This window comes from Luteimonas sp. Soil_C_5 (assembly GCF_057656615.1).
Genome location: NZ_JBDGKA010000001.1, coordinates 452013 through 563224 on the forward strand (window position 1 = coordinate 452013; position 111212 = coordinate 563224).

The following is a 111212-nucleotide window of genomic DNA, read 5'->3' on the forward strand; positions in this document are numbered from 1 at the left end:
CACTGGGTGCGGCACGCGGAGCGCGACGCGATCCTGGCGGCCGGGCAGTGGACGATCGGCGACACCGGCTACCGGGTCGCACTGGCGCCGCTGTCCGATTTCCGCGAATGGACGATGCTCACGCGCCTGCGCGACGACGCCCGCGGCGTCGAGGATAACTACGTGCTGTTCTCGCCCACCGGCGCAGCGCCGATGGAAGCGGCCTACGTGCTGACGCGCCTGCCGGCCGGCATGGGGGATGCGGACGGTCTGGCGGTCGCGATGCAGCTGCACGCCAAGGAACTGGCCGGCCGCAGTCCGGAATGGACCCGGGCCACCACGCCGCTTGGCGAGGCCATCGAATCGATCGTCGACCACCGCCAGGGCAGCGCCTGCTATCCCACCGGCAGCGTGTTCGTCGATGACGCGCGGCAGACGATCGGGATCTCACGCTGGGTGGCGCGCGACGGTCTGCTGATCGAATACGCCCTCATCGTGCCTTGGCCGGCGGGCGCCGATCGCGCTGCGGCGGTGACCGAGGCCCGGGCGGCGTTGACGCGTTTCCAGGCAGGCTTGCAGCCCGCGCGCGCCGACTGACGCAACGCTGATCAAGTCTGTCTTCGCTCGTCATTCCCGCGAAGGCGGGAATCCAGCGCCTTTGCTTTCAATGGCTTGAAAGCTTCTGAATTCCCGCCTTCGCGGGAATGACGACTTTTTCAGCGTTGACCTGAAGGCCCAACGAAAAAACGCCCGGGCGCGAGGCCCGGGCGTTTTCGTCTGCGAAGCGGTGGCTGCGGTCAGGCCTTGCCGGCCTTGGACTTCGCCAGCTTCAGCCAGGTATCGACGACGGTGTCGGGATTGAGCGACACCGACTCGATGCCCTCATCCATCAGCCACTGCGCCAGATCCGGATGATCGCTCGGGCCCTGGCCGCAGATGCCGACGTACTTGCCCTTGGCGCGCGCGGACTTGATGGCCATCGACAGCAGCTTCTTGACCGCTGGATCGCGTTCGTCGAACAGGTGGGCGACGATCGACGAGTCGCGGTCCAGGCCCAGGGTGAGCTGGGTCAGATCGTTGGAGCCGATCGAGAAACCGTCGAAGATGTCGAGGAACTCGTCGGCCATCAGCGCGTTCGACGGGACCTCGCACATCATGATGATCTTCAGGCCGGCTTCGCCCTGCTTGAGGCCGTTCTGCTCCAGCACTTCGACGACCTTGCGGCCTTCGTCCAGCGTGCGCACGAACGGAATCATGACCCACAGGTTGTCGAGGCCCATCTCGTTGCGGACCTTGAGCACGGCCTTGCACTCGAGCGCGAACGCGGCCGAGAACGACGGATCGACGTAACGGCTGGCGCCGCGGAAGCCGATCATCGGGTTCTCTTCTTCCGGCTCGTAACGCGTGCCGCCGATGAGGTTCGCGTACTCGTTGGACTTGAAGTCCGACAGGCGCACGATCACCGGGTTGGGCGCGACCGAGGCGGTCAGCGTGGCGATGCCTTCGGCCAGACGGTCGACGTAGAAGCTGACCGGATCGGCATAGCCGCGGGTCTTCTCGTCGATCTTCTTCCTGATGTCGGCGTCCTGCTTGTCGTACTCGAGCAGGGCATTGGGGTGCACGCCGATGTGCGCGGCGATGATCATCTCCAGACGCGCCAGACCGATACCGGCGTTGGGCAGCTGGCCGAAATCGAAGGCACGTTCCGGGTTGGCGACGTTCATCATGATCTTGAGCGGCGCTTCGGGCATCGACGACAGATCGGTGGTGATGCGCTCGAACTCGAGGATGCCGTCGTAGATGTAGCCGGTATCGCCTTCGGCGCAGCTGACGGTGACGTCCTTGCCGTCTTCGATCAGATCCAGCGCATTGCCGGTGCCGACCACGGCCGGCACACCCAGCTCGCGCGCGATGATCGCCGCGTGGCAGGTGCGGCCGCCGCGGTTGGTGACGATGGCCGACGCGCGCTTCATCACCGGCTCCCAGTCCGGATCGGTCATGTCGGCGACCAGCACGTCACCGGGCTGCACGCGGCTCATGTCGTCCAGCGACCGCACCACACGGGCGACGCCGGCGCCGATCTTCTGGCCGATGGCGCGACCTTCGGCGACCACATCGCCGCGGGCGCCCAGATGGAAGCGCTCCATCTGCGTGGCCTTGGCGCGCGACTTCACCGTTTCCGGGCGCGCCTGCACGATGAACAGCTTGCCGCTGACGCCGTCCTTCGCCCACTCGATGTCCATCGGACGCTCGTAGTGCTTCTCGATCGTCAGCGCCTGGCGCGCGAGCTCGTGCACGTCTTCGTCGGTGATCGAGAAGGTGTTGCGCAGATCGGCCGGCGTGTCCTCGGTGCGCACGCGCTCGCCGGGCGTATCGGAATACACCATGCGCAGCTGCTTGCTGCCGATGGAGCGGCGCAGGATCGCCGGCAGGCCCTTGGACAGCGTGGGCTTGTAGACGTAGAACTCGTCCGGATTCACCGCGCCCTGGACCACCATCTCGCCGAGGCCGAAGCTCGAGGTGATGAAGACCACATCGCGGAAGCCCGATTCGGTGTCCAGCGTGAACAGCACGCCGGACGCGCCGACGTCGGAGCGCACCATCAGCTGCACGCCGGACGACAGGAACACGTCCTCGTGCTTGAAGCCGTGGTGCACGCGGTAGGCGATCGCGCGGTCGTTGTAGAGCGACGCGAAGACTTCCTTGACCTTGATCACCACGTCGTCGGCGCCGGTGACGTTGAGGAACGTCTCCTGCTGGCCGGCGAACGAGGCATCGGGCAGATCCTCGGCGGTGGCCGACGAACGCACGGCCACGGCGACGTCGCCGCCGCCGTTCTCCGAGGCCAGCTGCTCGTAGGCGGCGCGGATGTCGGCATCCAGATCGGGCTGCAGCGGCGCGTCGATGACCCAGCTGCGGATATCCTTGCCGGCCGCGGTCAGCGCGCCGACGTCTTCGACGTCCAGCGGCGCCAGGCGATCGAAGATGCGCTGGTGCAGATCGTTGTGCGCGATGAAGGCCTTGAAGGCGTCGGCCGTGGTGGCGAACCCGCCGGGCACGGAAACGCCGAGCTTGGCGAGATTGCCGATCATTTCGCCGAGGGACGAGTTCTTGCCACCGACCTGTGCCAGGTCGGTCAATCGCAGGTCATGCAGCCACAGGATGTTGGCGCTCAAGAGGAAACTCCGTGTCGCGTGGATCGAGGGGATGACCGGGCAGGCCCGGTATGGAACGGTTATTTTAGCCCTCCCGGGCGCGAAGACGCTCGTCGCACGCTCGGAATCCGCATGTCTGCCACCCGTCCCGTGTTCTATGTGTCCGATGGCACCGGTATCACTGCCGAAACCATCGGCCACAGCCTGCTGACCCAGTTCAGCGGCACGCTGTTCAGCACCAACCGGATTCCGTTCGTCGACAGCATCGAACGCGCGCGCGAGGTGGCGGCCCTGATCCGCGCACGCGGCGAGGCGATGGACGTGCGGCCGATCGTGATCAGTTCCTGCGTCGATCCGAATCTGGCGCTGGCGCTGGGAGAGAGCGGGGCGCTGGTGCTCGACGTGTTCGCCCCCTTCATCGAGCCGCTGGAGCGCGAACTGCTCGAATCGCGCGAATCCCGCGTGGGCCGCGCGCACGGTATGGTCGATTTCGACACCTACCATCGCCGCATCAACGCGATGAACTTCGCGCTGACCCACGACGACGGCATGTCGGTCGACTATGCCGAGGCCGACGTGATCCTGGTCGCGGTGTCGCGCGCCGGCAAGACGCCGACCTGCGTGTACCTGGCGCTGCATCACGGCGTGCGCGCGGCGAACTATCCGCTGACCGAAGAAGATCTCGAGCACGATCGCCTGCCGCCCCGGCTGCGCGCGCACCGGGCCAAGCTGTTCGGCCTGACCATCGATCCGGTGCGCCTGGCGCAGATCCGCCAGGAACGGCGTCCCAACTCGCGTTACGCCAAGCTCGAGACCTGCAGAACCGAAGTCACCGCGGCCGAAGCCCTGTTCCGCGCCGAGCGCATTCCGGTGCTCAGCACCACCAACACCTCGATCGAGGAAATCTCGAGCAAGGTGATGTCCACGCTGGGCATCGAGCGGGTGATGTACTGAGCCGCGGCGCGGTGCGGCAGGCAGGCATTGCGATGCCGGCGGGTTCATCCCGCGCCGTGTAGCATCACCGCATGCAGAACGTCATCAGCCGCCGATCGCGCCTTCCCGCAATGGGACGGTTCGGGTGGCTGATGGCCCTGTATTCCGAGAACCACACGCGTCTGACGCGCCTGTTCGATCCGGGCCCGCTCGCGCCCGGGCGGTATCTGTCGGAAGTGGAGGGCGCGTTGTCCGTCCAGCTCGACATCCTCGCGCAGCACGCCTACACGACCGAGCTGCGCCTGAGCTACACGATGCTCGATCCCGCCACCGGCGAGCCGGATCCGTCCGCGTACCTGCGCCTGTATCGCGACGCCGCCCAGGTGGAGGCCACGCACTGCTACGTCGGTCGCCGCTGGCAGGACGTCATCGGCATGTTTCCGCCGCCGACGGAAGTGGTGGATCACCGCATGCGCATGAACACTTTTCTCGGCAAGTGGCTCCAATATCTCAACGAGCAGGGACATGGGCTTGCAACATTGCGGAGAATTCCGGATGATGCGCGCCTTGATCGCAGCGAGGCCGGCGCCAACGGCTGACAGGTTCTTCGGAACTCGACGATGCGAACAGGGAAAGCGGAATTGTTGTTGACGCGGTTGCAACGCAACACTACAATTTCGCGCTCCCAAACGTGGGGCCATAGCTCAGCTGGGAGAGCGCCTGCATGGCATGCAGGAGGTCGGCGGTTCGATCCCGCCTGGCTCCACCACAATTTGTCTGTCGATCAAAGGCCGATCGATAGAATGATGCAGGTTTCTGCGTCCCCATCGTCTAGAGGCCTAGGACACCACCCTTTCACGGTGGACACCGGGGTTCGAATCCCCGTGGGGACGCCACTTTTCAAGCAGACGGGCAGCTCGCAAGAGCTGCCCGTTTTGCTTTGTGGCTTTTGTAGCGCGTACGGGCGTCGGCTCGGCTCAAGCGCCGCTGCACAACCGATGCGGCCATGGCCAAGCACCACATCAGCGGGCTCGATGGTCATGGTCGACGTCGATGACGCAGATGGGGTGCCGGAACGTTTTCTGGCTCACAGCGCAGGCCCCGGTGAGGCCCACGGAAAGACGCTAACGGTTGGGCTCACCCGGCAGGCTTAGGTCGCCGGACGCCACCTTGAAGACATCCGCGACGCACAGCAGCGGGGCGTGCACGCTCGCATTGACGCGCAAACCAGCGGTGACGCCATCGAAGCGCGCGGCTTCCACCACGCCGATCTCGTCGAACGGCACCCTCACTTCGACCGTTTCAGCATCGAGCACTGGGCTCCATCCCGGGCTGTCCAGAAGAATCGGAAATCCGGGCCATGTCTTGGGCAGACGGGGCTTTGTGCCTTCCGGAATGTCGACGACTGCCAATGCATCCTTGCCGCAGGCTTCGTTGGGCTGCAGGACCACCCAGTGGCTGTGCCACAGGTTGCCATCGTTGGCCAGGTCGCCATCTCTGTTCTCGTCGTAGAGCGGCGTGTCATCGAAGTCGGGGTGTGAGGTCACTGCCATTGCGAGGATGCCGCTGCCGCGCTCGAAACCGACTTCGTAGGGATCGATGGTCGTCGGCCAGACATACGAAAAGACGTCGCTACCCGCGAGCTCGCCAGTCGGGGTCGGCATGGTCCTGCCGGCCCGGTCGGAGACCGCCATAGGGAAGATGGCGACGTTCTTTTCAGTGGTGATCCTGGTGCGGATGATGTCGAAATCCGCCTGTACTGCCGTATCAGCCGGAGACGTGATGCCACCGGCGGGGCCAGGCGGATGCGCGCTGCATAGACTGGTGGCCAGCAGGAGGAGCAGGGCACAGGCCTTGGGTGTAGAGGTTTCCATCGGCAGCGATCCTGGAAGGTGAGGGCATGCGGGTCATGGCCGCGAGGCAACGATGACCCTGTCTCTCTTTGTCATGCGTCCCCCTTTCAGGTGACTGCGCAAGCGTCATCAGGGGGACACCGGCGCCGACAACGTGTGGCTGTTGCCACGACTGCCCGCGCAATCAGAAGAAGGACCGCGGCGCCAGCCGTGTCCACAGCGAGCGCTTACCGCCCGGCAATGGCGACAGGTATGCAGCATTGCCGGGGACGCGGACCACCACGCAGACGCCGCCTTCCGGCTGCTCGCTCACCTGCAGGAGACCGCCGATCGCGGCGGCGCGCTCCTGCATGCCCTGGATCCCCCAATGTTTACGAATCGCGTCGTCCGATGGCCGCAGCCCGATCCCGTTGTCGCACACCTCGACGTAGACGTCGGCATCGGTGTAGCCGAGGTGGAGCACAATCTCGGTGGCGCAAGAATGCACGAACGCGTTGGTCAACGCCTCACGACCGATCGATCGAAAGCTTTCCATTCACACGCTACGGCTACTTGGAAGGGGGGGGGGGGGAACCGTTTCGCATGACCCGGCACAAGATGAGCAATTGGGTTTGGTGTTTCCGGCGCGCGTGAGGCTCGGCAACGCAAGCTTGGTAGTGGACGGAGCGAGGGTCGCCCTGACCCCGGGAATGAGGCTGAGCGGCGAGGTAAAAACCGGCAAGCGGCGTGTGATCGGCTACCTCCTCAGCCCCTCCGTCAGCACGGTAGTCAAGCACTCCGGGAGAGATGACATGGAGCAAAAGATCTCGCATAGGCTTGAAGTGGCTCCAAGCAAGCCGGCACCTGTCGAATCCACGGCGACAGAAGAGCTATTGCTGCGGCCAGGAATGCCTGCTCCATGGTTCCGCGCCGCAACCGTTGACAACCCGAACTTCAACTTTGACACGGTGGCAGGACGGCGCGTCATCCTTAGCTTCGTCGGCAACATGGAGGGGAATGCGTTACGCGCGTTGCTCATGAAAATTCGCGCGGTCTACCCCCTTCTTCGGGCAGGGCAATGCGTGTTTCTCGCAGTGAGCACCTCTGAGGCCGAATCACATGCAGAGGCATTCAAAGAAGTACTCCCTCACTGTCCGCTGTTCTTTGATCGTGACACCAAGGTCAGCCGTCTGTACGGCCTATGCGATGACAACAGACGCGGCCGGGCAGTCAGCTACCTACTCGATGAACGACTTCGGGTGATGGAGGTGGTGCCATTGGTGGATACCCCTGAGCAGCACATCGAACGCCTGCTCAGTCATCTTCAGGAGCTACCTGATCTTCCGGCGGAAAAGGTCTCAGAAATTCCGGCCCCAGTCCTCGTAGTGCCGAATGTCTTTGAGCCCGGCCTTTGCCAAGCATTGATCGACTACTACAAGCGCAAAGGCGGCCAGGAGTCGGGATTCATGCGTGATGTGAACGGAAAAACCAAGCTCGTTCACGACCCCATGCATAAGCGAAGAAGAGACCGAGCGATCGATGATAAAGGCCTGCGTGAGGCTTGCAGGTCACGCATTCGAGATTGCTTGCTCCCTGAGGTCGCTAAAGCCTTCCAGTTCAAGGCAACTCGAATCGAGCGATACCTGGTGGCTTGCTACGAGGCTTCAGAATCAGGACATTTTCGAGCGCACCGGGACAACACAACTCTGGGCACCGCGCATCGCAAGTTTGCTGTCTCTATGAATCTTAACACCGGCGAGTACAAAGGCGGCTTACTTCGCTTTCCAGAGTTCGGACGTCATCTGTATCAAGCTCCTGCAGGAGGGGCGTTGGTGTTTTCTTGCTCCCTCTTGCACGAGGCAACTCGGGTGGCCGAAGGATGCAGATATGCTTTTTTGCCATTTCTGTACGACGAAGAATCAGCAAAGACCAGAGATAAAAACAAAATTTTCTTGATTGACCCTCGTTGAAATTAAGTAATGCTATTGATAAGCAGGAGCCAAACTTGTTAGTCCTGATAATTCTTGTATTAATCGTAGCTTTCTTTATAGATTTGCAGAGGGATAGGTGGCCGCAGGCGCGCAGGTTTTCTTCATTTCTTGTTGGTGCATTGGTTGTTTATGTCGCTATCTACATCCTTGTCGGAACATATTCAGATGCGGTAAGCGGTAGAAGTGTTGACATTACTAGGTCGGGCGCAAGATCAGTTGTTACCGTGGGCTCAAGGCCCTTTTGGTTCTGGGTATCAATTGCAGGAAAGGCGGTTGGTGGGGCGTGTATTTTATTTCTTGGTTCAAATGTCTTGTATAAGTCGATAATTAATAGATAGGAATTTTAACATTCATGGAGATCGGCTATGTCCCTTGCATTTGGTTCTACCCAAGTGGGATTGGTGCTTGCAGAACTGCAGGCCGCAATTGTTGCAAATGTTGCTCGAAGCATGAATCAGGTTCGAGATCAGGCTGCTGATCCAAGCGAATTAACAGCAATTGATCTCGCTCACGCTGTCGCCGAGGCGAACTCGCAGTCGGCAGAACTGGCGAATATGTTTGCAGACTGATTTGCAGCAGAGGGTAATACTCAATGGGAGGGGTTGATTCGCCAGTGGGCGAATGAGCTGGCTGACAGTGAGTGTCGGCGCGCGCCATCGTATCGGAGCACGACGCGTCGACGATCAAAGCGCGACAACCTCAACCCATTGATTGCGCTACGAGAGATCGTCCGAACACGACATGACTACGGGTCGAGTCACAGTTAGGGTCAGACGACAGAGTTTGAGTAGCGTCGACAACACAGCTATCAGGCCGGCGACGCATACCAAGCAGTCGTCGCGAGCCAAGCGGTACGGCTGAGACCGGTGACCACGTTGTATCTGGTCACGATTCCGCCCCTAAGAAGGCGCGCTCCGCACTCGGTCGCCCACGAAAGCCTGCGAAATCAATGAGTGGCACGAACCTACGTGTTGGGTCATGAACCGAAAAGCCTGACTCCGCAGCCGCCGCAGCCATGCCGTGATGATTGACATAATGTACATTAGTTTACGGGCATCAGACCCGCTTAACTAACTGATCTGCATAGGGTTTCGCCGATTGAAGGATAATCGGTGAACGACTCGATCCACACGTATCGCTGGCCGCCTGCTCGATGTGCAGTGGCCCGATCGCAGCATGCGCCTGGCAGGGCCCGCGCACCAGAAACGCCGGTCTCGGCGGGCGGTGCGCCTTGAACTACTTCGAGCTCTATCCCGGCGACTACCTGCGCGACACGTCGCGCCTGACGATGCTCGAGCACGGCGCCTATCTGCGCCTGCTGATGGCGTACTACGGGGAAGAGGAGCCGCTGCCGGCGGCCCACGGCGAGCTGTTCGTGATCGTCAGCGCGGTCAGCGCGGCGGACAAGGCGGCGGTGATCAAGGTCGCCGATCGCTACTTCCCGGTCGACGATGAGGACGGCCTGCGCCACAACGGCCGGGCAGATGCCGAGATCGCCAAGGCGCAGAAGCGCATCCAGACGGCGCGCGTGAACGGCGCGAAGAACAAACCCAAAATGAACCCGACGGGTGACCCGACGGGTACTCCCAGCGGGTCTAGCCGTCGGCATACCCACTCTGGTGAAGCTCTCCACACGCCACACGCCACACGAAAAGCTCCTACCCCAGATACATCACCTGCGAGCGTCAAGAACTCTGAGCTGGCCGACGCCCTGGCGCTCGCGCTGCAGGCAATTGGCTACAGCGAATGCAGCAGCGGAAGCCCGGACGTCAGGCTGGCGGCGGAACACGGCATCACGGTTGCCGAACTTCAGGCGGCGGCAGCGGGGAAGATCGGGAAGCCGATCAGCTACCTGGTCTCGCGTGCCCTGGGCAAGCGGCAAGACGCGGCCGAGATCATCAGCGGCCAGCCCTCGACAGCGGCGTCGGTCAAGCCGATCGATCCGGCCGAGGCCGAGCGCAAGCAGCAGATCGAGAAGATCGAGAACCGGATCTACGACGTCCGGCACCTGTGCGACACGCTCGGGATGATCGACGCCGAGGAGCGCGATCGGCGCATCGGCGAGCTGCGTGATCAGCAGCGCGAACTGCGCCAGGGCGCGGCCGCGGAGGCTGTCTCGTGATTCGCCGCATCAACGAATGCCGCGCAAACACGGTTGTTGCACTTGTGCACTGGCCGTCGATGCAGCCGCCCGCGAACCCGCACCACGACCGCGATGAAGCCGGTCGAACCGCTGGCGCCTCTGCGCAGTCTCACCGCCTAGTGAGACAGAACGAAGCGGGCGGATGGGGCGGGGATGCATCGCAAGTCATTGATTCATATGGGGCGCGCGTGGGGCGGTCCGACCGGGGCGACACCCCCCCCTTCGATCGCCGGCCGGGGTCGAGGGGCGGCCGCAACTGCTGGCCCCTCGAAAAATGGGAAGGGGTCCTAGGGGCGCTTCGGAACGTCGGGGGTGCGGCTTGAATGCCGCGGACCTGGCGCCGCTGTCGGCGGCGGTGATCGAGGCGCTGAAGCCGCTGCCGCACGGGATGTCGCTGTCGAACGGGCTGTCGCTGCCGGAGTACCGCCGGCACCTGATGGCGAACGACCGGCGGTTCCGCGAGGTGATGACGCGGGTCGAGGCGATGGGCCTGCCGGCGGCGTCGCTGGCCGAGCTGTGGCTGTGGCTGGCGCACCTGGTGCTGGACACCGGGTCGCGGCCTTCGACCACCGGCCAGTCCTACGCCCGCACCGTGTCGCGGTTCCTGAAGTGGGCGGCCGACGACGGCGTGAACTTCCGCGAGGCGAAGCTGGCGGACTTCGAGCGGTGGACGCGGTGGCTGGCCATCGCCTGCCGCAACGGCGCGACGTGGCGGAAGCAGCAGATCATGGCGCTGCGGAATTTCTACGACTGGCGCCGAAGCCGCGGCCTAGCCGAGGACAACCCGACCGCCGATCTGCGCCACCCGCGCAGCAAGCCCAAGCCGGCGAAGAAGTACACCACCGAGCACCTGCGGGCGCTGTTCCGCGCCATCGATCAGGGCGTGCCGCGCAGCCAGCGGCGTGACCGCGCGGTCGTCCTGCTGCTGCTCACCACCGGCCTGCGCCGCGAGGAACTGGCATCGCTGCGGCTGGCGGACATCGAGTTCAGCGGCCGCCGCGGCGTGGTGCGCGTCAACGGCAAGGGCGCCAAGGAACGCGACGTGCCGTTCGAAGGCCCGGTCGTGCAGACGCTGGGCGACTGGCTGGAGCAGCGCCAGGGCCTGCCGTTCGACTTCGACCCGGACGCGCTGTTTGTCGCGTTCGCCGGGCCGAACCGCGGCGCGCAGCTCACGGTGGACGGGCACGAGGCGCTGCTGGGCAAGTACGCCAGGGCCGCGAAGCTGCGTGAGTGGGGCATCCACCGGTTCCGCGTGACCTTCGCCACGCAGCTCTACGACGACGGCGCCGACATCGAGACCATCCGCGCGCTCATGGGTCACGAGTCCATCGAGACCACGCGCCGCTACCTCGCCGTCTCCGAGCGCGCCCGCAAGACGCGGCTCAACGCCGACCGCCAGCACAGCGTGCTGGGCACCAAACCGACCGGCACGCCGCTCTGGGCGCGTCTGGCAGCAGGGGAGATCACCCGTGATTGATGGCATCGACTTCAGCGACCGCGGCCAGGCGCCCACCGCGTTCGAGGTGGACCAGCTGCGCAAGGCCAACCCGATGGCGCCGTACATCCACGTCGCCCACCGCCTGATGCGCGACCTCGGCGATGTGGCCGGCGCGCAGGCCTTCGCCATCCTGCTCGACGAGCTGGGGGGCGAGAAGGCGAAGCTGCCGGTGCGGCACCGGTTCTTCCGCCGCCTGTGGCGCTGCGAGCGCGACGAGCTGATCCTCACCCTGCACACGCGCCCGGACTGGACGCCGACCGACATCGGCAAGCTGCTGGGCGTCTCCCGCGCGACGGTGAGCGCCGTCGTCAGAACAGGGGGCGCGGCTGTCGCCGCGAGTCGGTAGAACCGTGCCCGTGACCGACACGCCCGCCAACCCGCCCGCGCCCAAGCGCCAGCTCTCCGACCGCGAGCTGGCGCAACGCCGCGAGGCCGCCCAGCAGTCCACCGGCCCGCGCACCGAGGCCGGCAAGGCGCGCAGCAGTAAAAATGCCTGGAAGCACGGGCTCAACAGCGCGGTGCATCGCGCGCATTTCGAGAACGGCATGGGCGCGCTGATCGGCGCCACCGCCAAGCCCTGCCTGAGCAGCTGCCCGAAGTTCCCGTGCAGCCTGGTCGACGAAGGGCTGACGAAGCCCGGCGGGAACTGCCTCGACAAGCAGGTCTACGTGCAGGCTTTCGCCGCAGTGATCGATGCCGTCGAGAACAAGTCGATGACCGGCGTCGGCGCGATGATGGCGTCCGAGATCGCGAGCACGCTGCAGATGCTCCACGACCTGAAAACGCAGGTCACCAGCCTCGGCCCGATGATCGGCATCCCCATGCTCAACGCCGACGGCGAGGTGGTCACGCGCGCCGACGGCAGCGAGGTCATGGGCAAGTGGGTGCCCAATCCCGGCTGGCCCATCGTGCTCAAGACGCTCGAGGTGCTGGGCATCAGCCTGCCCGAAGCGCTGGCAACGCCGCAGGCGCAGAGCCGCGCGAAGGTCGGCGAGGAACAGGCCGACGCCATGCAGCAGGCGCTGGGCGGGATCTTCAAGCGCGCCGGCATTGCGGCGCGGCCTGGGCGCGTCATCGAACACGGTGAAGGCTCATGAGGGAGGTCACGGAGCGCGACCTTCGGCACCCGAAGTTTTCGGAAGGAGAGCCATCCGATTACGAGTTCCGGTCAGACGGTGCCATCGTCCGAAAGGACCGATGGGAGATGGCAGTTCACGCCATCAAATCGGCTGTCGGGGACCATCGCCGAGAGTTCGAAGTTGCGGATGTGGTGGCCGCGGTGAAGGCGCTTGTAGGTCAGATCGAAGGGCAGCCCGATCCGGACGAAGAGCCATGACCCGTCCCGTCCTCAAGGTCGATCTCGTCGGCGCGCAGATGCGCGACCGCGGCGTGTACGACGTCGACCAGTTCGACGCGTGGATGGCGGAGCGCGGGTGGGGCTGGCGGGCGCTGGAGCGGGGCGACTACGGCATCACCATCGACGAAGCGCTGCTGGTCTTCACCTTCGAGTGCCCGCTGCGCTGGGCCGAGACCTACCTGTTCGAGCCGGACAGCGGCGAGCCCTACAAGTTCTGGGACTACCAGCGGCCGAGCATGCTGGCGTGGGATCAGGACGTGGTGCACCAGGACGGCGCCGAGTGCGGCAAGACGCGCGAGATCATCGCGATGGTGGCGTGGGCCGGCTGCACGTCGATGGGCGGGCGCGTGGCGAATCCGTGGTCGCTGGTGGCCGCGCCACAGCAGACGCACCTCGACGAAATCATCATGGCGATCGAGGAGCAGTTCGGCGCCTCGGACGGGCACAGCACCAAGACGCTGATCCAGCACTTCTGGATGAAGCCGAAGAAGACGCCGCACACCATGCACCGCTTCCTCGCGCCCAATCCGATCAACCCGGGCCGGCCGAGCATCGCGCGCACCTACTACCGCCCGGGCGGCCACGACGGCGAGGCCTTCCGCGGCGTGCACGTCAACGGATTCGGCCTGTTCGACGAAGGCGCGAAGGTCAAGACGGAGGTGATCTTCAGCGAATTCTGGCGTGCGCTGAAACCCGGCTGCCGCTCGCGCGTGTACTCGGTGCCGGACGGCGACCGCAGCACGCCATATTTCCGTCTCACCCAGGCCGCACAGCTCAACCTGCCGCCGGAGAAAGACGGCTTCCGCCTGTTCCGCTGGCAGCAGACGATGAAACCCGCGCCGTTCTGGAACGACAAGCGCGAGGCCGACATGATCCGCCGCTTCGGCGGTCGCAACACACCGGGATTCCAGCGCAACGTGCTGGGCGAACACGGCCAGTCCGAGAACCCCGTGTGGCCGTGGGCGGTGATGCTGGCCAACGTGGTCGACATGCCCGGCTATCGCGTGGTCAAGCTGCACGCGGATGTGGAGGCCGACAGCCTCGACATCGAAGTGCTGGGCGTGAAGCTGGTGCTCAACGAAGGCCGCAAGGTCGGCGAGTACATTTGGCTGCAGGACAGCGGTATGGCGTTGTCGAAGATCACGGGTCTCGACGACGCAGGACGCCGGCAGGCCTTTCTCGACATCCTGCGGCCGCACATTCGAGGGGCGGGGCAGGGTGTGTTCTGGGCGGGCGGGGACCTGGGCGAGCGAAACGACCCGACCGAACTGATCCTCAGCGAGGAGGTCGGCACGGTGATGCACGACCTCGTGCGTATCCACGCCAAGGGCTTCGCCTACCACCTGCAGGAAGATCTGATCGCCGCGCTCGACGGTCTGTTCAACCATCTGCCGTTCTGGGGCGCCGATCTGGGCAGCGCCGGCACGACAGTGGTCAAGAACCTGATCAACCTCGACCGTTTTGCCGACTGTGGGTTCGAGGACCGGATGGTCGGCTTCCACTTCCAGCAGAACGTCGACTGCATTGGCGAAGACGGCGCCGCGCTCGAAAAGGTCGACGAGAAGACCGGCGAAAAGATCGTTCTGCACGCCCCAGCGAAACACTGGGCCACCCAGTGCATCAGCGCCCGCATGCAGTCAGGCGGTTACGCGATGCAGTACGACAACGACGTGCTCAACGCCATGGCGACGCAGACCGCACGCCCGGGCGCAAAGTGGCCGATCTACAGCAAGCAGGACGACCACATCCCCGACGCGCGCCGGCAGCAGATGCTGCGGCGCCTGCGATCGCTCACCGGCGACGACGGCGCGCACGATGTGTTTGCGGTGGGGTCTGTGAGGAGGGACGCCAATTGACCTTACTCAGGATCTTTCACAAAGGGTTTCGCTTCAAGTCCAGTCATCTCGCAAACCTCGTGGATTGCGCGGTTGAGAAGCGGGATCAGTTGTTTCGCAACAACTGCGACTCTCGCAAGATGATCAGGCTCAAAAACGCTCGATCTTTTAACGTCAGCGACAAAGGTTCGCAGGTAAGTCGCGTTAGTCAAAGCAAGGTTGATTTCTTGACCCGTTCGGCCAAGCAGGTGCATCGATGTGCGGAACTGATTGAACTCTGGGCTCGGAACAAACTCGTCCGAGCCCAAACTCTGCACTTGCGCCTCCCAGTCATCGCGCGCCAGGGTGGCTTCAAGGTGCATCGCGCTTGCTCTGAGATCGTCAAGGCCACCCAGCAACGCCTGGGCCATAGACAGCTTCAGGTTATCTCGATCGGCTTTCACCGATTTGAGTTCTTGCCGCCTCTGCCACCACGGCACAGCAATAGCAATTGCGATTGCGAAAGTGGCGGCAAAGGCCTGCGCCCAGGAAGCCCATTCGGTAGGTGTCAGACACGGCCTCGTAAAACCAAAAGTCCAGCAAATTTCCGGATGCATCCCTTTTCCCCTGATCGCTCCCTCGTGGAGCCGGGCAATTATCCATGAACCTCAATCCCGCCAGCTGGTTCCGCGGCAAGTCCGCCGCCGCCACCCACAACCAGGGCGGCGCGATCGCGGCCGTCACGCGCGAGGCCACGTCGATGGGTGCGTGGCACAAGGAGCTCGCAGCGTGGGAGCCGCGCGCGGTCAATCCGCATCTTTACGAGGCGCTGAAAGAAGCCATCCCCATGCTCGACGGCGGCGTCAGCCGCCTGGTCACGCTGGACGGCATCATCGGCGTGGAGGGCGGCAACGACCGCATCACTGGGATCATCGACGAGTGGATGCAGAACGTCCCAGTCAACGATCTGGAAACCGGCTTCCAGGCGATGTACGCATCGCAGGGCGAGGAACTCTACGAGCAGGGCATCGGCGTCGCCGAGTTCGTGTTCGACGCCAAGGGCCGCGAGGTGGTGGGCCTGCGCGTGGCGGACAGCAAGGGCATCGGCTTCGTGCGCGGCGACTCGCAGCTGCACACGTTCTACCGCCCGCCCAGCCGCCGTGGTGACCGCCGCGCCGATGGCCTGGGCAACGTGGAGCAGATCCTGCGCGGCAACGCCTGCGCGCGCGACATGATGGCCGCGCTGGTCGGCATCGGCTGCGTGGAGCTGGACGCGTCGCAGTGCATGTTCGCCGTGCACCGGCCCGAGGCCGACAACCCGTATGGCACCAGCGTGCTGCGCAGCCTGCCGTTCGTCGCGCAGATCCTGCTGCGCATGCAGAACTCCACCGCGCGGCTGTGGGAGCGCTTCGGAGACCCGTCGTTCCACGTGGGCTACAAGACCGCCAACCGCAACGTCGACTTCGCCGAGGCCAACAAGCGCGCCGGCAACATCGCGCTGGAACTGGGCCGCTCCATGGCGGCCAAGGCGCACGGCAACAGCGTCGACCTTGCCACTGGCGTGGGCAAGGACGACGAGATCAGCATCGCCGTCATCGGCGCCGTCGGCGAGGCTATGGCGATCGAGATGCCGGCTCGGCACATGATCGAGCAGATCGTCGCCGCGTTCGGCATCCCCGCATGGATGCTCGGCATCAGCTGGGCGCAGGCCGCCGGCATCGCTGAGCCGCAGGCCGAACTGGTGATTCAGGACGCCAAGACCCGCTTCGCGCGTCGCCTGCCGGGCCTGCGCCGGCCGGTCGAAGCCATGCTGCGCGGTCGCGGCATCACGTGGAAGCCGGGCGACTGGCAGATCGTGCAGCACCTGCCGAACCTCCACGACGAAGTGAAGCGCGCGCAGGCCGAGTTCCTGCGCGAGCAGGCGCGGATGATGCGTGGCGAGGGCGGTGGCGACGTCACGCCGCGCGGCCTCGACAACAACCTGCGCGCCAGCCGGCCGGCGCGCTCGAAGGCCAGCAAGGCCAGCAGCGCCGACGACGGCGAACCCCGAGCGGAATCTGACCCGCAGCTGCCTGCGCTCGAGACGCGCACCACCGGCGCCATGCTGTCGGACTGGGCGGCGCTGCGCACAGATGTCCTGCGAATGCTCGGCCTCGACGACCCGGCCACCGGCAAGGCGCGCAAGGCGGGCGAAGGGGACGACGACGAGTTCGGCTTCGTCTTCGATCGCAGCCGTCTCCCCGCGCTGCTGTCGCGCGGCAACCAGGCCACCACGTCGCTGGCGGGCAATCTGCTGGGCGGACAGACCGGCGCCTGGGATCGCGGCATCGTCAACGCCGGGCTGGAACTGATCGCCGGCTTCGACGCGCCCGAGGTGCAGGCCGCCATCGCAGAGCGTCGCGCGGAGATGCGCCAGCACTACGCCGAGCAGGGGCTCGACCTGGTGCGCGGCGGCATGTCACGCCGCTACGAGCAGAACATCGTCGGCCTGCTGTCGTCCGGTGCCTACGACGGCCAGAACCCGGTGCATGTGGCCGCCGACCTGCAGCGCCGCTTCGGCGGCGGCGAGGACAACTGGGTGCGTCTGGCGCGCAGCGAGATCACCTGGGCGCAGGCCGAAGGCAAGCTGGACGGCTACCGCGAAGCGGGCGTCACCGAGTACGACTACGAGACCAGCGAAGACGGACGCGTCTCGCGCATCTGCCTCGATATCGCCGCTGCCGGGCCGTACGACATCGACGATTCGGCGTCGCCGATCCCGCTGCGCGACTCGCATCCGAACTGCAGGTGTTCGGTGCGCGCACGCGTGTAGTGCGCCGCGTCAGAACAGGGGGCGACGCTAGCGTCGCATCCTGAAAAAGTCCGCTCCATACGATCCCGCCCGCGCGCTTGCCGGGCCGTCGAACGGAGCAGGACATGACCGAACACCACGACATCGCCGAGATCCGCAATCTCCCCGAGGCGGAGCTCATCGAGCTGCTGCCCGCCGTCGAACCGGAGAAGCTGGCCGCACTGCGTGAGGCGGAAGCTGCTGACGAGAAGTCGCGGCCCGCGGTGATCGAGGCGATCGACAAGGCGATCGCTGCCGCGTCGAAGTCCGGCCAGCGCACCGACACCGAAACCGCCGCGGCCAACGCCGGCAAGCCGCTGACGAAGGCGCAGCGCCAGGCCGCAGAGCGCGCCGCAGCGGAGCAGCGGAAGCGCGACGCATCGCCGCCGGCTGAACCTGCAGCCGAGGCGCCTGCGAGCGCAGATGCGCCGCCCGCGTGGCAGGCCGACAACTACGACGGCCCGATCACGATTCCGCAGGCCGAGTGGCGCCGCGCGAACCTCAAGCCGGCCCGGGCGGTGCGCGAGAAGTGACGGGCACGACGCGCCATAAATCGCTGTCGCTGCGCATCAAGTCGGCCGGTGCGCCGAGCGATGCGCAGTTGGCGGCGATCGCGTCGTACACGCTGGCCGAGATTCCGGCCGAAAAGCTGTACGTGCGCACGTTCGCGCTGGCGCACAACGGCATCGACCGCGACAAGGAATGCTTCGACGAAGCGCTGCTGGCGAACTTCGCCGACACGCTGCCGGGCAAGGGGCTTTTCATCAAGCATCCGTCGGGCTGGGACGGCGACAGCGGTCCGGGCAAGGGTCGCTGGTTCGGCGCGCAGCTGGACCGGATGAGCTTGGACGAAGCCCGCACGCTGCTGCGCGCGCCGAACCTGCAGTTTCCGCCTGGCGTTGAAACCGCCGTGCTGCTGATGGCCGACGCCTACCTGATCCGCACGGCCGGCAATGCCGGCCTGCTGGACGAAATCGACGCCGGCATCGTCGGCGATGTGTCGATCGGCTGCACGGTCAAGGACGCCGAGCGCGTCGTGGACGCCAACGGCGTCGAACTGAATGTCTGGCGCCTGCTGGGCCCAGGCGAGGCGCTGGAAGCCTCGCTGGTCTGGCTGGGCGCGCAACCCGGCGCACGCGCCATCAAGAACGCACCCCGCAACGAGGACAACCCCGTGGATCTCGAACAGCTGAAGGCCGCGAAGGCCGCATCCGACCAGAAGGCCACCGCGCTGCAGGCGGAACTGGACCAGGCGAAGCCCTCGCACGACATCGTGCTGGGACTGCGCAAGGCGCTGGGCGACCAGGCGTCGCTGATCGACAAGCCCGACGACCTGGCCGCATCGGTCAAGGCTGCCGCGGTGTATCGCGACGAGCTGGTCGAGACCATCGTCAAGCAGGAACGCCAGCTGGGCCTGTGCGACGACGACGACGAATCGGTGACCGCTGCCAAGGCGATCTACGCCGGCGACCCGCTCACGCGCCTGCAGGACCGCGCCAAGCGCCTCGAAGCGCAGGCGACGAAGGGCGGCCGCATGCAGTCGTCCGACGCGCACCGCGGCCAGGCGCCGGCGCCCACCGGCGAGTTCGCAGAGAACCCCGCGTTCGGCTGATCGCCGAACGCCTTTCCTCATTCCGGAGACACCGCAATGCGCCTCAACATCGCCAGCCCCAGCGAACTGGTCAAGTCGATCGGCTTCGCGCACACCGCGGCCACCGTCGCGCGCACGCCGCTCGCGATCGGCGGCAAGCTGATGATCCCCGTCAACACGGCGGCGGCGAACGTGCACAACGCGTTCGTCTACGAGACGGAAGTCAACGACGCCACCGCCACCACGGAAGCGTGGGCCGTCAACGACCCGATCTATTACACCGCGGCCAACGGCGGCGCGCTGACCAAGACGGCAGCGGGCGGCACGTTCTTCGGCTACGCGTTGCAGCCCAAGCCGGCCGGTTTGCTGGTGAGTCCGCTCGTGTCGTTCAGCACCCACTTCACGCCGCCGGCCTGACCGGCGCGCGCACGCACCCTTTTTCCCGGAGATCGATATGTCCGCTGTCGCCAAGTTCCACGCGCTCGCGAGTCTTCCCACGCAGAGCGACCAGCAGCGCAAGGCACTCGCCGATGCGGTCAACCTCGAGCTGTCACTGGTTGGCATGTTCCTCGACATGGTCGGCGGCAAGGCCGCCAACGATGGCCGAGTCAAGCAGATCTCTGCCGCGCGTCCGGCCATGCCGAGCCTCGATGCAGTGAAGTCCGCGCTGCGGGTGAAGTACCCGACGGCCACCGACACCCCGCAGAGCAGCAACGTGGCGGCACGTATCGATCAGTGGTTCCACACCGGCCTCTCCGAGATCGATCTGGCGTGGACCAACCTGTTCCGCCTGGTGGATATGCGCGGTGGCAACCAGGACGCTTTCGAGATCTACACCGGCGAGTTCGGTGTGCAGTTCAAGCAGCGCGCCCCGGGCCAGAAGATCGAGATCGCGCGCGTGCCGTCCGAGACCGAGCTGCAGGTGAAGTACGTCGAGTACGGCGCCGGCGTGGGTATCCAGGACAACTGGCTGCGCTACAACAAGTGGTGGAGCGTCGAAGAGGTCACGCTGGGATTCAACACCCAGGCGTGGGATCAGAAGGCAAGGAACCACTACGCGCTGTTCACCAGCCTGGGTAGCGGCATCAACTTCCCGCACATCGCCGACGACACCTTCGGTACCGAAACCCTCAACGCCGCCGCGGCGTGGATCTACCGCGCGCAGCAGGGCAAGGGCACCGGCGTCAGTGCATCCACGCCGTTGTGGATCGTCACCAGCCCGGAGAAGCTCGGTTACGTCACGCGCATGCTGGAGGTCACCCGCGGCAGCCTGATTGTCGGCTTCCACGGTGGCGAGCCTTTGATCGCGCAGATCGCCGGCGTCATCTCGACCAGCCATGTCGCTCCGGACGATGCCGGCTACTACCTGGTTCTGCCGGGCCGCAAGAACGCGCGCGGCGTGTGGCAGGACTTGCAGACCGAGCAGAACCGAGACATCTACAAGAAGGCCGACGACATCGTGGGCACGGAGCAGTACAACGCGATCGTGGCTGACACGTCGCAGGTCCGCCGCGTTCTGTTCGGCTGACGGGACAGGCGGCCCCGCAAGGGGCCGCCGCAGCCATGGCGGCCAAGGCAACCATTCAGGACATCACCGACGCTGGTTTCCGCGAGGAGCAGTTCGGCACGCCTGGAGACCGGGACAACGACAGCTGGGTGGAGCCGGGCGGTTACCTCGACCGCCTGCTGGTCCGCGCGTCGGCGTGGGCGCTTGGCCGCTTCGGCGACGGCTACGCGGACGTGCCCACGCACTCCACGATCTTCGAACAGCTGCGCTCGGCGGAACTGTGCTGGGTGTCGTCGCAGCTGTGGAAGCGCCGCGCAGGATTCATCGACAGCAACGCGGTCACCAGTCGCGAAGACATGACCTACCTCAACCGTCGCGAGTACGAGGCCCAGGCCGAGCGCGCGATGGAGTGTGCGGAATCGCACATGTGCCTCGCGCTGGGCGATCGCACGCAGGGCAGTGCGGTGGTGATGACCCACGTGGTCAGCGGCCCGTTCCTCGGCATGCGGGGTGCGCAATGCGGATGACGATCAATGACGGTGGCCTGCGCCGCTGGGGCGCCGATGCCCGCACGCAGATCCCGGCCGCGCGCAAGGCGCTGCTGCGCATCCTCGCCACACGGCTGGAAGGCCACGCGATGGATCTGTCGAAGGGCGGCAGCGAACCCGGCGACTACCCGATTCCCGTGCGCAGCGGCAAGTTCCGCGGCGCGTTCGGCACCCGCGTCAGCGATCGCAGCGCTGCGGTGTTCAACGATTCGAACTACGCCCGCAAGATTCACGAGGGCATTCAGCCCTACGGCAATCCGCATGCCGCGCCCATCGCGCCGCGTCCGTACTTCAGCGATGCCTTCGAACGGCTGGACCTGGACGAAGCGCACGCGGTGTGGGAGCAGCAGTTCATCAATACCAACGGCTTCACCACGAGGCCCGGCCGATGAGCATCGCCGTCATCGCCGCGCTGGAAGCTGCGCTGCAGACCGATCCCGAATTCGTCGCCGACATCCGCGCGCTCGCACTGGGCCGCAAGGCGGACACGGTGCCCAAGGTGCTGGAAGGCAACCGGCCTTTCAGCCAGCTGGGGCAGGAGCACTACCCGTGCTGGCTGGTCGAGCCCGGCGATTCGCAGGGCGCCAGCGCAGCCAACGATGGCGGTGATCCCAGCGGCCTGGTGCTCAACAGCACGCAGCAGGACTGGCTGGACGAGATCGAACTGAGCGTCGTCTGGCACCAGCAGGATTTCGAACGCGCGCTCGCGCAACGCAAGGGCATCGTGCCCGCCGTCGTGCGCCTGCTGCTGCGCAACCCCGGCCTGGGCGAAGCGTCGCTGATCTACGTCGTCGGTGTCGCCAATGACCGCGGCTACCGCCACCCGACCCACGTGCAGACGCTGACGCTGCGCGCCCACACCACCATCCATCGGGACCCCGACTGATGACCAGCACACCCGCCAAGCCGCCGCGCGCCGCGCGCGCCGTTGCGCCCACCGATCAACGCCCTGACGCCGGGAACGTGATCGCCGCAGCGCCTGTCGATCCCACCGTGCGCGTCGTCCTGCCCATCGGCGCCCGTCCGGGCCTGCTGCGCCTGGGCGACTACGTGCCCGGCGTGGTCTACGCCGTCACCCCCGCATCCGCCGAACGCCTGACCGCGCGCGGCTTCCAGATCGCCGCCGACGTCACCGACACCGCCGACTCCGCCGTAGCGGACGGTGCCGGCGGCGGCACCGCTTCCCAGGAGAGCTGAGCATGGGCAAGAACGCCACCGGTGCGCTGACGCGCTTCACCGGTTTCACCCAGTCGGCGTTCGGCGCCGTGCCCGATCCCGCTGCCGGCGAGGTGCTGTACCTCACCGCGCTGAGCTTCGGCGGCGATCCCACGCTGGAGCCGGACCCCACGCTGGGCAGCGGCTACCGCGGCGAGCAGAAGGGCGACGAAGGCCGCTTCGATCCCACCGGTACCGCCACCGCGGTCATCGGCACCAGCATCGGCTTCTGGCTCAAGCACCTGATCGGCACCCCGGTGACCACCGGCGCCGCCGGCGCCTACACGCACACCTTCGCGGTGGGCGAGGGCGCGCAGGCCATTCCGCCCGCGCTGCTGATCGAGCGCGATTTCGGCAGTCGCATTGCCGGGCCTGGCCGCATCGCGCGTGACCAGGACATCCGCATCGGTTCGGCCGCGTTCGCGTTCACCACCGGCGGCCCGCACCAGACGGCGAACTTCAACCTGGTCGGTGCCACCAAGGTGGAGCTGCCGGACGAGCCGCTGGACGACACGCCCGAGGACTACGGCCACAAGGCCTTCACCCTGGCTGGTCTGGAGCTGGTGCTGGACAACGGCGACACGCAGGTCTGCGTCGAGACGCTGAACCTCAACTGGGACAACGACCTCGACACCGACCTGTTCTGCCTCAACAACGGCGGCCAGCGGCACGACCTGCCGGAAGGCCAGGTGCGCATCAGCGGTGACGGCGTGGCGCAGTTCGACACGGCCGCCCTGCTGGTCAAGGCGAAGGCTGACCAGTCGCTGGCGCTGCGCATCCGCTTCCGGCGTGGCACTGGCGCCGGCACCCTCGGCAACGAGGAGCTGACGCTCAACATCCCGCTCAGCGCCCTGGTCGCGCCCGTGCCCGGCGTCACCGGCCCGCGTGGCCTGAAGCAGAACTTCAACTTCCGCGCCTACCGCCCCGAGAACGGCGAAGTGGGCGTGACCGCGGTGCTCAAGTCGCCGCGCGCCATCATCTGACGGAGACGCCATGTTTCGATTCGCACACCTGGGCCGCGTGTGGTGGCCCGTGCAGCTGCCCTACGGCAGCGAGGACGGCGGCGAGCCGGTCACCGTCCACATGCTGTTCCAGCTGATGACCGACGTGGAGCTGGACGCGCGCGAGCAGGCGGCGCTGCAGCACTCGGTCGCCGGGCTTTTCCGGGACCAGGCGGTCACTGTGGATGACGCAGGCACCGTGACGCCGGTGCAGGTCGACGAGGCCGCACAGGTCCGCGCGCAAGCAGACGCAGTGGTCGCGCTGCTCGCGGCCACGCAGACGGCGAAGCTGGAATCCCGCGCCGACCTGCTGACCCGCATCACCGACTGGCGCGACGTGGTGGATGACCACGACCAGCCCGAGCCCTTCGCCCCCGGGAAACTGGAAGCCCTGCTGCAGCACCGGCCGTTCTTCGTCGCGGTGCGCGAGGCGCTGCTGACGGCGAGTCGGGACGGTGTCTCAAAAAACTCGTTGCCTGGGCCCGGTGGATTGCCGGCGCGGGTCCAGGCCTGACGAACGGGGAGCGGCTGTGGGACTTCGAGAACCTGCACGGCGATACGTTCACGTCGGAAGCCTGTCGGTCGTGTCCCTCGGTCTGCGACGACTGCCCGCAGCCGCGATTGTTGCCGCGCTCGCAGCGGCCAGCTGCGGCGTTCGCGGCCTGCATGACGCAGTGGTCGTATGCGCCGAGTGGGATACCTACGGGCCTTCGGTATGCCGACTGTGCGATCGCCCTCAAGCAGATTGGCCGAACCCATGGCATTGCCGCGTCCGACATGCCCGCCGTGTTCGCCGGGGTGCAGGTGATCGAGCGGGCCTTCGTAGCGGCGCACATCGAGTTGCAGGCGCAGGCGCGCCGGGATGAGTAGCCGCACCACCAGCTTCCGGGTGCAGTTCGAGGTCGACGGCGACGGCAAGATGCAGGCCGTCTTCGGCGATGTCGCGCAGCGCAGCGAGCAGGCGCGCAAGGCAGCGGAGGGCGTGGGCCGCGAGCTGCTGCAGGTTGCTGACCGCGTGGACAAGGCAGGCAGCCGAACGCGCCAGTACGCGCGCGATATCGCCGTGCTGGATGCCGCACAGAAGGCGGGGCTGATCAGCCAGAAGGAACACTCCAACCTGCTGAAGCAGGTCAAGGACGACCTCACCGCCACCGACTGGAAGCGCTACCAGGCCGGCGCCGCCGCCGCGGGTGCCGTCATCGGCACGGCGCTGGTGGGCGTGTTGGCCGTGACCATCCGCAACACCATCCAGGCGCAGCAGGAACTGGCGCAGCTGGACGCCATCCTGCAGTCCACCGGTGGCGCCGCGGGCTACAACCGCGAGCAGCTGCTGGGCATGGCCGAGGGCCTGGCCGCGGTCTCCACCTTCAGCGGTGGCGAGATCGTCGAAGCGCAGACGCGCCTGCTGTCGTACAGCGGCATCTTGGGCGAGAACATCCCGCGCGCCATGCAGTCGGTCATCGACCAGTCAGCGCGCCTCGGCATCAGCGTCACGCAGTCCGCAGAGACGATCGGCCGCGCACTCGAGTCGCCGGCCAAGGCCGCAGCGGCGCTGGCGCAGCAGGGCTTCGGCGCGGCGTTCACCACCGAGGTGCGCGCCACGATCGACGCACTGGTGGCTGCGGGTCGCGAGGCCGAAGCGCAGCGCATGATCCTCGACATCCTCGAGGAGTCGTACGGCGGCGCTGCACAGGCGGCGCGCGACACGTTCGGCGGTGCGATGACGGCGCTGAAGAACACGCTGACCGATCTGGTCACCGGCGGCGATGGCAGCCTGGAAGGCGCGCGGAACTCGGTCGAGGATCTGATCACCACGCTCAACTCGCCGGAAGCGCGCGCCGGCTTCCAGGCGATGGTCAGCGGTCTGCTGTGGAGCGTGGACGCCGCGGCGCAGTTGGCTTCCAAGCTCGACCTGGTGGTCAACCGCTACGAGGCCGTCGCGCTGGCGCGCGGCGCCATGACGGTGGGGCAGGCGACAGAGGGCGGCCTGGCGGCGCGCACGCGCATGCTGTCCGACCTGCTGCCCGATCTTGACAAGGCCGCGTCGGGCCGGTGGTCCAATCGCCCGCTGTCCGGCACCGCGCTGTCGAACGTGCGCGCCGTGCGTGGCGACCTGGGCGACAAGCTGACGGCGGGCGACCAGGCACGATTGATCCGCGAAGAACTGGCCGCAATCGGTGTCGAGCAGTCGATGCGCACCGCCGGCACCGCAGCACGCCCACGGGCCACCGCGTCCGCCGCGCGCACCGGAGCGGCGGGTGCGGCTGGCGGCGATCTGGTCAATCCGGATCTGCAGAAGCAGATCGACCAGGTGAAGGATCAGGCCGCCGCGCTGGGCCTGTCGCGCACTGCGCTGGCCGAGCTCAACCGCGAGAAGGCGCTGGCCGCGGCCACCAACGACACCGAGCGCGCCGCGATCAACGGCGCCTACGACGCGCTGGTCAAGCGCATCGGCGCCGACGAGTCCGCCACCAAGGGCGCGCAGGCTGCCAAGCGCGCCCGCGATGAGCAGCGCCGGTCGGAGGAGCAGCTGACGCAGCTGTTCGAACGCACCACCGCGACCTATCGCGAACAGATCGCGTTGCAGCACGACGCCACCGACGCGGCGCGCATCCGCTACTCGATCGAGAACGGCGCGCTGGCAGCGATGTCGGAGCCGCGCCAGCGCGAGATCCTGCAGCTGGCCGAAGCGCGCGACGCGCAGCAGCGCCTGGACGCCGCGCGCCGGGAAGGCCTCGCGCTCACCGAGTCGCTGTACAGCCCGCTCGAGCGCATGCGCGCCGCGCAGGACGAGTACACCGCCGCGCTGGCGCGTGGTTCGATCGACCAAGAGACCTGGAACCAGTTGATCGCGCGATCGCGCGAGGAACTGGACGCGGCGGAGGAAACTGCCCGCCGCAACTTCCCCAGCATGGGAATGCTGGTACGCGACTTCTCGGAAGGCGCGCAGATGCGCATGGGCGACGACCTGTTCGACGTCTTCAGCGGCAACGCCGATCGCATCCAGGACCGCTGGAAGTCACTGTTGCTGCAGATGGCGGCCGACCTGGTTGCCAGCAAGCTGATGGAGGGCTTCGGCAGCGCGGCGGGCGGCGGCGGGGGCGGCACCGGCTTCTGGGGTTCGCTGATCTCGTCATTTATGGGTGGTCGCGCCACCGGCGGCGGCGTGCGCCGCGACGGCCTCTACGAAGTGACCGAACAGGGCCGGCCCGAGTTGCTGCGGCAGGGCACCAAGACCTATCTGATGCCCGGTGCTGATGGCGTCGTGGTGCCTGCGCATGCAGCCGCGGCGGGCGGCGGTGCGATGGGCGGCTCGGCGCCCGCACAGATCCAGATCAACAACTACGGCAGCGATCGCGTCGAAGCGCGCGAGCAGACCAGCACGGGTGCCAACGGGGAACTGATGCGCAAGTACGTCATCGACATCGGCCGCGAGGCGCTGAACGGTGGTTCGTGGTCCAGCGATCTCAAGAATCGGTTCGACCTGCGGGAGCGCGTCTGATGCCCACGCTGCCGGCCGATGTGCAGATCCTCTTCCAGGGCTTCGGTGAGGCCTTCGATCCGTCGGTGGAGCGCACCGAGATGGAGCGAGGCAAGCCGAAGCATCGCGTGCTGAATTCCCAGGTGCTGATGCAGGTCAACGCGACGCTGCTGTTCACCAGCAAGGCATCGACCGCCGACTTCGAGGACTGGTACTTCGACACGATCAAGCGCATCGGCGAGTTCGATTTCGTGCATCCGCGTACCGGCGCGACGCATCGCGGCCGTTTCCGTGGCGGGGACATCGGCACGCTGACTCCACGCAACCCGCGCTACAGCCGCGCGACGCGTGACGTGGTGCTGGAGTACCTGCGGTGAGCACCTTCACCGAGCGTCGCCAGCGGGTGACCGATACGGCTGGCGAACTGCTTCTGCTGGAGATCAGCGCGCCGTCGATCCCCGAAACCCTGCGTCTCGTCAACGACACGCAGAACTGGACGAGCAACGGTGTCGAGTACATCGCATGCCCGTTCGGATTCAAGCTGCCCGCCGACACTCCCGGCCAGACGCCGCGCGCACAGCTGGTGATCGACAACGTGGGCCTGGGTATGACGCAGGACCTCGAGGCGCTGCAGCCGAACGAGTCGGTGATGTGCATCCTGCGCCTGACCGACCGGTCGAATCCCAACGTCTACGAGCGGACCTACCGCCTGCCGATGACCACCGTCTCGGCCGGCACCGGCCAGGTCACCGCGCAGCTGGGCGTCGACTTCCTGATGCGCCAGCAGGCCGTGCGCCTGCGCTACAACCCGCATACCGCGCCGGGGCTGTTCTGATGCGTCTCGCCGAGGTGGAGCGCTACACCGAGATCCCGTACTGCGAGGACACGCTGGACTGCGCCGACTTCGTGGTGCTGGTGCAGCGCGAGCTGTTCGGGCGCGATGTGCAGCTGCCGAACGGCCGTCCGCGGGGCACGCGCGGGCAGGTGGCGCTGGGGGAACTGTCCAAGCCCTACGGCGTGCGCACCGACGCCCCGCGCGATGGCGATCTGGTTCTCATGTCTGAGCACGGCCGCGCTGCACACGTCGGCATCTACTTCTGGTTGGCGCACGAGGCCTATGTGCTGCATTCCAACGAACGCACCGGCTGCAGCGTGCTGCACCGCGCGCGTGACCTGCCGGAATTTGGCGCCCCGATCGAAGGGTTCTACACATGGGTCTGATGGCATGCCCCGCCGGCCACGGCCAGCTGATCACCACGCCGCACCCGGTCACGCTGGAAGGGCAGACCAACATCGCGGCGGAACTGATCCCCGGCGAGACGCTGGGCGCGTTCCTGAGACGCTCGGTACCGGACTGGACCGGCGATGCGTGGGAGGTCCGCATCAATGGCGTGCTGGTCCCGGTCGAGGTGATGGACCGCGTGCGCCCGAAGGACCGCACGGTCATCGAGGTGCGCGGCGTGGTGCGCAAGCAGGCGCTCTACATCGTCGCGATGATCGCGCTGACCTACTTCACGATGGGCGCGGGCGCCGCATGGGCCGGCGCGCTGGGCGCAACCGGCATGGCGGCCACTGCCGTGTACGCTGCGGCGTTCGTCGCCGGCTCCGTGCTGATCAACAAGGTGCTGGGTCCGAAGCCGGCCAGTGCCACCGGCCAAGCGCAGCAGCAGACGGTCTACAACATCGGTGCCGGCCGCAATCAGGCGCGGCCATATCAGCCGCTCCCGCTGGTGTTCGGTCGCGTCAAGTTCGCGCCGGACATCATCAGCGCGCCCTACACCTGGTACGAGGGCGACGACCAGTACGTCGGCATGGTGCTGACGCCTGGACTCAACGTGCACCGCGTCGAGGAACTCTATCTGGGCGACGCACTTCTGTCGGCATTCCAGGGCGTGCGGGCCTACTACAGCGGCTTCTCCGGAATGCCCGAGCAGCCCATCCCGCTGTTCGGCGATGCCGATACCGTTCAGGGCGGCGAGCTCAACAAGAACCAGACCTGGGTGCAGCGCGCCACGCCGGCCCGCACGGTCCGTATCCAGATCAACCTCGAGTACTACCTCGGCGACCAGGACAGCAAGCAGCGCCCCTATCCAAATCGGGAAACGGTTGACGTGCAGTATCGACGCGTCGGCACGTCGACCTGGGCGACCCTGCTTTCGCGCACCTTCGTCAACAGCAGTTACGACCAGAAGCGCGCGACGCTGTCCCGCGATGTCGCGGAAGGGCAGTACGACGTACGTGTCCGCATCTGGGGCACAGCGATGGACGGCGGCGGGTCCAACGGTCGTGCGCAATTCCAGTGGTCGACGATGGTGGCCGTGCAGGCGGATACGGCCACCTACGCCGGCATTCCGCGCATTGCCGTCATCATGAAGGCGTCGGGCCAGTTGCAAAGCGCGCCGGACGAGATCCGCTGCGTGGCCGTTTCGAAACCGGTGCCCGTGTGGCGCAATGGCGCTTGGGTCACAGAGGAGACCAGCAACCCGGGCGCGAACATCCTGGCCTATGCACGCGGCATCACTGACCAGAACGGCGATCGGATCGGCGGCATCGGTCTGACGGATGACATGGCCGACATCGCGAGCCTGCAGGCGTTCATGCCGCATTGCGCTGCCAACGGCTTCGAGTACAACTTCGTCATCAAGGACGCGCGAAACCACGACGAGATGCTCAGCGCGCTCGCGGCGGCCGGCTTCGGCCAGGTGACATGGGCCAGCGGTCGGCTGTCGGTGGTCTGGGCCTCGGACGAGCAGCCGCTGTCCGGCGTGGTCAATATGGCCACGATCAAGAAGGGCGAGTTCCAGGTCGATTACACCCTGGCGAACGCCGCCGACGGCATCGAGTACAGCTACTACGACGCCGAGGACTGGTCGACGAAGACCATCCGCGTGCCGGCGCCGGGCGTGACCACGATGCTCAACCCGGCCACGCTGACGGGCGAGGGCGTCACCAGCGAGGCGCACGCGGCGATGCTGGCCCGCTGGCATCTGGCGCAGAGCCTGTACCAGTACAAGGACATCAGCTTCGCGACCGACATTGAGCACCTGAGCTACCAGCGCCTCTCGCTGCTGTCGCTCTCGCACGACCTCACGCAGTGGGGCTTCAGTGGTCGGCTGGTCGGTGCGTCCATCGTGGGCGGCGTGGTGTCGCTGGCGCTGGATGAGCCCGTGCCCGCGCCACCGCCGGGCGGCGCCTACATCGGCCTGCGCATTCCGGGTGAGCGCACCTACCGCGTGTTCCCGGTCCAGCCGTTCGCGGGCAGCAGCAGCACGCTGACGCTCGCCGGCGCCTGGCCGGCGGATGCGCCGCTGCCCGGCAACAGCGACGGCAACCCGGCGCACGACACCATCTGGTGCTACGACTTCAAGGCCACGCCGGGCTACCGCGTGCGCGTGGTCGCGATCGAGCCGGAGAGCGACCTCAAGGGCGCGCGCGTCGCCGTGGTGCCGGAGAGTCCGGAGTACTGGCACTACGTGCGCACGGGCCAGTACATCCCGGCGCCGAACGATAGCCTGCTGCAGACGCGGCCGATCGCCTCCAACCTGGTCATCTCCGAACGCCAGGTGCCGCAGGGGGACACGGTGTTCACCGAACTGGTCGCCACCTACGACATCACTGGCCCGGTCGGCGATGTCGTGGTGCAGATGTCGAACGAGAACGGCGAGCTGGAGGAAGTCGCCCGCACCACCACGCGCACCGCGGTCTGGCGTATCCCGCGCGCCGGCACCTACCAGATCGTTGTGCGTCCGTTCTCGCCGGACGGTCAGCCCGGCATCGCCGTCGCCACGATCTACAGCACCATCGGCGCCGACGCGCCGCCTGTGCTGGTCGATCTGTTCGACGTCCAGGAGCGCAGCGGCGGCGTGCGCCTCTATACCTGGGGCTGGCTGACGGGCACCACGCAGTCGGCGGATTTCGCGGGCGTCGAGATTCGCTACATGCCTGGCGCCGAGCCTAATCCGAACTGGGCAGCTATGACGCCGGTCGGTGAAGACGGCTATCACACGGCGCCGTTCGAAGCGGTCATCCCCGAGTCCGGCCAATGGACGTTCGCTGCGCGATCGCGCAACACCAGCGGCACGCTGTCGATCAGCATGCGGGTGGTCACCAAGGCGCTGGGCAAGAACCTCGGCGAGCAGATCGGGGACATCAACGATGAGACCGACATCCTGCGCGGTGAGCTAGCGCAGGAGATCATCGACCGGTTTAACGCCAACGCGGCGCTTGCGGCTGCTGCGGCTCAGGACGCAACGGACAAGGCCAACGCTGCTCGGGATGCGGCGTTCGACGCGGTGAACGCGTTGGCCGCCGAGGTTGCCGAGATTGCCGGCGCGCCGGAGTGGACAGCTGACTTCGAGTTCAAGGCTGGCTTCCTGGCCAAGGAGGACGGGCAGCTCTACCGGGCGCTCGTCGACAGCACGGGCCTGCGGCCCAGCGAGAACCCGGCGGCGTGGGAGCTGCTGGGCCAGTACTCGAGCGTCGCCGATGTCGCGGCGGCCGCGCTGCAGCTGGCGCAGACGAATGCATCGGACATCGCGGCGGAAGCGCAGCGGCTGGACGTGCTCTACGCCCGCATGCCGGTCGGTGCTGGAGAACTCGCCACGGCGGATGCGCTCGATCTCACGATCGCGCGGATCGAGAACAACGAAGGCGACATCTCCGCGCTCGCGCAGCGCACGGGCGTGGTCGAGGCGACGCTGCCGGATCTGGCGACGCAATCGAGCATCACGAACCTGCAGCAGGCTCTGGCCTCGGCCGAGCAGCAGTTCGCGGCAGACATCACCACGGTGGAGGGAACCGCCGGTGATGCCCAGGGAGCGGCACTCCAAGCATTGCAGGTTGCGAACGGCCAGGCTTCAGCAATCACGCAGGTTCGCCAGCAGCAGGGCGGCAGCGGCAACCTCTTGCCGAACGCTGATTTCGGTCGCGGTCTGGAAGGTGTGGGCTTGTTCTTCAACCCTTCGGGTGCGAACAGCTATCCGATCGTTCTTCAAGCCTCTGCAGGCTACCCGCAGACCGTTCTCGGTGTTCAGACGACCAGCGCGCCTACTAACCCCGGCAGCACGATTTGGTATCGCATTGCCACGGTTCTAGGCATCGAAGCCGGCAAGCGGTACGCCGCGAGTGTGCGATATGGTGGTTCACGTTCCGCATTCGTCGGCCTCCGCTTCGTCAACGCGTCTGGCGGGATGCTCTCCGAGCATTACGGCAACACTACTGCAGGGGCGACAGGTTCCACGCTATCGCCCGCCAACTACGGCACGAGCGCCACCGGTCCGCTCGTGGCACCGCTCGGGTCAGCACGGATTGACGTCATCGTTGTCATGACGGCGAATTTGAATGGCGACTTCGGCATCTTCGTTCGGCCGCAGCTTGAAGAGTTCCGCGAAGATCAAGCCGTCATGTCGCCTTGGTCGGTTGGTGCCGCAGGGCTTTCGCAGGTCACTCAGGTGTTGCAAGCCGGACTGAACACGAAAGCCGGGATGTACTTCGACGTCAACGGGCTCATTTCCGGCTGGGAGTCGAACAACAACGGTGTGACATCCGATTTCAATATCAATGTCAACACGTTCCGACTCACCAGCCCCACCGGGGGGGCGCGAGCGGAGTTCAGCAACGGACACCATCGTGTGTACTACGCCAACGGTGTCCTCGCTGTCCGCATGGGTGTGTGGCCGTAATGGGCGCCGGTATTGAGGTATTCCGTGAAGATGGAACATTACTGTTCGATGCGACGTCGCGCCTCTACCGCGTGTTAAGCGTTGCAAATGCAGGCAGCGGCGGAAGCTTCACCCACCCAGAGCTGCTGCGTTCGACCGCTGCGCTTGCGGTTGCTCCGTCCGACCCAGGCAAGGTCAGGCCCACATTCACTGTATCGGGTGACACCCTGACGTGGGGGTTTTCCGGAAGCAGCGGTGAGGGCGGACCTGACACGGATGCCCTCCTCTACGTGATGGCGTACTGACGTGGGCGTCGGGCTCGAAGTGATCAATGCACACGGCACGATCCAGATCAGCGCGGATTCCGTTTCGCTAGGCTGCATTGGACGTTACAACCCCAGCAGCTACATTTCGAACGGCTTCTATTTCGACATCGGCTTGCAGCACGAGATCCCGATGGTCGCCGTCAGCTCAGGCCCATGGTGCTCGCAGTCTTACATGCAAAACACAGGTGCATCCCGGCGCCTTTATTTCAACACGTCTGTCGGTTCGCCCATCGCGATGCCTGAGCGCGCGGTCTACATGTTCGACCGGATTTCGCCTACTGGCGGGAAGGCCGGTCTGCAGGTCTTCGACAGAAACGGGCGCCTGTGTTTCGACGCAACGCAGCTTCCCGGCCGTATCGTCGAAGTCCTAACCGGAGGGCAGGGGATTCTCACACTCACGCCCGGCCGCAAGTACGCCGTAGCCACGGCCAGTGCGCGGAACCGGGGAGTGTTCGGCGTTGAGGATGGCCTGTTGTTCTCGACGTACTACCAATCCCAGTTTCGTGTTGATGGGCACGTTATCCACTACGACTCGGATCGCCAGATTGCGGCCAACTCGGTCCCATACCCCGGTTCCACGCCGGCCAACTACTCCAACGGCTCACCTATCTACCTGGTCCTCGATGTGACCGGCTACTTTCCATGAGAGGCAACGCATGTTTGAGACTCCAAGGCGAGAGGATCTCGGTCCCGGCTACCATCGTGAGCTGAAATGTCGCCGCATGGTCAGTCTGTTCATACCGAACGAAGACGGCAGTGATTCGACGACTGGCTCTATCGAATGGCATACCGAGTGGTGGTACTACCTCAACGGATCACGCGTTGGCGGCACTGTCGTGGGGCCCATCATGACGCGGTCGTTCGCAGCGCTTCTTCAAGAGCAGGTCGGGACCATGCAGGCCGTGCAGGCCGGCGAAGTGCCGGTCTACGGCATCGACATGCTGCTGCAGAACAAAGGACTGTTCGAGCGGGTCGCCGATGAGGACCTTGCGCCGCGGGCTGCCCCCGGCTCGCCGATGGCGCCTATGGGCGTTTCGTGAAGTGTTCACTGCTTCAGCGCTGACCACATTGGCGCGCCTGAAGATTCGGGGCTCGTTGATTAGAAGAGGCGCTCTTCCATTCTGTGGGGCAGCGCAAGTTTCACCGGCACTCTCACGGCTATGTTCGTGCTGCGGCAAGCCGCCGCCAAGAACGCAAGGGAGAATGCAGTTATGAAGCACGCTATCGCAGCAGTAATCGCAGTTGCAGCCCTGTCTCTGGCTCCAAAGATCGCCAGCGCCCAGTCCATCAGCATCGCGTGTGAAGCAAGTAACTTCTGCTTCTCCGACGCATCGGGCGTCTCGTACGACACGATCTCTTGGTCGGCGAACACCTTTCAGACCAACGCAATTTTCCCCGCTAACTGCACCAACCAGGAATTTTGCCGTTTCTACTGTCCCACTCGCGAGGGCTGGATCAGCATGACGGTGAACTACAGCATCGGCGGGCAGGTCGTTGGGTCTGCGTCCTCACAGGTGCGCTGCACAGCGCAGGACATCTAGCAGTTGTGGTAGCGGCATGGCCCGCTCGTTGTGCAGAGCGGGTCGTGCCACTTTCGCCGGGTGTGCTGTGAGGAAAACCTGACATTCACCACAGGTATGGCCCTACTGACACTTGTCGTGATGGCCCTACGATTGTCGTACAGCACGTGCGCGCGCCGCAGCCCTACACCTCCTAGGGATGTCGCTTCGGACGCCGGTTTACGCCCAGCGCACGTGCTGCCTTCTTCAAGCCTGCGGAGAATGCGGCGAGGCTATTCCTCCATCGGATCGTCTAGTTGCCGAGGCGGCACGCGGATCTTCGGGTCGTAACCGAAATGCGCAATCAGGTCGGCGACGATCGACACTTCGTCGCGGAAGTCTGGAGGCAAATCTGGCGACGCGAGCAGCGTGTTGAAGGGCAACGCCGCCGTCGCATATTCGCGCTGGAAATCGCGGTAGGTCTTCCCGGCCCGGTTGTAGGCGGTGATCCAGCCTGTGAGGTCCATGGCCAGGCGATGCAGCTCGGCGCGCCGACGATATGCCGTCACGAGGTCGCGGGCAGTGTTCTCGCTCGTTGTTGCGCTGCTGCGGGGGATGCGCGATGAAGGTGCAGGAAGACGTACGAAGCCGTGCGCGTCCGCCATGGTGAACAGGCGGTCGAATGCAGCCTCCACCAGTGCGTCATCGCCGGGCCGCACCATCGCCTCGATGGCGTTTTCGCGCTCTACCCAGTACGACCAGAATTCTTCGTGGGACGGATCGGTAGTGAGGAACAGCGCGAGCTCGCGTTCCCAGCATTCGAAGCGGTGAGTCAGATTCATCGCACAACGTTTACAGGCAATTGAGGTCTGCTGCAGTAGAAATAAAAGCGATGACGTTGGAACCGATGAGGGGCGGGTGGGAATTCTAGAGCGGATCGAGGCCGAGATTATGGAGATGCACGCCGCCGGAACAAAGCCGCGTCGAATACTGGTGCCCGTAGCGAAGTCGGACGAGTTGCGCGAAGGCCTGATGCGATCACGCCGTGGGCGAATGGACGATCAAGCGCCGATCCATATCCTCGGCATCCCGTATTTCATAGAAGGCGACACGTTCACCATCGAATGCGATTGACGCCCGCACGCGTCTACAGCGGCGGAGGGATCTGGATCAGTTCGTCGAGAGCGCGCGCCGGCGATTGGCAATTCGGATCGAACCCTCGGAGCAGTGCGATATCGTGGATCATCGTCGCGTTCTGCAGCACGCGTTTCGGCAATCCGTCACGTTTCAAAAAGGCGTCGAACTGAGCGGAAGCGATTGCCTGCGCGTCCCAGAATTGCCGGTATGTTTTTCCATGCGGGTCGAAATTCCAAGTCCAGTCCGCTAGGGTTTCCCCCAGCCTGCGTCCCTCCGCTAGCAACTCGGGTTCTGACATATCGCCGGTCGGCGGCGAATCGGAATAGAGACGCTCAAGATAGGCCCGTTGGTCGGCCGGCGAGTGATCCTGCGTCAGATCCTGCTCGTGGCGATACAGGCCGGCTGAATCGGCATCTGATGCCACCATGTTGAATCGGTCTCGCACGAGCGCCGCATGTTCGCCGCCGGCGTCCGCGTAGGCCAGCATGCCCCCCACAATGTGCTCAAGCTCTGCATTGAACTCGCGGAAGCTACGGGTGCGATCGAAGGTGCGCACCATCAGCTCGAATCGGTGCGTGACCTCGTAGATTTCGTCGGGAGTCATGCCGCCTCCCGATGCTCGTAGAACGGGTGCCGCTTGTCGTCGAAGATCGCGTACAGCGCGGCGAGGTTGCCTGGGTCCGGGTTGAGCCAGGCGTCGAGATGCTCGGGCCGGATGTTGATGATCGTGCGGTCGTGGCCGGCCGCGGCCACCTCGGGCTCCGGCTCGTCGGTGATCGCGGCGAACGACAGCAAGTCCGGCTCCACGCCCTTCGGGTCCACCCAGTGCGACCACAGGCACGCAATCAGCATCGGCTCACCGGTGCGCGGCACGAACTCGAGCACGCGGTTGCGGCCGTCGACACCTTCGACGTTCTCGTAGAACCGGTCGGCGATCATGATTCCGTGGGTGTAGCCGAACTGGCGCCGCCAGAAACCCTCCAGGCTGTCGCGCCGGGCGTTGTACGTGCCGGGCCGCTCGATGTCGAACTTCGGCGGCAGCCCCGCCGGCCTGCACTGGTAGCGCATGGGCTTCACCACGCGCTGGCCGTTCTCCACGACCATCACCGGGCAGTAGATGCCGGGGTAGATGCGCGAGTCCTCGGGCAACATCGCAGTGCGCTTCAGCATGTCCATGCGCTTCCGGGCCTGCGCAACCTTGTTCCCGCCGATACGCACGTCGTCGCGGGCCTTCTTCGTTTCCTTGGTGAGCAGCTTCCGCTCGGCGTCAGCCACGCGCTTGCGCTGGGCGAACATCTCCTGCTCCAGCTGCGCGATCGCCTCCGTGTCCGCGGCCCGCAGCGTCGCCTGCAGGTCGGGCGTGCCGATCTCCATCAGCTCCCGGATCATCGCGCGCGGCGCCTTGGCGATCGGGTTCAGGCCGCGATCCCACCAGAACGTCTTTACGTAGGCGTTGAGGTCCATCACCACATTGGGGAATGCCCGTTTGAAGTCCTTGAACTCGGCATGGACCTGGGCGGAATAGCACATTGGGGACACTCCGGCGGGGGCGACACTGCGGACGCTAAGCCTCGGTGGTGGCTGTCGCAGTGAATGAGACCGTGCGCCGTACGATCCGCCGCATGCGCTGGACCAAGATCGAGAACCACCCGGAACGCCACCCCACCGTGCTGACATTGGAGGGCGTGGCCGTCGCGCGCCTGATCGACCGCATCGACGGCACCTGGTTCGTGCTGCTGGACTACCACCTGGCGCCGGAACGACACCGCCGGCGCGACTGCACCAGCTTCGAGGCGGGCAGGACCGGGGCGGAAATCTGGGCCCGTCGCCATATCGCGCGTCTGTTGCATGAGGCCGCCGAGCGCCGCGCCCGCTGGCAGGTCCTGCGAACGCCATCGCCCGAAGAGCGCGCCACTCGGCCGCCGCACGTCGAGCAACCGTACCCGCCGCATCCGGGCCGGCCACGGTCCAGGCGCCGCGACAACCGCTGAGGGCGGCCGTCAGCACAGGGGGCGACGCCAGCAGGGTGGGGCGCTGCAATGCCCGCATCTTCCGTTGGATGCGGCGATGTCGATCTCCCAGGTGCAGCAGATGCTCGTCGACGCCGGGTTCGACCCGGGCAAGGTCGACGGCGTATGGGGCCACGCCACGCGTACAGCGCTGGCCGCCGCGCTAAATCTGGCGCGCGGCGTGCGGCCGGTCCCGCCGGTCTCCGATGCGCTGCGCAATGCCATAGCCGTAGACCGCATCCTCGGTGACGGCCTGCAGCTGCTGGCCCCGACCATCCGTGACACCGAGGAAGCGCGCGTCCTGCTGATCGCCTACAGCGGGCAGGAAGCCGACTTCACGCACCGCTGGCAGGTGTTCGACCGCGCCCGCCCCGACGCCATGGGCGCCGCGCGTGGCCTGTGGCAGTTCGAACGCGGCGGCGGCGTGCGCGGAGTCCTCACCCACGCCAGCACGCGCACGCTGGCCGCCCAGGTCTGTCGCATGCGCGGCCTGCCGGCGACGATCGATGCCGTCTACAGCGCGCTGCACCGCGACGACATCTTGGCCGCCGCATTCGCGCGCCTGAATCTGTGGTGGCACCCCAAGCCGCTGCCCGCCATCGGCAACGTCGAGGCGGCGTGGAAGCTCTACGTCGACGTCTGGCGCCCCGGCGCCTACTGGAACGGCAACACCGCCCAGCGCGAAGGCCTGCGGCGCAAGTTCGATCGCTACTACGCCATCGCCCTCGAAGCCCGGAAGGCCGCATGACCCCCGCGCCCATCGGCGAGTCCGAAACGGCGGTCGCACTGGCGGTCACCGCCAACGCCGTGGCCGCCGATCCCACGGCCATGCTGCTGTGGCAGCACCTGGACGTGGGCGCGCCGGTCAACGTCATCTTCTGGGTGATCGTGGGCGCCGGCGCCGGCGTGTGGAACAAGCGCATCAAGCACAAGGGCAACCTGGCCGGCGCGTTCTTCGCCTCGTTCGCGCTGACCATCGGCGTGATCGTCGGCATCCCCTACGTCAGCGGGTGGCAGTGGGATAACGCCGGCCTGCAGGCCGCCATGGGCCTGCTGCTGGCCTTCACCTCGCAGAACTGGGGGCCGCGCTTCCTGCGCGCCGTCGACAAGGGCAGCGTGCGGGATGTCCGCGGGCTGCTGGCCGACTGGATCAGCCCGTCGCACCGGAGAGATACCGATGATCCTTGATGACCTGCCGACCCTCCTGGGCGTGCCGGCACTGTGGTCGTATCTGACCATCCCGGCCCTGTCGGTGATCTGGACCACCGCGCTGTTCGGCCTCAACGACGTGCGTGCCCAACCGATGGCGAACGTCTGCACGCGTGCGGGCGTCGCCGAGTTCGGGCTGGGCCTGTCGTTCTTCCTGATGTTCGTGTTCTCCACGCTGATGCTGATCGCCTGCCTGATGGGCGCGCAGCTCTACACCTGGCGCGGCGCCGGGCTGATGTGTGGCATCGCCGGCGTCTTCGCGTTCGTCGGCCTGTTCGCCCCGTGGCGCCTGTGGATCAGGACGCTGGCCGTGCGCAGCCAGCTCGCGCTGCTGGACCGCGCGTGAGCCCGGCCGAGGACTTCGGCCACCGGGTCACCGTGGAGACCCAGCGCGCCGCGCAGCAGGCCGCGCTGATCATCAAGAGGCACTTCGACATGCAGGCATTCCCGAAGGTCGACCAGCACGGCACCAGCCGAATCGGATGGAATCACCCGTTCGAGAAACGGCCCATGCCGCCCAACGTGGCCGACCTGCTGTTGCGCAGCAGCCTGCAGCAGGCCCGCACCGTCCTGCAGGAGCGCGTACTCACCGCGCTGGCGAAGGGCGAGATCGGCACCCTGCGCCTGGCCGCGCTTTACGCGCTGGCCGAGACCATCGGACCGGAACGCGTGCGCGACATGCCCGAGCTGTGGGCCGCGCTCGAGGCGGGCCGCTGGGCGGACGTCGGCGTCCACGTCATCAACTGCAACTGGACCGGCCTGGTCGGCAGCAGCGACAGCCACAAGCAGATGTTCTCCTGGCTGCTGGTGGCGCTGACCACCGGCACCGAGCCGCAGGGCCAGCCATCTTGAACGCGGTGCTGGGCTGGGTGGTCGCCGGCGCGCTGGTGCTGGCCGGCGCGGCCGGCGGCATCGGCTACTGGGCGGGGCAGGGCGCCGAGCGCACCCGCTGCCAGCGCGACACCGCCACCGCCGCCATCGCGCCGGCGCAGAAACTCGCCAAGCGCGATGCCGCGATCGATGCCATCGGCGACGACACCGCCACCCAGCGCGCCACCGGCGCCTACGCCATCACGAGCCGAAGCCATGAAGTCATCGAACGCATCCGCACTGTCGAAGTGCCTGGCGATTGCACTGCTGTGCCTGACGACATCGTGCGCGAGCACACGGCCACCCGCGCCCACGTCAACGCCCAGATCCGAGGCGGCGTGCGACCCGCCGCCGCTGGCCCCGGTACCGCCGGTTCCGGCGACGCACCCTGAGTACAGCGCGTGGGTGGAAGGGCTGCTGTGGCTTTACGGTCTCGCGGCTCTCCATGATCGGGTGAGCATGGAGTGCCGGGAACGAGTGAGGGCGGAGAACCTCACTCCATCCATGTCGCGAGAAGCAGGTAGTACCCCGCGAGCGAGACAATGATCTGAGCGGAAGATAGCCAGAGCGCTTTGAAGTACTGCTTTGTGGCACGACGAGACTTTCTGTAACGAGATGGAAGCTGACCAGACTGGCGCTTGCGAATGCGGAGCCACATCCACTTGACGTGTGCCTGTCTAATCGACCGTCGAACAAGCTTCAGTGAGATATCGCCCCTGACGTCCAATTCGTTCATGAAAGTATCGAAAGCGCGCTCCGCTTTGACGGTTGATCCTATCCACCGCACGTAAGCGCCGATCAAAATGGCTGTAAAAAAAAGCGCAACTGCCATACGAACTATCGATGGATCGACGACCTCGGCAATGCTGCCGATGTTGGAAACCATCAGCCCGAGAGTTGCTCCTAACGCGACTGTCACCCACTGGCTGAACTCCGCCACCCGAATAGCGTCCTGCTGATACCTCTCCGCGATGGCATCGCTCGCGGCTTTCTGTGCCGCCATCACAGAAGGAGCCTCAGGCCATTCTCGGGTTGAGACCTCCGCCGACTCTTTGCGAATCCGCCATCTATAGAAGCGCGATAGCATCAGTAGCACTCAGATTTCGGCATGGACGGCAGGCGCTCACATCGCCAACGCCACCGCGCCAGATTGGTGTAGGTGTTCTGCCGATACGCCGCGATCTCACTATCGACCTGCGCATCCGTCATCGGCAACGCACGCGGCGCCGCGGCGGCGCTGTCCCAGAAGTGCACGAAGCAATGCGTCTTGCCGGCGCAGATCGACGCAACGGCCTGGTGGAACTGCGCTTGGCTGTCGTGCGGCGGCTCGACGACCACGAAGTTCATGTCGCCTTGGCCACCAACGCGCGTCCAGCGGTTCGGCTCGGCACGTTCTGCTGACGTCGGGGCCTGGGCTGCCGCCTTTTCAGTCGCGGCGTCTGCCAACGGTGCCGGCGTGACCACCCGATAGCAGCCATAGCCGATCAGCACCATGATCAAACCACCGATCAGGATGCCGAAACTCGACGGCGAATGTGTCGACCGGGGCGTGGCCGTTGGCGCGGCTGGCGCAGCCGCAACAGTGCGCGGCACACCGCAGTGCGGACACGCCGGTGCGCGGTCGCTGATCGCGCGGCCGCATTCTTCGCATTTCGTCAGTGCCATGCCTCCTCCTTGGCCTTGGCGCCTACCACAAGGTCGTTCAGCCGGTCAGAAAGAAATCGGGTCGAGCGAAGGGCCAGCGTTCGGATTAATCGACAACCGGAAGCGCTTTTCCTCGCCCTCGGCCAGGCGCACCGAAGTCTCGCGTCGCACACGCTCCGCGCCCAAGCCGCACAAGCCCCGACCCCGAGGCAGTACGCCCACTAGGTGCTCGCCTGCCGGCAGGAACAGTGAAACGCGCTCTCCCGTCTCTAGATGCGCAGCATCCTTGCCGCCGACCGTTATTGCCGCAGCGCATCCACCACCGCTCATGCCCACATCGCGTAGGACCACGATTTTGCCGCCGCCGTTTATGGCCTCGCGATGCAGGAACTGACGCTCTGCTGGGACGTCGACGGACTGCGCCAACGAAACGGGCTTTGTCATGCAACCGGTCAATGCAACAACTGCGATCAAACCGACCATCGGAAGAACTTTCATGGTGCCCCCATCCATGTTGCGCGCACCGAGTGCGCAGGTGCCACCAGGCGTCAGCCCAGCAGCTTCAATAACGCCGTTCGCTTCCCGGCATCCAACGACCGCCACAACCGCAGCAGCCGCGTCTCCTCTGGGGAGATCACCGCCTTGCTGTCCGGCTTGTAGTCTGGCCGCTGACCTTCCGCGATCGCCTTGGCCTGTTGCGCGAGCCGGGCGGCGGCGGCATCGCCGCAGATCAGCTCGTCCAGGCTGATTTCCAGGGCCGCACGCAGGCGCGGCAGCTTGTCGAAGCCGGGCTTCTCGCGGTTCGTTTCCCACGCGGAGACCGCAGACTTCGTGACCTCGATCTCGTCGGCGATCACGTCCTGCGTCTTGCCGAGCGCCTTGCGCGCAGCCCGCATTCGATCGCCAAAGGTGTTCATGGCGAAAGTCTGGCACCCCTGTACTTCCGACGTGTACGGCAATGCTTGACAGTTGAAGTACAGCAATGCTGTACTTGGTCCATGGACACCGTACAGACCTCCCTGATCCGCGTCGCCCGCCTCAAGAAAGGCCTCACCCAGCGCCAGCTGGGTGACCGCCTTGGCGTCACCGTGGCATCTGTTTCCGGGTGGGAGCAGGGCGACGCGCTGCCCGACAGCCGCAAGCTCGCTGGGCTGACCGCAGCCCTGCGTCCCCATTTCAAGCTGACCGCCTACCTGCAGCAGATCGCCACCGAAGCAGGGCAGGCCGCCTGATGCGCGCCCTCGGCTACATCCGCGTCAGCACGGCGGAGCAGGCGGCCACCGGCCACAGCCTTCAGCAGCAGCGCGAGCGCATTGCCGCGTGGTGCGTGGCGAAGGACATGACGCTGGTCGATCTGGTGATCGACGAAGGCGTCAGCGCCGGCAAGCCGCTGGCGAAGCGGAAGGGTGGGGCGGTGCTGCTCGATCGCATGCGCGCCGACGTCGCCGACGTGGTGGTGGCCGTCTCCCTGGACCGCCTGTTCCGCGACACGCAGGACGGGCTGAACACCCTGATTGGCCTCGACGGCCAGCCCGGCATGCGCATGCAGTCGGTCACCGAGATGCTGGACAGCACCACGGCGATGGGCCGTTTCATCCTCACCGTATGGCTGGGCCGCGCGCAGCTGGAACGCGAGCAGAGTTGCGAACGCACCCTTGCCATCAGCCGTGGCCTGCGCGCCGCCGGCAAGCCGAACGGCAACACGCCCTATGGCTGTGTCGTGCGCGACGGCCAGATGTATCGCTGCCCGCAGTTGTGGCCGCAGCGCGAACGCATCGTCGATTTCGCCCAGCGCGGGATGAGCCTGCAGACCATCGTCGACGCGCTGTGCGCCGACGCCATCGTCGCCCCGAAGGGCGGCGCCGTTTGGACACGCAAGGCGGTGAGCAGGGTGGTGGGTTCGCATGACGGACTCAAGCATCTGCCGCCGCTCCCCGCCGCACCAGAACCGCCGGTTTCGGAGGCGGCGGACGCATGAACACTCTCGATGGCAACACCCGCGACGTCGTCGCCAACCTCTGCGCCCGCATCGGCCTCGCCGCACGCCCGCACATGCCGGCCGAACACATGGCGCGCTGCAGCCACCTGCATGCCGAGATCGGTGCGCTGGCCGACGCCCGCGCCTGCGCCACCGCCGGCGACGCATCCACCATCTACGCCCGTATCGACGGCCTCATCGACGAACGCCAGGCCGCGCTGCAGCAGTTGCAGCAGGGCGGTGGGCTTTGAACGTCACCTGGTCGGTGCTGACGCCGCGCCTCGGGCAATCCCCGGCATCGCCGGCTTCGGTTCGGGCGGCGCTCAGGGCTGAGACCGCGCCGCCGAAGGCGCCTCTCGAATTCGACCTGACGCCCGCAGACCGACTCGCCGCACAACGGGCAATGCAGGAACTCCGCCGACAGCGTGAGTTGCGTAACTCGGCCGACACTTCACGCGCGCTCGGTGTCGCGCTGGAGCAGGTGGCATGAGCACCCAGCCCACCCGCAGCCAACTGATCGGCGAGATCGTCGTGGCGGCCATCAACGCCACGCGCCTCACCTGGAACGCCTACGTCGAAGCGGTGGTCGCGCACTACCACGCGCATACCGAAGTGGCGGACCGCGTGCTGCAGTTCCACGTCGCCAGCACCGCCGACGAAGTGGAGCCGGCCGCGCGCCTCAACACCCAGACCATCAAGCGCATGTTGATCGGCGAGCACAAGCTGGTCGCCGACATCGAGGACGCGCTGATTGCCGCGCTGCCCGAGGACTGGCGCTGCCGCCTGCTCACCGCGCTGCTCGATCGCCACGGCCTGCTGCTGGCCCGTAAGCCGCCCGCGCTGGACGACTCGGCCGGCCAGATCACCACCGCCTGCGCGCTGATGCGCAAGACCGCGGGCGCGGTGCAGGCCATCGCCCCGATTCTGGAAAACGGCACCGTCGACGCCGCCGACGCACCGCACCTGGTGCCCGCGCTCGACGCGGTGAACAAGGTCATGGGCGCCTGCGTGACCATCAGCACGCAGCTGACCACCGCCATCGGCATGTACGCGCCGCCGGCGAGGGCGCACTGATGGCCGCGCGCCTGCTGGCCCAGCCCGTCAACCCGCACGCCGATCGCTTCGATCGCTGGTTCGCCGCGTCCGTACCGGGCGGCACCCGCTGGCGCCTCGTGCGCTACGCCCGTCTCGACGCCGACGGCAAGCCCGTCGGCATGCCCGACGTGTTCCACAGCAACACCCGGCCTGATCAGGTCGTCACCTTCGCCACCGAAGCCGACGCCACGCGCGTGGCCCGCTTCGTCAACGACGAGCAGTACCCCGCAAACGAGGAAGCCACCGGCGCAGCAACGCCAGTGGCTTCGTGATCCCAACCTGGAGGAAAGAGATCGTGGAAGAGGAAAACACAACCCCGCGTCAGCGGCAAGTCGCTGACCGCCTGGACACCATCGTCGTCATCGTCGCCGCCGTGCTGGCGCTGCTGATCGCCACCGGCCGCGTGCCGCAGTTCATCACCGAGCACCAGGACCGCGCGGTCGCGGCGCAGGCCGTGGCAGAGCAGGGGAGGGCGCACTGATGGATGCTCAACAGCTTTTCGATGCAGCTCGTTTGCCCGAGCGCGACGCGGATGGCCGGCTTACGCATCCAGACTTTGCGGGCCTCATGTTCGTCGACGATGAGATCAGCGTTGAGCCGTTCTTCAACGCTGCCGGTCTCGAATTCAAGGCCGTCACGTATGAGTGGCCGGACGACGACACCAACGACGGGTGTGACCATCGCTGGATCACGCCGGAGGTGCCGGAGGGTGATGGCTGGCGGCTCGTCTGCATCGACAGCAACGAAGACGGCGAAGGGCTCGTGTGGTGGTGCCGGTACATCGGCCAGATCGAGCTGATGAAGCAGATCAGGGCGAAGCACGCGGGCCGGGCCGACGAAACCCAGGCACTTGCCGACTTCACCGAATACTTCGTGCGCAACTACCCCGGGCCGGACACGATCATCGGTGACCCCCACTGGCACGCGCCGCGGATCTTCCGTGCCGCAAAGGGTGCGCTCTTTCCGCACGTCTCGCGCGCAGGGGAGGGCTAAGCCATGTTCTTCCGCAACGTCACACTGTTCGCGTTCCCCGCCGCGCTGGACCTGTCCGAGCTCGCCGCGCGCCTGGCGGAGTTCCCGCTCAAGCCCGTCGGTCCGCTGGAACTCTCAAGCACCGGTTTCATCCCGCCGCTCGGTCGCGATGCCGATGCACTGACGCACGCGCACGACGACTCCATCTGGATCACCGTCGGCAGCGAAGAGAAGATCCTGCCGGGCCCGGTGGTCAATGAGGCACTCGCGCGCCGCATCGAGGACTTCGAGAAGGCGCAGGGCCGCAAGCCCGGCGGCAAGCTGCGCAAGCAGATGAAGGACGACCTGCTGCAGGAACTGCTGCCGCGCGCCCTGGTGAAGCCGGGCCGCATCGATGCCCTCATCGACACGCGCCTGGGCGTGATCGCCGTCAACACCGCCAGCCGCAAGGCCGCCGAAGGCGTGGTGTCCGCGGTGCGCATGGCGCTGGGCAGCTTCCCCGCGCTGCCGCTCAATGCCGAAGTCTCGCCGCGTCGCGTGCTGACCGGCTGGGTGGCGGGCGAACCGCTGCCCGACGGCGTGACCCTCGGCGAAGACTGCGTGCTCAAGGACCCCAGCGACCACGGCGCCACCGTGCGCTGCACCGATCAGGACCTGCACAGCGATGAGATCACCCGCCACCTCGACGCCGGCAAGCAGGCCACGCGCCTCGCGCTCAACGTCGACGACCACGTGTCGTTCGATCTCGGCGAAGACCTGGTGCTGCGCAAGTTCCGTCTGCTCGACGGCGCGCTCGATTCGCTCGAGCACACCGACAACGAAAACCTGCGCGCCGAACTCGACGCCCGCTTCGCGCTGATGACCGGTGAACTGCGGCGGGTGTTCGGGGTGCTGTCGGCGGCGCTGAAGCTGTCGGAGGTGGAGTGATGGCCGAGATCGGAACCCTGCACATCGGTGGCGTCGAGCAGGATGCCCAGAGATGCCTGCGTTGCGGCTCGCCGCATCTCGACACCGGTTGGGAGTGCACTGACTGCGGCTACGACAACCTGCCGCACTACTCAACGCCCGACGACGCCCCGCAGCCGGCCACAGGGGAGGGCACCTGATGTCCATCACCCAGTTCCCGCGCCGCGCACAGCCCATCCCCGGCGATCTCGCCACCCTGCAGACCGAATGGCTGGACCACCGCCGCGCACGCGGCGCCAGCGGCAACACGCTGTCGGCCTACGGCGCGGACCTCAATCACTTCCGCGGTTTCCTCGACCTGCTCGACATCACCCTGGTGCAGTTGGTCAGCGAGCAGCAGATCAACCGCTGGCTCGACGACGGCGTGCTGCATCTGGGCTGGAGCCGGCGCACCGCGGCGCGCAAGTCCAGCAGCGTGCGCACGTTCTTCGCGTGGGTGGAGGCGATGGGCTACATCCGCCACAACCCGTCCAGCGAAGTGCGCATCAAGTTCCGCCCGCGGCGCGTGATCGCCCCGGAAATGGACGCGCTGGTGCCGGTGATCGAAGCCATCGGCACCGACGCACCGGTGGACCTGCGCGACCGCGCCATGCTGATGCTGCTGCTCGACGCCGCGCTGCGCGCCGGCGAGGTGGTGGGCCTGGACATCCCGGACCGCCCGCGCGCTAACGCGCGCGCGCCGCTCTACACCGTGCAGGTCAACAGCCTGCGCGTGCACGTGCGGCCCAAGGGCGACAGCGACGGCAGCGTGGAGACCGTCGGCATCGAACCGCAGACCGTCGAAGCCGTGCGCATCTGGCTGCACGCGCGGCCCAGGCTGGCGAAGCACGCGGGCGAACACGCCCTGTTCCTCAACGGTCGCGGCGATCGCGTCTCCCGGCACCTGCTCTACACCATCGTCCGCCGCCGCGGCGCCGCAGTCGGCATGCCCGAACTGCATCCGCACCTGTTCCGCCACCGCCGCGTCGGCGACGTGGTGGAGAAGCTGGGGCTCGACGTCGGCAGCGCAATGGCGCGGCACGCCTGCAAGGCCACCACCGTCAACGTCTACGGCGCCCACGCCGCGGAAGTGCAGCGGCAGGCCGTGCGCAACGGGGCATCGCTGCCCGAGGTGCGGGCATGACTCTTACCCGACAGATCTACGATGCTGTGGCCGCACTGCAGCCCACCACGTTCGGGCCGATCGCGCAGGCACTCACCGGCGCCGGCGCATCCCGCCGTAGCCTGTCGCAATCGCTGTGCGAATTGCAGCGAAAAGGTTGGATCACCAGCGAAGGCAAGCACGGCGCGCGGCTCTACCGCACCGGTATCGGTGCACCGCCCATCATCGCGCCGCGTCGCTGCACCCAGGCGGCCAGAACGCCTGTGCGGAACCGCACGCACACCGGCAACCCGCGCGACAGCGTCGACACCACTCCCGCACTGCAACCCATCTGGCCCGCCGTCGCCGGCGCGCCCATCGGAGGGCTACGCCCATGCATCGCATGATCGAAACGCTTCCTGCCACCGACGCCTGCCGCCAGGGCCACGCCGCGCGCCTGATGCAGGACCTGCGCGGCCCGCAGTTCGGCGGCGGCCACTTCGTGGAGTGCGCCTGCACGCGCACCAACGTCTGCAGCCACCGCAACCGCGCCGTCACCGAGTGGCGCCGCAGCAACGGACTGGCCGATGCCGCCGCGGCACCGGTGAAGCTGCGGAGGGTGCGCTGATGGCACGCGCCAATCCCCAGCACGGCCGCGTGCTCGCCGCGCTGCGTGCCGGCCCGTGCACCGCCGCCGACCTCTGGCAGCAGCACGGCATCATGCGCGCCGCCGCGCGCGTGCACGAGCTGCGCACCATCGGCCACGACATCCGCAGCCGCGAGATCACCGTGCGCAACCGCGACGGCGGCACCAGTCGCGTCGCGCAGTACAGCCTGGGAGAAGCCCAGCTGACGTTGATCCCGCAGTGCCCGGGCCGCGGTCAGATGACCGACCAGGCGGTGCGCGCATGAGCGGGCGTCTGTCCGCGGCCGCGTGGCGCCTCGTAGCGCACATCGTCTCGCGGCCGGCGGTGGCCGGCTGGATCATCCGCCGCGCGATGCGCACCCCGTACTTCCACCTCGAGGGCTACATGCGCCGTTGGTGGGTGTTCAATGCCTACGCCAGCGACACCAGCATCGAAGACGCGTTGCGGGGCAGGGCGAAGCCGTGGCCCTGGCTGCCTTCGATCCGAGTTCATCACATCCAGCGCGAGGATCTGGCCGCGCACCCGCACGATCACCCGTGGAACGCGCGCACCATCCTGCTCGACGGTTGGTACGTCGAGCGCCGCGAGCACCAGTCGCCCCGCGTCCTGCGTGCCGGCGACACCGCGGCGATCGCGTTCGGCGAATACCACCACATCGAACGCGTCAGCGATGGCGGCGTCTGGACGCTGTTCTTCACCTGGCAGTACGGCGGCACGTGGGGCTTTCGCGTCGACGGCGAGAAGGTGCCGTGGCGGGTCTACGTGGCCCAGAACCCGGAGCGCAGCTGATGGCCCGCACATGCCCTGCCTGCGGCACGGAGACCAGCGACCGCACCTGCTGTGGACTGGACCTCGCCGCCCCATTCGCGATGACGAAGGTCCGCGTCGGCGCGCTGCGCCGCTACGTCCACGGCCGGAAAGGCCTGGACGAACCCACCTACCGGCTGCACCTGCGCGCCGTCGGCGCCGACAGCACGCTGCACCTCACCCGACAGCAATACGACGAGCTGCTCGCGCGGCTGCGGCCGCTCCCGGACCGCAAGCGTCCGCCCAATCCAAGAACGGAGACTCGCGCCCATGGCTGATGGATCACAGGGCAGGTTCCATCTGCCCATGCTCAAGGCGACATCGCGTCTGCGCGATGGCGAAATCGTGGTGGATCTGTTCGCCGGTGGTGGCGGTGCCAGCACTGCGCTGGAACAGGCGCTCGGCCGGCCCGTCGACATCGCCATCAACCACAACCCGTGGGCCGTCAGCATGCACGCGGCGAACCACCCGTACACGCGACACCTGTGCGAGGACGTGTGGCAGGCCGATCCGAAGCGCGAAGTCGCAGGCCGCAAAGTCGGCTGGCTGCATGCTTCACCGGACTGCACGCACTTCAGCCAGGCCAAGGGCGGACAGCCGCGGAACGGTAAGGTGCGGGCGCTGTCGTGGTGCGTGCTGAAGTGGGCCGGCAAGGCGCGACCGCGCATCATCAGCCTCGAGAACGTGCACCAGATCCTGAAGTGGTGCCCGCTGGTCGCAAAGCGCTGCAAGGCGACTGGCCGCGTAATGAAGCTGGATGGCACCGTCGCCGCGCGCGGCGAGCGCGTGCCGGTCGAGCATCAGTTCCTGATCCCCGACAAGCGCCGCGAGGGCAGCACCTGGCGCCAGTTCGTCGGCGCGCTGCGCGGCCTTGGCTATACGGTCGAATGGAGGCGCATCAAGGCCTGCGATTTCGGCGCCGGCACCAGCCGTGAGCGCCTGTTCCTGCTGGCGCGTCGAGACGGTCAGCCGATCATCTGGCCGCAGCCGACACACGGCCCCGGGCGTGCTCAACCGTTCGTGACCGCGGCTGATTGCATCGACTGGTCGATCGCATGCCCGTCGATCTTCACCCGCAGCAAGCCGCTCGCCGATGCGACGCTGCGACGGATCGCGCGTGGCATCCGTCGCTATGTACTGGACGCGGCCGAACCTTTCATCGTGCCGAACAACACCAACAACAGCCCGAAGTCTGTGCGCGAACCACTGCCGGCGGTGACCACGTGCCAAGGTCGCAATCTGGTGATCTCGCCCGCCATCGTTCAGTGCGCCAATGCATCAGCAAACGGCGTCGCCGATGGTGGCGAGCCCCTGGGCACGGTGACGGCCTGGCCGAAGGGTGGATCGCATGCGGTGGCTGCAGCGATGCTGGTGCAGGCCGCGCATGGCGAGGGCCGCCCCGGGGGTGTGCAGCGGTGGGGAAGTGGCGTCAGGTCAGTGGACGGCCCAGCTGGCACAGTCACGGCCTCAGGGAGCGGAGGCTATGCCGTGGCAGCGGCGACGCTGATCCAGACTGGCTACGGCGAACGCCCGGGCCAAGCGCCCCGCGTTCCGGGACTCGATAAGCCGGTTGGCACGCTCGTCGATGGACAGAAGCACGCTGTCGTGACCGCATTCCTCGAACAGGCCGCCGGCGGACCAAACAGCAACACGTCGCGCCCGCGCTCTGCGAGCGAGCCGGTTTCTACTATCTCGACTAAGGGCAGCCAGCAGCGTCTGTGCACAGCGCACCTCGCGGCGATGGCGCAGAACGTCAACGGTATTGATCCGGAGCAGCCGCTGCCGACGGTGCTGGCCGGGGCCACGCGCTTCGGTGTCGTGGAGTGCCAGTTGAGCCCCGAGCACGAGGCAGGTGCGCTCCAGGTCGCCGCGTTCCTGCTGCGCTACTACGGCGAGGGCGGGCAGTGGGGCAGCCTGACCGATCCGGCGCATGCCATCACCACGAAGGATCGACTTGCGCTGGTCACGGTGACCATCCGCGGAACCCCCTATGTGATCGTCGACATCGGCCTGCGCATGCTCCAGCGCCACGAGCTGTTCCGCGCGCAGGGATTCCCGGCCGATTACATCATCGACCGCACCGCTGATGGTCGGGCGCTTTCGGTCAGCCGCAGCGTTGCGATGGTGGGCAACAGCGTGAGTCCGCCGCCGCACCGCGCGCTCGTGGAGGCCAACTGCGAGCCCGCGGACGTGCCCGTGCGGATTGCAGCATGAGCGGCCACCAGAAGTTCATCGCCACCGGTCACCTGGGCGCCGACCCGTCGGTCAAGGTCGCCGGCGGCGGCACGTGCGCCGAAATGCGCATCGCAGTCACCGACGTCTGGCGCGACCGCGCGGGCGAACGTGTCGAGCACACCGAATGGCTGCGCATCAAGGCCTTCGGCCGCGACGCGGAGAACGCCGGCAAGTTCCTGAAGACGGGCCGGCTGATCACCGTCGAAGGCAAGTTGCGCACCGAGAAGTGGCAGGCGAGCGACGGCAGCGATCGCTACTCGACGTGGATCTATGCCGAGCCCGGCGGCATCACCTGGCACGGCGGGCGCGAGCACGCCGACACCCGACCCGAGCACCGGGGCAGGGGAGCGACATCCGATGACGCCGCGCCGGCAGGCGCGGCCCACCCGTCCAAGCTCGAGCAGCAGTTCAATGACAACAACATCCCGTTCTAGCCGGCGATCACTCGCTGACGCGGCGCGCGCGCGGATGGTGGGCGGCGGCCGTTCGCAGATGCGCCAGGTCGACGCCCAGATAGCGCGTGGTGGTCTCGGCGTTCTCGTGGCCCAGCATCTGCGCGATGGCGAAGATGTCGAGCCCGTTCTTCATCAGCTCGGTGGCGAACGATGCGCGCAGCAGGTGCGGGTAGTGGCCCTGCCAGGGCCGACCGGCACCGTAGGCCTCAACCCGCGAGTAGCCGCAGCCGAGGCCGAGCGCGCGCCGCGCGTATCGGTTCACGATCACCCAGACGCTGCGGCCATCCCGCAGCGGTCGGCCACGCCGGGTCACGAACAGCGCCGCGCGCTTGCCCGGTTTCACCGTGGCGCGCTTCTGCAGGTACGTCTGCAGCAGCCCATGCCACGGGCCACCGAACGGCACCAGCCGATGCTTGCCGCCTTTGCCACGCACGTGCAGCAGCCCATCCAGCAGCACGTCGCCCAGTTCAAGGGCGGCCAGTTCGCTGGCGCGCAGCCCGCACTGGTAGAGCGTCGCCATGATCAGGTGGTCGCGCAGGCCCACGAACGTCGACAGATCCGGCGCGGCCAGCAGTACGCCCATCTCGTGGTCACTGAGCGCGCGCACCAGGCGCGTCGGCGGCCGGCGCATGCGCGGGTAGCCGGACGGCTGCCATTCGGCCGGATCGACCATGTGCCGCCACGCGAACCAGGACCGCAGCGCCGAGATCTCCAGATTCACGGAGTTCGGACCCAGGTGGGCGGACCGCGCACGCAAGTAGCGCCGCACCGGATCGTCCGTGCTGCCATCGTCCTGCACAGGCAAGAAGCGCGCGACCACCGCGGCGTACGCCAGCACCGTCTTCGGCGACCGCCCGCAGACCCGTAGGAACGTGGCGTAGCGGTCCAGAAGCTCAACATAAATCGGTTTTAGTGACACCAACGGTAAACACCCCGCGAACACAACAGGGCGAAACGCTTTGCAGATCAGTTGTTTAGGGCGCCCCTGTCGTGGACTGCCCCAAACATTACATAATGTACATTATGCGAAGTCCTGGATAGGTGCCCAGGCAATCCCACAGGCTTCAAACCTGCTTTGACTTGCCCTTCTGCTCGCCGCCGAGTGCCTTTGCCCTGCACGCCTCCAGGATCTCATCCGCCAGCGGCGAATCGTCCGGGCATGCACGCGACAGCACCAGCGCGCCGACAAGGCGCGCCATCATGTCCAGCGTGTCGGCGCGCGACGCCTGGGCGATGTTCTTTGATCCCGCGTCTTCGCCGCCGGCGCTGCGGATATCGGTCAGCAGCCGTTCGATGCCCTCGGCGAACGTCGCTCTGACGGCCTCCGGCTGGCGGGCTGCATCGGCGCCGAGCGCGGCCATGGTGCAGCCGCTCCCGCGATCATCGCGGTGTTCGCGCGACAGGTAGTGCGCGACGAACTCTGCCGGCGTCCCGGCTTCGGCGCGCTGCGCGGCCTGGGCGAATCCGCATTCCGCCGCTTCGGCCATCAGGTCGGCTTTGGACCGGAACTGCTTGTAGAAACCGCCGTGGGTGAAGCCGGCGGCCGCCATCAGGTCGGCTACGCCCACGCCGTCGTAGCCACGCTCCCGGAACAGCGCCGCGGCGGTGTCCACCACGTGTGCCCGGTTCGCCGCTGCCTGCGCCTTAGTGACTCGCATTGCCCGACCTCGCCTCGAATTCGAGGGGCCAGCATACATGGATGTCGATCGTCATCAAAACCATTGACTTCAAAGATTACGATCATCATCATTGACCGCGAACACGCACTGCCTGCGCCTGCGCAGGCTCGCGACTGGCCCTTTCGAGTCACCCACCCGAGTCCGAATCCAATGAACAAGCTTCCCGCTGCCCTGATCACCGGCGCCTCCAGCGGCATCGGCGCCGTCTATGCCGAACGCTTCGCACAGCGCGGGCACGATGTTGTCCTGGTCGCGCGCGACCAGGCGCGCCTCGAGGCACTGGCGGCACGCCTGCGTGCGGAGACCGGTGTCGAGGTCGATGTGCTGCGCGCCGATCTCACCCACGCCGAGGATCTGGCGGCCGTTTCCGAGCGGCTGCGCACGGACGACCGTATCGGCATCCTGATCAACAACGCCGGCGCGGGCCAGGCGGGCGGCTTTCTGGAACAGTTCAGCGACAGCGTCGCGCGCCTGATCGCGCTCAATACGACAGCGCCCACGCAGCTGGCCGCCGCCATTGCACCGCGCCTCGCGCAGGCAGGCACCGGTGCGATCGTGAACATCGGATCCGTGGTGGGCTTCGCACCGGAGTTCGGCGCGCTGGTCTACGGCGCGACCAAGGCCTTCCTGCTCTATCTGTCGCAGGGCCTGCGTCTGGAACTGGAACCGAAGGGCGTCTACGTCCAGGCTGTGCTCCCCGCCGGCACCCGCACCGAGCTCTGGGCGCGGGCGGGCATCGATCCTGACACCCTGCCCGATCTCATGGACACCGCCGAACTGGTGGATGCTGCGCTGGTGGGTTTCGACCGTCGCGAAGCCGTGACCATTCCGCCGCTGCACGTGGCCGAACGCTGGGATGCACTGGACGCCGCGCGCCTGGGCCTGATGTCGGATCTGCGCCAGGCGCATGCCGCCGAGCGGTACCACGCCACGCGCTGATCCACTTCAGACTCGGCCGGGCGCATTGCGAACGGCCAGACCCACGCAAGTTCAAGGACGCACCACGATGCAGGCACTCACGTTCAAGCGCTACGGCAAGTCGCCGGACATCGGTTTCAGCGATGTGCCGCGTCCGGTCCCGGGCCCAGACGAACTGCTGGTCCAGATCCACGCGGTGGGTCTGAATCCGATCGACAACGTGATTCCGACAGGCGCCTTCAAAGCGGTGCTGAAGTTCGATCTGCCGGCGACGCTGGGCAGCGATCTGGCCGGTATCGTGGTCGAAGTCGGCCGGAACGTGACGCGCTTCAAGCCGGGCGATGCGGTCTACGCGAGTCTGTTCGATCTGGGCAACGGATCACTCGCGGAGTTCGCAGCGGTGCCCGAGCGCGTCGCGGCCCACAAACCGGCCAATCTCGATTTCGTGCAGGCCGCGTCGATCCCGATGGTCGGCCTGACCGCCTGGCAGGCACTGCGCGAGCGCGCGAATCTCGCACCTGGCGAGAAGGTGTTCGTACCGGCCGGCTCTGGCGGCATCGGCACGTTCGCGATCCAGCTGGCGAAGCATCTGGGCGCATACGTCGGCACGACCACCAGCACCGGCAATGTGTCGCTGGTGCGTGACCTGGGCGCGGATAAAGTCGTCGATTACACGCAGGACACCTTCGACACGGTGCTGCGCGATTACGACGTCGTACTCGGCACGCTGCGTGGCGACGTGATCGAACAGTCCGTCGGCATCCTGAAACCCGGTGGCCGCATCGTCTCGCTGGTCGGGCCGCTCGACCCGGCGTTCGCTCGTGCGCGCAAGCTCAATGGTCTGCTGGCGCTGGTGTTCGGATGGATGAGCCGGAAAATCCGGCGCCTCGCGAAACAGCGTGACCTCTCCTATTCCTTTCTGTTCGTGCGTCCGGATGGCGCGCAACTCGCGGAGATCGCCACGCTGCTCGAATCCGGCCGGATCCGGCCCGTCATCGACCGGGTGTTTCCGTTCGATCAGGCGCACGAAGCGCTCGTCCATCTGGGCAAGGGCCGCGCCAGAGGCAAGGTCGTCGTGCAGGTGAAACCGGACTGACGGGGCATCCGCACAGTTGCCGTCTCGCGGCACGACACGATTGAAGGCGGCCGTCGACTGCCCGCGCGTCAGTCCCGATCCAGCTCCGGACATCGGCGTTCCATGGACGAAGGCTGGATTGCTCCACGGCTGCGCCTGTTGCGAGCGAGCGTGCCGACTTCGCGGACTTTCAGCCGCCCGGGCCGCGCGTGTGATTGCAATGCGCGGAGCGCAGCCTTGCATCCCCCGCGAGTGTTTCGATGTTCCGGTAACGCCGGTGGCCACTGGTCGCTGCGGTCACGACACCGCACAGCGCATCCGACTTGTAACTGCCATCGGCGTTCTGCGGGCTGCCGTAGCGCCGCGACAATCCGGGATCGTTCGCGGACGTGCTGGGTACGAAGTTGCGGACGACGCGGCCGTCGACCTCGATCTCGCGGTTCGTGTCGTAGACGCGATCGATCCGGTCGCGATCACTGCAACGCTCTGACTGGTAGGTCACCGCGCCTTGCCAGTTGACGCATTTGTAGACCTGCTGGGCCGCGACCGGACTGGACCACACAAGCGCGTACGCCAGCAGCGCGAGCCGCTTCGACATCGAATCCATTCGTTGAAACTCCATCCCCTGAGCGTCGGATTCTAGGGCAACGCTGAAAAATGTCGTCATTACCGCGAAGGCGGGAGTCCAAGCTCTCAAGCCATTGAAAACGATGGCACTGGATTCCCGCCTTCGCGGGAATGACGAACACGGCCAGATTTAATCAGCGTTGCCCTGGGGCAGCGCAGACGTTTTCGATCCCGCGCGTGACGGTATCCCGAAGCGGGGTTTCCGCTCCACGGATGCCCGTCATCCGTTCCAGGTTCGGGGGTTGCAAAGCCCGATACCGGAACGCGACAGACCGTATCGCCACCGCGCGGGACTTGCGCCACGTGAGGCTCTACTCTGCAGCCCCCCAACGACCCGTACGTCCGGCACACCCGCCCGGCCGCGGTGGTCAGCGGATCTCTGCTGCCACCCGCCGCTGCGCGACGCCGGAATGCAAGCGCATCCGATGTCCGATCCCGCCCCCGTCCCTGCCGCCGCGACCGCTCCGGCCACCGATCTCTCCCACCCGCCCCAGGGCTTCGCGATCCGCGTCGTCGGTGCGGCAGCGTTCGCGCATCTGCTCAACGATCTGATCCAGGCGATGCTGCCGGCGATCTTCCCGATGCTGAAGGGGGATTTCGATCTGGATTTCGGCCAGATCGGCGTGATCGCGCTGGTCTACCAGATCACCGCGTCGCTGCTGCAGCCTTGGATCGGCCTGTACACCGACAAGCGTCCCCTGCCCTTGCTGTTGCCGGCCGGCGTGGCGGTGACGTTCGTGGGCATTGCCGTGCTGGCAATGGCGCACAGCTATTCGACGCTGCTCGTCGCCGCGGCGATCGTCGGCGTGGGCTCGGCGACCTTCCATCCCGAAGCCTCGCGCGTGGCGCGGATGGGTTCGGGCGGACGCTTCGGCACGGCGCAGTCGACATTCCAGGTCGGCGGTAACACGGGTTCGGCGATCGGCCCATTGCTGGCCGCGGCCATCGTGATTCCACACGGGCAGTCCGCCATCGCGTGGTTCCTGCTGGTCGCCGCGCTCGCCGTGTTCGTGCTGCTGCGGCTGACGAAATGGACGGTGCTGCATGGCCAGGCGCGGCTGACGCGTCTCGCCGTCACCCGCGGCACCGGCCTGCCGCGCGGCAAGATCGTGCAGGCGATTGCGGTGGTGTCGGTGCTGATGTTCGCGAAGTTCGTCTACATCGCCTCGTTCACCAACTACTTCACGTTCTATCTGATCCAGCGCTTCGGCGTGAGCGTGCAGCAGAGCCAGGTCTATCTGTTTCTGTTCCTGGGCGCGATCGCGCTGGGCACGTTCGCAGGCGGCCCCATTGGTGATCGCATCGGTCGCAAGGCCGTGATCTGGATTTCCTTTCTTGGCGTCGCACCGTTCGCGCTCGCCCTGCCCCACGTCGGCCTGGCGATGACGGCCGTACTCTCGGTAATCATCGGTCTGGTGATGTCCTCGGCCTTCGCCGCGCTGGTCGTCTACGCACAGGAAGCTGTGCCCGGCCGTGTCGGCATGGTGTCCGGCCTGATGTTCGGACTTATGTTCGGAATCGGCGGCATCGGCGCGGCCGCACTCGGCCAGCTTGCCGATGCACGCGGCATCGTCTGGGTCTACCAGGTCACCGCGTTCCTGCCGCTGTTGGGACTGGCGACCGCGCTGCTGCCGATGGCAAAGCGGCGCGACGCCTGAATCTGCCCGCGCGCGGGCACGCCAGACGCCTGCCGCCCGCTCGCCTGCAGCATCCCGCGCCCGCATGACCCACGGCGGCGCGTGTCCCTCGCGTCCCACCCGATACGCAGCTCGCACTTGAATGCGCCTGTGCCGCTCGTCGGATTGCTGCAGCGCAGGATTGCGTCCCTTTCATAATTATGGAGTAATTAATCCATCATCACGAGAGACCGTCATGGCGCAGCCCAGCTGGGACCACCGCGAACGCAGCCGCCGCACCCGTCTGGAGCGGGCGTCCGAGTGGACGACCGGACACGAGGTCGCCGCGGCCGATATCGGGCATCTGCTCCACGCGATCCTCGAACCGGGCGATAAGGTCTGCCTCGAAGGCAATAACCAGAAGCAGGCGGATTTCCTCGCCCGGTCGCTCGCCGATCTCGACCCCGCCCGCATCCACGATCTGCACATGGTGCAATCGGTGCTGTCGCTGCCGTCGCACCTCGACGTGTTCGAACGCGGCATCGCATCGAAGCTCGATTTCTCGTTTTCCGGTCCGCAGGCCGTGCGGCTGGCGAACCTGGTCGCCGAAGGCCGCATCCAGATCGGCGCGATCCACACCTATCTGGAACTGTTCGGCCGCTACTTCATCGATCTCACGCCGGGCGTCGCGCTGGTCGCCGCGCAGGCGGCCGATCGCCACGGCAATCTCTACACCGGCCCGAATACCGAAGACACACCGGTGATCGTCGAAGCCACCGCGTTCGGCGGCGGCATCGTGATCGCCCAGGTCAACGAGATCGTCGACACCCTCCCCCGCGTCGACATTCCCGGTGACTGGGTGAACTTCGTCGTGCAGGCGCCGAAGCCGAACCACATCGAACCGCTGTTCACCCGCGACCCCGCGCAGATCTCCGAAATCCAGGTGCTGATGGCGATGATGGCCATCAAGGGCATCTACGCCGAGTACGGCGTCAACCGGCTCAATCACGGCATCGGCTTCGACACCGCGGCGATTGAACTGCTGCTGCCCACGTATGCCGAATCGCTGGGGCTTAAGGGCAGGATCTGCCAGCACTGGGCGCTCAATCCGCATCCGGCGCTGATTCCGGCGATCGAATCGGGCTTCGTGAAATCCGTGCATTCCTTCGGCTCCGAACTCGGCATGGAGCAGTACATCGCCGCGCGCGGGGATGTGTTCTTCACCGGTGCAGACGGCTCGATGCGTTCGAACCGCGCGTTCTCGCAGACCGCCGGTCTCTATGCCTGCGACATGTTCATCGGCTCGACGCTGCAGATCGATCTGCAGGGCAACAGTTCGACCGCGACGCGCGACCGCATCGCCGGCTTCGGCGGCGCGCCCAACATGGGCTCGGACGCACGCGGCCGTCGCCACGCCAGCGAGGCCTGGCTCAAGGCCGGACAACAGGCCGCGCGCCCCGGCGAAATGCCACGTGGCCGCAAGCTGGTCGTACAGATGGTCGAAACCTTCCGCGAACATATGGCCCCGGCCTTCGTCGATCGCCTTGATGCCTGGGAACTCGCCGAACGCGCGTCGATGCCACTGCCGCCGGTGATGATCTACGGCGACGACGTCAGCCACGTGCTGACCGAGGAAGGCATCGCCAACCTGCTGCTGTGCCGTACGCCGGAGGAGCGCGAACAGGCGATCCGCGGCGTCGCCGGCTACACGGCCGTGGGTCTCGGGCGCGATCGCGCGATGGTCGAGAACCTGCGCGACCGCGGCGTGATCCGCCGTCCAGAGGACCTCGGCATCAACGTGCGCGATGCCAGCCGCGACCTGCTGGCCGCGCGCTCGGTCAAGGATCTCGTGCGCTGGTCCGGCGGTCTGTACGACCCGCCCAAACGCTTCCGTAACTGGTAAGGGCCTGCGATGGAAACCCTCGATTATCGATTCGATGGCACGACGTCCGTGTGCTTCGCCGGCGATGCGGTGCTGGTCGGCGTGCTCGCCTCGGGCAATCTCGAAGTGCTGCTGGAACCGGCGCTGCAGGACGGGCAATTGACCGTGCGCATCGTCACCGCGGCGCAAGGCTTCGGCACGATCTGGCAGGCGGTGATTGCCGACTTCGCCCAGCGCCATCCGCTGCGCGACGTGCGCGTGTCGATCAACGATGCCGGCGCCACGCCTGCCGTCGTGAGCCTGCGTCTCGACCAGGCAGTCAAAACCCTGCGCGCCGGGAGCCGCGCATGAGCCTCGCGCACCGACACAGCTTCTACGAGGCCGATGCACGCGAGCGGATTGCGGGTCTGCTGGACGCCGATTCGTTCGTCGAGTTTCTCGGGCCGACGCATCGCGCGATGAGTCCACATCTCGCGCAGCTCGACCAGCCGGCGGCCTTCGATGACGGCATCGTCGTCGGCGCGGGCCGCTTGCGCGGCAAGTCCGTGCTGGTCGCCGCGCAGCAGGGTGAATTCATGGGTGGCGGCGTCGGCGAAGTGCATGGCGCCAAGCTCACCGGCCTGCTGCGTCGTGCGGCTGCGCAGAAGCCGGATGGCGTGTTGCTGCTGCTCGATACCGGCGGCGTGCGTCTGCATGAAGCCAACGCGGGGCTGATCGCGATTTCCGAAATCATGCGTGCCACCCTCGCCGCGCGTGCGGCCGGCGTGCCGGTGGTCGCCCTGATCGGCAGTGGCAACGGCGCATTCGGCGGCATGGGCATCGTCGCCCGCTGCTGCACGACGGTGATCATGTCCGAGGAAGGCCGGCTGTCGCTGTCCGGCCCGGAAGTGATCGAGACGGTGCGCGGCGTGGAGGAATTCGACTCGCGCGACCGCGCCCTGGTCTGGCGGGTCACGGGCGGCAAGCACCGCTATCTGATCGATCAGGCGCAAGTGCTGGTGCCCGATGCGATCGAGGCGTTCGCGCAGGCGGCGTTCGATGCGCTGCAGCCGGACACACCCAGCATCGACACCGACGATGCACTCGCCGCATTGCAGGCACGCCACACCGCGCTGAAAGCACGCGCGCAGGCCTGGGGCGAGTGCCGCGATGGGCTGGAAATCTGGACGCTGCAGGGCATCGCCGATCCGGACCGCCTGCCGCTGCTCGAGACCGACGCCTTCCTCGCTGCCACCGCGAACCGGAGCCTGCCATGACCGCGCCGCTCGACACCCTGCTCGATGCGCTGTTTCCACGCGGTCATGCGATCGACATCAACGATTCCGTGCTCACCGGCAGCGCGACCACGGACGACGGCGAGGTCACCGTCATCGGCACGACCGACAAGATCGAAGTCGGCGTGGATCACGCACTCGCGCTCGCCGACACCGTACTCGCCAGCACCGCCGCGCATCCGCAGCGACCGATCGTGATGCTGGTCGACACCGCCGGCCAGCGTCTCGCGCGCCGCGACGAACTGCTGGGCATCAACGGCTACTTCGCACATCTGGCACAGACGCTGGATCTCGCGCGGCGACGTGGTGCGACGCTGGTGACCCTGGTCTACGGCGAATCGGTCAGCGGCGGCTTCCTGTCGTTCGGGCTGATGGCCGATCACATCCACGCCCTGCCCGATGCGCAGGTGCGCGTCATGGATCTGCGCGCGATGGCGCGCGTGACCAAACAGCCGCTGGAAAAACTGCAGGCACTGAGCCGTACCTCGCCGGTGTTCGCGCCCGGTGTGGAGAACTACGTGGCGATGGGCGCGGTGCAATCGGTATGGAACGGCGATCTCGCGCAGGCGCTGCTGCAGGCCTTGCACACGCCGGCTGACGGCGATCGCCGCGCGACCTTGGGCGCCGAACGTGGCGGGCGCACGCTTTCGGCCCGCGTGGCAGCCGCGGTGGCCAACGGCGATGCCTGAGCGGCTCGCCCGCCACACGCTGGTCTGGCTGTCGGCGGAGGCCGACTGGCAGGCCGACGTGGCCGCACACGATAAGCGCCTGACGGCGTGGTTCGCGCGCGGATTCCCCGCGGTCGTCGCGCGGCGCACAGCGAGCGATCCCGATCCGCGCGTGCGCCTCGGCGTGCCGCTGCCGCCCGATGAAGGCAAGCAGCGCCTGTCGCTGCGCGTGCCGATGCAGCATGTGGTCTGGCACCAGTCGCCGCTGGGCTTGCGCGATGTCATCACGCGACTGGATGCGCACCTGCCCGACGACTGGCGCGACGCCCTGACCGCACTCGACACCATCCGCCCGGCACGCGTGTTCGGCGCGTTCGCCTGGCAGGCGCTGACCGGTCTGCCCTACGTGCATGCACGCTCGGACATCGATCTGCTGTGGACGGTGGACGACGCCGCGCAGGCCGATGCATTCGTCGCACGTCTGCTGGCCTGGGAATCGAAAACCGGCAAACGTGTCGACGGCGAGCTGTGTCTGGCCGATGGCGGCGCCGTGCACTGGCGCGAATACGCCGGCGACACGCGCCAGGTGCTGGTCAAGCGCATCGACGGCGCGATGCTGGAATATCGCGATCGTCTGTTCGCCGCGCAGGACGTGGCCGCATGAACGCCGTCGCGCATAGCGTTTCCACGCCCCGCGTCGACATCGACAGCGCACGCCTGGGCCGGCTCGCGATCGTCAGCTTGCACGCCGAACTCGCCTGCGATCTGAAACCCGGACTGGTCACGCCATTCAATACCGGCAGCCACGACGACATGGACGCCGGCACCTTCCTGCGCAGTCTGTTCGCGTTGCGGCATTACTTCCGCGCGATTGCATCCGCAGGCGCGCGCGGCGACGACTTCGAGGTGCTACGGCAGCACGGCATCGCCGCCGAGACTGCGATGCTGCGCGCGACCGGTGGCGTCAACACGCATCGCGGCGCGATCTTCAGTCTCGGCCTGCTGGTCGCCTCCGCTGCGTCGCATCGACAGACCTCCGGCACGACACCGACCGGCGAGCAGGTCTGCGCTGGCGTGCGGCAGTGGGCGCATGCGCTCGATGCCGCGCCGCTCGATCTGCACAGCCCCGGCCAGCGCGCACGTGCGCGGCATAACGTTGCCGGTGTGCGCGAACAGGCGGCGGCCGGCTATCCGGTCCTGCGCACGCTCGCGCTGCCGACCTTGCGTCATGCACTGGGTGCCGGTCTGTCGCGGGAAGCGGCGCTGTGCCACACCCTGATGCAGCTCATCGCCCACGTCGACGATCTCAACCTGCTGCATCGTGGCGGCGCCGAAGGCCTGCGCTGGGCGCGCGAACAGGCGACTGGATTCATCGATGACGGCGGCGCGTTCGCGCCCGCTTGGCGCCCGCGTCTGCAGACCATCTGCAACGCATTCGCCGCGCGCCGGCTCAGCCCCGGCGGCAGCGCCGACCTGCTGGCCTGCAGCTGGTTTCTGCTGCAGCAGGAGGCCGTATGAGCCTCGCCCTGCTCTGCCCCGGTCAGGGCGCGCAGCACGCCGGGATGTTCGATCGCGTACGTGACGTGGCCGAAGCGCAGTCGATTCTCGACGCGGCTGCGGATGTCCTCGGCCGCACCGCAGACCAAGCCGCTGCATCCGAAGACCGCTTCGACAACGCCAATGCGCAGCCCCTGCTGTGCGCGGCCAGCCTCTCCCACTGGCAAGGCCTGCGCGACCGTGTGCCGCCGCCGCTGCTGGTCGCCGGTTACAGCATCGGCGAGCTGGCCGCGCATGCGATCGCCGGTAGCTTCGATGCTTCGACCTGTCTCACACTGTCGACGCAGCGCGCACGGCTGATGGACGAGGCGAGTCCCTCGGATTCCGGCATGCAAGCCGTACTCGGCCTGGAACGCGATCCTTTGCAGGCCCTGTGCACGGCGCACGAGGTGCACATCGCCATCGCCAACGGATCCGATCACTTCGTCGTCGGCGGACGGCTCGATGCGCTGCGGGCACTGGCCGATGTTGCAACCAGAAGCGGCGCCGAGGTGCGTCCGCTGCCGGTGCATGTGCCGGCACATACGCAGCTGCTCGCAGACGCCGCGCGCGGATTTGCGCAGGTGCTCGCCGAAACTTCGATAAAGGTACCGACGCTGCCGGTGCTCGCCGGCATTGATGCACGCCCCGTGCGCGATCGCGCCGCCGTCGAACGCACGCTGTCGCTTCAGCTCGCGCAGACCGTCGAGTGGGCGCAGGTCATGCGCCAGGCGTTCGAGCGCGGCGCGCGCGTGTTCCTGCAACTGGGGCCCGGCAATGCGCTCGCGCGCATGGTCGCGCCCGCCTATCCGTGCTGCGAAGTTCGCGCGGTCGAAGAGTTCCGGAGTCTGGACGGTGCTGCCGATTGGGTGCACGCCGCGCTGGGCCGGACGCAATGAGTGTGCGGCACCGCAAGTAGGAGTGTTGACCCGGGATGGCGGGCTTCCATCCGTGATGTCGCCGAGTCAGGTGTCTGGGAGGGCGCATGAGTCCACAAATCGCAACGATCATCGGTCTGGTGATCATGTTCATCGTCGCCACCGCATTGCCCATCAACATGGGTGCGGTCGCGTTCGCGCTCGCCTTCATCATCGGCGGCCTGTTCGTCGGGATGGAAGGCAAGGAAGTGCTCGCCGGTTTTCCGGGCGATCTGTTCCTCACGCTCGTCGGCATCACGTATCTCTTCGCCATCGCACAGAAGAACGGCACCATCGATCTGCTGGTGCACTGGGCGGTACGTGCGGTGCGCGGGCGCATCGTCGCCATTCCGTGGGTGATGTTCGTGGTCACTGCGGTGCTCACCGCGTTCGGTGCGCTGGGTCCGGCAGCGGTCGCCATCATCGGTCCGGTCGCGCTGCGCTTTGCCAAGCAGTACAAGATCAATCCGCTGATGATGGGTCTGCTGGTGATCCATGGCGCGCAGGCCGGCGGTTTCTCGCCGATCAGCGTCTACGGCAGCATCACCAACGGCGTCGTGCAGAAGGCCGGACTCGAGGTCACCGAGATGGCGGTGTTCCTGACCAGCCTCGGCTTCAACCTGATGATGGGCGTGATCTGCTTCTTCGCCTTCGGCGGCATCTCGCTGCTGCGCCGCGGTTCGGTGACGATGGCGGCGAGCGCAGGCGGTGGCGAGTTCGCGGTCGCGGGCGGCCCGCAGGCTTCGTCGCGACAGTTCGCGATCGAAGGCCACGGTGCACTGCTGTCGGCCGGCGGCGGCACGCTGTCGAACGATCCCGACGCGCTCGAAGCCGTCGGCATGACCCGCGAGCGACTGTTCACCCTGATCGGTCTTGCAGGTCTCGGTGTCGGCGCGTTGATCTACGACCTCAATGTCGGTCTGGTGTCGATCACCGTCGCCGTGGTGCTCGCCCTGCTCTCGCCCAACAGCCAGAAGGGCGCGGTCGACGGCATCAGCTGGTCGACGGTGCTGCTGATCTCCGGCGTGGTGACCTAGATCGGTGTGCTGCAGAACGCGGGCGCGGTCGATTTCGTCGGCCATGGCGTTTCGAGCATCGGCATTCCGCTGTTGGGCGCGCTGCTGGTCTGCTACGTCGGCGGCATCGTGTCGGCGTTCGCCTCGTCCGCTGCGGTGCTGGGCGCGACGATTCCGCTGGCCGTGCCGTTCCTGATGCAGGGCCATCTGAGCGCGGCCGGCGTGATCTGCGCGCTGGCGGTGTCGTCGACGGTCGTCGATGTGAGCCCGTTCTCGACCAACGGCGCGCTGGTCGTGGCCTCGGCCGCGAAGGAAGAACGCGAAGCGCTGTTCCGCCGGTTCCTGATCTACAGCGGTCTCGTGGTGGCGTTCGCCCCGCTGCTGGCCTGGTTGATCTTCGTCGTGCCGGGCTGGATGTAAGCCTGTTCCACGCGGCGCCCGGTCTGTCGCCCCTCCGCGGCAGGCCGGGTCGTCCGCACACCAACCCCGATACACTGCAACGTCCTGGATTTCCGCTCAGATCATGGCCATCGGCTCCACACCTACGCGCAAACGTGCACCGCTCTACGAAGAAGTCGCCGAGCAGGTGCGCGAGCTGATCTACGACTATCAGCTGCCGCCGGGCGAATGGATCGACGAGCCGGATCTGTGCGAACGCCTCGGCATCAGCCGCACGCCGCTGCGCGAAGCGCTGAAGCTGCTGGCCGCTGAAGGCCTGGTGCAGATCGATGCGGGCCGCGGCAGTCGCGTGACCCGGCTGACGCTTGAGGATCTCAACCAGCTGTTTCCGGTGATGGCGATGCTCGAAGGGCGTTGCGCGCACGAGGCGGTGCGCAACATCGACGACGCTGGGCTGGCGCTGCTGGAAAGTCTGCACGCGGCGATGGAATCCGCGGTCGAGACCGGCAACATCGCCGAGTACTACCGCAACAACTACGTCATCCACGAGACCGTGCAGCGCTACGCCGGCAACCCGTGGCTGATCCGCATCACCCACGACCTGCACCGGATCCTGAAGATGCACCGCGGCCGGCAGTTGCTGACCCCTGGCCGCACGGCGCAGTCGCTGTCCGAACACCGCGCCCTGATGGACTGCTTCCGCACGCGCGATGCGGAGGCCGCCGGCCGCACGATGGAACAGCATCTGCTGAGCCAGGGCCAGGCGCTCGCCGCCTACGTCGCCTCGGGCGGCCAGCTCAACGTGCCTGCCCCGCTGCCGACCTCCGGGTCGATCTGATACACACGCCGCCGTCAGATCCTGCGTGCTCCGATGCGCGCCTGATGGCCGCCGCGTTGCCCGAACCCCACTGAGGACGTGTCACCGATGATGGAATTGATTACCGACCCGCAGGTCTGGATCCTGCTGATCACGCTCAGTGCGATCGAGATCGTGCTCGGCATCGACAACCTGGTCTTCATCTCGATCGCGGTGGCCAAGCTGCCGGTCGAGCAGCGCGAGTTCGCGCGCAAGTTCGGTATCGCGGTGGCGTGCATCACGCGCATCGGCCTGCTGCTGATGCTGGCCTGGCTGGCCGGCCTGACCGAGCCGCTGTTCGAACTCTTCGGCCGCGGCGTGTCGGTCCGCGATCTGGTGCTGATCCTCGGCGGCCTGTTCCTGATCGTGAAGGGCGCGATGGAGATCCGTGAGCAGCTCAAGGGCGAAGACGGCGAAGCGCACGGCACGGTCGGCAAGGCGACCGCCTCGTTCGGCGCGGTGATCGCGCAGATCGCGGTCATCGACATCGTGTTCTCGCTGGACTCGGTGATCGCCGCCGTCGGCATGGCCGGCGACTACGTCCCGGTGATGGTCTGCGCGATCCTGCTGGCGGTCGCGGTGATGCTGCTGGCGGCGCAGCCGCTGGGCAAGTTCATCGACGCGAACCCGACGGTGAAGATGCTGGCGCTGACCTTCATCGTGCTGATCGGCATGTATCTGCTGCTTGATGGCTTCGGTGTGCACATTCCGAAGGGCTACATCTACGGTTCGATGGGCTTCTCGGCTGCGGTCGAGATGCTGAACCTGTGGGCCAAGCGCAATGCGATGCGCGTGCGCGGCGAAGCCACGCCGCCGGTGGACGAGCCGACCCACCCGCTGCCGCGCTGAGGACGCGTGGCCGACCGCGTGCAGCGCGTCGGATGTCCACCCGGATGTCCGTCGCGCTGACCGGGAAGCGGAGCCGCTCGGTTGAGCCGCGGGACGCCGTCCTGGCGAATGCGGGTTACGTCCGGCACGTCGGGCAACTGGGACGATGGATGGGGCGCACGTGCGCCCCTTTTTCATGACCTGCCGCGGTGGTTGCAGACCGCCGATACGCGCTCGTTGAGCCGGCGCAGGTCGTCGTACTTTCGGCGATGACCGAGCTTCTGGAGCGCGCTGTCGCGGCTGGCGCGTGCAGCCAAGCACCGGGCGTGCTGATCGTCACGGCGGGCCGGCGCGGCCGAAGCGGCTTCCCGGGTCCGGCGCGACGTCGAAGCCTGTTGTGGACGCTCGGGTGGACGGATGTTGGCGACCGTGGGTGTCGACGTCGACGCGGGATCCGGGACCGCCTCCCAGGTGCGTAGCGATTCACCCTGCGGGCAGGCCTGCGACTGGTAGACGTGCCCGCCCCGGCCATCGGCGCATTTGTGGACCGACTGGGCAGCCGCCGGCGCCGTCAGGCACAGGCACAGGCACAGGCACAGCAGGAGCAGACCGCGCATCCGCATCTCCATCCGGGATCATGCGGTGCAGCGTTCCGCGGGATGCAATGCGACGGTATCGCCGATCGGCGTGTCGAAGAGACGCACACGGCCCAGTCCGGCGTCAGGAAATCGGCGTGGCTTCAGTCGTTGCCAGCGTCGCCGGCGCGGCGCACGGCTTCCGCGCGCGCGGCGCGCAGTGCATCCAGCTTGTCCTTGAGCTTGAGCTCCATGCCGCGCGCGACGGGCTGGTAGTAGACCCGCTCGCCCATCGCATCCGGAAACCCGGTCTGGTCGAGCGCGATGCCGCCTTCGGCGTCGTGGTCGTACTGGTAGCCGGTGCCGTAGCCGAGTTCCTTCATCAGCTTGGTCGGCGCGTTGCGGATGTGCAGCGGCACGTCCTGCGTGCCGTACTCGCGCACGTCGCGCTTGGCCTGGTTGAAGGCCATGTAGGCAGCGTTGGATTTCGCGGTGCTGGCCAGATAGATCACCAGCTGCGCCAGTGCGAGATCGCCTTCCGGACTGCCCAGACGGTCATAGGTGTCCCAGGCGTCCACCGCCATCTGCAGGGCACGCGGATCGGCCAGGCCGATGTCCTCGACCGCCATGCGGGTCATGCGCCGGGCGAGATAACCGGGATCGCAACCGCCATCGAGCATCCGCGCCAGCCAGTACAGCGCGGCATCGGGATTCGAACTGCGCACGCATTTGTGCAGGGCCGAGATCTGGTCGTAGAACTGCTCTCCGCCCTTGTCGAACCGGCGCGTGCGGTCGGCCAGTACCTGCTCGATCGTGCTGGCGGTGACTTCACCGCCCTCGCCCGCCAGTTCGGCGGCGATCTCCAGCAGGGTCAATGCGCGACGCACGTCGCCATCGGCGGCCACTGCGATCAGGCGCAGCAGATCCTCTGCGATCCGCAGGCCCCGATCGCCGAGACCGCGCTCGGCATCGGCCAGCGCACGGTGCAACGATTCGAGGATGTCGTCGGGCGACACCGACTCCAGCACGTGCACGCGGCACCGCGACAGCAGCGCGGAATTGAGTTCGAACGACGGGTTTTCGGTGGTCGCGCCGACGAACACGATGGTGCCGCGCTCGATGTGCGGCAGGAAGGCATCCTGCTGGGTCTTGTTGAAGCGGTGCACCTCGTCGACGAACAGCACCGTGCGGCGCCCGCCATCGAAGCGGTGTGCGGCCTCGGCCAGGACCTGGCGGACCTCCGGCAGACCGGACAGCACGGCCGAGATCGCCTTGAACTCGGCATCCGCGTAATGCGCCAGCAACAGCGCCAGCGTGGTCTTGCCGCAGCCCGGTGGTCCCCACAGCACCATCGAGTGCACCTTGCCGGCTTCGACTGCCGTGCGCAGTGCGGTGCCTTCGGTCAGCAGACGACGCTGGCCGACCATCTCGTCGAGTGTCGCCGGGCGCATGCGCTCGGCCAGCGGACGCATGGCGCTGCGGTCGACCTGCAGCAGGTCGCCGCCGTCGGCGCGGGATGTGCGGGAACGGGGCACGCGATTAACCTGTGACCTAGGGCTGCAACGGAGTGCCGGGATGACGATATTGCGACACGCAGCCGTGATCACAACCGCAAGACGGCCATTGGCCCGCCTGGCATGCGCCCTGCTGTGGCTGGCCGCGTCGACCACCGTGGCCGCGGATTGGCGCGGCGATGCGGTGGACACGCTGGTCCGGGAAAGCGCCGGGCATCGGCTGGTCGTGCTCGGTGAACTGCACGGCACGCGCGAAGTGCCGCTGCTGGCCGGCGATCTGGTCGAACACTGGAGTACAGCCGAACCCGTATTGCTTGCGCTCGAAATCCCGGTGGGCGAGCACGCCGCCGTGCGGGATGCGGTGTCGGGCGTGGATGCGGCGATCGATGCTCTGCGCCAGCGCCCGTGGTGGCGCGTCGCGGCGGCGGACAATGACGGGCGCCGCAGCGAGGATGTGATCGCGCTGGTCGAGCGCATCGCCCGGCTGCGCCGGGCGGGTCGCGATGTCGCCATCCTGCCCTTCGATCCGCGTGGTCGCCGTTGCTTCGAACGCGGCACCTGCGAAGCGGCAATGGCGCATGTGCTCCGTCGAGCGCACGCAGCGCTGCCGCGCGGACGCATCGTCGTCGTCACCGGCAATGTCCACGCAATGCGGCAGCGCCCACACGATGCGCCGGCCCTGTTGCCGCAGTTGCCCATGACCGCGCACCTGCGCGATCTAGGTCCGCTGTCGGTCGATATCACCGCGCACCGCGGCGAATTCTGGGCCTGCATGGAGATCGACCACTGCGGCCCGGCGCCGGTCACCTCGCCACGCGAAGGCGGCCGTCAGCCGGACGCCGCCGCATTCGATTACCAGCTCGTGCTGCCTGCATTCACGCCGATGCGGCAGGTCGGTGAAGCGCTTGCACACTGAAGACGGACGCAAACCACATTGCGCCGCGATCCCTGCGAGAGCAGGGTTTTCAACGGACCCGTGTCCGGTCATCCAGCGACTCTCAACCATTGAAAGTAAGGGCACTGGATGACCGGATACGCGTCCCCTGACCAGCCGTTCGGCCGTTAAGAGCCGCGGGAATGACGGGCTTTGCATGCAACGCCTGTGGCGACGACGCCTGACCCTGGAAGCGCGAACGGCCGCCTGAAGGCGGCCGTTCGATACGGGGTCTCGCGAATCCTGTCGCGCGGGACGCGACGAACCTATTCCTCCCCGACCACGTCCACACCAGCCGGCGGCGTGTAGCGGAACGTATCCGCCGCGAAGCTCGGATTGCGGGTCCAGCCGGTAAAGCTGATCGTCGTGCGCTGGCCCAGGGTGTCGTGGATTTCCATCCGCGACAGGCTGCCGTCGGTGCCGAACCCCAGCCGGGCACGCTCGAACGAGGCGCCGTCGGCCTGCTTCGGTCGCAGCTGCAGCCAGGACAGGCCATTGGCCGCAGGCGCGTTCTCAACCTGGAAATCGCGGTCGAGCTTCGAGGGGTCGATCAGCGCCGCGAGCGGGCTGTCCTGTTCCTCGCTGCCCTGCGAGCGGCGCGTGACCTGCTGCAGATCGGGGTCGTAGACCCACACCGTGCGGCCGTCGGCCACGATCAGCTGCGGATACGGCTTGACGTATTCCCAGCGGAACAGACGCGGCGCGGACAGCGCAACGCTGCCGCTGGAGCTCTCGCGGACGCGACCGTTGCCGTCGGTGACCTGCTGGGTGAACTGGCCCTGCAGCCCCTTGAGGCCGCGGGTGAACTGGTCGAGCTGCGCGCGGGCATCGGAGGCCTGGGCCAGACCGGCGACGGTCAGGACGGCGGCAGCGAGCAACCAGCGGGAATGACGGATCATCGGACGCATCCTCGGGACCTCGGGTTCGGTGGGGAATGACAGGAGTGTGCGAATCATTGCCTGAATGCGGCGATGCTGCCGTGGATCGACCGGCCCGGCCTGGGCCGTCGATTCATGCAGTGCTGCTTCCGAGGCGCCTGTATCAGCGCGGCGGCGGTGGCGGCGCGAGCACGCTGCGGTCGCCGTTGTGCTCGGGCGGCGTCACCACGCCGGCCGCTTCCATCGCTTCGACCAGGCGCGCGGCGCGGTTGTAGCCGATCTTCAACCGGCGCTGCACGCCGGAAATCGAGGCGCGGCGGGTTTCGGTGACGATCTTGACCGCTTCGTCGTACAGCGGATCGCTCTCGTCGCCGCCGCTGCTGCTCGCTTCCGGCAGACCGGTCGCGCCGACGACGGTGCCGTCGCCCATGGTCTGCACTTCGTCGAGCACGCCGGTGATGTAGTCGGCCCGGCCGCTCTGCTTGAGGTGTTCGACGACGCGGTGCACTTCCTCGTCGGAGACGAACGCGCCGTGCACGCGCTCGGGCATTGCCGTGCCGGGCGGCAGGTACAGCATGTCGCCGTTGCCGAGCAGCGTTTCCGCGCCGGACTGGTCGAGGATGGTGCGCGAATCGATCTTGGAGCTGACCTGGAACGCGATGCGGGTCGGGATGTTGGCCTTGATCAGGCCGGTGATCACGTCCACCGACGGGCGCTGCGTGGCGAGGATCAGGTGGATGCCGGCCGCACGCGCCTTCTGCGCCAGACGCGCGATGAGTTCTTCGACCTTCTTGCCGACGATCATCATCATGTCGGCGAATTCGTCGATGAAGATGACGATGTAGGGCAGCGGCTCGAGCAGTTCGGCGACGTCGCTCGATTCCGGATTCGGCCGGAACAGCGGATCGGACATGGGCTGTCCGGCGTCCTGCGCGTCCTTGACCTTCTTGTTGAAGCCGGCCAGGTTGCGCACGCCGACCGCGCTCATCAACTTGTAGCGGCGCTCCATCTCCGCCACGCACCAGCGCAGGCCGTTCGCGGCCTCCTTCATGTCGGTGACCACCGGCGCCAGCAGATGCGGAATGCCCTCGTAGACGCTGAGCTCCAGCATCTTCGGGTCGATCATCAGCATGCGCAGTTCTTTCGGGCTGGCCTTGAACAGCAGGCTCAGCACCATCGAGTTGACCGCGACCGACTTGCCCGAGCCGGTGGTACCGGCGACCAGCAGATGCGGCATGCGCGCCAGATCGGCGACCACCGACTGACCGCTGATGCCCTTGCCCAGCGCCAGCGTCAGCGGGCTCGGCGACTTGTCATATTCCTTGGAGCGCAGCAGCTCGGAGAGATAGATCATCTCCCGGCGCACGTTCGGGATTTCCAAGCCGATCACCGACTTGCCCGGAATCACGTCGACCACGCGGACCGATTTGACCGACAGACCGCGGGCGATGTCCTTGTCCAGCGAACTGATCTGGCTGACCTTGACGCCCGGCGCGGGCTCCATCTCGAAGCGCGTGATCACCGGACCCGGCTGCGCTTCCTTGACCTCCACATCGATGCGGAAGTCCTTGAGCTTGAACTCGATCTGCCGCGACAGGGTTTCCAGCGTCTCCTCGTCGTAGCCCTTGGGCTGCGGCTTGGGATCGTCGAGCAGCGACAGCGGCGGCAGGTCCGAGCCGTTGGCGTTGACGCCATGGAACATCGGGATCTGCTGCTCGCGCTTGGCGCGTTCGCTTTTCTCGACCACCGGCGGGGTCGGCGGCACTTCGATCTTCACCGGTGCGCGCTTGGCCCGCAGTTCGGTGTCGACCTTGCGTGCCTCGGTGCGCTCTTCGCGATGTTCGCGGGCTTCCTTCCAGTCGGTCGCCTGCTTGCTGCCGCGGCGGAACAGCACCGGCAGGCGCATGACCCAGCCGCCGATCCGGTCCATCAGCGCGAACCACGACAGGCCCGTCGCCAGCGTCACCGACACCAGGAACAGCGCGAGCAGGAACAGGTTGCCGCCGACCGGGCCGAAGCCGCCGTACAGCGCATTGCCGATCAGACGGCCCAGGATGCCGCCGCCGCCCGCGGACAGGTTCTCCACCGCAGGCAGGCGCAGATACAGCAGGCCGGTGGACGACACCAGGAATCCGACGATGCCGACCAGTCGCAGCGCCGGGCCGAAATCGGCCTGGCGCTCGGGATCACGCTCGATGCCGAACAGCGCGATCCAGGCGATCGCGCCGAGGATCAGGGGCAACACATAGGCCACGTAGCCGCACAGGTGCAGCAGCACGTCCGCGATCCACGCGCCGACCGGACCGCCCACGTTGTTGAGCGGCGTGGTCACGCTGCCGGCATTGGTCCAGCCCGGATCCGTATGCGAATACGTGAACAGGCAGGCCAGCAGATACAGCAGGAACGGCGCGATGACGATCAGTGCGATATCGCGCACCAGCCGTTGCCGACGCGGATTGGGCGCAGCGGCCGACGCCGGCGTACCGGCGTCCTTGCCGGGACTGCGCGAGCGCTTGGCGCGATCGGAAAGCGGACGTGCCACCGTATGTAATTACCTGAAGAAAGGGGCCCAGGTGGTTGATCTTACGTCAAAGTTTCATGCCCTGCAGCGCAGGATGCACGAGCTTGCCGCCTTCGACGTTGATGCCGCGGACCAGGGCCGGGTTGTCGCGCCACTGGCCCGAGGCCAGCTTGTTGACCCACGGCAAAATCGCCGCGCAGATCGCTTGCGACGAGGTCTGCGGCACGGCGCCGGGCATGTTGGTCACGCAGAAATGGGTGACGCCCTCTTCCACGTAGACCGGCTCTTTCCAGGTCGTGCCGCGCGAGGTCTCGAAGCAGCCGCCCTGGTCGATCGAGATGTCGACGAGCACGCTGCCGTCCTCCATCGACTTGATCATCTCGCGGGTGACCACGTGCGGTGCGACTGCGCCGGTGACCAGCACGGCGCCGATCACCAGATCCGCCGAGGCGACCTCACGGGCGACGACGTCGTCGTAGGGATACAGCGCGGTGACGTTGTTGCCCAGACGCATCATCTGTTCCATGCGGTCCTGGCGCTTCTCGAACACCACGACGTTGGCGCCGCCGGCCGCGGCCAGCGCTGCCGATGCGCCACCGGCCACGCCGGCGCCGAACACCACGACCTTGCCGCGCTCGGTCGACGGCAGGCCGCCGAGCAACTTGCCCTTGCCGCCCAGCGGCTGATGCAGGTAATGCGTGCCGATCTGTACGGCGATCTTGCCGGCGATCACCGACATCGGCGCCAGCAGCGGCAGCTCGCCGTTGTCGAGCTCGACGGTCTCGAACGCGACGCCCGTCAGGCCGATGTCGAGCAGACGCTTGGTCAGCTCCGGCAGCGGCGCCAGGTGCAGATAGCAGAACAGCAGATGGTCTTTACGCAGCAGCGCGAGGTCGCCCTCGATCGGCTCCTTGACCTTGACGATCAGTTCGCCCTTCTCGTACAGCGCGGCCGCATCCGGCGCGATGTGCACGCCCAGACGGGTGTAGGCCTCGTCGCTGAAGCCGGACTTCAGGCCAGCGCCCTGCTGCACCCACACCTCGTGACCGCGGTTGACCAGATCGCCTGCCGCCTCGGGCACCAGGGCCACGCGGCCTTCGAGGGTCTTGGTCTCACTCGGGATACCGATACGCATGTCGCCGACTCCTGCACAAAAAAACGCCGCTTTCGGCGGCGTGTCGCGGATGGATTGTTCCGGTCGGCTGACGTGGCCGAACCTTGTTTTGCGGGGGGCGCACCGCCAAGCTATGGGTCACGTCAGGCCGCAGTGCCGTAGTCCGCGAGTATACATGAGCGTTTCTTCCGCCAGCCCCCGCCACATCCGTCTTCTGATCCTCGGTTCCGGTCCCGCCGGCTGGACCGCCGCCGTCTACGCCGCGCGCGCCAACCTGAAACCGGTGGTCATCACCGGCATGCAGATGGGCGGCCAGCTGATGACGACCACCGAGGTCGACAACTGGCCGGGCGACGCGCACGGGTTGATGGGTCCGGACCTGATGGCGCGCATGCAGGCGCATGCCGAGCGCTTCGACACCGAGACCATCTTCGACCACATCCACACTGCCGACCTGTCACAGCGTCCGTTCCGCCTCAAGGGCGACAGCGGCGAGTACACCGCCGACGCGATCATCATCGCGACCGGCGCGACCGCGAAGTACCTCGGCCTGCCGTCGGAGGACGCGTTCAAGGGTCGCGGCGTCTCCGCCTGCGCCACCTGTGACGGCTTCTTCTACAAGGACCAGGACGTGGCCGTGGTCGGCGGCGGCAACACCGCCGTCGAGGAAGCGCTGTACCTGTCGAACATCGCCAAGACCGTCTATCTGGTCCATCGCCGCGACACGCTGCGCGCCGAGAAGATCATGCAGGACAAGCTCAACGCGAAGATCCAGGCCGGCAAGATCGTGCCGATGTGGCACCACACCGTCGACGAAGTGCTGGGCAACGAGGCCGGCGTGACCGGTCTGCGCCTGAAGTCCGTACAGGACGACAGCACCCGCGAGATCGCCGTGCACGGCTTCTTCGTCGCGATCGGCCACACGCCGAACACGACGCTGTTCGAAGGCCAATTGGCGATGAACAACGGCTACCTCGAGATCCGCTCGGGCATCGACGGCAATGCGACCTCGACCAACGTGGCCGGCGTGTTTGCCGCCGGCGACGTGACCGACCAGCATTACCGTCAGGCGATCACTTCGGCCGGCTTCGGCTGCATGGCCGCGCTCGACGCCGAACGCTTCCTCGACCAGCAGGGCTGAGTCCCGATGCCAGGCGCATGCGTTCCGGCCCCGCGCGCGGGACGCTGCGCATGACCCTGGCGCAACTGCGATTGATCCTGCGCCGGGAATCCCGGCGCATGTGGGTGCGCGCGACGATCTACTGCGGGCTGGCGATCGTCACCGCGCTGGTCGGCGCCCTGGTCAAGACCTGGATTCCGGAATCGCTGGCCGGGCGCATCGGCGCGGATTCGGTCGGCAACCTCCTCGGCATCCTCGCCGCGTCGATGCTGGCGGTGACGACGTTCTCGCTGTCGACGATGGTCTCGGCCTACAGCTCGGCATCGACCAGCGCCACGCCGCGCGCGACGCGGTTGCTGATCGCCGACAGCGGCGCCCAGGGCGCGCTGGCGACCTTCATCGGTGCGTTCCTGTTCGCGGTCGTCGGCCTGATCGCGCTGAGCACCGGCATCTACGGCGACAGCGGTCGCGTCGTGCTGTTCGCCTCCACCGTGCTGGTGATCGTGCTGATCACCCTGACCCTGCTGCGCTGGATCGAACAGCTGTCGAGCTTCGGCCGGCTCGGCGCGACGATCAATCTGGTCGAGGACGTGACCCGGCGCGCGATCCGCCAGTACACGGCCGATCCCTATCTCGGCGCGGCGCCCTCGCCCGGTGTGCCGGCAGATGCAACGCCGTTCGAGGCCCAGGACATCGGCTACGTCGAGCACATCGATGTCGCGCTGCTGGCGGTGATCGCGGCCGAACATGACGGCGAGATCCACGTGATGTCGCTGCCAGGCGTGTTCGCTGCGCCCGGTCGTGCGCTGGTCGCGGCGCGCGGTCTGCCCGCAACCAATGCGGTTGTCGAACGCGTGCGTAGCGCGTTCACCATCAGCGACGAACGCAGCTTCGAGCAGGACCCGCGCTACGGCTTCGTCGTTCTGACCGAGATCGGCAGCCGCGCACTGTCGGCCAGCATCAACGATGCCGGCACCGCGATCGACATCATCGGCACCGTGACCCGGCTGATGTGCGAATGGGCGCGGCTGGGCGTACCGGCAGCTGCAACCGAAATCCGCCATGCGCGCGTGTTCGTGCCCGCGATCGACATCGACGACGTCTTCAGCGATCTCTATCCCTCGCTGGCACGCGACGGCGCCGGTCTGGTGGAAATCGGCATCCGCATGCAGAAGGGACTGGCGGCGATCGCCGCGTCCGGCGATCCCGCATTCGCTGCGGCCGCGAGTCGTCATGCCGGCCTGGCGATGGCGCGCGCGATGACCGCACTGACGTTCGAGCCTGATCGCGAGCTGTTGCGGCGCACCGTCATCGAAGCCGGCGACAGCGTCGACGGACGCAGCGGATGACCGTGCTGCGCGTGTTGTCGCAGCTGTCGGATGTGGCGGCGGCGGAATGGGATGCCCTGCACGACGGCAATCCATTCGTCAGCCATGCGTTTCTCTCGGGGTTGGAGCAGCACGGCTGCCTGCGCGCCGAATGGGGCTGGACGCCGCAGCATCTGACGCTGTGGGACGGCGATACGCTGATTGCCGCCGCGCCGGCCTACCGCAAGACCAACTCGCATGGCGAGTTCGTGTTCGACCACGCCTGGGCGCGTGCCTATGCGCAGTACGGCCATGACTATTTCCCGAAGCTGCTGGTCGCCTCGCCCTACTCGCCGGTGACCGGCCCACGTCTGCTGGCACGCGACGCCGATGCGCGGACCGCGCTGTGCGTCGCCATCGAACGCGCAACTGGCGATGCGGGCTGGTCGTCCGCCCACGTCAATTTCCATACCGCAGCCGAAGCGGATGCCTTCGACGCCGCCTGGCTGCCCCGCATCGACGTGCAGTACCACTGGCGCAATCCCGGCGACTGGTCGACGTTCGACGATTACCTCGGCGCGATGGACCACAAGCACCGCAAGAACATCCGTCAGGAACGCGCCAAGGTCGCGCGCGCCGGGGTGACCTTCCGCGTGCTGCACGGCGACGAGGCCAGCGACGACGATCTCGCGACGATGTACCGCTTCTACCTGCAGACCTTCGCCGAGTACGGCAACTCGCCCGCGCTGACGCTCGATTTCCTGAGGCATCTCGCCGCGACGATGCCGCGCCAGCTGGTCCTGGTGCTAGCCGATCTCGGCGACGTGCCGGCCGCTGGCGCGCTGTGCCTCCGCAGCGGCGACACGTTGTACGGGCGCTACTGGGGCGCGATCGCCACCCTGCCCGGCCTGCATTTCGAGACCTGCTACTACCAGGGCATCGATTACTGCCTGCGCGAGGGCCTGCGCCATTTCGAACCCGGCGCGCAGGGCGAACACAAGCTCGCGCGCGGTTTCCTGCCGACGCTGGTGCACAGCCGGCACTGGATTGCCGATCCCGCATTCCGCCAAGCGCTGGGCGACTGGTGCGACCAGGAAGCGCAGTCGATCCGCGGGTACGCCGCGACGCTCGCGGCCAGCAGTCCATTCCGGCAGCCCACGCCGTGAGCCTGCATCTGCCGCGCCTCGGCGTGGAGCCGGACGCGCCGTTTCCGCCAGTCGACAGCGCGCTGCGCCGTCCCGATGGTCTGCTCGCATTCGGTGGCGATCTGTCAGTGCCGCGGCTGCGCAACGCCTATCGCCAAGGCGTGTTTCCGTGGTTCTCCGAAGGCCAGCCGATCCTGTGGTGGTCGCCGGATCCGCGCACGGTGTTTGAAACCGCGACGCTGCGTCCCAACCGCCGGTTCGCGCGTGCCCTGCGCAGCAGCGGCTGGATGCTGCGCGCCGACACCGCATTTGCCGAGGTGGTCGGTGCCTGTGCGCGGGCGCCGCGTCCCGGCCAGGACGGCACCTGGATCACCGACGCCATGCGCGACGCCTACACGGCGCTGCACGCGGCAGGTTTCGCCCACAGCGTGGAAGTGTTCGACGGCGAAGACCTGGTCGGCGGCATCTATGGCGTGTCGATCGGCCGGATGTTCTTCGGCGAGAGCATGTTCAGCGCCCGCACCGGCGCGTCCAAGGCCGCCCTGTTCGCGCTCGCCCGGCAGATGCGACGCTGGGACATGCCGCTGATCGATGCCCAGGTGGGCAATCCGCATCTCGACTCGCTGGGCGCCGCCAGCTGGCCGCGGGACCGGTTTATTGCAGCGGTCGACGCTTTGGCCGACGCGCCCGCGCCACTTGTAGGCCCATGGGCGGATGCATTCGGCGAAACGCCTGCCGCCAGGCTCGGCGAGCCGGTCTGAATTCCAGCAGGCGGGTTTTTGCATCGCCCGCAGCCGCGTGCGACAATACCCCGCTTTGTTGGCGCGAGCTCAAAATCATTTGAGCCGCGCGCCGCATCCCTAACGACGGATATTCCAGACGAATGGCGAAAGACGACGTCATCGAGTTCGAAGGCGCGGTCTCCGAGACCCTCCCGAACACCATGTTCCGGGTGAAGCTCGAGAACGGCCACGAAATCATTGCGCACATCTCCGGACGTATGCGCAAGAACTACATCCGCATTCTGACCGGTGACCGGGTCAAGGTGGAAATGACGCCCTACGATCTGACCAAGGGCCGCATCACCTACCGCATGAAGTGATCGCGTACGCGATCCGCGTCCTGGACGCGCAGTAGGCACAAAAGGCAGCGCAGGCTGCCTTTTTGCGTTGGCGCGGCAGATGGGCGCGGGCCGCGGGCATCGCCGCTCCCAGACGCCGCTACCCGAATGCCGACAATAGAAAGGCGCCCGAAGGCGCCTTCTGCAGATCCGACGGCCCGATTACTCCACCGTGGCCGGCAACAGTTTCTCCGGCTCGGCAAAGGTCTCCACGGTCAGCTCGCCGTCCTTGACGTCCACCAGCACGCGGCCACCGCCGGCCAGCTTGCCGAACAGCAGCTCGTCGGCCAGGCGACGCTTGACCTTGTCCTGGATGACGCGCGACATCGGACGCGCACCCATCTGCGGATCGAAGCCGTGCTGGGCCAGCCAGTCGCGCGCGGCCGGCGTGGCCGACAGCGAGACGTTCTTGTCGTGCAGCTGCGACTCCAGTTCGATCATGAACTTGTCGACCACGCGCAGGATGTGCTCGAAACCCAGCGACTGGAACTGCACCACCGCATCGAGGCGGTTGCGGAACTCCGGCGTGAAGCTCTTGCGGATCACTTCCATCGCATCGCTGCTGTGGTCCTGACGCATGAAGCCGATCGAACGACGCGCGGCCTGAGTGGCGCCGGCGTTGGTCGTCATCACCAGGATCACGTTGCGGAAGTTCGCCTCGCGGCCGTTGGTATCGGTTAGCACGCCGCGGTCCATTACCTGCAACAGGATGTTGAAGATGTCCGGGTGCGCCTTTTCCACCTCGTCGAGCAGCAGCACGCAGTGCGGCGTCTTGACGATCTTCTCGGTCAGCAGACCGCCCTGGTCGAAACCGACGTAGCCCGGGGGCGCGCCGATCAGGCGGCTGACCGAATGCGACTCCATGTACTCGGACATGTCGAAGCGCACGAGTTCGATGCCGAGCTGCAGTGCCAGCTGGCGCGTGACCTCGGTCTTGCCGACACCGGTGGGACCAGAGAACAGGAAATTGCCGATCGGCTTGTCCGGGCTGCCGAGGCCCGAACGCGCCAGCTTGATCGCCGACGTCAGCATTTCGATCGCCGGGTCCTGCCCGAAGATCACCATCTTGAGATTGCGTTCCAGATGCTCCAGCACGTCCTTGTCGGTCGCGCTGACCTGCTTGGCCGGAATGCGCGCCATCTTGGCGACGATGGTCTCGACTTCCTCGACGTCGATCAGCGCCTTGCGCAGGCCTTCGGGCAGCAGACGCTGACGCGCGCCGGCTTCGTCGATGACGTCGATGGCCTTGTCGGGGAGCAGACGGTCGGCGATGTGCTTCACCGACAGATCCACCGCCGCCTGCAACGCATCGTCGGCGTAGGTCACGTCGTGATGCGCCTCGTAGCGTGGCTTGAGGCCCTGCAGGATCTGATAGGTCTCGCTGACCGTCGGCTCGACGATGTCGATCTTCTGGAAGCGACGCGCCAGCGCACGGTCCTTCTCGAAGATGCCGCGGTACTCCTGGAACGTGGTCGAGCCGATGCAGCGCAGCTCGCCCGACGACAGCGCCGGCTTGATCAGGTTGGACGCGTCCATCGTGCCGCCCGACGCCGAGCCGGCGCCGATGATGGTGTGGATCTCGTCGATGAAGAGAATCGCGCCCGGGTGCTTCTTGATCGCGCTCAGTACCGCCTTCAGGCGCTTCTCGAAGTCACCGCGGTACTTGGTGCCCGCCACCAGCGCGCCGAGATCGAGCGAATAGATCGTCGCCTCGCTGAGGACCTCGGGCACCTCGCCGTCGACGATGCGCTTGGCCAGACCTTCGGCGATCGCGGTCTTGCCGACGCCGGCCTCGCCCACGTACAGCGGATTGTTCTTGCGGCGGCGGCAGAGCACCTGGATCGTGCGCTCCACTTCCTCGGCGCGGCCGACCAGTGGATCGATCCGGCCTTCGCGCGCGGCGGCGTTGAGATCGGCGGCGTATTCCGCCAGCGCATCGCCCTTGGCTTCGCCCTCGCCCTCACGGGCGGGCGTGGCGTCCTCGGGGCTGCCCTCGCTCTCTTCGCCACCGGTCTTCGCAATGCCATGCGACAGATAGTTGACGACGTCGAGACGGGTCACGTCCTGCTGGTTGAGGTGGTAGACCGCGTGCGAGTCCTTCTCGCCGAAGATCGCCACCAACACGTTGGCGCCGCTGACTTCCTTCTTGCCCGAGGACTGCACGTGGTAGACGGCACGCTGCAGCACGCGCTGGAAGCCCAGCGTGGGCTGGGTGTCGCGCGTGTCTTCGTCGGCGAGCTTGGTCACCGAGGTCAGGATGGCCTGTTCCAGATCTGCGCGCAGTCGCAGGAAATCCGTGCCGGACGCCTTGAGCACCGATTCCGCGGACGGATTTTCGAGCAGGGCCAGCAGCAGGTGTTCAACGGTCATGTACTCGTCGCGGGCCTCGCGGGCGCGCTTGTAGCACTGGCCGATGGTGAACTCGAGATCTTTGCTGAACATGGGGCTTTTGCCTCCGGCTTCACTGCAACCCTTGATGGGGGGCCGGATGCGGCTTTTCCATCCCCAGCCCCGGACCTGTTTAGGCCTTTTCCATCGTGCAGAGCAAGGGGTGAAGATTGAGTCGCGCGTATTCGTTCACCTGGGCCACTTTCGACTCGGCCACCTCGCGGCTGTAGACCCCACAGACACCGCGTCCGCGGGTGTGGACGTGCAGCATGACCTGGGTGGCGCGCTCGATGTCCAGCGCGAAGAACCGGGTGAGGATTTCCACCACGAAATCCATCGGCGTGTAGTCGTCGTTGAGCAGCAGCACCGAGTACAACGGCGGCGGCGCGACTTCGGGGCGGCTGGGGGCGACGGCAATGCCGTGTTCGTGGTCGTGTTCGTGCTTGCGGCTCATGGACCGATTATAAGGCGCCACCCGCCCGCGCCGTGGATGGACGCATGCAGGGGTGCCCGTAGAATGCGGCGATGTTCCGTGTCCGGTCATCCGCCATGCAGTCCCCACTCAGCCGCCTGCCGCTGGCGCTCGCGTTGCTGGCCGTCTCCGGCCTGTCGACTGCCGCGCCGCCGGCCCTCGTCATGCCGCCATCCGGCACGGTCTCGGAGGCGGTCGAACCTGTGGCCGCTTCGGACGCGACCGTCGCCGCGCGTCTGGATGCCCAGGGCGTGGGGTACGAACGCGACGAGGACGGTGATTTCCGCGTCGTGTTCGCCTGGCAGGAGGAACAGCGCTCGCAGATCGCCTTCGTGGCCGGCCGGGCGCACGTCTTCGGCGACAGCGCGGTACGCGAGGTCTTCTCGCCGGCGGCGCGTGTGCCCGAGGGCGGCTTCGACGCCGAGCGCAGCGACATGATCCTGCGCGACAGCCAGAGCAACATCCTGGGTGCGTGGGAGATTGCCGGCGACGTGCTGTTCTACGTCATCAAGCTGCACGACGACGCCGACGGCGCGCGCCTCGAACAGGCGCTGGAAGCCGCGGCGCAGCTGGCCGACGACATGGAGCAGCGCCTGACCGGAGAGGACGCGCTGTGACCGTGCGCGATGGCCGGTTCTGGCAGCCCGACGTCACCGTGGCCACGGTGGTGATCGGCGATGGCCGCGTGCTCTGCGTCGAGGAACGCGTCGAAGGACGCCTCGTGCTGAACCAGCCGGCCGGCCATCTGGAGCCGGACGAATCCCTGGTGGAGGCGGCCGTACGCGAAACGCTGGAGGAGACCGGCTGGACCGTCGAACTCACCGGCTTCGTCGGGGCCTACCAGTGGACCGCCCCGCCCCGGCCTTCGGAGCCGGACGGACGCCACTTCCTGCGGTTCGCCTTCGTGGCCCGTCCGGTCTCGCACGACCCGGCGCGGACGCTGGACGACGGGATCGAGCGCGCGATCTGGCTGACGCCCGCCGAGTTGCGCGACGCCGCTGAGCGCCACCGCAGTCCGCTGGTGTGGAAGGTGGTCGCGGACTGTCTCGCCGGCCAGCGCTTTCCGCTGGCGCTGCTGCAGCAGATGGCATGAGCACGCCAGACGTCGTCGTCGGGCTGTCGGGCGGAGTCGACTCTTCCGTCGCCGCTCTGCTGTTGCGCGATTCCGGCGTGTCGCTGGCCGGACTCTTCATGCAGAACTGGGCCGACGACGGCAGCGGCGACTGCCGTGCCGAAGACGACCGCCGTGACGCGGTCGCCGTGGCCGGCCGGCTGGGCATCCCGATCCAGTTCCGTGATTTCTCACGCGAGTACTGGGATGGCGTGTTCGCGCATTTCATCGAGGAGTACGCCGCCGGCCGCACGCCCAATCCGGACGTGCTGTGCAACCGCGAAATCAAGTTCAAGCATTTCCTCGACGCGGCGCAGGCCCTGGGCGCGGCGCGCATCGCCACCGGCCACTACGCCCGTGTCGACCGGGTCGGCGACCGCTGGCGGCTGCTGCGGGCACGCGACGGCAGCAAGGACCAGAGCTACTTCCTGCACCAGCTGGGCCAGCATCAGCTGGCGGCCACCCTGTTCCCGCTGGGCGAACTGCCCAAGTCCGATGTGCGCGCGATGGCGCGCCAGGCGGGCCTGCAGACCGCGGAGAAGAAGGACTCGACCGGCATCTGCTTCATCGGGGAGCGCGACTTCCGCAGCTTCCTCGCCCAGTATCTGCCCGCCCGCGAGGGCGAGATCCGCACCCCGGACGAGCGTGTGGTCGGGCGGCATCCCGGCGTCTTCTATTTCACCCTCGGCCAGCGCGAAGGCCTGCAACTGGGCGGCGTGCGCGGTTTCGAAGCGGCGCCCTGGTACGTGGTCGACAAGCGCGTGGACGAGAACGTGCTGGTGGTCGATCAGCTGCGGGACAGCCCATGGCTGCTGTCGCACACCACGTGGACGGGCCAGGCGCACTGGATCGCCGGCGCGCCGCCCGCGGCGCGGTTCGAGGCTCTCGCACAGACGCGTTATCGCCAGCCGGCGGAAGCCTGCACGGTGGACGTGCGCGACGACGGCACGCTGGCTGTGCGGTTCGTGCGACCGCAACGCGCGGTGACGCCGGGCCAGTCGCTGGTGCTGTACGACGGCGACGTCTGCCTCGGCGGCGCGGTCATCGAGGCCACCGATGCGCCGCCGACCGGCGGATCCTCGCGTTCGGGCAGCGCCGGCGCGGGCCCCGATCCGCGGGCAGCGGTTAAACTGTCCGCATGAGCCATTCCCTCGATGATCGGGTCCTCGCGCTGGCCGCGCTGGCCCAGGCCCTGCAGCAGGTCCGCACCACCGCCGAATCCGGACAGTCCCGCAGCGATCCCGCCGAAGCGGTGATCGCCAGCGTGTTCCGCTTCGATGCCGATTCCGTCGCCGATGTCTATGGCGGCGTGCCGCGTCTCCACCCGGGCCTCCGCCTGCTGCGCGACATCCTCACCCGCCAGCAGTCCGACGACGGCGTGGCCAAGCTGGCGATGTCGGTGATCCGGCTGGAACGCCGGTTCTCGACCGAACCCGACGTGGTCGATGCGGTCACCGAGGGCCTGGAGCGCATCGCGCCCCGCGCCGAGGCCGACGGCGCCAGCCATCCCGAGGTGTTGGGTGCGCTGGGCGCGCTGTACGCCGAAACGATCAGCCAGCTGCGTCCGCGGGTGATGGTCCAGGGCGCGCCGCATTACCTGGGCCAGGCCAACGTGGTTGCCGAGATCCGCGCCCTGCTGCTGGCCGCCGTCCGCTCCGCGGTGCTGTGGCGCCAGCTGGGCGGCACCCAGTGGGAGTTGCTGCTGGGCCGTGGCCGCATGCTCGAGTCGATCAACCGGATGCTGCCGTGAGCCGTCGGCGCGCGTTCGACACACGGACGCGCGCGCCGCGCTAAAGCCGCGCGGCAGGGTGCCGATACCGGGGACGTGAGTAACCCCCTGAGAGCGCCCATGTACGCACGCATTCTGATCCGCCTCGCCGCGCCGCTGGCGCTGACCCTGCTGCTGCCGCTGGCATTCGCCCTCGGCTGGGCCGCGCCGGTGATCTGGGCGATCCTGATCACCCTGACCGCGAGCTGGATCGTGACCGCGTTCCTGCTGGTCCGGCGCGATACCCGTCCGACGCCCGAGCACACCCGTGCGATGAAGGAACAGGACGAACTGCTGACCGAGCTGCGCCAGTTCGTCGGCTCCGAGATCGAAGGCTCGCGCATCGAGGTCGAACGTGCCCGCGAACTGATCCGTCAGGCGGTCAGCGGCCTTGGCAGCAGCTTCGACGCGATGAACCGCAAGTCGCGCCAGCAGTCGCAGGCCATGAGCCGGCTGCTCGATCGCACGGGCGACCAGGACGGCATGGGCGGCGCCGACGTCGCACGCTTCGCACAGCACGCCAGCAGCCGCATGGAACAGCTGGTCGAGGCGCTGGAACAGGTCAGCGGCCAGAGCGTGACCACGGTGGCGCACATCGACGAGATGGCCGGCCACCTCGACGGCATCTTCGCCCTGCTCGAAGACGTGAAGTCGATCGCCGACCAGACCAACCTGCTGGCACTCAATGCCGCGATCGAGGCCGCCCGCGCGGGTGAAGCCGGCCGAGGTTTCGCGGTGGTCGCCGACGAGGTGCGCAACCTGTCGGAACGCTCGACCGCGTTCAACGAGCAGATCCGCAAGCTGGCGCATTCCTCCAAGGAATCGATCGCCAAGGTGCGCGATACGGTATCGGGCATGGCCTCGCGCGACCTCGACCGTTCGCGTGAAGCGCGCGCCGAAGCCGCCGGCATGCTGGAGCAGGTGGCGACGATCAACCGCTCGCTCGGCGACGGCATGCGCGAGATCTCGGACTGCGGTCGCGCGATCGATGCCAGCGTCACCGAGGCGGTGCGTGCGCTGCAGTTCGAGGACATCGCGACCCAGGCACTGGGCGGCGTGCATTCGCACCTCGAGCGTCTCAACGCGATCAACCGCGAGGCGATCGATCTGCAGGACCTGCTGCGTCGCAACGGCGGCGTGTTCGACGAGGAACTGATGCGTGCACTGCAGCGCATCGGCCAGCGCCTGCGTGACCTGCGCAGCGCCTGGGAGCGTCCGCCGCACAAGCCGGTGACCCAGGAATCCATGGGTGCCGGCACCGTCGAACTCTTCTGACGCAGCCACGTCTTGGATCGGGTCTCCACCAGCGATCACCCCGCGCATGCCCCGGCCCCGTCCGGGGCGTGCGCGTTCGTGACGCCGGAACCGCCCACGGTCCGCCGCATCGGCGGCGATCTGCTCGATCGCATCGAACAGGCAGGCTGTCAGGAACTCGCTGTACTGCTTGCCGCATCCGCCGACCCCGATGCGCCGGGCCACGCGACACCGCTGGATCCTGTCGCGTCGGTGATCGCCTGGGATCTCGCTGCGGGGTTCTGAGCGCTTGTGACGCGGTCTGCGCGGACGTATTCGCGCCCTGCCTTCATCGATCAGATGGTGTCTGCAGCATCCGCAGGCTCGAGTTCCGACCGGGCTACGCGACACGCCTGTCGCCGGGCAAATGGATTCGCGGAGCTTCTGGAACCATCAGGCAATCGGCGTGCCAACGTTCGCACGGCATCATCGCGAAGTCTGACGCCTGACCCCTGACGCTTGACGCCCGACACGCTGCACAGATGCCCGCGGTCTGTAAGGTCCAGCACCGCGCCACAATCCGCGAAACGCCGTCTGTCGCCCGACGTTGGTCTCGCCTTGGATTCCCCGAAGCGTCCTGCGCGACGCGCCTGGACGCAGCTCCCGTCCCTTCAACCATGACTGATCGGTCGCACCTGTTGCCAGTCGTGCGAATCGGTGCCGCCAATGCGTTCGATCGGATCGAACTCGACAGGGCCCTTCTCCGGCGAAGCGCGTGCGTGACAGAGAGGTGCCGCCTCATGGCAACCGGCGTGAGTGCCGGCGTTGCCAACGTGCCCAAGCACACGCGCGAACCTTCGCCTGCATCAATTCGCATCCCGTGCAACCCTGCGAAATCCGTCGATCGAGCGGCTTGCGGCTGACGCGCGTGCACGCACGCCTCGTGCGATCTGTTGGACGCGCAGGACACCTTCGATGTCGCGCGTGTTCGGCATCGCGCCCGTTCGAAGCGCGTTGCGCTGCGGGCGGGTGCTGGACTGTGACAGACCGCGATCGGATCAGGCGTAAACCACGCGCGACGGAAACAAGCGCCCTATCCGACCCGCGATCTCGCCAGATCAGGCCAGATCAAGCCAGCGCCACCTGCGGCTGACTGGCCTGCTGACGCGCCTGCAGCCAGCGCACCATGTCGCGCGGGGGCAGCGGCCGCGAATACAGATAGCCCTGCACTTCGTCGCAGCCGTATTCGCGCAGCAGTTGCTCGTCGGCGGCGGATTCCACGCCCTCGGCCAGCACCTGCATGCGCAGGGCCTTGCCGAGCTGGATGATCGCGCGCGTCACCGCCACCGCGCGTCCTGCGCCGTCGGCGCCGGCGAGATCGGCGATGAAGCTGCGGTCGATCTTGAGGCGGCTCACCGGGAAGCGGCTCAGGTAGCTGAGGCTGGAAAAGCCGGTGCCGAAGTCGTCGACCGCCAGGGCCACGCCTGCCGTCTGCAGAGCGGCGAAGCACGCCCACAAGGGTTCGGTATCGAGCAGCAGGGCCGACTCGGTGAGTTCGAGCTCCAGCCGCGACACCGGCCAGCCGGCATCGGTGCAGGCGGCGAGCACGCGCTGGGCAAAGCCCGGGTCGCGCAGCTGTACCGCCGATACGTTGACCGATATCCGGCCGAATTCCAGGCCTGCCGCATGCCAGGCCGCTGCCTGCCGGCAAGCCTCGCGCAGCACCCATTCGCCGATCGCGACGATGTCGCCGGTGGCTTCGGCGATCTCGATGAATTCGTCCGGGCCGCAGGGACCGAGATCGGAATGGTGCCAGCGCAGCAGCGCTTCCACGCCGGAGACGCGATCGCGCGACAGGTCGACCAGCGGCTGGTAGGCCAGCGAGAACTCTTCGTGTTCCAGGGCGCCGCGCAGGGCGTGTTCGACGTCGAGACGTCGCCGCGCCCTGCGCCAGGCATCGGGACTGTAGAACTCGATGTGGTTGCGCCCGCCCTGCCGCGCGCCGTGCAGGGCCACGCCCGCTGCGCGCAGCAGTTCGTCGAAGCCGACGCCCGGGGGGCGCACGGCGATACCGGCACTGACGCCGAAGCGCAGCATCTCGCCCGCGGCCGGCACCGGATCCGACAGGCCGGTGACGATCCGCTGCGCGGTCGTGGCCACATCCTGGCGTCCGCCGCCCTGCTGCAGCAGCACCGCGAACTCGTCGCCGCCGATACGGCCGAACAGGTCGCCGGCATCGACCAGCATGTGCAGGCGGGCCGCGATGCTCTTGAGCACGAGATCGCCGGCCGCATGGCCATGGGCCTCGTTGATGCCGCCGAATCCGGAGACGTCGAGCAGCAGCAGCGCCTGGTACAGCGCGCTGCCCGATGCGAGGGCGGCCTCGATGTCCTGGCGCAGGCGACTGCGGTTCGGCAGGCCGGTCAGCGCGTCGTAATGCGCCAGGCGCTCAATCCGTTCGCTGGCGGCGCGTTCGCCCGAGATGTCGCGGAACAGCACCAGATAGCGCGGTGGTGTGCCGGGGTCGCGGGCGAAGTCGACCACGGCCTGGGTCCAGACCTGCTCGCCATCGGGACGGTAGAAGCAGAGTTCGAGGGTCTCGGCCGAGGCGCCATCGGCGACCCGGGTCATTGCGGCCTCGAGGGCCTCGCGCGATTCGGTGGTGTAGTGGCGCAGCAGATCCTCGAGCGGCAGCGAGTCGCCCTCGCGCCCGTGCAGGCCCGCGCATTCGCCGGTCCAGTGCAGGGTGCGGGTGTCGGCGTCGATCTCGCAGCCCCCGATACGGCCGAGTTCGGCCACGCGTCGCAGCAGCACGCCGCGGCGCCGGGCTTCGGCATCCGCGCGGCGCTGGCGGGTCACGTCCTGGATCTGCGCCAGCACGCACACCGGCCGGCCGCTCGCGTCGCATTGCGGCGAGGCCCAGACCTGCAGATGGACGGGGCCATCGACACCGTCGACCACAAGTTCGAAGTGCGCCGGTTCCATCCGGTGGCGCAGTTCGCGCCAGGCCCGGCGGAGCGTGTGCACGTGGTCGGGGCGACACCGCCGCAGCCACGCGCGCAGGTCCGCGCCATCGGCCAGGCCGAGCAGCGTGCGCAGCGTGGACGCGCAGCGGACCTCGCCGGTGGCGTGGTCCCAGCGCCAGCTGGCCATGCCGGCCAGGCGCTGGGTGTCCTCGACCAGACCGCGCTGTTCGCGCAGGGTCTGTTCGAGCCGTTTCTGGCTGTCGATGCAGGTCAGTGTGCCGGCCACCTTGGACGGACGGCCCTGGCCGTCGCGCGCCGTGACCCGGCCGCTGTCGCGCACCCAGCGCCAGCCGCCATCGGCGCAGGCGCAGCGGTACTCGCACAGGTACTGCGGCGACGTGCCTTCGAGGTAGCAGGCCAGGGCTTCGCGCATCGCGGCGCGGTCTTCGGGATGGATGCGCTGTTCGATGGTCTGGAACGGCAGCGGCGCCTCCAGTCCGGGCACGCCCACCCATTCGATCCACGCGCCAGAGCCGCGCATCTGGTCGTGGCGCAGGTCCCAGACCCACAGCGCGTGGCCACCGGATTCGGCCGCCTCCAGCCAGTCGTCGAGATCCTCGGACAGGCGGATGCTCAGCGAGAATGCAACCGCGCCTTCTCCTTCGATTTCCACCGTGCGCAGCAGGCCGCGCAGCGGCGTGCCGGTGTCGGGCAGCTCGCAGGCGATCTCGCGCTCGCCGCCCAGCAGGCGGCCGTAGAGGCCCGCGAGCGACGCGGCGTGCCGTTCCACCAGCCGGTCCAGGCCGCGGCGGCGCGCAGCCGGATTGGCCAGCAGGCAGCGCCCGCCCCGATCGAGCAGCAGCACGCCATCCGACACCGGATGCTCGAGAAGGCTGGAAAGGAGGCCGGAATCCATCGTGCTGCGTTCGCTCCGTGGTGCGCGGGCCGTATCGTCCGGAACATCCGGTACGGGGTCCCGACCGTTAACGGCGGCGCCGACATGAAATTGAGTCCGCAGGTAGACTGCGGCGACGCGCATGGGGAGGGTCCGCCTGGAATGGCGTCCGGACAGCACACCATCGACGCCACGCGTCGACATCGCATCCCGCCGGGCCGGCTGGCCGGATTCCGGTGGCAGCTCCCCCTGCTCCACCTCGTACTCGGACTGGTCTGGATCGCCGTGGCCGCGCTGCTGGTCGGCCGCGCCGATGGGGCGTCGACCGTCGCGACGTGGTTTTTGCTCGTTGCAGCACTGCTGGCGACGACTGCGGTCGTCGCGGTGTGGACCCGCTTGCGCCCTGCGCGTCCCGAGGCATCGCCACCGCCCCAAGCCGTGTCCGCCGGGCCGGCGGGTGCCGACGCCCCGGCCGGCACCCGTGGGCAAGAACTGCGCGAGCTGATGCGCCTGTTGCCCGACGGCGTGCTGCTGCTGGTCGAGGACCGCGTGGCCTACGCCAACCCCGCCGGCGAGGCGATGTTCGGCCACGCCGCAGGCGCCCTGGACGGTCAGCCTGCAGGCGGCCTGGTCGACGATGACGACCGCGCGGGCTTCGACACCTGGCTGCGGACGCCGGTGGCCGACGCCGAAGCCCCGCCGGCGGCGCTGCACATGCGTCGCCAGGACGGCTCGATGTTCCGCGCGGCGCTGACCGCGGCGCAGACCGAGCACGAGGCCCGTCCCTGCACCCTGCTCGTGGTGCGCGACATGACCGATGCCGAGCGCATGCGCGACGATCTGGCAGCCGGCAACCGCGAACTGCAGGCGCTGGCGGCGCGCGTATTCACCCTGCAGGAGGACGAGCGCCGGGCGATCTCCCGCGAACTGCACGACGACATCGGCCAGTCGGTCACCGCGATGAAGATGTCGGCGATGTCGGCGCTCGACGAGGCCGACGTGCAGCGTCGCCGCGACGATCTCGAAGACATTCTGGTGCTGGCCGATGCGACCCTGGAGCGCCTGCGCGACATCTCCATCCTGCTGCGCCCGCCGCAGCTCGATGCGCTGGGCCTGGAGGCCGCGCTGCGCTGGCATGCCGAACGCATGCTGCGCAATGCCGGCATCGCCGCCGAACTGGACATCGACGCGCTGCCGCGACGGCCGGATCCCGAAGTCGAGCAGGCCTGTTTCCGCATCGCCCAGGAAGCGCTGACCAATGCGATGCGCCATGCCGGCGCGGCGCGGGTCGAACTTCGGCTGCGCGACGAAGGCGACGGCCTGCGCCTGCGCGTGCACGACGACGGCCGCGGATTTTCGCCGGCCGCGGCGCGTGGCCTGGGCCTGGTGATCATGCGCGAGCGCGCCCACGGCACCGGTGGCCGGGTCGATGTGGCCTCCTCGCCGGGCGCCGGCACCCGCATCGAAGCCTGGCTGCCGTACGCCACATCGGCCGCCGGGCCGCCTGCCGGCGCAAGCGGCCGCTAGAATCGGTCGATGCACATGCCGGTTCCTGTCCCACCCACCTCGCTGCCGCGCCTCGGCGCCGCCCATCCCCGGCTCCAGGCGATGATCCGGGACGCCGCCGAGGGCGGGACGCCGCTGGTGCTGCTGCACATCGACATCGACCACTTCGCGTCGGTGAACCAGAACATGGGCATGGATGTCGGCGACGCGGCGCTGGATGCGGTGGGCCTGCGCCTGCGCGAGCGGCTGCAGGAACGCGGCCGCGTCTGGCGCCACGGCAGCGACGAGTTCGTCGCCGCGGTGCTGCTGCCGGGCGGCGATGCGCAGTCCGCGCAGGCGCTGGCCGAGGAACTGATCGCCGAGGTCGAGCGACCGCTCGAGGTGCTGCCGTACACGCTGTTCCTGGAAGCCAAGATCGGCGTCAGCCTGTGTCCGGATCACGGCGACGATCCGTCTCAGCTGCTGCAGCTGGCCGAGACCGCGGTCCGCCGCGCCTCGCACGCGGTGCACGAGCCGGTGCAGCTGCACACCACCGATGTCGCGGACCGCGCGCACAGCGAAAGCGCGATCGCCCGGCAGATCGTCGATGCGTTGCCCAACGGCGAATTCCGCCTGCGCTACCAGCCGAAGATCAGCGCCCGCGACGGCCGGGTCATCGGCATGGAAGCGCTGGTGCGCTGGCAGTCGCCGGTGCTGGGCCTGCTGCTGCCCGAGCGCTTCCTGCCGACCGCCGAACGCATCGGCGTGATCCTGCAGATCGGCGACTGGATGCTCGAGCGCGTGGTCGCCCAGGTGAAGGCGTGGCGCGAACAGGGCTTCGATGATTTCTTCGTCGGCACCAATGTCACCACGCAGCAGCTGCTGCAGCCGGATTTCGTCGACCGCCTGCTCGGTCGCATGCAGCAGGCCGGCGTGCCGATGTCGGCGATCGTGCTGGAACTCAACGAACGCGCGCTCACCCACAACAGCACCGATGCGGTGTACCGCACGGTTTCGGCGCTGCGTCACGAAGGCATCTGCGTCACGCTGGACAACTTCGGCACCGGCGATGCGAGTCTCGGCGCGCTGGTGCGCTATCCGGCCGACATCCTCAAGATCGACCGCAGCTTCATCAACGCCGCGCCCGCCGGCAGCCGCGAGACCGCGATCGTGCGTGCGCTGATCGCGATGGGCCACCAGTTGGGCATGAAGGTCATCGCCAACGGCGTGGAAACCGAAGCCCAGCTGGGCTTCCTGCGTCGCGCGGACTGCGACTATTTCCAGGGCTATCTGTTCGGCGAACCGATGAGCGCCGAAGCCGCCGGCCAGGCGCTGCGCAGGCGTTATCTGCGCCCGGAACTGTTCACCGCCACCAAGTCCGACCGCACCCTGCTGCTGGTCGATGACGAGCAGAACGTGCTGCGCTCGCTGGTGCGCCTGTTCCGCCGCGACGGCTACCGCATCCTCGCCGCAGGCAACGTGCGCGACGCCTTCGGCCTGCTGGCGACCAACGAGGTGCAGGTGATCCTGTCCGACCAGCGCATGTCGGAAATGGACGGCACCGAATTCCTCGGCCGGGTGAAGATGCTCTACCCCGACACGATCCGTCTGGTGCTGTCGGGCTACACCGATCTGGCCACGGTGACCGAAGCGATCAACCGCGGCGCGATCTACAGGTTCCTGACCAAGCCCTGGGACGACGGCAAGCTGCGCGAGCACATCCGCCAGGCCTTCCAGACCTACGACAGCCAGCGCGGCCGCGAATCCGCGCCCTGACTCAGGCGGCGGCGTCGGGCTGCGGCTGGCGCACCGGCAGGATCACCCGGAACCGGCTGCCGGCCTGCGGCGCGCTGTCGACCTCGATGCGGCCGTGGTGCTTGGCGACGATGCCGTATGAGATCGACAGGCCCAGCCCGGTGCCCTTGCCCACCGCCTTGGTGGTGAAGAAGGGATCGAAGATCCGCTGCTGCACTTCCGGCGCGATGCCGTCGCCGGTATCGCCGACTTCGACCCAGACGTGGCCGCCCGGCTCGTGACCGGTGCGCACGGTGATCGTGCCCTGCTCGTCGATGGCCTGGCCGGCGTTGAGCAACAGGTTCATGAAGACCTGGTTCAACTCCGACTGCAGGCATTCGATCATCGGCAGCGTGCCGTAGTCCTTCTCCAGCGTCGCCTTGTAGCGCAGCTCGTTCCAGACGATGTTGATCGTCGAATCCAGGCCCGCGTGCAGATCGGCCAGACGCCAGGCGTGTTCGCGGTCGGAGCGCGAGAAGTCGCGCAGGTCGCGGACGATCCGGGTCACGCGCTCGATGCCCTGGCGCGATTCGGTCAGCAGCTGCGGCAGGTCGCGGCTGATGAAGTCGACATCGAGCCGCTCGCGGGTGTCGTCGATCTCCGAACGCATCGCATGCGGATCGTGCGCGCGCATCGCGCGTTCGTAGACGTCGATCAGTGCGAACAGGTTGCCCACGTATTCCTGCAGGCTGCCGAGGTTGGAATGGACGTAGCCGATCGGATTGTTGATCTCGTGGGCGACGCCCGCGGCCAGCTGGCCGATCGAGGCCAGCTTTTCCGACTGCAGCAGCTGTTCCTGCGCGGCGTTGAAGCGGACGTTGAGTTCCTCGTGGCGCTGCTGCAGCGCCTGGTCGTCGTCGCTGCGCGCGCTCGGCGCGCCCTTGAGCAGCAGCAGGAAACGGGCGGCCTCGCTGCCCAGCCAGTGCAGATGCGCGTCGAGCTTGCAGCCCGGTGCCAGCACCAGCGGCTCGCACCAGCTGCCGTGCTCGCGTGCATGGGCCATCGCCTGCGGCGGCAGCACGCGATCCAGGCGCCCGGCGCCCTCCTGCCATTGCGGCTGCAGGCGCAGCAGCGCCTCGGCCGCGGGATTGGCGTACATCAGGCGGCCGTCGGCCTCGTGCAGGCAGACGCCTTCGTCGAGCCGGGCCAGCGCGGTGGCGGCGAGCGGCGCCGGCGGTGCGGGAAGTGGGGACAGCGAAGTCACGACGGCGGAATCCGGAAGAACGCGTGGCCCCGGAGTCTAAGCCGTGTGCGCCGGCCGGGGGCCGATCAGGCCACCGCGAGTTCGCGCGGGCGGCTGGTGGTCTCGGCGCGACCGAAGGCGTCGTAGGCCGGCGCGCTTTCCATCCGGCCCATGTGGCGCAGCGCCCAGTTGACCTCGCGCCGGCGTCGCGCCAGCAGGGCGCCATTGGCGCGGTTGAATTCGGCCAGCTCGGCCAGCGGTCCGGACAGCTCGCCGTCCGGATAGGCTTCCAGCTCGCGCAGGGCGACGATCTTGTCGCGCGTGGAGCGCATCAGCGCGTCCACGTCGTGACCGATCAGCGCCTCGCGCTCGTCGGCGAGCGCGGTCGCGAGACGCTCCAGGCTGGCCTGCGCGTCGGACATCAGCCGGCCAGCCGGGCGTCCAGGTCGAGCATGCGCGAGGCGATGGCCTCGGCGTCGATCTTGTAGCTGCCGGACGCGATCGACTCGCGCAACGCCTGGACGCGCGCTTCGTCGAACGCCGGACGGGCAGCGACATCGCGCTGCACGGCCTGCAGATTGGCGGCCTCGCCGGTCAGGCGCAGGCTGTCGCCACCGGCGGCGGCTTCGATCGCCTTGTCGCGGGGATCACCGGCGCGGGCGACCTGGGTGCTGGTCACCGGGCTGATGGCGCGGGCGACCGGAGCAGCGGGTCCTTCGATCTTCTGGGTCATGTCGGGGGTCCTGACACGCGGAATTTGATGGGAGTCATGGCCGGTATCGGCCGCTGGGCGCCAGGCTTTAGGGCGAATGTCATGTGGATGTCACCGGCCGACGATCACGTTGCCGTCCGCGTCCACCGTGCCCTGCACCACCCGGCGCGACGACAGGTTCTCGACGCTGACCCGTTCGCTGGCACCGGCGTCGCCCAGTGCCTTGCCGGCCATCCGCACCTCGATCCCGGACTGGCGCGAGACCAGGGCGATGGTATCGCCGCGGCGGACGAGCCGGGGCGCGACCAGATCGTTGGCGGTCAGCACGCTGCCGGCGACCAGGGTACGACGGGCACTGCGACCGACGGCCTCGGCCGGACTGGCGATGGCGGCACCGGCGATGCGACTGGCGTCGCGCTGCTCGGCAGTGAAGACATCGGCCGTGATCGTCTCGCCTGAAGCGACGCTGCGCGACAGCACCAGCACGGTCTGGCTGCGGCGCACGCGCACGGGCACGAACAAGCGCCAGCCGGACGGACAGGCCACCTCGACCGTCGCGGCCGCGGTGCGCCTCGCCTCCAGCGGCTGGGCGCACTGCGGCATGCGCAGCGCCGGGTCCAGGTTGGCCTCGGCCTCTTCGCCTTCGACGGACACGGAGAGTGCCGCGGCGCGGATCGATTCCACCGGCTGGAAGCTGGACGCCGCCACCGTGGACGACGCCAGCACCATCAGAAGCGCACACACGACAGACCGCAGCGCACGGGGGCGCCGGGGTGGCTGGATGCGGGGCAACAGGGACATGGCGGCTTCCGGCAACGGGATCGCTGCCTGCGATGCAAATCGCGTGCCGCAAGGGCCATGGCGCCTGCTGGGCACGCCAGAAGGCGACGCATGGCCGTACGCCTCAAGTCGCCGGGGTGGACGCCGATACCGGGACCATGTCGCAAGATCTGCTCGACCGCATCGACCAGCGCACCCGCCTCGCCGGCCACAACCGGTTGGCGCTGTTGCTGTTCCGTCTCGGGGGGCGCCAGGTTTTTGGCGTCAACGTCTTCAAGGTGCAGGAAGTGCTGCGCCGGCCGCACCTGTTCCGGGTGCCCGGCCTGCCCGCCCAGTTCGCCGGCGTGGCCGACGTGCGCGGTCGCAGCGTGCCGGTACTGGACCTGGGGCTCGCGATCGGCCATCCCGAACGCGGCGACGATGACCTGCCCGGCTACCTGGTGGTCACCGAGTTCAACCGCTCGGTGCAGGGCTTCCTGGTCAGCGAGGTCGAGCGGATCGTCAACATCGCGGTCACCGACATCCAGCCGCCGCCCGACCTCGGCGCCGACGGCGGCTATCTGACGGCGGTGACGCGTTTCCAGGGCGAATTGATCCAGGTCATCGACGTGGAAAGCGTGCTCGCCGACATCTCGCAGGCGCGGATGGACGCCGAGCTGTCGCCCGAGTACGCCCTGCCCGAAGGCGCGCCGCCGATGCAGGTGCTGGTGGTCGACGACTCGCGCGTGGCCCGCCAGCAGATCCGCAGCGTGCTCGACCAGCTGGGCGTCGGCGTGACCCTGCTGTCGGACGGCCGCCAGGCCCTGGACCATCTGCTGCAGCTGCACGCCGCCGGCGAACCGCCGTCGCAGCGCTACGCCCTGGTGGTGTCGGACATCGAGATGCCGGCGATGGACGGCTACACCCTGACGACGGAAATCCGTCGCCACCCCGGCCTGGCCGACCTGTTCGTGCTGCTGCACACCTCGTTATCGGGCGTGTTCAACACCTCGATGGTGCAGAGCGTCGGCGCCGACGCCTTCGTCGCCAAGTACAGCCCGCACGACCTGGCCGACGAAGTGCTCAAGCGTCTGCATGAAGTCGCCGAGGCCGCGGGCGGGCAACTGGTCGGCTGACGGCGCAGCGCCGCGAGCTCGGGCCTCGCTGTTGTAGGAGCGCGCTTGCGCGCGAGGGCGCATCCCCCACGAAGTGCCCACCAGCGCCCTTGTTCGAGCGCGCGCCGGCAGCGGCACCCGTTGCGTTGCGAGGCGGGCCGCTGATCCGCCGCATGGTCCCGAGATGAGGCGTTCCCGTTGAGGAGCCCCTGAACGAGTCCGTGATTCCCGCAAAAGCGGATGTGCTTTTTCACAGCCGAAAGGCTGGTCGATCCAGCGTCTTCAAGTTGTTTTAAGCAAAGGCACTGGATTCCCGCTTTCGCGGGAATGACGAAAGAGAGCGGATGTGTTCGGAGCCTTCTGAGGTCCATCGCGCGCAGACGCGCTCCTAGGGCCGCGTGGGTCAGCGAGGCTGCTGGGCCACGGATGAACTGCCCCGGCCGACGTTCGGGCGCTGCGACATCCAATAGCAACGCGCTCGCGCGCGTGAGAAGGCCGCTGGTCCCGCAACGGGCGCCAAGGCCCGCCATCGCTGTGGGCGAATCCCGTCCCGCCGCGTTCTGGCACGCCGCTTGCACCCTCCCCGGCACAGGTCCGCCGGAGGCGTGCGATGTCCAATCCGATTTCGTCCTATCTGGGCTTCCAGCTCGATGCGCTGCCGTTGCGCGAGCAGCGCATGAAGCTCATCGCCAGCAATCTGGCGAACGCCGACACGCCCGGCTTCCAGGCCCGCGACCTGGACTTCAACGCCGCGCTGGCCAATGCCGCCCGCGTTCGCGAAGCCGGTCCGGCGACGATGCGCGAAACCGCGTCCAACCACATTCCTCTGGCGGGCGAAGACGGCCTGAATCCGTTTTCCGTCGCCCGCATCGCCGCGCAGGCCAGCCTCGACGGCAACAGCGTCGATCCCGATGCCGAACGTGCCGCTTACGGCCGCGCCGCGCTCGAGTACCGCGCCTCGTTGAGCTTCCTCGAGTCGAAGGTGCGCACCCTCCTGACCGCCATCACGGGACAGTAAATCCATGAGCAACCTGCCGATCTTCGATGTCGCCGGCTCCGCCCTCCAGGCGCAGTCCGTGCGCCTGAGCACGCTGGCCAGCAACCTGGCCAATGCCGATTCGGTCGCCGGCTCGCCGGACCAGGTCTACAGGCCGCTCGAACCGATCTTCCGCGCGACCGCGCACGCCACTGATCCGGCGCTCACCAACGTCCAGGTTGCCGGCATCGTCGAGCGCGACACGCCGCCGATCCAGCGTTACGAACCCGGCCATCCGCTGGCCGACGAGCAGGGCTACATCTACGCGCCCGACGTCGACCCGGTCTCGCAGATGGTCAACATGATTTCCGCCTCGCGCAGCTACCAGGCCGGCGTGGAGATGCTCAACACCGCCAAGGAACTGGCGGTCGCCACCCTCAGCATGGGCCGCTGAGGCCTGCGCGCTGCCGACACGAGCCCCCACCCGATGAGCATCCTTCGATGAGCACCATCGCCAACGACGTCTACAGCAGCCTCGGTCTGGGCGGCACGCCGAAAGCCGCGGCCGGCAAGAACGCCGAATCGCTGGGCCAGGCGGATTTCCTGCGCCTGATGACCGAACAGCTGAAGCACCAGGACCCGCTGAATCCGATGGAGAACAGCGCGTTCCTCGGCCAGCTGGCGCAGTTCTCCACCGTGCAGGGCATCCAGAGCCTCAACGCCTCGGTCGACGGCTTTGCCGGCGCGATGAACAGTGATCAGCTGCTGCGCGGCGCGACGATGGTGGGCCGCGAAGTGCTGCTGCCTTCGTCCAAGATGGCGCTGCCGGCCGATGGCAGCACCAGCGGCATCGTCGCCGCGCCCGGACCGGGCCTCGTCACCATCGAAGTCACCGACGCCAACGGCCAGGCGGTGCGCCAGTTCACCGTGCCAGCCGCCGCTGCGGGCGAAGTGCCCTTCGCCTGGGACGGCACCGATGCGTCGGGGCAGCGTCTGCCCGAAGGCGCCTATGGCGTCACCGCGAAACACGTCACCGAAACCGGCGCCACGACCAGCCTGAGCACCTACGTGCGCGGCAAGGTCGAAAGCGTCTCGGTCGGCAGCGACGGGCTCTACCTCGATATCGAAGGCCTCGGCACCGCGCCGCTCGGCCACGTGCTGCGCGTCGGCTGACGCGTTCTTCCTTTCCCGTTTTCCCGCGCACGACCTCTCGGAGTCCGCCATGAGCTTCAACACCTCGCTGTCCGGCATCAACGCGGCCAACGCCAATCTCAACGTCACCGCGAACAACATCGCCAACGTCAACACGACGGGCTTCAAGGAGTCGCGCGCCGAGTTCGCCGACCTGTTCTCCAACAGCGCCTACGGCCTGTCGCGCAATGCGGTCGGCTCGGGCGTGAAGCTGAGCAACGTCGCCCAGCAGTTCTCGCAGGGCAACATCGATCCCACCGGGCGCAGCCTGGACATGGCGATCGACGGCGAAGGCTTCTTTACCCTGAGCAAGAACGGTGCTCGCACCTTCAGCCGCGCCGGCAACTTCCAGACCGACGCCCAGGGCTTCGTCGGCACGCCCGATGGCGCGCGCCTGCAGGTCTATCCGCCCCGCACCAATGCGGACGGCTTCGACGTCGGCCGCGTGACCGACCTGCAGCTGCTCACCACCGACAGCCCGCCGCAGCCCAGCAGCCGCGTCAACCTGATGTTCACCCTGCCCGGTAACGCATCGCCGCCGACGATGGCGACCTTCGATCCGACCGAGCCCAACAGCTACAACCACTCCACCGGCGGCATCACGGTGTTCGATTCGCTGGGCGTCGGCCACGTGCAGACCTCCTACCTGGTCAAGACCGCGAATCCGAACGAGTGGCAGGTGCACAACTACGTCGACGGCCAGAGCGTTGGCAACCCGACGACGTTGCAGTTCTCGGACAGCGGCGCGCTGCTCTCGCCGACCGATGGCCGCATCGCGCTGGATCCGTTCACCCCGTCCAATGGCGCCGGCGTGCTGGAACTCGGCCTCGACCTCAACGGCTCCACCCAGTACGGCGAGCGCTTCCAGCTGCGCGACACCCGCCAGGACGGCTACGCGGCCGGCAAGCTCAACGAGATCAGCATCTCGGCCGAGGGCGTGGTGTTCGCGCGCTATTCCAACGGCGCCGACCAGCCGCTGGGCCAGATCGCCCTGACCACCTTCGTCAATCCGCAGGGCCTGCAGCCGCAGGGCAACAACATGTGGGCCGAGACCTACGGCTCGGGCGCGGGCCGCACCGGTGCGCCGGACAGCTCGGACTTCGGCCAGATCCAGGCCGGCGCGCTGGAATCGTCGACGGTCGACCTGACCGAACAGCTGGTCAACATGATCGTCGCGCAGCGCAACTTCCAGGCCAACGCGCAGATGATCTCGACCCAGGATCAGGTCACGCAGACGGTCATCAACATTCGTTGATGACGGCGTGATTGGTGATTCGTGATTGGTGATTGGAAAGGGCGGCCACCCCGCGAGGTTGCCGCCCGTCCGCATCCCTCCGAACGCCAGCCAAACCGCTCTTCCGAATCACGAATCACCAATTACCAATAACGGCCCCCATGGACAAAGCCCTCTACGTCGCGATGACCGGCGCCCGCGCCACGCTGCAGGCGCAGGGCACGGTGTCGCACAACCTCGCCAATGCCGACACCGCGGGTTTCAAGGCGGCGCTGGCCAATACCCAGGCCTATCGCGTCCCGGGCGGCACGCATGCCTCGCGCATCGATGCGATGCATGTCGACCAGGGCTTCAACAGCCGCATGGGCGCCCAGCGCGTCACCGGCAATCCGCTCGACGTCTCGCTGCGGCCCGACCGCTGGCTAGCGGTGCAGTCGCCGGACGGCGGCGAGGCCTATACCCGCGCCGGAAACCTGTCGCTCACGCCGAACGGCCAGCTAGTCACCAGCAGTGGCCATCCGCTGGTCGACGACAACGGCATGCCGTTCGCGCTGCCGCCGCATCAGGCCCTGGATATCGGCCATGACGGCACCGTGTCGATCATTCCGCTCGGCGAAGGCCCGCAGACGATGGCCGTGCTCGGCCGGCTGCGCGTGGTCGATGCCACGCCCGACAGGCTGGCCCGCGGTCTCGACGGCCTGATGCGCAACACCGATCCCGAGCGTCCGCTGGCCCAGGCCCCCGGCGAGGTCATGGCCACCGGCGCGCTGGAAGCCAGCAACGTCGACGCCGCCGGCGCCCTCGTGCAGATGATCCAGCTGCAGCGCCAGTTCGAGATGCAGGTCAAGCTGATCCAGCGCGGCGACGACAACGCCCAGGCCGCGAACAGCCTGCTGCGTCTGGGCGGCTGAGGCGCGCGCGCCTTGCGCGCGCGTAATTTGTGATTCGTGATTCGTGATTGGACAAGGCGCTTTCCCGCCAGCGTCCAGGTCGCAGCGTCCCACCCTTTCAAGTCACCAATCAAGGCGCGTGAGAGGCGCCAGACGCCGTGATTTGCGCCCGGTCCTTCGTGTTGGACAACGCGCTTTGCCGCCGGCGTCCGGGTCGCAGCACCCCGCTTTTTCGAATCACCGATCCCGAATTACCAATCACCGCCCCACTGGCACACCGATTGCATCAACCCGGGCGACGGCGCGGCGTGCGCCCGGACCGAGGAACAACCGATGAACCAGGCTCTGTGGGTGGCGAAGACCGGACTGGATGCGCAGCAGACGCGCATGTCGGTCGTGTCCAACAATCTCGCCAACACCAACACCACCGGTTTCAAGCGCGACCGGGCGAATTTCGAAGATCTGCTGTACCAGCAGGTGCGTCAGCCGGGCGGCGCGAGTTCCGCGCAGACCCAGCTGCCGACCGGCCTGCAGCTGGGTACCGGCGTCCGCGTGGTCTCGACGTCGAAGGACTTCCAGCAGGGCAACCCCCAGCAGACCGGCCGCGCGCTCGACGTCATGGTCAACGGCCGTGGTTTCTTCGAGGTGCTGATGCCCGACGGCACGCCGGCCTACACGCGCGACGGCAGTTTCCAGATCAACGCCCAGGGCGAACTGGTCACCAGCAGCGGCTTTCCGGTGCAGCCCGGCATCCAGGTGCCCGAAGGCGCGCAGTCGATGACCATCGGCAAGGACGGCACGATCAGCGTGCAGATGGCCGGCGAAGGCCAGGGCCTGGAAATCGGCTCGCTCACCGTCACCGACTTCATCAATCCGGCGGGCCTGCAGGCGCGCGGCGAGAACCTCTATCTCGAGACCACGGCATCGGGTCCGGCGCAGAACGGCACGCCCGGCCTCAATGGCCTCGGCATGATCGAACAGGGGTCGCTGGAAGGCAGCAACGTCAACGTGGTCGAGGAGCTGGTCAGCATGATCGAGACCCAGCGCGCCTACGAGATGAACGCCAAGGCGATCTCGACCACCGACTCGATGCTCGGCTACCTCAACAACAACGTCTGAGCACCGCGATGATCCGTGCCCACTCCTTCCGCCGCGTCGCCGTGCTGGCCCTGCCCGCCCTGCTGGGCGGCTGCGTCGTCGCCGGCGACGTGCGTCCCTATCCGCCGATGGCGCCGATCCAGCCGGTCATCGCCGCGCCTGCCTACGCCACGCCCGGTGCGATCTACCAGGCCGGCGGCGGCAGCGGCCTGTCGCTGTTCGCCGACAAGCGCGCGCGCGACGTCGGTGATCTGCTGACGATCCAGCTGGTCGAGAACACCACCGCGCAGACCAATGCCAGTACCCAGGTCGGCAAGGAAAGCAGCCTCGACATCAGCGCGCCCAGCATCTTCGGCGCACCGGTCACGCTCAACGGCCGCGATGTGCTGAGCGCGTCGGCCAGCGGCAGCCGCGATTTCGACGGCAGCGGCCGCAGCGCGCAGAGCAACCGTCTGCAGGGCAACGTGACCGTGACCGTGGTCCAGCGCCTGCCCAACGGCAACCTGGTCGTCGAAGGCAGCAAGGAGATCCGCCTCAACCAGGGCAACGAACTGGTGCAGGTGCAGGGCATCGTGCGTCCGGCCGACATCGGCCCGGACAACAGCGTGATGTCGAGCCGTGTGGGCGATGCGCGCATCGTCTACGGCGGCCGCGGCGCGATCGCGCAATCCAACGCGATGGGCTGGCTCGGCCGGTTCTTCCATTCGCGTCTCTATCCCTACTGAGTTTCCACGGGCCATCGCCATGCTGCGTACTTCCCTGCTCCGCCTGATGCCACTTGCCCTGCTGGCCGTCGCCACGCTGGCCGCGCCCGTGTACGCGCAGGAGCGCATCAAGGATCTCGCCACCGTCGGCGGCGTGCGCGGCAACGCGCTGGTCGGTTACGGCCTGGTCGTCGGCCTCGACGGCAGCGGCGACCGCACCAGCCAGTCGCCCTTCACCGTGCAGAGCCTGCGCAACATGCTCAACGAACTGGGCGTCACCGTGCCGGCCAACGTCAATCCGCAGCTCAAGAACGTGGCGGCCGTGGCGATCCATGCCGAGCTGCCGCCCTTCGCCAAGCCCGGCCAGACGATCGACATCACCGTGTCCTCGATCGCCAACGCGGTCTCGCTGCGCGGCGGCACCCTGCTGATGGCGCCGCTCAAGGGCGCCGACGGCCAGGTGTACGCGATCGGCCAGGGCAGTCTGGTCGTCGGCGGTTTCGGTGCGCAGGGCAGCGACGGCTCGCGCGTGTCGGTAAACGTGCCGAGCGTCGGCCGCATTCCCAACGGCGCGATGGTCGAGCGCGCGGTCGACGGCGGCTTCGGCGACAGCGGCGAGCTGACCCTCAATCTCAACCGCGGCGACTTCAGCACGATCTCCAACATGGTGGCCGCGCTCGACGCGCGCTTCGGTCCCGGCACCGCGCGTGCGGTCGACGGCGTGACGGTGGCGGTGCGTGCGCCGTTCGATCCGGGCGCGCGCATCGGCTTCCTGGCCGAGTTGGAAAACGTCCAGCTTTCGCCCGGCGCCGCGCCGGCCAAGGTCATCGTCAATTCGCGCACCGGCACCGTGGTCATGGGCGCGCTGGTCAAGGTGATGCCCGCCGCCATCGCGCACGGCTCGCTCAGCGTGACCATCACCGAGAGCCTGGGCGTGAGCCAGCCCGAGCCTTTCGGCCGCGGCAATACGGTGATCACGCCGCAGTCCGACATCTCGGTAAACCAGGACGGCAGCCGTATGTTCAAGTTCGCCGGCGGTACGTCGTTGGACGAGATCGTGCGTGCGGTAAATGCCGTCGGCGCCGCACCGGGCGATCTGATCGCGATCCTCGAAGCGCTCAAGCAGGCCGGTGCACTGCGCGCGGAGCTCGAGGTGATCTGACATGCGCATCGCGTCCACGCCCGTCGAACTCAATCCCGTCCAACGCCCCGATGCCGCGCGCATCGACAAGGCTGCGCGCGAGTTCGAAGGCGTGTTCGCGCAGATGCTGATCAAGAGCATGCGCGACGCCAGCATGGGCGACTCGCTGTTTCCCGGGGAGAACCAGCTGTATCGCGATCTCTACGACCAGCGACTGGCGAAATCCATGACCGAGGGCAATGGTCTGGGCCTCGCCAAGGTGATCGCCCGCCAGCTCGGCGGCGGCGATGCCGCCGCGCCGGCGCTGGATACGCGCCTCGCCGGCGATCCGGCCGGACAGGCACTCGATCTGCAGGAACACACCGGCATCGGCGCCCTGCCCGAAGCGCTGGGCGCGCAGACGCTGGACCTCATCGCAGGCCGTCCGGTCAGCAGCGCCAGCGCCTCCACGTCCGACACGCAATCGCCGATGGACGGCTTCATCGACCAGTTGATGGCACGTGCGCGGCCGGCGGTCGAGGCCGTGACCGGCGCGGCCACCCGGGTCAGCGCGGCCGTGGGCCAGGTACCGGCCGCGCTGGAACAGGCCTCGCGCGCCGCGGCCGAATCCTTTGCGCCGCGCTCGCCCGAGCGGTTCGTCGCGTCGATCTGGTCGCACGCCCAGCAGGCCGCGCGCGAGCTGGGCGTCGATGCGCGCGCCCTGGTCGCGCAGGCGGCGCTGGAAACCGGCTGGGGCCGCCGCACCATCCAGCGCGGCGACGGCGGTACCGCCCACAACCTGTTCGGCATCAAGGCGACCGGCTGGAAGGGCGACCGCGCCGCGGCGACCACGCACGAGTACACCAACGGCGTGCGCCATACCGAGCGTGCCGAATTCCGCGCCTACGACTCGCCGGCCGAAAGCTTCGCCGACTACGTGCGCCTGCTCAAATCGAATCCGCGCTACCGCCAGGCGCTGGAATCCGGCGGCGACGTGCGCCGTTTTGCCACTTCACTGCAGCAGGCCGGCTACGCCACCGACCCGCGCTACGCCGACAAGCTCAGCGCGATCGCCAATGGCCCCACGCTGGACCGTGCCCTGTCGACGATCTCGCAGTTCGCGCGCGCCGGCAGCGCCGCGGCGCAACCGCTGAACGCGGTGGCCCCGGCCACGCCCGTCAACACTGTTGCCGAGGCCGCCGAACGCGCGGTCCAGGCCCTCCTTCGTCGCTGAGTCCGCCCATGGCCAACATCCTTTCCACCGGCACCAGCGCCCTGCTCGCCTTCCAGCGGGCGCTGTCGACGGTCAGCCACAACGTCGCCAACATCAAGACGCCCGGCTACAGCCGCCAGACGGTCGACTTCGAGGCGCGCTCGCCGCAGATGATCGGTGCCGGCTATATCGGCCGCGGCACCCAGATCAGCGACGTGCGCCGGGTCGCCGACGATCTCGCCAATGCGCGCCTGATCGACAGCGGCGGCGAACTCGCGCGGCTGGAGCAGCTGGCCTCGCTGTCCGGTCGCGTCGACAGCCTGATGTCCGAATCCACCACCGGTATCGCCGGTCTGTGGTCGAACTTCTTCGATTCGGTCAGCGCGCTCTCGTCCAGCGCCTCGGCCCCGGCCGAGCGGCAGAACGTGCTGGGCCAGGCCAATGCGCTGACCACCCGCTTCCAGCAGTTGCAGGGCCAGTTCGACCGCCTGTCGACCGAGGTCGACAGTGGACTTGCCGCCAGCGCAGGCGAGGTCAACCGGCTGGCCAGCGAGATCGCCCAGCTCAACGGGCGCATCGGCAGTGCGCAGAATGCATCGCCCGATCTGCTCGACCGCCGCGACCAGATGATCCGCGACCTCGTCTCGCTGACCGGCGGCACCGCCGTCCAGCAGGACGGCGGTGCGATGAACGTGTTTTCGGCCGGGGGCCAGGCGCTGGTGGTCGGCGTGCAGGCCTCGCAGCTGACCCTGGTCGCCGACCCGTATCGTCCGGAGCGCCAGCAGCTGGCGCTGCAGACCCAGGGTCAGACGGTCCGCCTCGACGAGCGCGTGATGGGCGGCAAGATCGGCGGCCTGCTGGAATTCCGCGCCCAGGTGCTCGATCCCACCCAGGCCGAGCTGGGGCGCATCGCGCTCGCCTTCGGCACCGCCTTCAATGCCGGCCACGCCGCCGGCGTCGACCAGTACGGCGACATGGGCGGCGCATTCTTCAATGTGCCTGCGCCCGCGGTCACCGGCCATGCGGCCAACAACGGCACGGCGCGCCTCTCGGCCAGTGTCGGGGATCTCGGCGCGATCGATGGCCGCAATCTGGTGCTGCAGTTCCAGGGCGGCGCGTGGACCGCGACCGATGCGCTCACCGGCGCGGGTGTGGCAGTGACGGGCTCCGGCGCAGCCGGCGATCCCCTGCGCGTGGGCGGGGTCGCTCTCGCACTCGATGGCGCGCCGCAGGACGGCGACCGCTTCCTGCTCCAGCCCACGGCGCAGGCCGCGCGCGGTCTGTCCGTGGCGATCACCGATCCCGGTCGCATCGCCGCGGCGTCGCCAGTGCAGGTGCAAAGCGCGCTGGGCAATGTCGGCAGCGCCAAGCCGGGCACGGTGCGCATCGGCGACGCGTCCGATCCGGCGCTGCGCACGCCGTCCACGGTCGAATTCCTCGACGGCAACGAGTACATGATCGATGGCGATGGGCCCTTCGCCTATACGCCCGGCGACACGATCAGCGCCAACGGCTGGTCGTTCGTGCTCGACGGCATTCCGGCGGCCGGCGACAGCTTCACCATGGCGCCGACGGCGCCGGGTTCGAGCAACAACGGCAACGCGGCGCTGCTGGCCGGCTTCGACGATGCCAAGGCCCTCAACGGCGGCTCGCTGAGCCTCAACGGCGCGATCTCGGGCCTGACCACCGCGGTGGGCTCCGCCGCGCGCCACGCGGGTTACGCGGCCGAAGCGCAGGCCACGCTGCACGAGCAGGCCTACGCCGCCCGCGAGAGCATCTCCGGCGTCAATCTCGATGAGGAAGCGGCCAACATGCTGCGTCTGCAGCAGGCCTACCAGGCCGCCGCGCAGATCATCTCCACCGCCGACACCCTGTTCCAGTCCCTGCTCGGAGCCGTCCGCCGATGACCCGCATCTCCACCGGCATGCTGTACCAGCAGTCGATCTCGACGTTGCAGTCCAAGCAGGCATCGCTGGCGCGCATCCAGAACGAGCTGAGCACCGGCAAGAAACTGCTGACCGCCAAGGACGATCCCGTCGGCGCCGGCGCAGCCGTCGCACTGGACCGCTCGAAAGCCGAGCTGGAACGCTTCGGCAAGAATGCCGATGCGGTCGGCCATCGGCTCGGCATGCAGGAGGCGGCGCTGACCCAGGCCGGCGGTGTCATGGGCCGCATCACCGAACTCACCGTGCGCGCCAACAGCGCGTCGCTGTCGGATGAGGACCGCAAGGCGATCGCCACTGAAGTCACCAGCCTGCGCGCCAGCCTGCTCGACATCGCCAACAGTCCCGACGGTGCCGGGCGCTATCTGTTCGGCGGCACGCAGGACGGTTCGCCGCCGTTCGCCAAGGCCGGCGGCGGTGTCGCCTACGCCGGCGACCAGACGCGCCGCCAGGTCGAGATCGCGCCGCAGATGTTCGTTGCCGACACCATGCCCGGCAGCGAAGTCTTCCTGCGCGTGCGCACCGGCGACGGACGTATCGATGTGAGCGCCGATGCCGCGAATACCGGCACCGCTCGTATCGGCACCTTCGGCCTGACCGACTCCGGGCAATGGGATGGCGGCAGCTATCGCATCACATTCGGCGAGGACGGCGCTTACGACGTCAGCAATGCGGACGGCGATGTCGTCGCCAGCGGCGTGCATACGGCAGGCGACGCCATCACCGTCGCCGGTGCGCGCGTGGTGATCGACGGCGCGCCTGCAGATGGCGACGGGTTTTCCCTGGGACCGGCGGGCACGCGCGACGTGTTCGCCACGATCGACAATCTGCTCGGCGCCCTGACGATGGCGCCGACCACGGATGCCCAGCGCGCCGCGCAGCAGAATGCGCTGCAGGGTTCCATGCGCGACATCTCGACCGCGATGGATCACTTCATCGACGTGCGCGCGAACGGCGGCGCGCAACTCGCCGCGATCGAAAACGCCGCGTCGCTGCGCGATGCGCACACCTTGACCATCGAGACCACGCTGTCGGGCCTGCGCGATCTCGATTACGCCGATGCGATCAGCCGCTTCAATCTCGAGAAGGTCGCGCTGGAAGCGGCCCAGATGAGCTTCGTGCAGATGCAGCGCCTGTCGCTGTTCGATCTGCTGCGCTGATCTGATCAGTTCGTCCTTGTAGACGCGCGCTTGCGCGCGAACGGCTTTCCAGGCAAAGCGCCGTCGCACGCAAGCGCGCGCCTACAGACGAAATCCGGTCGCGTCGGCTGGGTTTCCTGCAGATGCAGCGCCTGTCGCTGTTCCATCTGTCGTGCAGATGTCATCAGCCTGGTCTTTTCGAAGGAGCGCGCTTGCGCGCGAAAGGCTTTCCAGAGAAATCGCCATCGCGTGCAAGCGCGCGCCAACAGAAGCGATCCGATTGCATCGGCTGCACCTCGTGCAGATGCAGCGCCTGTCGCTGTTCGATCTTCGTTGATGTCATCCGCGTGGGCCTTTGGCAGGCGCGCGCTCGCGCGCGCAGGGCTCTACAGAGAAACCGCCATCGTGCGCACGCGCAGCGATACGAGTGCATTGACTCATCAATGCGCGGACGCGAGGTCTGCGTCCGCGGCATCGATCGCCGCGTGTGTCTGCGTGCTTTCCTTCGACTGCCTCGGTCTGCACGCCGTCTTCCGATCGACATTCCCGCGACGCTTTGATCACCGAACGGCAGGTCAGGCAAGCGTTTTAGTCGAATGGCGCGTCTTCCAGCGCCTCGAATCCCGACAGATTGAAGCCGTCGTCTAGTCTGCTGAAGCATCGCTCGTTGCGCGCTGGAGAGATGACGTCAGGTCCTCGAACCCGTCTCTGACCGGATCGACGCGGAATGCACGGTCATCGCCCTGCCTCTCGGTACGGCCTGTGCCGTCAACGCATCCGAGGCTCAACCTCCCGGCCCACCTGCCGTTAATGGGAACGGTCCGGCAACGGGCTGCGAATCGCCGGCAAAACAGCATTAAAGCTTGACGACGAGACGCCGTTATTGGTTACAGCAGAGGACAGGGCCGACACCGGCAACCCCCTGCGGAGCCACCGGCCAGGCCCTGTTCCCGTGCCGGATTCCCCATACCAGGAGACCTGCATCATGTCCGTCATCAACACCAACACCATCTCGCTCAACGCCCAGCGCAACCTGGCCACCAACAGCGCCAGCCTGTCGACCTCGATCCAGCGCCTGTCGTCGGGCCAGCGCATCAACAGCGCCAAGGACGACGCCGCCGGTCTCGCGATCTCCGAGCGCTTCACCACCCAGATCCGCGGCATGAACCAGGCCGCCCGCAATGCCAACGACGGCATCTCGCTGGCACAGACCGCCGAAGGCGCGCTGGGCGAGATCGGCAACAACCTGCAGCGCATCCGTGAGCTGGCCGTGCAGTCGCGCAACGCCACCAACTCCGAGTCCGACCGTCAGGCGCTGAATGCTGAAGTCACGCAGCTGAAGGAAGAGATCCAGCGCGTTTCGCAGCAGACCTCGTTCAACGACACCAAGCTGCTCGACGGCTCGTTCACCGCCAAGGCCTTCCAGGTCGGCGCGAATCAGGGCCAGACGATCTCGATCGCCTCGATCGCCAACGCAAACATCGATCAGCTGGGTAGCTACGAGTCGGTCCGAGTGGTCGGCGCTGCTGCGACCGAGTTCGCTGCGGCTGATCCAGGCGATCCGACCGGCACTCCGCCTGTCGATCCTACTGACGCCACCGGCGGTTTCGCTGCCGGCGATCTGAAGATCAACGGCATCGATATCGGAGTGGTCGCCGCCGGCAGCGGCTCTGCGACGGCACAGGGCGCCGCCGTGGCAGCCGCGATCAACGCGGCCACTGGCCAGACCGGCGTGACCGCTACGGTCAACGACACCACCGGAGCGGTCACGCTGAGCAACAACGATGGCAAGGAGATCGAGATTGAGCTGTCCGGCGACGCATCGACTGCCAACACGGGCCTCACTGCAGACACGTATGACACCGTCACGAACAATGTTGGCTTCGAGAACGAGACGGTCCTGACCGCCGAAGCCGCCGACCGCATGATCCTGGCGATGGACGCCGCCCTGAAGGACGTGAACTCCTCGCGCGCCGACCTGGGTGCCGTGCAGAACCGCTTCAGCTCGGTCGTCGCGAACCTGCAGACCTCGTCGGAGAACCTGTCCGCCTCGCGCAGCCGCATCATGGACACCGACTTCGCCAAGGAAACCGCCGAGCTGTCGCGTACGCAGGTCCTGCAGCAGGCCGGTACCGCCATGCTGGCCCAGGCTAACCAGCTGCCGAACAACGTGCTCAGCCTGCTGCGCTGAGTTCGACGGCACCGCAGGAGACCGGCAACGGTCTCCTGCGTGTTCGAAGACCTCCGGCTCCGGCCGGGGGTTTTTTTTGTTTGGGGGAGTCGGCCAAGCGGCTCTGGCGTGACGTGACCAGCGCATTCCAGCCCGCCCGCGGACGAGCGGAATCGACCAGCCGTCACTGCGGACGTTGTCCATGTGGGAGCGCGCTTGCGCGCGATAGGCGTTCCCGGACAAGCGCCTTCGCGCGCAAGCGCGCTCCCACAGAGATGCGGGCCTTGTGCGGTACGGCGCGACCCGTCAGGCACACATCTTGCAGCCCTCAAGAAGCGCGGCATGGGGCCGTTACAGCATCAGGTCGCCGTGTGCGGCCCGCCCGGGGCAGTTCCCGGCCAGGAGAGAGAGCATGGCGGATTACTCATTCGGTTACGGAGGCATTGGCTCCGGACTGAACATCAGCGACATCGTCAACCAGCTGGTCGCGGCCGACCGCGCACCGCAGAACGCGCGTCTCAACACGCTGGAATCCACCACCAAGTTCAAGCTGTCCGGGCTGGGCACCGTCAATTCCGCATTCGACTCGCTGAAGACCGCACTCGATGCGCTGCAGAAAGCGGATGCGCTGGGGGCCCGCACCGTCAGTTCGACGATGCTGTCCGTCGC

121 protein-coding genes, 2 tRNA genes and 1 pseudogene (2 of these 124 cut by a window edge) are annotated in these 111212 nt (G+C 67.3%); 98 read left to right on the top strand and 26 right to left on the bottom strand.

Features of this window, described 5'->3' with window-relative positions; translation table 11 throughout:
• Positions 1 to 576, top strand: partial view of a hypothetical protein gene (locus AC3A5K_RS02185; protein WP_487615869.1) — the 3' portion only. It extends 138 nt beyond the left edge of the window; 576 of the gene's 714 nt are visible here — the last part of the coding sequence; its start codon lies beyond the left edge, outside the window; its stop codon occupies positions 574 to 576.
• Between the two features lie 200 nt (positions 577 to 776).
• Here the strand turns inward: AC3A5K_RS02185 and ppsA are convergent, their stop codons facing one another.
• Complete coding sequence (gene ppsA / locus AC3A5K_RS02190; RefSeq protein ID WP_487615870.1) at positions 777 to 3155, bottom strand: phosphoenolpyruvate synthase; 2379 nt, start codon at positions 3153 to 3155, stop codon at positions 777 to 779.
• A gap of 111 nt (positions 3156 to 3266) precedes the next feature.
• On the opposite strand from ppsA, the gene ppsR reads away from it, so the two are divergent.
• From ppsR to AC3A5K_RS02210, 4 genes are all read left to right on the top strand, one after another.
• Positions 3267 to 4088: a posphoenolpyruvate synthetase regulatory kinase/phosphorylase PpsR gene (gene ppsR / locus AC3A5K_RS02195; protein ID WP_487615871.1), complete on the top strand. Its 822-nt coding sequence runs from the start codon at positions 3267 to 3269 to the stop codon at positions 4086 to 4088.
• Between the two features lie 71 nt (positions 4089 to 4159).
• Positions 4160 to 4666 carry a DUF1249 domain-containing protein gene (locus tag AC3A5K_RS02200; RefSeq protein ID WP_487615872.1) on the top strand — a complete coding sequence of 169 codons (507 nt, stop codon included), beginning with the start codon at positions 4160 to 4162 and terminating at the stop codon, positions 4664 to 4666.
• Positions 4667 to 4760: 94 nt separating this feature from the next.
• Positions 4761 to 4836, top strand: a tRNA-Ala gene (locus tag AC3A5K_RS02205).
• 51 nt (positions 4837 to 4887) lie between these two features.
• Positions 4888 to 4963, top strand: a tRNA-Glu gene (locus tag AC3A5K_RS02210).
• Positions 4964 to 5191: 228 nt separating this feature from the next.
• Here AC3A5K_RS02210 and AC3A5K_RS02215 read toward each other — a convergent pair.
• Together AC3A5K_RS02215 and AC3A5K_RS02220 are read right to left on the bottom strand one after the other, a co-directional pair.
• Entirely contained in the window at positions 5192 to 5941 is a 750-nt protein-coding gene (locus AC3A5K_RS02215; RefSeq protein ID WP_487615873.1) for a hypothetical protein, read from the bottom strand.
• A 163-nt stretch (positions 5942 to 6104) separates the two neighbouring features.
• On the bottom strand, positions 6105 to 6422 hold the full coding sequence (locus AC3A5K_RS02220; RefSeq protein ID WP_487615874.1) for a sensor histidine kinase: 318 nt from the start codon (positions 6420 to 6422) through the stop codon (positions 6105 to 6107).
• A 289-nt stretch (positions 6423 to 6711) separates the two neighbouring features.
• On the opposite strand from AC3A5K_RS02220, the gene AC3A5K_RS02225 reads away from it, so the two are divergent.
• The 7 genes from AC3A5K_RS02225 (at position 6712) to AC3A5K_RS02255 (ending at position 14744) form a co-directional block, all read left to right on the top strand.
• The gene (locus AC3A5K_RS02225; RefSeq protein ID WP_487615875.1) at positions 6712 to 7869 is read left to right on the top strand and encodes a redoxin domain-containing protein; all 1158 of its coding nucleotides are present in this window, start codon (positions 6712 to 6714) and stop codon (positions 7867 to 7869) included.
• A gap of 386 nt (positions 7870 to 8255) precedes the next feature.
• A complete protein-coding gene (locus tag AC3A5K_RS02230) occupies positions 8256 to 8459 on the top strand; it encodes a hypothetical protein (RefSeq protein ID WP_487615876.1) in 204 nt (67 codons plus the stop codon).
• Positions 8460 to 9121: 662 nt separating this feature from the next.
• Positions 9122 to 10012, top strand: a complete 891-nt coding sequence (locus tag AC3A5K_RS02235) for a YdaU family protein (protein WP_487615877.1) — start codon at positions 9122 to 9124, stop codon at positions 10010 to 10012.
• A 340-nt stretch (positions 10013 to 10352) separates the two neighbouring features.
• On the top strand, positions 10353 to 11510 hold the full coding sequence (locus AC3A5K_RS02240) for a tyrosine-type recombinase/integrase (RefSeq protein ID WP_487615878.1): 1158 nt from the start codon (positions 10353 to 10355) through the stop codon (positions 11508 to 11510).
• The gene (locus AC3A5K_RS02245) at positions 11503 to 11877 is read left to right on the top strand and encodes a hypothetical protein (RefSeq protein ID WP_487615879.1); all 375 of its coding nucleotides are present in this window, start codon (positions 11503 to 11505) and stop codon (positions 11875 to 11877) included. The genes AC3A5K_RS02240 and AC3A5K_RS02245 overlap by 8 nt, the downstream gene beginning before the upstream one ends.
• A gap of 4 nt (positions 11878 to 11881) precedes the next feature.
• Positions 11882 to 12628 (top strand): hypothetical protein, encoded by a 747-nt coding sequence (locus AC3A5K_RS02250; protein WP_487615880.1) that lies wholly within the window; start codon positions 11882 to 11884, stop codon positions 12626 to 12628.
• A 235-nt stretch (positions 12629 to 12863) separates the two neighbouring features.
• Entirely contained in the window at positions 12864 to 14744 is a 1881-nt protein-coding gene (locus tag AC3A5K_RS02255) for a hypothetical protein (RefSeq protein WP_487615881.1), read from the top strand.
• Positions 14745 to 14746: 2 nt separating this feature from the next.
• Here AC3A5K_RS02255 and AC3A5K_RS02260 read toward each other — a convergent pair whose 3' ends face one another.
• Positions 14747 to 15319 (bottom strand): hypothetical protein, encoded by a 573-nt coding sequence (locus AC3A5K_RS02260; protein ID WP_487615882.1) that lies wholly within the window; start codon positions 15317 to 15319, stop codon positions 14747 to 14749.
• Between the two features lie 44 nt (positions 15320 to 15363).
• On the opposite strand from AC3A5K_RS02260, the gene AC3A5K_RS02265 reads away from it, so the two are divergent.
• The 21 genes from AC3A5K_RS02265 (at position 15364) to AC3A5K_RS02365 (ending at position 34402) form a co-directional block, all read left to right on the top strand.
• Entirely contained in the window at positions 15364 to 17514 is a 2151-nt protein-coding gene (locus tag AC3A5K_RS02265; protein WP_487615883.1) for a minor capsid protein, read from the top strand.
• Positions 17515 to 17618: 104 nt separating this feature from the next.
• Positions 17619 to 18065, top strand: a complete 447-nt coding sequence (locus AC3A5K_RS02270) for a hypothetical protein (protein WP_487615884.1) — start codon at positions 17619 to 17621, stop codon at positions 18063 to 18065.
• Positions 18062 to 19144, top strand: a complete 1083-nt coding sequence (locus AC3A5K_RS02275; RefSeq protein ID WP_487615885.1) for a hypothetical protein — start codon at positions 18062 to 18064, stop codon at positions 19142 to 19144. Before AC3A5K_RS02270 ends, AC3A5K_RS02275 begins: the two co-directional genes overlap by 4 nt.
• Before the next feature lie 36 nt (positions 19145 to 19180).
• A complete protein-coding gene (locus AC3A5K_RS02280; RefSeq protein ID WP_487615886.1) occupies positions 19181 to 19540 on the top strand; it encodes a DUF2190 family protein in 360 nt (119 codons plus the stop codon).
• Between the two features lie 37 nt (positions 19541 to 19577).
• Positions 19578 to 20651 carry a hypothetical protein gene (locus AC3A5K_RS02285; protein WP_487615887.1) on the top strand — a complete coding sequence of 358 codons (1074 nt, stop codon included), beginning with the start codon at positions 19578 to 19580 and terminating at the stop codon, positions 20649 to 20651.
• A 35-nt stretch (positions 20652 to 20686) separates the two neighbouring features.
• Positions 20687 to 21157, top strand: coding sequence for a hypothetical protein (locus tag AC3A5K_RS02290; protein ID WP_487615888.1), 471 nt, complete (start codon positions 20687 to 20689; stop codon positions 21155 to 21157).
• Positions 21154 to 21570 (top strand): hypothetical protein, encoded by a 417-nt coding sequence (locus tag AC3A5K_RS02295; RefSeq protein WP_487615889.1) that lies wholly within the window; start codon positions 21154 to 21156, stop codon positions 21568 to 21570. The genes AC3A5K_RS02290 and AC3A5K_RS02295 overlap by 4 nt, the downstream gene beginning before the upstream one ends.
• Positions 21567 to 22064: a hypothetical protein gene (locus tag AC3A5K_RS02300; protein WP_487615890.1), complete on the top strand. Its 498-nt coding sequence runs from the start codon at positions 21567 to 21569 to the stop codon at positions 22062 to 22064. The genes AC3A5K_RS02295 and AC3A5K_RS02300 overlap by 4 nt, the downstream gene beginning before the upstream one ends.
• Complete coding sequence (locus AC3A5K_RS02305; protein ID WP_487615891.1) at positions 22064 to 22375, top strand: hypothetical protein; 312 nt, start codon at positions 22064 to 22066, stop codon at positions 22373 to 22375. Before AC3A5K_RS02300 ends, AC3A5K_RS02305 begins: the two co-directional genes overlap by 1 nt.
• A 2-nt stretch (positions 22376 to 22377) precedes the next feature.
• On the top strand, positions 22378 to 23376 hold the full coding sequence (locus tag AC3A5K_RS02310) for a phage tail tube protein (protein ID WP_487615892.1): 999 nt from the start codon (positions 22378 to 22380) through the stop codon (positions 23374 to 23376).
• A 10-nt stretch (positions 23377 to 23386) separates the two neighbouring features.
• Entirely contained in the window at positions 23387 to 23908 is a 522-nt protein-coding gene (locus AC3A5K_RS02315) for a hypothetical protein (RefSeq protein WP_487615893.1), read from the top strand.
• Positions 23909 to 24060: 152 nt separating this feature from the next.
• Positions 24061 to 24264 carry a hypothetical protein gene (locus tag AC3A5K_RS02320; protein ID WP_487615894.1) on the top strand — a complete coding sequence of 68 codons (204 nt, stop codon included), beginning with the start codon at positions 24061 to 24063 and terminating at the stop codon, positions 24262 to 24264.
• The gene (locus AC3A5K_RS02325) at positions 24257 to 26896 is read left to right on the top strand and encodes a phage tail length tape measure family protein (RefSeq protein ID WP_487615895.1); all 2640 of its coding nucleotides are present in this window, start codon (positions 24257 to 24259) and stop codon (positions 26894 to 26896) included. The genes AC3A5K_RS02320 and AC3A5K_RS02325 overlap by 8 nt, the downstream gene beginning before the upstream one ends.
• Entirely contained in the window at positions 26896 to 27252 is a 357-nt protein-coding gene (locus AC3A5K_RS02330; protein WP_487615896.1) for a hypothetical protein, read from the top strand. Before AC3A5K_RS02325 ends, AC3A5K_RS02330 begins: the two co-directional genes overlap by 1 nt.
• Positions 27249 to 27710, top strand: a complete 462-nt coding sequence (locus tag AC3A5K_RS02335) for a DUF1833 family protein (protein ID WP_487615897.1) — start codon at positions 27249 to 27251, stop codon at positions 27708 to 27710. Before AC3A5K_RS02330 ends, AC3A5K_RS02335 begins: the two co-directional genes overlap by 4 nt.
• Positions 27710 to 28096, top strand: coding sequence for an NlpC/P60 family protein (locus tag AC3A5K_RS02340; protein WP_487615898.1), 387 nt, complete (start codon positions 27710 to 27712; stop codon positions 28094 to 28096). The genes AC3A5K_RS02335 and AC3A5K_RS02340 overlap by 1 nt, the downstream gene beginning before the upstream one ends.
• Positions 28087 to 32556 (top strand): host specificity factor TipJ family phage tail protein, encoded by a 4470-nt coding sequence (locus AC3A5K_RS02345; protein WP_487615899.1) that lies wholly within the window; start codon positions 28087 to 28089, stop codon positions 32554 to 32556. The genes AC3A5K_RS02340 and AC3A5K_RS02345 overlap by 10 nt, the downstream gene beginning before the upstream one ends.
• Positions 32556 to 32840 carry a hypothetical protein gene (locus AC3A5K_RS02350; RefSeq protein ID WP_487615900.1) on the top strand — a complete coding sequence of 95 codons (285 nt, stop codon included), beginning with the start codon at positions 32556 to 32558 and terminating at the stop codon, positions 32838 to 32840. Before AC3A5K_RS02345 ends, AC3A5K_RS02350 begins: the two co-directional genes overlap by 1 nt.
• A 1-nt stretch (position 32841) precedes the next feature.
• Positions 32842 to 33507, top strand: a complete 666-nt coding sequence (locus AC3A5K_RS02355) for a hypothetical protein (RefSeq protein WP_487615901.1) — start codon at positions 32842 to 32844, stop codon at positions 33505 to 33507.
• Positions 33508 to 33517: 10 nt separating this feature from the next.
• A complete protein-coding gene (locus AC3A5K_RS02360) occupies positions 33518 to 33901 on the top strand; it encodes a hypothetical protein (protein ID WP_487615902.1) in 384 nt (127 codons plus the stop codon).
• Between the two features lie 171 nt (positions 33902 to 34072).
• Positions 34073 to 34402, top strand: a complete 330-nt coding sequence (locus AC3A5K_RS02365; RefSeq protein ID WP_487615903.1) for a hypothetical protein — start codon at positions 34073 to 34075, stop codon at positions 34400 to 34402.
• 251 nt (positions 34403 to 34653) lie between these two features.
• On the opposite strand, the gene AC3A5K_RS02370 is transcribed toward AC3A5K_RS02365, so the two are convergent.
• Entirely contained in the window at positions 34654 to 35202 is a 549-nt protein-coding gene (locus tag AC3A5K_RS02370; RefSeq protein ID WP_487615904.1) for a hypothetical protein, read from the bottom strand.
• A gap of 109 nt (positions 35203 to 35311) precedes the next feature.
• Between AC3A5K_RS02370 and AC3A5K_RS02375 the strand changes: the two genes are divergently transcribed.
• The gene (locus tag AC3A5K_RS02375; RefSeq protein WP_487615905.1) at positions 35312 to 35494 is read left to right on the top strand and encodes a hypothetical protein; all 183 of its coding nucleotides are present in this window, start codon (positions 35312 to 35314) and stop codon (positions 35492 to 35494) included.
• A 13-nt stretch (positions 35495 to 35507) separates the two neighbouring features.
• Here AC3A5K_RS02375 and AC3A5K_RS02380 read toward each other — a convergent pair whose 3' ends face one another.
• Together AC3A5K_RS02380 and AC3A5K_RS02385 are read right to left on the bottom strand one after the other, a co-directional pair.
• Positions 35508 to 36101, bottom strand: coding sequence for a hypothetical protein (locus AC3A5K_RS02380; protein WP_487615906.1), 594 nt, complete (start codon positions 36099 to 36101; stop codon positions 35508 to 35510).
• On the bottom strand, positions 36098 to 37027 hold the full coding sequence (locus AC3A5K_RS02385; protein ID WP_487615907.1) for an SOS response-associated peptidase family protein: 930 nt from the start codon (positions 37025 to 37027) through the stop codon (positions 36098 to 36100). Before AC3A5K_RS02385 ends, AC3A5K_RS02380 begins: the two co-directional genes overlap by 4 nt.
• Positions 37028 to 37119: 92 nt before the next feature.
• Here AC3A5K_RS02385 and AC3A5K_RS02390 point away from each other — a divergent pair, with 92 nt between their 5' ends.
• The 6 genes from AC3A5K_RS02390 to AC3A5K_RS02415 all read left to right on the top strand — a co-directional run bounded on the left by AC3A5K_RS02390 (position 37120) and on the right by AC3A5K_RS02415 (position 39977).
• Positions 37120 to 37488, top strand: a complete 369-nt coding sequence (locus AC3A5K_RS02390) for a hypothetical protein (RefSeq protein WP_487615908.1) — start codon at positions 37120 to 37122, stop codon at positions 37486 to 37488.
• Positions 37489 to 37564: 76 nt separating this feature from the next.
• Entirely contained in the window at positions 37565 to 38254 is a 690-nt protein-coding gene (locus tag AC3A5K_RS02395) for a hypothetical protein (protein ID WP_487615909.1), read from the top strand.
• A complete protein-coding gene (locus tag AC3A5K_RS02400; RefSeq protein ID WP_487615910.1) occupies positions 38251 to 38694 on the top strand; it encodes a hypothetical protein in 444 nt (147 codons plus the stop codon). Before AC3A5K_RS02395 ends, AC3A5K_RS02400 begins: the two co-directional genes overlap by 4 nt.
• On the top strand, positions 38684 to 39061 hold the full coding sequence (locus tag AC3A5K_RS02405; RefSeq protein ID WP_487615911.1) for a holin: 378 nt from the start codon (positions 38684 to 38686) through the stop codon (positions 39059 to 39061). Before AC3A5K_RS02400 ends, AC3A5K_RS02405 begins: the two co-directional genes overlap by 11 nt.
• Entirely contained in the window at positions 39058 to 39567 is a 510-nt protein-coding gene (locus AC3A5K_RS02410) for a hypothetical protein (protein ID WP_487615912.1), read from the top strand. Before AC3A5K_RS02405 ends, AC3A5K_RS02410 begins: the two co-directional genes overlap by 4 nt.
• Positions 39564 to 39977, top strand: a complete 414-nt coding sequence (locus AC3A5K_RS02415; protein WP_487615913.1) for a hypothetical protein — start codon at positions 39564 to 39566, stop codon at positions 39975 to 39977. The genes AC3A5K_RS02410 and AC3A5K_RS02415 overlap by 4 nt, the downstream gene beginning before the upstream one ends.
• 101 nt (positions 39978 to 40078) lie before the next feature.
• On the opposite strand, the gene AC3A5K_RS02420 is transcribed toward AC3A5K_RS02415, so the two are convergent.
• The 4 genes from AC3A5K_RS02420 to AC3A5K_RS02435 form a co-directional block, all read right to left on the bottom strand.
• Entirely contained in the window at positions 40079 to 40588 is a 510-nt protein-coding gene (locus tag AC3A5K_RS02420) for a hypothetical protein (RefSeq protein ID WP_487615914.1), read from the bottom strand.
• Positions 40589 to 40671: 83 nt separating this feature from the next.
• Positions 40672 to 41079 (bottom strand): hypothetical protein, encoded by a 408-nt coding sequence (locus tag AC3A5K_RS02425; protein WP_487615915.1) that lies wholly within the window; start codon positions 41077 to 41079, stop codon positions 40672 to 40674.
• Between the two features lie 216 nt (positions 41080 to 41295).
• A complete protein-coding gene (locus tag AC3A5K_RS02430) occupies positions 41296 to 41727 on the bottom strand; it encodes a hypothetical protein (RefSeq protein WP_487615916.1) in 432 nt (143 codons plus the stop codon).
• A gap of 50 nt (positions 41728 to 41777) precedes the next feature.
• Positions 41778 to 42146, bottom strand: coding sequence for a helix-turn-helix domain-containing protein (locus AC3A5K_RS02435; protein ID WP_487615917.1), 369 nt, complete (start codon positions 42144 to 42146; stop codon positions 41778 to 41780).
• An 81-nt stretch (positions 42147 to 42227) separates the two neighbouring features.
• Between AC3A5K_RS02435 and AC3A5K_RS02440 the strand changes: the two genes are divergently transcribed.
• The 17 genes from AC3A5K_RS02440 to AC3A5K_RS02520 all read left to right on the top strand — a co-directional run bounded on the left by AC3A5K_RS02440 (position 42228) and on the right by AC3A5K_RS02520 (position 51444).
• Positions 42228 to 42461, top strand: a complete 234-nt coding sequence (locus AC3A5K_RS02440) for a helix-turn-helix domain-containing protein (protein ID WP_487615918.1) — start codon at positions 42228 to 42230, stop codon at positions 42459 to 42461.
• A complete protein-coding gene (locus AC3A5K_RS02445; RefSeq protein ID WP_487615919.1) occupies positions 42461 to 43207 on the top strand; it encodes a recombinase family protein in 747 nt (248 codons plus the stop codon). The genes AC3A5K_RS02440 and AC3A5K_RS02445 overlap by 1 nt, the downstream gene beginning before the upstream one ends.
• A complete protein-coding gene (locus tag AC3A5K_RS02450; protein WP_487615920.1) occupies positions 43204 to 43458 on the top strand; it encodes a hypothetical protein in 255 nt (84 codons plus the stop codon). Before AC3A5K_RS02445 ends, AC3A5K_RS02450 begins: the two co-directional genes overlap by 4 nt.
• A gap of 235 nt (positions 43459 to 43693) precedes the next feature.
• Positions 43694 to 44281, top strand: coding sequence for a hypothetical protein (locus AC3A5K_RS02455; protein ID WP_487615921.1), 588 nt, complete (start codon positions 43694 to 43696; stop codon positions 44279 to 44281).
• Positions 44281 to 44574, top strand: a complete 294-nt coding sequence (locus AC3A5K_RS02460; RefSeq protein WP_487615922.1) for a hypothetical protein — start codon at positions 44281 to 44283, stop codon at positions 44572 to 44574. Before AC3A5K_RS02455 ends, AC3A5K_RS02460 begins: the two co-directional genes overlap by 1 nt.
• A gap of 23 nt (positions 44575 to 44597) precedes the next feature.
• Positions 44598 to 44783, top strand: a complete 186-nt coding sequence (locus AC3A5K_RS02465; RefSeq protein WP_487615923.1) for a hypothetical protein — start codon at positions 44598 to 44600, stop codon at positions 44781 to 44783.
• Positions 44783 to 45295, top strand: a complete 513-nt coding sequence (locus tag AC3A5K_RS02470; RefSeq protein ID WP_487615924.1) for a hypothetical protein — start codon at positions 44783 to 44785, stop codon at positions 45293 to 45295. Before AC3A5K_RS02465 ends, AC3A5K_RS02470 begins: the two co-directional genes overlap by 1 nt.
• A gap of 3 nt (positions 45296 to 45298) precedes the next feature.
• The gene (locus AC3A5K_RS02475) at positions 45299 to 46201 is read left to right on the top strand and encodes a recombination-associated protein RdgC (protein WP_487615925.1); all 903 of its coding nucleotides are present in this window, start codon (positions 45299 to 45301) and stop codon (positions 46199 to 46201) included.
• A complete protein-coding gene (locus tag AC3A5K_RS02480; RefSeq protein WP_487615926.1) occupies positions 46201 to 46380 on the top strand; it encodes a hypothetical protein in 180 nt (59 codons plus the stop codon). The genes AC3A5K_RS02475 and AC3A5K_RS02480 overlap by 1 nt, the downstream gene beginning before the upstream one ends.
• Positions 46380 to 47363, top strand: coding sequence for a tyrosine-type recombinase/integrase (locus AC3A5K_RS02485; protein ID WP_487615927.1), 984 nt, complete (start codon positions 46380 to 46382; stop codon positions 47361 to 47363). The genes AC3A5K_RS02480 and AC3A5K_RS02485 overlap by 1 nt, the downstream gene beginning before the upstream one ends.
• Positions 47360 to 47728 carry a hypothetical protein gene (locus AC3A5K_RS02490; RefSeq protein ID WP_487615928.1) on the top strand — a complete coding sequence of 123 codons (369 nt, stop codon included), beginning with the start codon at positions 47360 to 47362 and terminating at the stop codon, positions 47726 to 47728. The genes AC3A5K_RS02485 and AC3A5K_RS02490 overlap by 4 nt, the downstream gene beginning before the upstream one ends.
• Entirely contained in the window at positions 47716 to 47949 is a 234-nt protein-coding gene (locus tag AC3A5K_RS02495; RefSeq protein WP_487615929.1) for a hypothetical protein, read from the top strand. The genes AC3A5K_RS02490 and AC3A5K_RS02495 overlap by 13 nt, the downstream gene beginning before the upstream one ends.
• Positions 47949 to 48233, top strand: a complete 285-nt coding sequence (locus tag AC3A5K_RS02500; RefSeq protein WP_487615930.1) for a helix-turn-helix domain-containing protein — start codon at positions 47949 to 47951, stop codon at positions 48231 to 48233. Before AC3A5K_RS02495 ends, AC3A5K_RS02500 begins: the two co-directional genes overlap by 1 nt.
• Positions 48230 to 48757, top strand: a complete 528-nt coding sequence (locus tag AC3A5K_RS02505) for a hypothetical protein (protein WP_487615931.1) — start codon at positions 48230 to 48232, stop codon at positions 48755 to 48757. Before AC3A5K_RS02500 ends, AC3A5K_RS02505 begins: the two co-directional genes overlap by 4 nt.
• Complete coding sequence (locus AC3A5K_RS02510) at positions 48757 to 49053, top strand: hypothetical protein (protein WP_487615932.1); 297 nt, start codon at positions 48757 to 48759, stop codon at positions 49051 to 49053. The genes AC3A5K_RS02505 and AC3A5K_RS02510 overlap by 1 nt, the downstream gene beginning before the upstream one ends.
• A 28-nt stretch (positions 49054 to 49081) precedes the next feature.
• Positions 49082 to 50989, top strand: coding sequence for a DNA cytosine methyltransferase (locus AC3A5K_RS02515; RefSeq protein ID WP_487615933.1), 1908 nt, complete (start codon positions 49082 to 49084; stop codon positions 50987 to 50989).
• Positions 50986 to 51444 carry a single-stranded DNA-binding protein gene (locus AC3A5K_RS02520; RefSeq protein WP_487615934.1) on the top strand — a complete coding sequence of 153 codons (459 nt, stop codon included), beginning with the start codon at positions 50986 to 50988 and terminating at the stop codon, positions 51442 to 51444. Before AC3A5K_RS02515 ends, AC3A5K_RS02520 begins: the two co-directional genes overlap by 4 nt.
• Before the next feature lie 7 nt (positions 51445 to 51451).
• Here AC3A5K_RS02520 and AC3A5K_RS02525 read toward each other — a convergent pair whose 3' ends face one another.
• Both AC3A5K_RS02525 and AC3A5K_RS02530 read right to left on the bottom strand, forming a co-directional pair.
• Entirely contained in the window at positions 51452 to 52408 is a 957-nt protein-coding gene (locus tag AC3A5K_RS02525; RefSeq protein ID WP_487615935.1) for a tyrosine-type recombinase/integrase, read from the bottom strand.
• Positions 52409 to 52529: 121 nt separating this feature from the next.
• A complete protein-coding gene (locus tag AC3A5K_RS02530; protein ID WP_487616298.1) occupies positions 52530 to 53123 on the bottom strand; it encodes a TetR/AcrR family transcriptional regulator in 594 nt (197 codons plus the stop codon).
• Between the two features lie 171 nt (positions 53124 to 53294).
• Here AC3A5K_RS02530 and AC3A5K_RS02535 point away from each other — a divergent pair, with 171 nt between their 5' ends.
• The gene (locus tag AC3A5K_RS02535) at positions 53295 to 54083 is read left to right on the top strand and encodes an SDR family NAD(P)-dependent oxidoreductase (RefSeq protein WP_487615936.1); all 789 of its coding nucleotides are present in this window, start codon (positions 53295 to 53297) and stop codon (positions 54081 to 54083) included.
• A gap of 67 nt (positions 54084 to 54150) precedes the next feature.
• A complete protein-coding gene (locus tag AC3A5K_RS02540; protein ID WP_487615937.1) occupies positions 54151 to 55158 on the top strand; it encodes an NADP-dependent oxidoreductase in 1008 nt (335 codons plus the stop codon).
• A gap of 169 nt (positions 55159 to 55327) precedes the next feature.
• Here AC3A5K_RS02540 and AC3A5K_RS02545 read toward each other — a convergent pair whose 3' ends face one another.
• Complete coding sequence (locus AC3A5K_RS02545; protein ID WP_487615938.1) at positions 55328 to 55804, bottom strand: DUF4124 domain-containing protein; 477 nt, start codon at positions 55802 to 55804, stop codon at positions 55328 to 55330.
• Positions 55805 to 56189: 385 nt separating this feature from the next.
• Between AC3A5K_RS02545 and AC3A5K_RS02550 the strand changes: the two genes are divergently transcribed.
• From AC3A5K_RS02550 to AC3A5K_RS02600, 11 genes and pseudogenes are all read left to right on the top strand, one after another.
• Complete coding sequence (locus AC3A5K_RS02550; RefSeq protein ID WP_487615939.1) at positions 56190 to 57422, top strand: MFS transporter; 1233 nt, start codon at positions 56190 to 56192, stop codon at positions 57420 to 57422.
• 214 nt (positions 57423 to 57636) lie between these two features.
• Entirely contained in the window at positions 57637 to 59283 is a 1647-nt protein-coding gene (gene mdcA, locus AC3A5K_RS02555; RefSeq protein WP_487615940.1) for a malonate decarboxylase subunit alpha, read from the top strand.
• Positions 59284 to 59292: 9 nt separating this feature from the next.
• Positions 59293 to 59613: a malonate decarboxylase acyl carrier protein gene (gene mdcC / locus AC3A5K_RS02560; protein ID WP_487615941.1), complete on the top strand. Its 321-nt coding sequence runs from the start codon at positions 59293 to 59295 to the stop codon at positions 59611 to 59613.
• On the top strand, positions 59610 to 60518 hold the full coding sequence (locus AC3A5K_RS02565) for a biotin-independent malonate decarboxylase subunit beta (protein ID WP_487615942.1): 909 nt from the start codon (positions 59610 to 59612) through the stop codon (positions 60516 to 60518). The genes mdcC and AC3A5K_RS02565 overlap by 4 nt, the downstream gene beginning before the upstream one ends.
• Positions 60515 to 61225, top strand: coding sequence for a biotin-independent malonate decarboxylase subunit gamma (gene mdcE / locus AC3A5K_RS02570; protein WP_487615943.1), 711 nt, complete (start codon positions 60515 to 60517; stop codon positions 61223 to 61225). The genes AC3A5K_RS02565 and mdcE overlap by 4 nt, the downstream gene beginning before the upstream one ends.
• Positions 61218 to 61868: a malonate decarboxylase holo-[acyl-carrier-protein] synthase gene (mdcG, locus tag AC3A5K_RS02575; RefSeq protein WP_487615944.1), complete on the top strand. Its 651-nt coding sequence runs from the start codon at positions 61218 to 61220 to the stop codon at positions 61866 to 61868. The genes mdcE and mdcG overlap by 8 nt, the downstream gene beginning before the upstream one ends.
• Positions 61865 to 62722 carry a triphosphoribosyl-dephospho-CoA synthase MdcB gene (mdcB, locus tag AC3A5K_RS02580; protein WP_487615945.1) on the top strand — a complete coding sequence of 286 codons (858 nt, stop codon included), beginning with the start codon at positions 61865 to 61867 and terminating at the stop codon, positions 62720 to 62722. The genes mdcG and mdcB overlap by 4 nt, the downstream gene beginning before the upstream one ends.
• Positions 62719 to 63639, top strand: a complete 921-nt coding sequence (gene mdcH, locus AC3A5K_RS02585) for a malonate decarboxylase subunit epsilon (protein ID WP_487615946.1) — start codon at positions 62719 to 62721, stop codon at positions 63637 to 63639. The genes mdcB and mdcH overlap by 4 nt, the downstream gene beginning before the upstream one ends.
• Before the next feature lie 86 nt (positions 63640 to 63725).
• Positions 63726 to 65093, top strand: a pseudogene (locus AC3A5K_RS02590) (SLC13 family permease).
• Positions 65094 to 65196: 103 nt separating this feature from the next.
• Positions 65197 to 65910: a GntR family transcriptional regulator gene (locus AC3A5K_RS02595; protein WP_487615947.1), complete on the top strand. Its 714-nt coding sequence runs from the start codon at positions 65197 to 65199 to the stop codon at positions 65908 to 65910.
• A gap of 87 nt (positions 65911 to 65997) precedes the next feature.
• Entirely contained in the window at positions 65998 to 66777 is a 780-nt protein-coding gene (locus AC3A5K_RS02600) for a TerC family protein (protein WP_487615948.1), read from the top strand.
• A 173-nt stretch (positions 66778 to 66950) separates the two neighbouring features.
• On the opposite strand, the gene AC3A5K_RS02605 is transcribed toward AC3A5K_RS02600, so the two are convergent.
• Positions 66951 to 67373: a hypothetical protein gene (locus tag AC3A5K_RS02605; protein ID WP_487615949.1), complete on the bottom strand. Its 423-nt coding sequence runs from the start codon at positions 67371 to 67373 to the stop codon at positions 66951 to 66953.
• A gap of 122 nt (positions 67374 to 67495) precedes the next feature.
• A complete protein-coding gene (locus AC3A5K_RS02610; protein WP_487616299.1) occupies positions 67496 to 68803 on the bottom strand; it encodes a replication-associated recombination protein A in 1308 nt (435 codons plus the stop codon).
• Between the two features lie 151 nt (positions 68804 to 68954).
• Here AC3A5K_RS02610 and AC3A5K_RS02615 point away from each other — a divergent pair, with 151 nt between their 5' ends.
• On the top strand, positions 68955 to 69761 hold the full coding sequence (locus AC3A5K_RS02615; protein ID WP_487615950.1) for a TraB/GumN family protein: 807 nt from the start codon (positions 68955 to 68957) through the stop codon (positions 69759 to 69761).
• Positions 69762 to 70045: 284 nt separating this feature from the next.
• Here the strand turns inward: AC3A5K_RS02615 and lolA are convergent, their stop codons facing one another.
• The 3 genes from lolA to AC3A5K_RS02630 all read right to left on the bottom strand — a co-directional run bounded on the left by lolA (position 70046) and on the right by AC3A5K_RS02630 (position 74313).
• Positions 70046 to 70678 (bottom strand): outer membrane lipoprotein periplasmic chaperone LolA, encoded by a 633-nt coding sequence (gene lolA / locus AC3A5K_RS02620; RefSeq protein WP_487615951.1) that lies wholly within the window; start codon positions 70676 to 70678, stop codon positions 70046 to 70048.
• A gap of 142 nt (positions 70679 to 70820) precedes the next feature.
• Complete coding sequence (locus AC3A5K_RS02625) at positions 70821 to 73199, bottom strand: DNA translocase FtsK (protein ID WP_487615952.1); 2379 nt, start codon at positions 73197 to 73199, stop codon at positions 70821 to 70823.
• A 46-nt stretch (positions 73200 to 73245) separates the two neighbouring features.
• Positions 73246 to 74313: an alanine dehydrogenase gene (locus AC3A5K_RS02630; RefSeq protein WP_487615953.1), complete on the bottom strand. Its 1068-nt coding sequence runs from the start codon at positions 74311 to 74313 to the stop codon at positions 73246 to 73248.
• Positions 74314 to 74467: 154 nt separating this feature from the next.
• Between AC3A5K_RS02630 and trxB the strand changes: the two genes are divergently transcribed.
• The 5 genes from trxB (at position 74468) to infA (ending at position 78966) form a co-directional block, all read left to right on the top strand.
• Positions 74468 to 75433, top strand: coding sequence for a thioredoxin-disulfide reductase (gene trxB / locus AC3A5K_RS02635; protein ID WP_487615954.1), 966 nt, complete (start codon positions 74468 to 74470; stop codon positions 75431 to 75433).
• Between the two features lie 17 nt (positions 75434 to 75450).
• Entirely contained in the window at positions 75451 to 76761 is a 1311-nt protein-coding gene (locus AC3A5K_RS02640; RefSeq protein ID WP_487615955.1) for a DUF2254 domain-containing protein, read from the top strand.
• Complete coding sequence (locus AC3A5K_RS02645) at positions 76758 to 77885, top strand: GNAT family N-acetyltransferase (protein WP_487615956.1); 1128 nt, start codon at positions 76758 to 76760, stop codon at positions 77883 to 77885. Before AC3A5K_RS02640 ends, AC3A5K_RS02645 begins: the two co-directional genes overlap by 4 nt.
• On the top strand, positions 77882 to 78625 hold the full coding sequence (aat, locus tag AC3A5K_RS02650) for a leucyl/phenylalanyl-tRNA--protein transferase (protein WP_487615957.1): 744 nt from the start codon (positions 77882 to 77884) through the stop codon (positions 78623 to 78625). Before AC3A5K_RS02645 ends, aat begins: the two co-directional genes overlap by 4 nt.
• A 122-nt stretch (positions 78626 to 78747) precedes the next feature.
• A complete protein-coding gene (infA, locus tag AC3A5K_RS02655) occupies positions 78748 to 78966 on the top strand; it encodes a translation initiation factor IF-1 (protein ID WP_055248081.1) in 219 nt (72 codons plus the stop codon).
• Positions 78967 to 79146: 180 nt separating this feature from the next.
• On the opposite strand, the gene clpA is transcribed toward infA, so the two are convergent.
• Positions 79147 to 81426 (bottom strand): ATP-dependent Clp protease ATP-binding subunit ClpA, encoded by a 2280-nt coding sequence (gene clpA, locus AC3A5K_RS02660; protein ID WP_487615958.1) that lies wholly within the window; start codon positions 81424 to 81426, stop codon positions 79147 to 79149.
• Between the two features lie 79 nt (positions 81427 to 81505).
• The gene (clpS, locus tag AC3A5K_RS02665; RefSeq protein ID WP_487615959.1) at positions 81506 to 81826 is read right to left on the bottom strand and encodes an ATP-dependent Clp protease adapter ClpS; all 321 of its coding nucleotides are present in this window, start codon (positions 81824 to 81826) and stop codon (positions 81506 to 81508) included.
• 95 nt (positions 81827 to 81921) lie between these two features.
• Here clpS and AC3A5K_RS02670 point away from each other — a divergent pair, with 95 nt between their 5' ends.
• The 6 genes from AC3A5K_RS02670 to AC3A5K_RS02695 all read left to right on the top strand — a co-directional run bounded on the left by AC3A5K_RS02670 (position 81922) and on the right by AC3A5K_RS02695 (position 86262).
• Positions 81922 to 82461 carry a hypothetical protein gene (locus AC3A5K_RS02670; protein ID WP_487615960.1) on the top strand — a complete coding sequence of 180 codons (540 nt, stop codon included), beginning with the start codon at positions 81922 to 81924 and terminating at the stop codon, positions 82459 to 82461.
• Positions 82458 to 82937 (top strand): NUDIX hydrolase, encoded by a 480-nt coding sequence (locus AC3A5K_RS02675; protein WP_487615961.1) that lies wholly within the window; start codon positions 82458 to 82460, stop codon positions 82935 to 82937. The genes AC3A5K_RS02670 and AC3A5K_RS02675 overlap by 4 nt, the downstream gene beginning before the upstream one ends.
• Positions 82934 to 84097: a tRNA 2-thiouridine(34) synthase MnmA gene (gene mnmA / locus AC3A5K_RS02680; RefSeq protein WP_487615962.1), complete on the top strand. Its 1164-nt coding sequence runs from the start codon at positions 82934 to 82936 to the stop codon at positions 84095 to 84097. Before AC3A5K_RS02675 ends, mnmA begins: the two co-directional genes overlap by 4 nt.
• The gene (hflD, locus tag AC3A5K_RS02685) at positions 84094 to 84705 is read left to right on the top strand and encodes a high frequency lysogenization protein HflD (RefSeq protein WP_487615963.1); all 612 of its coding nucleotides are present in this window, start codon (positions 84094 to 84096) and stop codon (positions 84703 to 84705) included. The genes mnmA and hflD overlap by 4 nt, the downstream gene beginning before the upstream one ends.
• A 99-nt stretch (positions 84706 to 84804) precedes the next feature.
• A complete protein-coding gene (locus AC3A5K_RS02690) occupies positions 84805 to 85998 on the top strand; it encodes a methyl-accepting chemotaxis protein (protein ID WP_487615964.1) in 1194 nt (397 codons plus the stop codon).
• 78 nt (positions 85999 to 86076) lie between these two features.
• Complete coding sequence (locus AC3A5K_RS02695; RefSeq protein WP_487615965.1) at positions 86077 to 86262, top strand: hypothetical protein; 186 nt, start codon at positions 86077 to 86079, stop codon at positions 86260 to 86262.
• A gap of 822 nt (positions 86263 to 87084) precedes the next feature.
• On the opposite strand, the gene AC3A5K_RS02700 is transcribed toward AC3A5K_RS02695, so the two are convergent.
• A complete protein-coding gene (locus tag AC3A5K_RS02700; protein WP_487615966.1) occupies positions 87085 to 89838 on the bottom strand; it encodes an EAL domain-containing protein in 2754 nt (917 codons plus the stop codon).
• Between the two features lie 141 nt (positions 89839 to 89979).
• On the opposite strand from AC3A5K_RS02700, the gene AC3A5K_RS02705 reads away from it, so the two are divergent.
• Together AC3A5K_RS02705 and AC3A5K_RS02710 are read left to right on the top strand one after the other, a co-directional pair.
• Complete coding sequence (locus AC3A5K_RS02705) at positions 89980 to 91344, top strand: sensor histidine kinase (protein ID WP_487615967.1); 1365 nt, start codon at positions 89980 to 89982, stop codon at positions 91342 to 91344.
• Between the two features lie 9 nt (positions 91345 to 91353).
• Positions 91354 to 93078, top strand: a complete 1725-nt coding sequence (locus tag AC3A5K_RS02710; protein ID WP_487615968.1) for an EAL domain-containing protein — start codon at positions 91354 to 91356, stop codon at positions 93076 to 93078.
• Position 93079: 1 nt separating this feature from the next.
• Here the strand turns inward: AC3A5K_RS02710 and AC3A5K_RS02715 are convergent, their stop codons facing one another.
• From AC3A5K_RS02715 to flgA, 4 genes are all read right to left on the bottom strand, one after another.
• Positions 93080 to 94291 carry an ATP-binding protein gene (locus AC3A5K_RS02715; protein ID WP_487616300.1) on the bottom strand — a complete coding sequence of 404 codons (1212 nt, stop codon included), beginning with the start codon at positions 94289 to 94291 and terminating at the stop codon, positions 93080 to 93082.
• A 74-nt stretch (positions 94292 to 94365) separates the two neighbouring features.
• Positions 94366 to 94701 (bottom strand): flagellar protein FlgN, encoded by a 336-nt coding sequence (locus tag AC3A5K_RS02720; RefSeq protein WP_487615969.1) that lies wholly within the window; start codon positions 94699 to 94701, stop codon positions 94366 to 94368.
• Complete coding sequence (flgM, locus tag AC3A5K_RS02725; RefSeq protein ID WP_487615970.1) at positions 94701 to 95012, bottom strand: flagellar biosynthesis anti-sigma factor FlgM; 312 nt, start codon at positions 95010 to 95012, stop codon at positions 94701 to 94703. The genes AC3A5K_RS02720 and flgM overlap by 1 nt, the downstream gene beginning before the upstream one ends.
• A gap of 90 nt (positions 95013 to 95102) precedes the next feature.
• Positions 95103 to 95720: a flagellar basal body P-ring formation chaperone FlgA gene (gene flgA, locus AC3A5K_RS02730; protein WP_487616301.1), complete on the bottom strand. Its 618-nt coding sequence runs from the start codon at positions 95718 to 95720 to the stop codon at positions 95103 to 95105.
• Between the two features lie 209 nt (positions 95721 to 95929).
• On the opposite strand from flgA, the gene AC3A5K_RS02735 reads away from it, so the two are divergent.
• The 14 genes from AC3A5K_RS02735 to fliD form a co-directional block, all read left to right on the top strand.
• Positions 95930 to 96886, top strand: coding sequence for a chemotaxis protein (locus AC3A5K_RS02735; protein ID WP_487615971.1), 957 nt, complete (start codon positions 95930 to 95932; stop codon positions 96884 to 96886).
• A 589-nt stretch (positions 96887 to 97475) separates the two neighbouring features.
• The gene (gene flgB, locus AC3A5K_RS02740; protein WP_487615972.1) at positions 97476 to 97883 is read left to right on the top strand and encodes a flagellar basal body rod protein FlgB; all 408 of its coding nucleotides are present in this window, start codon (positions 97476 to 97478) and stop codon (positions 97881 to 97883) included.
• A gap of 4 nt (positions 97884 to 97887) precedes the next feature.
• Positions 97888 to 98295, top strand: coding sequence for a flagellar basal body rod protein FlgC (flgC, locus tag AC3A5K_RS02745; RefSeq protein WP_487615973.1), 408 nt, complete (start codon positions 97888 to 97890; stop codon positions 98293 to 98295).
• 47 nt (positions 98296 to 98342) lie between these two features.
• Complete coding sequence (locus AC3A5K_RS02750) at positions 98343 to 99014, top strand: flagellar hook capping FlgD N-terminal domain-containing protein (RefSeq protein WP_487615974.1); 672 nt, start codon at positions 98343 to 98345, stop codon at positions 99012 to 99014.
• Positions 99015 to 99063: 49 nt separating this feature from the next.
• Entirely contained in the window at positions 99064 to 100287 is a 1224-nt protein-coding gene (flgE, locus tag AC3A5K_RS02755; protein WP_487615975.1) for a flagellar hook protein FlgE, read from the top strand.
• 140 nt (positions 100288 to 100427) lie between these two features.
• Entirely contained in the window at positions 100428 to 101177 is a 750-nt protein-coding gene (locus AC3A5K_RS02760; RefSeq protein ID WP_487615976.1) for a flagellar basal body rod protein FlgF, read from the top strand.
• A 312-nt stretch (positions 101178 to 101489) separates the two neighbouring features.
• Positions 101490 to 102275, top strand: a complete 786-nt coding sequence (flgG, locus tag AC3A5K_RS02765; RefSeq protein WP_487615977.1) for a flagellar basal-body rod protein FlgG — start codon at positions 101490 to 101492, stop codon at positions 102273 to 102275.
• 8 nt (positions 102276 to 102283) lie between these two features.
• Positions 102284 to 102979 carry a flagellar basal body L-ring protein FlgH gene (gene flgH / locus AC3A5K_RS02770; RefSeq protein ID WP_487615978.1) on the top strand — a complete coding sequence of 232 codons (696 nt, stop codon included), beginning with the start codon at positions 102284 to 102286 and terminating at the stop codon, positions 102977 to 102979.
• Positions 102980 to 103025: 46 nt separating this feature from the next.
• Complete coding sequence (locus tag AC3A5K_RS02775) at positions 103026 to 104120, top strand: flagellar basal body P-ring protein FlgI (protein WP_487616302.1); 1095 nt, start codon at positions 103026 to 103028, stop codon at positions 104118 to 104120.
• A gap of 1 nt (position 104121) precedes the next feature.
• Complete coding sequence (gene flgJ, locus AC3A5K_RS02780; protein WP_487615979.1) at positions 104122 to 105312, top strand: flagellar assembly peptidoglycan hydrolase FlgJ; 1191 nt, start codon at positions 104122 to 104124, stop codon at positions 105310 to 105312.
• An 8-nt stretch (positions 105313 to 105320) separates the two neighbouring features.
• The gene (flgK, locus tag AC3A5K_RS02785; RefSeq protein WP_487615980.1) at positions 105321 to 107198 is read left to right on the top strand and encodes a flagellar hook-associated protein FlgK; all 1878 of its coding nucleotides are present in this window, start codon (positions 105321 to 105323) and stop codon (positions 107196 to 107198) included.
• Complete coding sequence (gene flgL / locus AC3A5K_RS02790; RefSeq protein WP_487615981.1) at positions 107195 to 108394, top strand: flagellar hook-associated protein FlgL; 1200 nt, start codon at positions 107195 to 107197, stop codon at positions 108392 to 108394. The genes flgK and flgL overlap by 4 nt, the downstream gene beginning before the upstream one ends.
• A gap of 961 nt (positions 108395 to 109355) precedes the next feature.
• On the top strand, positions 109356 to 110564 hold the full coding sequence (locus tag AC3A5K_RS02795; RefSeq protein WP_487616303.1) for a flagellin: 1209 nt from the start codon (positions 109356 to 109358) through the stop codon (positions 110562 to 110564).
• Between the two features lie 391 nt (positions 110565 to 110955).
• Positions 110956 to 111212, top strand: the 5' end (the start) of a protein-coding gene (fliD, locus tag AC3A5K_RS02800) for a flagellar filament capping protein FliD (RefSeq protein ID WP_487615982.1). Its footprint extends 1147 nt past the window's final position; 257 of the gene's 1404 nt are visible here — the first part of the coding sequence; its start codon is at positions 110956 to 110958; the stop codon falls past the right edge of the window.

Coding starts and splice junctions, on each gene's coding strand:
- ppsR (WP_487615871.1), top strand. CDS start 3,267: ATGTCTGCCACCCGTCCCGTGTTCTATGTGTCCGATGGCACCGGTATC.
- AC3A5K_RS02200 (WP_487615872.1), top strand. CDS start 4,160: ATGCAGAACGTCATCAGCCGCCGATCGCGCCTTCCCGCAATGGGACGG.
- AC3A5K_RS02215 (WP_487615873.1), bottom strand. CDS start 5,941: ATGGAAACCTCTACACCCAAGGCCTGTGCCCTGCTCCTCCTGCTGGCC.
- AC3A5K_RS02225 (WP_487615875.1), top strand. CDS start 6,712: ATGGAGCAAAAGATCTCGCATAGGCTTGAAGTGGCTCCAAGCAAGCCG.
- AC3A5K_RS02230 (WP_487615876.1), top strand. CDS start 8,256: ATGTCCCTTGCATTTGGTTCTACCCAAGTGGGATTGGTGCTTGCAGAA.
- AC3A5K_RS02255 (WP_487615881.1), top strand. CDS start 12,864: ATGACCCGTCCCGTCCTCAAGGTCGATCTCGTCGGCGCGCAGATGCGC.
- AC3A5K_RS02260 (WP_487615882.1), bottom strand. CDS start 15,319: ATGCATCCGGAAATTTGCTGGACTTTTGGTTTTACGAGGCCGTGTCTG.
- AC3A5K_RS02265 (WP_487615883.1), top strand. CDS start 15,364: ATGAACCTCAATCCCGCCAGCTGGTTCCGCGGCAAGTCCGCCGCCGCC.
- AC3A5K_RS02270 (WP_487615884.1), top strand. CDS start 17,619: ATGACCGAACACCACGACATCGCCGAGATCCGCAATCTCCCCGAGGCG.
- AC3A5K_RS02280 (WP_487615886.1), top strand. CDS start 19,181: ATGCGCCTCAACATCGCCAGCCCCAGCGAACTGGTCAAGTCGATCGGC.
- AC3A5K_RS02285 (WP_487615887.1), top strand. CDS start 19,578: ATGTCCGCTGTCGCCAAGTTCCACGCGCTCGCGAGTCTTCCCACGCAG.
- AC3A5K_RS02290 (WP_487615888.1), top strand. CDS start 20,687: ATGGCGGCCAAGGCAACCATTCAGGACATCACCGACGCTGGTTTCCGC.
- AC3A5K_RS02295 (WP_487615889.1), top strand. CDS start 21,154: ATGACGATCAATGACGGTGGCCTGCGCCGCTGGGGCGCCGATGCCCGC.
- AC3A5K_RS02300 (WP_487615890.1), top strand. CDS start 21,567: ATGAGCATCGCCGTCATCGCCGCGCTGGAAGCTGCGCTGCAGACCGAT.
- AC3A5K_RS02305 (WP_487615891.1), top strand. CDS start 22,064: ATGACCAGCACACCCGCCAAGCCGCCGCGCGCCGCGCGCGCCGTTGCG.
- AC3A5K_RS02310 (WP_487615892.1), top strand. CDS start 22,378: ATGGGCAAGAACGCCACCGGTGCGCTGACGCGCTTCACCGGTTTCACC.
- AC3A5K_RS02315 (WP_487615893.1), top strand. CDS start 23,387: ATGTTTCGATTCGCACACCTGGGCCGCGTGTGGTGGCCCGTGCAGCTG.
- AC3A5K_RS02320 (WP_487615894.1), top strand. CDS start 24,061: ATGACGCAGTGGTCGTATGCGCCGAGTGGGATACCTACGGGCCTTCGG.
- AC3A5K_RS02325 (WP_487615895.1), top strand. CDS start 24,257: ATGAGTAGCCGCACCACCAGCTTCCGGGTGCAGTTCGAGGTCGACGGC.
- AC3A5K_RS02330 (WP_487615896.1), top strand. CDS start 26,896: ATGCCCACGCTGCCGGCCGATGTGCAGATCCTCTTCCAGGGCTTCGGT.
- AC3A5K_RS02340 (WP_487615898.1), top strand. CDS start 27,710: ATGCGTCTCGCCGAGGTGGAGCGCTACACCGAGATCCCGTACTGCGAG.
- AC3A5K_RS02345 (WP_487615899.1), top strand. CDS start 28,087: ATGGGTCTGATGGCATGCCCCGCCGGCCACGGCCAGCTGATCACCACG.
- AC3A5K_RS02350 (WP_487615900.1), top strand. CDS start 32,556: ATGGGCGCCGGTATTGAGGTATTCCGTGAAGATGGAACATTACTGTTC.
- AC3A5K_RS02360 (WP_487615902.1), top strand. CDS start 33,518: ATGTTTGAGACTCCAAGGCGAGAGGATCTCGGTCCCGGCTACCATCGT.
- AC3A5K_RS02365 (WP_487615903.1), top strand. CDS start 34,073: ATGAAGCACGCTATCGCAGCAGTAATCGCAGTTGCAGCCCTGTCTCTG.
- AC3A5K_RS02370 (WP_487615904.1), bottom strand. CDS start 35,202: ATGAATCTGACTCACCGCTTCGAATGCTGGGAACGCGAGCTCGCGCTG.
- AC3A5K_RS02375 (WP_487615905.1), top strand. CDS start 35,312: ATGGAGATGCACGCCGCCGGAACAAAGCCGCGTCGAATACTGGTGCCC.
- AC3A5K_RS02380 (WP_487615906.1), bottom strand. CDS start 36,101: ATGACTCCCGACGAAATCTACGAGGTCACGCACCGATTCGAGCTGATG.
- AC3A5K_RS02385 (WP_487615907.1), bottom strand. CDS start 37,027: ATGTGCTATTCCGCCCAGGTCCATGCCGAGTTCAAGGACTTCAAACGG.
- AC3A5K_RS02390 (WP_487615908.1), top strand. CDS start 37,120: ATGCGCTGGACCAAGATCGAGAACCACCCGGAACGCCACCCCACCGTG.
- AC3A5K_RS02395 (WP_487615909.1), top strand. CDS start 37,565: ATGTCGATCTCCCAGGTGCAGCAGATGCTCGTCGACGCCGGGTTCGAC.
- AC3A5K_RS02400 (WP_487615910.1), top strand. CDS start 38,251: ATGACCCCCGCGCCCATCGGCGAGTCCGAAACGGCGGTCGCACTGGCG.
- AC3A5K_RS02405 (WP_487615911.1), top strand. CDS start 38,684: ATGATCCTTGATGACCTGCCGACCCTCCTGGGCGTGCCGGCACTGTGG.
- AC3A5K_RS02420 (WP_487615914.1), bottom strand. CDS start 40,588: ATGGCGGCACAGAAAGCCGCGAGCGATGCCATCGCGGAGAGGTATCAG.
- AC3A5K_RS02425 (WP_487615915.1), bottom strand. CDS start 41,079: ATGGTGCTGATCGGCTATGGCTGCTATCGGGTGGTCACGCCGGCACCG.
- AC3A5K_RS02430 (WP_487615916.1), bottom strand. CDS start 41,727: ATGAAAGTTCTTCCGATGGTCGGTTTGATCGCAGTTGTTGCATTGACC.
- AC3A5K_RS02435 (WP_487615917.1), bottom strand. CDS start 42,146: ATGAACACCTTTGGCGATCGAATGCGGGCTGCGCGCAAGGCGCTCGGC.
- AC3A5K_RS02440 (WP_487615918.1), top strand. CDS start 42,228: ATGGACACCGTACAGACCTCCCTGATCCGCGTCGCCCGCCTCAAGAAA.
- AC3A5K_RS02445 (WP_487615919.1), top strand. CDS start 42,461: ATGCGCGCCCTCGGCTACATCCGCGTCAGCACGGCGGAGCAGGCGGCC.
- AC3A5K_RS02450 (WP_487615920.1), top strand. CDS start 43,204: ATGAACACTCTCGATGGCAACACCCGCGACGTCGTCGCCAACCTCTGC.
- AC3A5K_RS02455 (WP_487615921.1), top strand. CDS start 43,694: ATGAGCACCCAGCCCACCCGCAGCCAACTGATCGGCGAGATCGTCGTG.
- AC3A5K_RS02460 (WP_487615922.1), top strand. CDS start 44,281: ATGGCCGCGCGCCTGCTGGCCCAGCCCGTCAACCCGCACGCCGATCGC.
- AC3A5K_RS02470 (WP_487615924.1), top strand. CDS start 44,783: ATGGATGCTCAACAGCTTTTCGATGCAGCTCGTTTGCCCGAGCGCGAC.
- AC3A5K_RS02475 (WP_487615925.1), top strand. CDS start 45,299: ATGTTCTTCCGCAACGTCACACTGTTCGCGTTCCCCGCCGCGCTGGAC.
- AC3A5K_RS02480 (WP_487615926.1), top strand. CDS start 46,201: ATGGCCGAGATCGGAACCCTGCACATCGGTGGCGTCGAGCAGGATGCC.
- AC3A5K_RS02485 (WP_487615927.1), top strand. CDS start 46,380: ATGTCCATCACCCAGTTCCCGCGCCGCGCACAGCCCATCCCCGGCGAT.
- AC3A5K_RS02490 (WP_487615928.1), top strand. CDS start 47,360: ATGACTCTTACCCGACAGATCTACGATGCTGTGGCCGCACTGCAGCCC.
- AC3A5K_RS02495 (WP_487615929.1), top strand. CDS start 47,716: ATGCATCGCATGATCGAAACGCTTCCTGCCACCGACGCCTGCCGCCAG.
- AC3A5K_RS02500 (WP_487615930.1), top strand. CDS start 47,949: ATGGCACGCGCCAATCCCCAGCACGGCCGCGTGCTCGCCGCGCTGCGT.
- AC3A5K_RS02505 (WP_487615931.1), top strand. CDS start 48,230: ATGAGCGGGCGTCTGTCCGCGGCCGCGTGGCGCCTCGTAGCGCACATC.
- AC3A5K_RS02510 (WP_487615932.1), top strand. CDS start 48,757: ATGGCCCGCACATGCCCTGCCTGCGGCACGGAGACCAGCGACCGCACC.
- AC3A5K_RS02515 (WP_487615933.1), top strand. CDS start 49,082: ATGCTCAAGGCGACATCGCGTCTGCGCGATGGCGAAATCGTGGTGGAT.
- AC3A5K_RS02520 (WP_487615934.1), top strand. CDS start 50,986: ATGAGCGGCCACCAGAAGTTCATCGCCACCGGTCACCTGGGCGCCGAC.
- AC3A5K_RS02530 (WP_487616298.1), bottom strand. CDS start 53,123: ATGCGAGTCACTAAGGCGCAGGCAGCGGCGAACCGGGCACACGTGGTG.
- AC3A5K_RS02535 (WP_487615936.1), top strand. CDS start 53,295: ATGAACAAGCTTCCCGCTGCCCTGATCACCGGCGCCTCCAGCGGCATC.
- AC3A5K_RS02540 (WP_487615937.1), top strand. CDS start 54,151: ATGCAGGCACTCACGTTCAAGCGCTACGGCAAGTCGCCGGACATCGGT.
- AC3A5K_RS02545 (WP_487615938.1), bottom strand. CDS start 55,804: ATGACGACATTTTTCAGCGTTGCCCTAGAATCCGACGCTCAGGGGATG.
- AC3A5K_RS02550 (WP_487615939.1), top strand. CDS start 56,190: ATGTCCGATCCCGCCCCCGTCCCTGCCGCCGCGACCGCTCCGGCCACC.
- mdcA (WP_487615940.1), top strand. CDS start 57,637: ATGGCGCAGCCCAGCTGGGACCACCGCGAACGCAGCCGCCGCACCCGT.
- mdcC (WP_487615941.1), top strand. CDS start 59,293: ATGGAAACCCTCGATTATCGATTCGATGGCACGACGTCCGTGTGCTTC.
- AC3A5K_RS02565 (WP_487615942.1), top strand. CDS start 59,610: ATGAGCCTCGCGCACCGACACAGCTTCTACGAGGCCGATGCACGCGAG.
- mdcE (WP_487615943.1), top strand. CDS start 60,515: ATGACCGCGCCGCTCGACACCCTGCTCGATGCGCTGTTTCCACGCGGT.
- mdcG (WP_487615944.1), top strand. CDS start 61,218: ATGCCTGAGCGGCTCGCCCGCCACACGCTGGTCTGGCTGTCGGCGGAG.
- mdcB (WP_487615945.1), top strand. CDS start 61,865: ATGAACGCCGTCGCGCATAGCGTTTCCACGCCCCGCGTCGACATCGAC.
- mdcH (WP_487615946.1), top strand. CDS start 62,719: ATGAGCCTCGCCCTGCTCTGCCCCGGTCAGGGCGCGCAGCACGCCGGG.
- AC3A5K_RS02595 (WP_487615947.1), top strand. CDS start 65,197: ATGGCCATCGGCTCCACACCTACGCGCAAACGTGCACCGCTCTACGAA.
- AC3A5K_RS02600 (WP_487615948.1), top strand. CDS start 65,998: ATGATGGAATTGATTACCGACCCGCAGGTCTGGATCCTGCTGATCACG.
- AC3A5K_RS02605 (WP_487615949.1), bottom strand. CDS start 67,373: ATGCGCGGTCTGCTCCTGCTGTGCCTGTGCCTGTGCCTGTGCCTGACG.
- AC3A5K_RS02610 (WP_487616299.1), bottom strand. CDS start 68,803: ATGCGTCCGCTGGCCGAGCGCATGCGCCCGGCGACACTCGACGAGATG.
- lolA (WP_487615951.1), bottom strand. CDS start 70,678: ATGATCCGTCATTCCCGCTGGTTGCTCGCTGCCGCCGTCCTGACCGTC.
- AC3A5K_RS02630 (WP_487615953.1), bottom strand. CDS start 74,313: ATGCGTATCGGTATCCCGAGTGAGACCAAGACCCTCGAAGGCCGCGTG.
- trxB (WP_487615954.1), top strand. CDS start 74,468: ATGAGCGTTTCTTCCGCCAGCCCCCGCCACATCCGTCTTCTGATCCTC.
- AC3A5K_RS02640 (WP_487615955.1), top strand. CDS start 75,451: ATGCGTTCCGGCCCCGCGCGCGGGACGCTGCGCATGACCCTGGCGCAA.
- AC3A5K_RS02645 (WP_487615956.1), top strand. CDS start 76,758: ATGACCGTGCTGCGCGTGTTGTCGCAGCTGTCGGATGTGGCGGCGGCG.
- infA (WP_055248081.1), top strand. CDS start 78,748: ATGGCGAAAGACGACGTCATCGAGTTCGAAGGCGCGGTCTCCGAGACC.
- clpA (WP_487615958.1), bottom strand. CDS start 81,426: ATGTTCAGCAAAGATCTCGAGTTCACCATCGGCCAGTGCTACAAGCGC.
- clpS (WP_487615959.1), bottom strand. CDS start 81,826: ATGAGCCGCAAGCACGAACACGACCACGAACACGGCATTGCCGTCGCC.
- AC3A5K_RS02670 (WP_487615960.1), top strand. CDS start 81,922: ATGCAGTCCCCACTCAGCCGCCTGCCGCTGGCGCTCGCGTTGCTGGCC.
- mnmA (WP_487615962.1), top strand. CDS start 82,934: ATGAGCACGCCAGACGTCGTCGTCGGGCTGTCGGGCGGAGTCGACTCT.
- hflD (WP_487615963.1), top strand. CDS start 84,094: ATGAGCCATTCCCTCGATGATCGGGTCCTCGCGCTGGCCGCGCTGGCC.
- AC3A5K_RS02690 (WP_487615964.1), top strand. CDS start 84,805: ATGTACGCACGCATTCTGATCCGCCTCGCCGCGCCGCTGGCGCTGACC.
- AC3A5K_RS02700 (WP_487615966.1), bottom strand. CDS start 89,838: ATGGATTCCGGCCTCCTTTCCAGCCTTCTCGAGCATCCGGTGTCGGAT.
- AC3A5K_RS02705 (WP_487615967.1), top strand. CDS start 89,980: ATGGCGTCCGGACAGCACACCATCGACGCCACGCGTCGACATCGCATC.
- AC3A5K_RS02710 (WP_487615968.1), top strand. CDS start 91,354: ATGCACATGCCGGTTCCTGTCCCACCCACCTCGCTGCCGCGCCTCGGC.
- AC3A5K_RS02720 (WP_487615969.1), bottom strand. CDS start 94,701: ATGTCCGACGCGCAGGCCAGCCTGGAGCGTCTCGCGACCGCGCTCGCC.
- flgM (WP_487615970.1), bottom strand. CDS start 95,012: ATGACCCAGAAGATCGAAGGACCCGCTGCTCCGGTCGCCCGCGCCATC.
- flgA (WP_487616301.1), bottom strand. CDS start 95,720: ATGGTGCTGGCGTCGTCCACGGTGGCGGCGTCCAGCTTCCAGCCGGTG.
- AC3A5K_RS02735 (WP_487615971.1), top strand. CDS start 95,930: ATGTCGCAAGATCTGCTCGACCGCATCGACCAGCGCACCCGCCTCGCC.
- flgB (WP_487615972.1), top strand. CDS start 97,476: ATGTCCAATCCGATTTCGTCCTATCTGGGCTTCCAGCTCGATGCGCTG.
- flgC (WP_487615973.1), top strand. CDS start 97,888: ATGAGCAACCTGCCGATCTTCGATGTCGCCGGCTCCGCCCTCCAGGCG.
- AC3A5K_RS02750 (WP_487615974.1), top strand. CDS start 98,343: ATGAGCACCATCGCCAACGACGTCTACAGCAGCCTCGGTCTGGGCGGC.
- flgE (WP_487615975.1), top strand. CDS start 99,064: ATGAGCTTCAACACCTCGCTGTCCGGCATCAACGCGGCCAACGCCAAT.
- AC3A5K_RS02760 (WP_487615976.1), top strand. CDS start 100,428: ATGGACAAAGCCCTCTACGTCGCGATGACCGGCGCCCGCGCCACGCTG.
- flgG (WP_487615977.1), top strand. CDS start 101,490: ATGAACCAGGCTCTGTGGGTGGCGAAGACCGGACTGGATGCGCAGCAG.
- flgH (WP_487615978.1), top strand. CDS start 102,284: ATGATCCGTGCCCACTCCTTCCGCCGCGTCGCCGTGCTGGCCCTGCCC.
- AC3A5K_RS02775 (WP_487616302.1), top strand. CDS start 103,026: ATGCCACTTGCCCTGCTGGCCGTCGCCACGCTGGCCGCGCCCGTGTAC.
- flgJ (WP_487615979.1), top strand. CDS start 104,122: ATGCGCATCGCGTCCACGCCCGTCGAACTCAATCCCGTCCAACGCCCC.
- flgK (WP_487615980.1), top strand. CDS start 105,321: ATGGCCAACATCCTTTCCACCGGCACCAGCGCCCTGCTCGCCTTCCAG.
- flgL (WP_487615981.1), top strand. CDS start 107,195: ATGACCCGCATCTCCACCGGCATGCTGTACCAGCAGTCGATCTCGACG.